Genomic DNA, 114,440 nt, shown 5'->3' on the forward strand with positions numbered 1-114,440 from the left:
GGTTGAAATAGCAAAGGATCGTCTCGTCCTCGTTCTTGCGGGTGAAGACGAAGAGATCCCCCGAACAATACATGTCCTCCATCGCCCCCTTGCGCAGCACCTCGTGGTTGCGCCGGAACGCGATGGCGCGACGGTAGTGATGCAAAAGCGAGGCGGGGTCATGTTCGGCCACGTCGGCGGCGATGTTGTGATGAACCGAGGGCACCGGAAGCCAGGGCCGCGCCTGCGAGAAGCCGCCATATGCCGCGTCGCGCTCCCAGACCATCGGCGTCCGGCACCCGTCGCGGCCCTTGAACTCGGGCCAGAATTCGATGCCATAGGGGTCTTGCAGATCCTCGAAGGCCAGTTCGGCCTCGGGCAGGCCCAGCTCCTCGCCCTGATAGAGGCAGAGCGAGCCGCGCAGGCACATCATCAGCGTCGTATAAAGCCGCGCGGCCGCAGGTGTCAGGTGCCAGCGCGAGATATGGCGCTCGACATCGTGGTTCGAATAGGCCCAGCAAACCCAACCATCCTTCGCCACCTCATCGACCTTCTCGAACACCGCCTTGAAATAGCGTGCATCGAGCGGCGCGTGCCCGGACAGAAGCTCGAAGGCGTAGGACATCTGCATCTTGTCGCTGCCCGAAGTGTATTCGCCGAGGATCTCCAGCCCGCGTTGGCTGTCGCCCACCTCACCCACGGCGGCTGCGTTGTAATTGTTCATCAACGTGCGCAGCTTGCGCAGGAAACGCAGGTTCTCGGGGTTGTTCTTGTCGTAGATATGGCGCTGGTGATTGTAGGGGTTCACCTTGGGGGCGGTCTGGTCGTTGCGCTCCTCGGGCGGCAGCGGAGGATTGTCACGCAACTCCTTGTCGTGCATGTAAAAATTGATCGTGTCGAGGCGGAACCCATCGACGCCCCGCTCCAGCCAGAACTTCGCGACGTTCAACAGCTCCTGCTGTACTTCGGGGTTGTGGAAGTTCAGGTCGGGCTGCGAGACGAGGAAGTTGTGCATGTAATATTGCTCGCGCCGGCCATCCCAGTGCCAGCCCGGACCGCCGAAGATCGACAGCCAGTTGTTGGGCGGCGTGCCGTCGGGTTTGGGGTCGGCCCAGACATACCAGTCGGCCTTGGGGTTGTCGCGGCTCGACCGGCTCTCCTGGAACCACGGGTGCTGGTCCGAGGTATGCGACAGCACGAGGTCGATCATCACTTTCAGCCCCAGCGCATGGGCCGTCGCGATCACCTGGTCGAAATCGGCGAGATTGCCGAATAGCGGATCGACATCGCAGTAATCGGCCACGTCATAGCCGAAATCCTTCATCGGAGAGGTGAAGAACGGCGAGATCCAGACCGCATCCGCGCCCAGCGAGGCCACATGCGGCAGCCGCCGGACGATCCCCAGCAGATCGCCCACCCCATCATTGTTGCTGTCTTGGAAACTACGCGGATAGATCTGGTAGATCACCGCTCCGCGCCACCATTCTTCTGTCTTCGTGAGAGAATTCATCAACCACCTTTAACCGAACCCGCCAGCAGACCGCGGACGAGATATTTCTGCATTGCAAAGAAGACCCCGAGCGGAACCGCGATCGACACGAAGGCGGCGGCGGCCAGAATGCCCCAGTCCCCTCCGCGAGACCCCAGCAGGTCGTCGGCGATCTTCACTGTCATCACCTTGGTCTGATCGTTGGCCGGCAGGAACACCTTGGCGACAAGAAGATCGTTCCAGACCCACAGGAATTGGAAGATTGCAAAAGAAGCGAGCGCCGGGAATGACAAAGGCAGCACGATCTTCATGAAAATCTGGAAATCCGTGGCCCCGTCGACCTTTGCGCTCTCGATGATGTCGCGCGGCAGACCCACCATGTAATTGCGCAACAGATAGATCGCGAGCGGAAGGCCGAACCCGGTATGGGCCAGCCAGATGCCCACGAAACTCTGCCCGATCCCCACATCCTGATGGAGCCGCAAAAGCGGCACCAGCGCGAGTTGCAACGGCACCACCAGCAATCCAACGACCGCCGCGATCAAAAGCCCGCGCCCGGGAAATTCCATCCAGGCCAGCGCATAGGCCGCGAAGGCTGCAACGAGGATCGGGATGATCGTGGCCGGGATCGTCACCGTGAGCGTATTGAGAAAGGCCTGCCCCATCCCGTCCGAGAACAGAACCTGCCTGTAATTGGAAAGGGTGAAGGCCGGCGGCATGTCGGCCACGAAATAGACGCGCGGGCCGGAGCCCTCGAAGCTCGTGCTCGACGTCACCTCATAGGCGCCATCGGCGTTCACCGTCATCGTGCCCGCCTCGGTCTGCGCCGTCTCTCCCGCCTTGTAGGCGCCCGGCTTGATGCCCGAGGTCCCGAAGGCCACGATTTTCGCCCCCGGCTTCAGATCCCTTGCATTCTGGCCATCCGTCAGCAGGTTGCCGCTGAGAACGTAGGCCCCGTCCGCCTGTGTCTCGCCCTCGCCCGGGATCCGGTCGCGGAAGGCCTTTTCGACCGGGAAGGCCGACTCCCACCAGCCCGACTGGCTGATCTGATCGGTGGTGCGAAAGGAGCTCACCAGCAGACCCACCGTCGGGATCAGCCAGAGCACGACCATGAGAGCGACCGAGATATGAACCGCCCAGGTCAGGCGCGATTTCTGCCCCGCGATGGAAGCCATCAGCGCATCTCCTTTCGGGCCTGAATGATGTTCCAGATCATCACCGGCAGCACGATGATCATGATCACGAAGGCCACCGCCGTGGCCCGCCCGTCATCGCGGAACATGTAGCTCATCATGTAGCTCGGCAGGATCTGCGTGCCGAAATTCCCGCCCGTCGTCGCGTAGACGATATCGAAGACCTTCAGCACGAGAATGGTGATCGTCGTCCAGACAACCACGATCGTCGGCATGATCTGCGGCACCTTGATCTTGAAGAACAGCTGGAACGGGTTCGCCCCGTCCAGCACCGCCGCCTCGACCGTTTCCTCGGGAATGCCGCGCAACGCCGCCGAGAGGATCACCATCGCAAACCCGGTCTGGATCCAGATCAGGATCACCATCAGGAAGAAGTTGTTCCAAAACGGGATCTGCAAGGGATCGAGCGGCTGGAGGTGGAAGGCGTCACGGATCGCGTTGATCAAACCGATCTGAGGATTGTTCGCATAGACGAATTTCCAGATCAGCGAAGCGCCCACGAAGGAAATCGCCATCGGCATGAAAATCAGCGATTTCGCGATATTGCCCCATTTGATCCGGTCGGTGAGCTGGGCCGCCATCAGCCCGAAGAAGGTGGCGAGCGCCGGCACCACCAGCACCCACAGGAAGTTGTTGAAGACCGCCTGCCGGAACGTGTCATCAGCGGCGAGCTTCTGGTAATTGCCCAGCCCGATGAACTCCGTCCCGTTGCGATTGAAGAGCGAGCGCCAGAACGAGCCGACCACCGGATAGGCGAGATAGAGCCCCAGCGCCGCGATCGCGGGAAACAGGAACAACCAGGGGCGCACCATATTCGCACGGTTGATGTTGCGGCCCGGATCGGCTCCGCGCGGCGGGAAGATGACTTTGTCGAGCACGAGGTTGGAGGCGTAGAAATAGGCGATGCAGCCGCCAACCCCGAGCGCGATCGTGATGATCCCTTGCAAGATCGGTGACATCTGGCCCCTCCCCGAACCGTTTACGCAAGAGCGCGCCCCCGGGACATGGCGTCCGGGGGCGCGACCTGTCTTACTTCTCGATGCTGTCCCAGCGCTTCTGGACCGCGTCGGCCGCTTCCTGCGCGGTCTCGTCGCCGGTGGTGTAGGCCACCATAGCCTTCCAGAACGCATCCGTTCCGATCTCGCCCGGCATCTGGTCGGAACCGTCGAAGCGGAAGGTGGTCGCATCCAGCAGGATCTTGTTCATGTTACGCTGAACGTCATTGGCGAAGGCCGCGAGGTTGACGTTCTTGTTCGGCGTAAGGAAGCCCGACTGCGCCATCCAGATCTCGGATGCGATCGGGGTCTCGAGGAACTTGATGAAGGCCTCTGCGGCCTTGCTGTCCTTGGTGATGCCGAACATCGTGCCCGCGCCGAGCACCGGCTTGCCGAGATCCTTGCCCTCGTAGGCCGGGAAATAGAAGAAATTCACGTCCGAGCCCACCTTGGTGCCTTCGGGGAAGAAGGTCGGGATGAAGCTCGCCTGCTTGTGCATGTAGCATTTCGGCGGAAAGTCGAAGAGCCCCTTCGGACTGTCGCGGAAATCGGTCGTGGCCACCGCCTGCTCGCCCCCTTCGGCGAAACCCGGGGTCTTGGCGAACCAGCCGTAGTCCTTGATCGCGTCGACGACTTTGGGATCGTTGAACTTAAGCGCGTTCGAGACCCAGTCGTCATAGGTCTGGGGCGACTGGGTGCGCAGCATGATATCTTCGACCCAGTCGGTCGCGGGCCAGCCGGTCGCCGCCCCCGAGCCAAGCCCGATGCACCAGGGCGTGCCGCCATCGGCCTTGATCTGCTCGGTCAGCGCCTTGAGCTCCTCCATGGTCTCGGGAACCTTGTAGCCCGCTTCCTTGAAGTTCTCGGGCACATACCAGACCAGCGACTTCAGGTCCGCCTTGAAGGGGAAGGTGAAGGTCTGTTTCATGCCATCCTTGCCGGCATAGGTCGAGAGATCCTCCCAGCTCTGACCCGCGGCGTAATTGTCCTTGATCCAGGCGCCCGTGCCTTCGGGCATCGGGGTCAGGTAGCCCTGCTTGGCCAGATCGGAGGCGAGACCGGGCTGCGGGAAGACCGCGATATTCGGGGGCGTGCCGCCTTTTGCCGCGATCACGATATCCTGCTCGAAGCTTTCCGAGCCCGAATAGTCGACCTTCGCGCCGGTCGCGGCCTCGAAATAGGCCAGAACGCTTTCGAACAGCTTCTTGTCGCCACCCGTCCACGGACCCGTGATGGTGAGCGTCTTGCCGCTCAGGTCATTGTCCTTGGCGAATTGATCATAACTGGCCCAGTCGAAGCGATCGGGCTCGCTCCCCGGTTTGAACGTGAGCTCCTGCGCCGAGGCGAGCCCCGCCGACAGCGCCAGCGCCGCGATGCCAAGCATCAGATGTTTGGTCATGAATTCCTCCCGGTATATGGCGCTTCGGACCGACACGACTCACCATGCCCAAAGCGCTTTGGACTTGAGTGACCGTCTCAGAGCACTCACCGGATGTCAATTGTCGCGCCTCGCGCGCAAATCAATTTCCCTTTATTTCCATAATCTTTTTCGAGACATCGTCGCCGCAACGCAGCATCCTCGTTGCCGCGCATGCAGCATTGACGGGCAAAATCCGCGCGACTAACCTCGCCTCTGATCCAAAGCGGTTTGGGGCGATGAATCTCAAGACACTGGCACAAGAACTCGGGTTGTCGCCCACGACGGTGAGTCGCGCACTCAACGGCTATCCGGAAGTCTCCGAGGCCACCCGGATGCGCGTCATGAAGGCCGCCGAAGCCGCGAATTACCGCCCCAACACCCAGGCGAAACGGCTCGCCACCGGCCGCGCAATGGCGATCGGCCACATCATCCCGATCTCGACCCGCCACGAGATCGTGAACCCGGTCTTTGCCGACTTCATCGCGGGCGCAGGCGAGGTCTATGCGCGGCGCGGCTATGACATGGTGATCACAATCGTGCCCGACGATCAGGAAGCGCGCGCCTATGCCGAACTGCGCTCGAAAGGGAATGTCGACGGGGTGCTCGTCCACGCGCCGAAGGTCGAGGATCATCGCATCGCCATGCTCGACCATCTCGGGATGCCCTTCGTGCTGCACGGGCGGGTCAGCGGGATCGAAAGCTCTTACAGCTGGGTCGATGTGAACAATGTTCGCGCCTTCACCCGCGCTACCGATTTCCTGCTCGATCTCGGGCATCGCCGGATCGCGCTGATCAACGGGATCGGCAACATGGATTTTGCCCGCAGACGGCGGCGCGGCTATGAACAGGCCCTGATGGCACGGGGGATCGCGCCCGATCCGGCGCTCATCACCGAGGGCGAGATGACCGAGGCACAGGGCCACGATGCGGCCCGCGCGATGCTGCAATTGTCGAACCCGCCCACGGCTTTCCTCACCGCCTCGCTGCTTTCGGCGATGGGCGCGCGGCGCGGAATCGAGGAGGCGGGCCTCAAGATGGGGCGCGACATCTCTATCCTGACCCATGACGACGAGCTGGGCTATCTCAGGAACGGCACCGCCGAAGAGCCGATCTTCACCGCCACCCGCTCCTCCGTACGCGAGGCGGGGCGGCGCTGCGCGGCGCTTCTCATCGACCAGATCGAGAGCGGCGACCGCACGCCCCGTCACGAACTGATGGAGGCGGTTCTGGTGCTCGGGCAATCCACGGGCCCTGCCCCCACACGCTGAAAAACAGGATGAAGATGCTTCCGAAACGCACTGACTTTCCGAATGATTTCCTCTTCGGCACGGCAACCTCCGCCTATCAGATCGAAGGTCATGCCTTTGGCGGTGCGGGCCCCTCGCACTGGGACACCTTCGCGGCCACGCCGGGCAATGTCGTGCGCGCCGAAAACGGTGCGACGGCTTGCGATCACTATCATCGGTGGGAAGAAGATCTCGACCTGATCGCGGCGGCCGGGTTCGATTGCTATCGCTTCTCGACCTCCTGGGCGCGGGTCATGCCCGAGGGGCGCGGGGCGGTGAACGCGGAGGGCCTCGATTTCTACGACCGGCTCGTTGACGGGATGCTGGAGCGCGGGCTCAAACCCGCCCTCACCCTCTATCACTGGGAACTGCCCGCAGCGCTTTCCGACAAGGGCGGCTGGCGCAATCGCGATATCGCCTTCTGGTTTGCCGATTTCGCGCAGGTCATCGCGGACCGGCTCGGCGACCGGATCTGGTCGGCCGCCCCGATCAACGAGCCCTGGTGCGTCAGCTGGCTGAGCCATTTCGAGGGCCATCACGCGCCCGGCCTGCGCGACATCCGCGCGACCGCCCATGCGATGCATCATGTGCTGCTCGCGCATGGGCAGGCGATCCGGGTGATGCGCGATCACGGCATGAAGAACCTCGGCGCAGTGTGCAATTTCGAGGCCTCCCTTCCAGCCGATGACAGCCCCGAGGCGCAAGCCGCCACCGCCCGCCACGACGCCTATTACAACCGCTTCTTCGTCGAGGGGATGTTCAAGCGCCGCTATCCCGAAGAGGTCATGGTCGCCTTCGCCCCCCACATGCCCGCCAATTGGGAGGATGATTTCGCGGTGATCGGCGAGCGGCTCGACTGGTTCGGCCTCAATTACTACACCTGCAAGCGCATCGCGCCCGCAGAGGATCCCTGGCCCGCGCTGCGCGAGATCGAGGGTCCGCTGCCCAAGACCGCGATGGGCTGGGAGGTCTATCCCGAAGGCCTCCATCACTTCCTCACCCGCCTCGCGCGAGACTATACCGGCGATCTGCCGCTCTACGTGACCGAGAACGGCATGGCCTCGCCCGATGTGATCGCAGGCGGCAAGGTCGAGGATCCGCAGCGCATCGCCTACTACCGCGACCACCTCGCGGCGATGCGGCGGGCGATGGCCGAGGGCGTGCCGGTGAAGGGTTATTTCTGCTGGTCGCTGATGGACAATTACGAATGGGCGCTGGGTTACGAGAAACGCTTCGGCCTCGTGCATGTCGATTTCGAAACCTTGCAGCGCACCCCGAAAGCGTCCTATTTGGCATGGCAGGACGCATTGGGGAGCCGCTGATGAGCGAACAGATCACGTTGCTGGCCGATATCGGCGGCACCAATACACGTGTCGCCATGGCCCGCGACGGCGTGCTTTGCCCCGAGACGATCCGCCGATATGCCAACAAGGGGCGAGCATCTCTCGAGGCGATCCTCGCCGATTACCTGCAAGAGGAAGACTGCGATCAGCCGCTGGCGGGCGCCTGTGTCGCCGCTGCAGGCCCGGTGCGAGACAATCGCGCCGAGATGACGAACCTCTCCTGGGTGATCGAGGCCGAAAATATCGCGGCACTCACACGGGCCGGTCAGGTTTTCGTGCTCAACGACCTTCAGGCGCAGGGTCATGCGCTGGGGTATCTCGCCCCCGGGGCGATCCTCCCGATCCTGCCCGGCGAACCCGCGCGCGAGGGCTCGGCCCGGCTCGTCGTCGGTATCGGGACCGGGTTCAACGCAGCGCCCGTGCATGAGGGCCCCGGTGGCCGCGTCGTGCCGCCCTCGGAAGCGGGTCACACCACGATGCCCTGCACCACGGAGGCCGATTTCGCCCTCAAGACCTATCTCGAGGCGAAACACGCCTTCGCCAGCGTCGAACACGTCGTCGCGGGGCGCGGGTTGGAGCGGATCTATGCCTACCTCAAGGGCGAGGAGGACGCGACCACGCCCGGCGAGCAGATCCTGTCTCTGATCGAGGCGGGGGACGAAACCGCCGTCGCCGCGGGCCGCACCTTCGTGCAGATGCTGGGTAAAGTGGTGGGGGATCTGGCGCTGACCCACCTGCCCTTTGGCGGGATCTACCTGATCGGCGGCGCCGCGCGCGGGGTGGTGCCGTGGCTCGAGCCCTTCGGTTTCGCCCAGGCTATGCAGGCCAAGGGCCGCTTCTCCGAGTTCCTGCGGGCCTTCCCGGTCTCGGTGATCGAGGATGACTATGCCGCGCTTCACGGCTGCGCCGCCTTCCTCAAGGCGCGGCTGTCGCAATAAGCCCGCCCGCGTCAAACCTATTTTAACGGCTCGGCTCTAAGCCTCTTTCTCGACAGTTGTTGAAAAGAGGTTTGCGATGCGTCCGTACCCCCTCCCGCAGCGGGCGGCCCGTGCATGACGGTGCTCGCCCTGCCCGACCGTATCGATCTCGGCGCGGTCTCCGCATTGCATGCGGCGCTCGACCCCGTGACTATCGGGCCGACCGTGATCGACGCCTCGACGGTCAGCCATCTCGGCGCGCTCGGGGTGCAGTTGCTTGTCTCGGCCGCGCTGAGCGCACGCGCCTGCGGTCACAGCCTGACGATCACCCCCCGCTCCGACGCTTTCGACGAGGCGCTGGCCCGCTTCGGCATTTCTATCGACGATCTGCAAAATACGGAGGCTGCATGAGCCTGAAAGTTCTCGCGGTAGATGACAGCCGCACGATCCGCGACATGCTCAGGCTGACCCTCGCCGATGCGGGGATCGAACTCTACCTTGCCGAGGATGGGGTGCACGGCCTCGAGGTTCTCGGCGGGATCGACCCCGATGCGATCATCTCAGACATCAACATGCCACGCCTCGACGGGTTCGGATTCATCGAGGCGGTTCGGGGGCAGGATCGGCATCGGGCGACACCGATCCTCGTGCTGACCACGGAATCCGCGCCCGAACTCAAGGCCCGTGCCCGCGCCGCCGGGGCCACCGGCTGGATCGTCAAACCCTTCGATCCGGTCAAGCTGGTCAAGGCGCTCAACATGGTCGCTGGCTGAGGAGAGCGAGATGCCCAACGACCCGATGGCCGAAATCAAGGCCTCCTTCTTCATCGAATGCGATGAGCTGCTCGAAAGCCTGCAAGATGCGCTGACCGAGATCGAAGAGGGTGCGCATGACGGCGAGACGATCAATATCGTCTTTCGCGCGGTCCATTCGATCAAGGGCGGCGCCGGGGCGTTCGGGCTCGAAGCGCTGGTGGCGTTCGCCCATCGCTACGAAACGGTGATGGACGAGGTCCGCTCGGGCCGGCTCGAGGTCAGTGCCGAGGCGGTGAAGCTTTTCTTTCAGGCGGCCGACCTGCTGGCTGACGAGGTTCACGCCGCACGCGACAGCCAACCCGAACCCGAGGGCGCCGAAGCCTGCCTCAAGGCGCTCGAGGCACTTCTGGGCGCGGACCGTTTGGCCGAGGCCGAGACCGATGACGCCCCCCCTGATTTCCAACCGATGGGTCTCTCTCTCGATCTTGCCGCCGATTTCGACATTGGCCAGACCCCGCCGGATGCCCATGTCCTGCACTTCAAACCCCATGCCGATCTCTACGCCTCGGGAAACGAACCGCTCTATCTCCTGCGCGCGCTGGCCGACCTTGGTCCGCTCGAGACCGAGGTCGATTTCTCCGCGATCCCGCCGCTCGACGCGATCGACCCCGAAGCGGCCTACCTCTCTTGGACCCTGCGCCTCGACCGCACGCTCGACGAGGCCGCAATTCGCGATGTGTTCGATTTCGTCGAGGATGTCTGCGATCTCGAATTTGGCTCGCGGGAAAACCCGCTCGATAGCTTCGGTGACGTGACTTCGCTGCTTCAATTCGACGCCAGCACGTCTGGAAACGACGAAAACGCTCCGGCCAGTTTCGGAGCCCCGCTCGCCGCCCCACCTCCCGAGCCCACACCTGCTCCGGGCCCGCCCTCTCCTCCGTCCCGCGCGGGAGAAGCGAACGAGCCGGATCGCGCGGGGATGTCTCCGATGACACCGCCAACGCCCGCGACAGGAACGCCTGCGGCAGACCCCGGCGCGACGGTTCGCGTCGACCTCGAACGGATCGATCGCCTCGTCAATCTCGTGGGCGAGCTGGTGATCAACCAGGCCATGCTCGCCCAATCGGTGACAGAGGCCGGACTGCCGCCCAACTCGCCGGTCATGACCGGGCTCGAGGCCTTCATGATGCTCACCCGCGACATTCAGGACAGCGTGATGATGATCCGCGCGCAGCCTGTCAAACCGCTCTTTCAGCGCATGGCCCGGATCGTGCGCGAATCCTCCTCGGCAATCGGCAAGGAGGTCAAGCTACGCACCGAGGGCGAGGCGACAGAGGTCGACAAGACCGTCATCGAACGCCTCGCCGACCCGTTGACCCACATGATCCGCAACGCCGTCGATCATGGGCTGGAGACCACCGAAACCCGCGTCGCGGCCGGAAAACCGCGCGAGGGTGTGATTACGCTTTGCGCGCAACATCGCTCTGGCCGCGTCGTGATCGAAGTGACGGACGACGGAGGCGGTATCAATCGCAAGAAGGTCTTTGCCAAAGCGGTCGAGAAAGGCCTCGTGCCCGCAGACTCCCACCTGAGCGACAGCGAGATCGACAATCTTCTCTTCCTGCCCGGGTTCTCCACCGCCGATCAGGTTTCCGCATTGTCAGGGCGCGGCGTCGGGATGGATGTCGTCAAGAGCTCGATCCAGGCGCTTGGAGGACGGATCGCGATCACCTCCGAACCCGGCAAGGGCACATGTTTCTCGATTTCGCTGCCGCTGACGTTGGCCGTTCTCGACGGTATGGTCGTCAACGTCGCCAATGAGACGCTCGTCGTGCCTCTTTCCTCGATTCTCGAGACAGCGACTCTGACACGCGAAGACATCCGCGTGCTCGGGCCGGAAACCCATGTCATCCACCTCCGGGGCGCCTTCGTGCCGCTCTATGATCTGGGGGCCGAACTCGGCTATCGCGCTCCCAAGTCGAATTACGAAGGCGGGATCGTGCTGCTCACCGCCCAGGAAAACGGAGAACGATCGGCCCTCGTCGTCGACGCGATCCTTGAACAGCGCCAGGTCGTGATCAAGGGGCTGCAACAGTCCTACGGCCACATCCCCGGCGTCGCCGCCGCCACAATTCTCGGCGACGGTCAGATCGCGCTGATCCTCGACCCCGCCGACCTCGTCGATAATGCTTCGGGCCGCACAGGCAGCCGCGACCTCACGCTCGCAGGATGAACCATGACAGAACCAACCAACACCCAGACAAACTCCAACGAAGTCGAACTTCTTTCCTTTCGCCTGGGCGACGAGGAATACAGCGTCGACATCATGTCCGTCCGAGAAATCCGTGGCTGGACACGCGCGACACCCCTGCCCCACGCGCCAGCCTATGTGCGCGGCGTGATCAACCTGCGCGGCACCGTGCTGCCGGTCGTGGATCTCTCGGTCCGTCTCGGCATGAGACCCGTCGCCGGCGACGCCCGCAACGTGATCGTCGTGGTCCAGATCGGCACTCAGACAGCCGGCCTTCTCGTTGATGCTGTCTCCGACATCCTGGCCCTTCCGCGCAGTGCGTTGCAGCCACCCCCGGATCTCGCGGCGGACACGGCACAACGCTGCATTTCGGCACTCACGATCGTTGAAGGCCGTATGATCCGCGTCCTCGACCTGACGGCGGTTCTTCCCCAAGACGATGCCGAGGCCGCATGAGCACGACCGAGCAACTCACACCAAACCAACTTTCGCCTGCCCCGCACGAGCTCGAGGCGATCGCACGCATTCTCCACGACGCGACCGGCATCGTCATCACCCAGGGCAAGAGCTCGATGGTTCAAAGCCGCCTCAGCAAGCGTCTTCGCGAACTCGGGATGAGCGATTACGCGACCTACATCGCCCATGTGACCTCCGAAAGCGGTGTCGAGGAACGACGCGCGATGATTTCGGCGCTCACCACCAACGTCACGCGTTTCTTTCGCGAAAACCATCATTTCGAGACGCTGAGCACCGCCGCTTTGCCGCCCCTGATCGCGCGGGCGCGCGCAGGCGAACGTATCAGGCTCTGGTCGGCGGGCTCATCAAATGGCCAAGAGGCCTATTCGATTGCCATGATGATCGCCGAGGCGGCTCCGGATTACGCAAAACTCGACCTGCGCATCCTCGCCAGCGACATCGATCCGCACATGATCGCGGCGGGCCAAGCCGGTCTCTATGACAGTTCGGCCCTCGCGAGCGTTCCGACCGACATGCAACGCAAGTATTTCTCCCGCAAAGGTGAAAAAGTTCAGATCGCCACGCCGCTCCGGGAACTTATCAGCTTCCGCGAACTCAACTTGCATGAGCAATGGCCGATGCGCGGACGCTTCGACATCATTTTCTGCCGAAACGTCGTGATCTATTTCGACCCTGATGCCCAGGCGAGGCTGTGGCAACGGTTCGAGGCACAGCTCGCGCCCGAGGGTTGGCTCTTTGTGGGTCATTCCGAGCGTATCGCAGATCTAAGCCAGTCCAATCTCGTGACCGCAGGCGTGACGACCTATCGCCTTCGTGCAGAAACGACCACCAGGGAAACTCGCAAATGGCATTGAGAGACCAACTGCGCATCCTCGTCGTCGACGACATGTCGACCAGTCGCGGCCTGATCATGCAGGCACTCGATGCGATGGGCATTCGCCAGGTCGGCTATGCGGTCGATGGCCCGGGCGCGCTTGAAGTCCTCGGCAAAACGCCGATCCATCTCGTGATATCGGATTACAACATGCCGGGAATGGACGGGCTCCAGCTCCTGCGGGCAATGCGCACCAATGCGCGCACGAAAGGCCTCGGGTTCATCTTGATTACCGGTCGCGCCGATCGCGACGTCATCGAAACCGGCAAGCGCTTGGGGATGAACAACTTCATTAAAAAACCATTCGAGCCGCAAGAGCTGAAGGCGTGCATCGAAGCCGTGGTAGGTCGACTGTGAGCGTGGATACGCCGCGATCTTACACGCAACCCGAGAGTCGTCTCGAAGCGGCCGAACTCCTGCGCCGTATCGGTCTCGAACTCGAAGCTCTCGCGCGGCTTTCCCTCAGGATCGAGCGAAGCTTGTCGGAAATTGAACTTCCCGAACATCTTCCGGTCGGCATTGTCAGGGAGCTTCAAGGGATTGATCGGATCAGCCAATCGCTCAGCGAGTTCGCCATCCTTTTGTGCACCGTGAGCGCGGAAACTCCGTCAGAGGCCACATTTTCTCGCTCTGAACTATTTTCGCGACTTCGGCTCAAGGAGCTCATCAACAATCTCGACCCTGCCCATTGCGACGCGCTCGCAAAACGTGACAGCGATGGTGAAATCCAATGGCTTTAGCTGCCGCGGCGCACCATTGTACAATGGGTCTCTTCGTTTCATCGCCAAGGTTCGTTTGTTGAAGCCCTAACCGATAGCGGCAGACCGCCAGTCAGAGCCTCGCGGATTTCGAAATGGTTCCCTCAAGAAGGGCATCAGCCCCCTCCCCGCCGACCCGCCCCAACGTCAAACTCAGCTCAGTGCATCTCCCGCCTGATCGTAGAGCTTCGTCAAAACAACTCAACGTCGCCCCCCCGAAGCTCCGGCACGGGAACTGGATCAATCCGGAAAGCCTCACCAAGCAGGCGCTGCCGCGCACGTCCGGAATCGGGCCAGAACTCGATCCGTCGCGCCTGTGTCCCCCCAAGACTTTGACTCACACACGGTATTTCTTGCTGCTGGAGAAATGCGAGCGCGAAATCGCAGTTCTTTCTTCCGGCATCCGAAAGGCCGGCAATCATTCTGGCACCCCCGAAGAGTTTGGCTCTGAGCCCAGAGCGATGCGCCCCGAGCTTCATCAAATCATTGATCAGCAACTCCATCGCATTGACGCCGAAACTTGCCGCCGCGATTGCCGATCCAGATCGTTCCGGCAGGAGAAAATGGTTCATCCCACCAACTTGCGCAGATGCATCATACAGGCAGCACGCCACGCAGGATCCGAGAATGGTCGTGATCGACCGCGAGCCGGCAGCACAAGCGAGAAACTCGCCCTGCGAAATATGCTGGGGGCGCAGTTCTTGCCCATGGATCATTGCTGACCCTTTCGATTTCCAGATGCCAATCGGGTTTCTCGGCAAAGAGCGAGAATTTCGCCCGCGATCTTCTCAAGTGGGATCGCGCGTTCGGCACCACCATTTTCAAGCGCCGCGCGCGGCATTCCGAAAACGACCGACGTCGCTTCGTCCTGCGCCAGGCAACGTGCACCCGCCCGGCGCAGCCTGAGCATGCCCTCGGCGCCATCACGGCCCATTCCTGTCAACATCAGCGCGACACAGCGCTCGGCATTCCGCAGAGCAGAATCGAACAGAACGTCTACCGATGGACGGTGCCCATTGCGCTTTTCCGCCTCCACGAGGCGGCACCAAAGCGCTCCGCATCCGTCCAGTGCGAGATGGAAACGGCCGCCGGGGGCGAGGTAAATGTGTCCTTGGGAAACATCCGCTCCATCAGAGGCAAGCTGGACCTTCGGCGCGATCTGACGATCTAGGCGCCTCGCAAAATTGGCGAGAAAACCCTCGGGCATATGTTGGGTGATAAGCGTCGGCGGGGAATTTTCCGGGAATGATTTGAGAAGCGTCTCCAAAGCGCCCACGCCCCCCGTCGAGGATCCAATCAAGATGAACTTTCCATTCCAGGAAAACCCTTTCTGGATGACCATGGGCGAGCGGCTCGCCTGGGGCCTCAGACGGGCCGACGCCGCAGCGACCAACAATTCGGGCAGCGCTGCAAACGGTTGATCGAGGCCATCGAAACGCGGTTTGCCGATACATTCGACGGCACCAAGGGAAAGCGCCTCAAGAGCGGCAAGTGAGCCTTGTTGCGTTTCCGTCGATACCATCACGACGGGCATCGGCCGCAAACGCATGAGTTTTTCGAGAAATTCGAGCCCATTCATACGTGGCATTTCGACATCGAGCGTCAGCACGTCCGGGTTGAGCAATTTGATCAACTCGCGGGCCTCGTAAGGGTCACGGGCCTCACCCACCACTTCGAGCCTAGGATCGGAAACCAGCCGGCTCCGGATCAGTTGACGGATGGTTGTCGAATCGTCGACGAGAAGTACGCGTATGGGATTCATGATATCGTCGTCTCAAAATGCGGAATCCGTGGATCCCGAGCGCTCAAAAGTCTTCCCAGTCATCCTCGCGCCGATCGGTAGCTTTGACGACATTTCCAACGATCTCGACGCTGGTGAAGCTCGCCTCGGGCGAAGGCACATGAACCTCTTCGAAAACGTGCGCCTCCACTCTACCGACCTGCCTATCTTCATCGGCCCGCCGCAATTTTTCCGGCCGCAGCAGATCCTCGCCTACGCCAGTCTCTCCCAACGGGACGCGGAATTGCGACGTCGTGTCGCGCAGGGCCATCGCACTTGCATTCAGTGCGTGGCTTGCCGCCGTCGTTTCCTCGAACATCGCGGCATTCTGTTGCGTTACCTGATCAAGCTGGTTCATTGCCTCATTGATTTCGTTCAATCCCTGCGCCTGTTCCTGAGCCCCTGAGGCGATCTCGGAGACACGGGCCGCAATATCGACGACCGACGCCAGAATGCCTTCGAGCGCGCGACCGGTCTCACCCACAAGCCCAACCCCCCGCGAAACCTGTTCGGAGGAGGCAGTGATCAAGGTCGCGATTTCGCGCGCCGCATCGGACGATCTTTGCGCAAGCGCACGGACTTCGGACGCGACGACCGCGAACCCGCGGCCCGCTTCGCCCGCACGCGCGGCCTCGACGCCGGCATTGAGCGCCAGCAGGTTCGTCTGAAAAGCGATCTCGTCGATGACACCGATGATCTTGGAGATCTGCTGAGAACTCGTCTCGATTTCGCTCATGGCGAGAATGGCCTGCTGAACGACCGCACCCGAATTCTCGGCACTGCTACGCGCCTGAGACACGACCGTATCGGCCTCGGAAACACCTTTTGCAGAGGCGCTGACGGATGAGGAAAGCTCATCAAGGGCGGCAGCGGTCTCTTCGAGTGTCGCGGCCTGTTGTTCGGTGCGCTTGCTCAGATCGTCAGAGGCGGAGGAAATTTCGCGCACCTCGGAATCGATCGCAGCAGCGTTCTCGATCACGGCCCGCATGGCCTCGGCAAGGTTGTCGACCGCAGCGTTGAAATCGGCGCGCAGAGCTTCGTAATCGGGCGAGAAAGCAGCATCGATCGTCGTCGACAGATCCCCTTTCGAAAGCGCGTTCAACCCGTCCCGCAATGCGTCGACGACCGATTGCTGCGCCGCCATCATCCGCTCATTCTCTTCCTGAGCGGTAGCGAGAGCGTGAACCGCTTCTGTGACATCATTGCCAATGAACACGATTTTCATCATCCGGTTGGAGCGATCCGCCACCGGGTTCAGCGTACCCTCGAGGATATATTTGGGGCCTGCAGACAAACGCAACAAGAAACGCCCTCTTACCGGATTTCCCCGATGAACCTCTGGCCAGGGATCATTGCCGTCCTCGAAATGAAGCCGCTCCGTGATCTGGGTGCCGATGACCCCCTCGGCACTGGCGCCGAGAAGGGTGCGCAGGCGATCATTGAGGCGCGTGACCGTACCATCGGGAAGCAACTCGCAGACCAGCTGGTTGGAATCGATCGCATCGATCAGGGCTCGTTGCATGCGCAGTTGGGTCACGTCACGCCACTCCACCACGAGACCGAGCGTGCGCCCCTCATCGTCGGTGATCTCGGAAACGTCGACACCGAAACGACCGTCACCAATCTTGATATCGACATTCAGCGGGAGGCGGTCACGGTCGGTCAGAAGACGGCGCGCGGTTTCGGGAACCGCGTGAAATTCATCCATGCACCGCCCGATCAGTCGGTCCGCCGAGAGATCGGGGATCACCTTGTGAAACTCCTCAATCTGGCTTTCGATGAGCCTCTCGACGGCCGGATTGACATGGATGATCCTGAAATCCGCATCCACAAGCATGAGCGCGGCGGAGGCGGTGTCGAAAGCGGTTCCTTGCAGGCGCGCCTCGCGTTGGATCTCTTCGACCGCGGCGAGATCGTGGCGCAGCCCATCGAGCGCCTTGGCGATCACGCCGACCTCATCGCCGCGGGCACGGCCGTCCACCGGGTTGCAATAATCGCCATCGGCGATCGCACCAATGGCCGAACCCAAACGTTGCAACGGACGCGCGACCGAGCGCGCCATCCATCCGGAAAGCCCTGCAAGCAAGAGGACCAGCCAGCTCGCGTGAAACAACATCGATCCAGCGAGCGCCTGAGCCGGCGCGAACAGCTCGTCACGGTCCTGTTCGACGACGGCGGCGTAATCTCTGCCGAAAAGCCTCAGCGGCATGAACACCTCGATTGCCGGCAGACCGCCAAGTGAAGTTCCCTCGACCCGACCGGATTCGGTGGAATTTCCATCGGACAGGGCGGGATCATCTACAATTGCGCCGGGCACGAGACCATCGACCGGATGACGCAGTGCGCCGAGAAGCCGTCCCGCAGGGTCGGTCACATAGCCCTGCCCGGTCTCTCCAAGGCCGCGCGACGCGCTCATGACCTGACCGATCTCAGTCGCGGGCAGCCACAGGACGAGCGCGCCGAGTTTCAAGCCATTCGCACTTATGACGGGCACTGCGGAGAAGAGATGCGGCGCCCCGGAATCGGTAAGGATTTCCGAGAAAACGACGCCAACGCCCGCGTCGGCTTCATCGAGCGCCGCTTGGGCCACCTTTGCGAACGCAGCTGGCGCTTCCTCGATCGGGCGGGTGAATTCGCCGCCCTTTCGCACCGAATAGACCACCCGCCCGTCACGCGCGACGAGATAGAGATCGGCGTAGCCACCCTCATCAAGCGCTTGCTGAAACGCCGGGTGGTAACGGCGATGCTGGATGGCGTAATCGAGGACACCCTCAACCTCCTCGCTGATTTCGCGGGCGCCGGCGGGATCGCTGCCATACAACTCCACGAGGCGGGCGCTCGCCTCTTCACCCAGGCGCGACAATCCCTTGTCGAAGTCATAGAGCGCCCGCGCCGTCGTGGGATTGCCCGCCAGTTGCCGTGTTTCGGACTCGGCATGGAGCGACCAGGCCTCAAGCTGACTCACGCGGGCCTCGAGCGTCCGGCTGAGCCGTCCTTCGCCCTCGCTCTCGAGCAGCGCATAAGCCTCCCGATAGGCGGACGCGCCCATGATCGTCAGCGCGATCATCGCGATCGCCACCAGCATCAAGGGCAGTTTGATCCCGAGTTTCAGATTATCGAGAAAGCGCATCGCAGTCCTCCGGCGCGAAGGGGTCGTCACAACGAACCACCCCGGGCGGGGCAGTTCGGCTTAACCATCGCGACAAGGGCTGAAGATTTGCTAAATCGGATCCGGGAAAGTGAAAGCGCGTTCGATAAAATGCGCAAGGCCTTGTCAGAGGCCGAAAAATGCCGCGCGAAGCAGGCCGGTGCGGCGAGAAAATTCCGACAGATCGAGGGCCCCAGGGGCGAAGGGATCGGGCGAGATACGGGCGCGCTCGAGTTGCGCGCGCGCCTGCCAACCGGGCAAAAGCGCCGCGCGGGCATCCCCTTTGAGCACGCGTCGGCCAGCGTTCAGACGCGCCAGCCCCTCTTGGGCCAAAGCGCGCACCCCGTCGGGCGCGAGCCCCACCAGTGGCGGACGATTGCGCGCGGTCAATTCGGGCCAGGCCTTGAGCAAGGCCGCAAGCCCCGCACCGGCCCCGAAACTCCGCACGCCTGTCTCGGCCTCGGGTGCAGCCCCGAGTGCCTCGGCCGCCGCCCAGTAAAGCGCGCCAGCCGTCTGGTCGAGATAGGCCCAAAGCGCGGACGTGTCGGCAAAGGGGTCCGGCCAGCAATCGGCGCGGCGGGCCTCGGCCACAGCGATCAAATGGCGCGCATGGGGGGCGACGGGACGCAGCCCAGCCCCGATCTCATGCGGAGGCTCGCGCCCTTCCGACAATCCATCCAGCGCGTCGATCCACCATTGCAGACGCATCTCGGCCACCATCGGCTCGGCCGAGGCCCAGGGCGCGCGCGCGATCTCGAGATTGGCGGCGTAGAGCGGCCAAAGACGGTCGCGCAGCGGCGCGGCCGTGGCCATGGTCGCGGCGAACCGGTCGGGATCGCCACGGCGCACGGCCTCTGCCGCCGCATGAAGACTGGCAGCCAGATCGCTCACGCGGGCACCGCCCCGTCGCGCAGCAGTTTCCAGATCATCGCGTCGAGCAGCGCCTCGAACGACGCATCGACTATGTTCGGCGAGACGCCCACGGTCGACCAGCGCTGCCCCGCCCCGTCCTCGCTGTCGATGATGACGCGGGTGACGGCCTCGGTGCCGCCCTGGGTGATACGCACGCGGAAATCGACCAGTTTCATGTCGTCGATGAAGCGCTGATAGGGGCCGAGATCCTTCGTGAGCGCCTTCGACAGAGCGTTCACGGGGCCCCGGTCATGGCCCTGCTCGTCCATGCTCTCGCTGACCGAGAGCATCTTCTCGCCGCCGACCTTCACCACCACGACCGCCTCGGAGATCGACACCATCTTGTCATAGCGGTTCTTGCGCCGCTCGACCGTGACCTTGTAGCGCTTCACCTCGAAGAACTTGGGCAGCTGACCCAGTTCCGCCCGCGCCAGCAGCTCGAAACTCGCCTGCGCGCCGTCATAGGCATAGCCCTGATCCTCGCGCTCCTTGATGATCTCGAGGATGCGGGCGAGGCGCGGGTCGTCTTTCGCTACCTCGATCCCCATGCCTTTCAGGCGCGCGCGCAGGTTCGACTGCCCCGCCTGATTGGACATCGGGATGAGCCGCGTGTTCCCCACCAATGCGGGGTCGATATGCTCATACGTGTCGGGGTTCTTGAGGATCGCGCTCGCGTGCAGACCCGCCTTATGAGTGAAGGCCGAAGCGCCGACGTAAGGCGCGCTTCGCAGCGGCACCCGGTTCAGGATGTCGTCGAGCTTGCGCGAGAGCTTGGTAATGTCGCGCAGCCTTTCATGGCTGATGCCGGTGTCGAGCGTCGAGGCATAGGGCTCCTTGAGCAAGAGCGTCGGGATCAGCGTGATCAGGTTCGCGTTGCCGCAGCGCTCGCCCAAGCCGTTGAGCGTGCCCTGCACCTGACGCGCGCCCGCCTCGACCGCCGCGAGGCTGCCCGCGACCGCGTTGCCGGTGTCGTCATGGCAATGGATGCCGATCTTGTCACCGGGGATGCCCGCCGCGATCACGTCCCGAACGATCCGCCCGATCTCGCCCGGCAGCGTGCCGCCATTGGTATCGCAAAGCACAATCCAGCGCGCACCGGCCACATGCGCAGCGCGGCAGCACTCGAGCGCATAATCGGGGTTCGCCTTGTAGCCGTCGAAGAAATGCTCGGCATCGAACAGCGCCTCACGGCCCTGCGCCACCATATGCGAGACCGAGGCGCGGATATTCTCGAGGTTTTCCTCCAGCGTGATCCCGAGCGCGGTGCTCACATGGTAATCATGCGTCTTGCCGACGAGGCAGACGGCGGGCGTATTCGCGTTCATCACGCCTGCGAGCACATCGTCATTCTCGGCCGAGCGCCCTGCCCGCTTCGTCATCCCGAAAGCGGCAAAGGTCGCCCGCGTCTGCGGCCGCGCGTCGAAGAAATCGCTGTCGGTCGGGTTCGCCCCGGGCCAGCCGCCCTCGATATAGTCGATGCCGATGCCGTCAAGCGCCTTGGCGATTTCGATCTTCTCGGGGACCGAGAACTGCACGCCTGCCGACTGTTGGCCATCGCGCAACGTGGTGTCGTAGAGATAGAGGCGGGATTTGGTCATAGGGTGCCTCCATCGTCCTTGTGTCCCACCCGTTCAGGCGGTCCTGCGTTCAGAGCTCCCGCCCGGCGGCACGCCGGGCCGCGCCCGACCCGCCCCCCAGGGCGGGCGCGTCCCTTGTCTCTGGATGCGCTCTCCATCACAACCCCTCCAGTTTGGTGGGGTCGAAGGACTCGGTGATGTCAATCTTCACGTCCGTTTTCGACATACGCACCTCCAGTCCAGCCGCTAAAAGCATCGACTTCATTGCATCGACCTTCGAGAAGTCTTTGCTCTCCATTGCTTCAGCACGCAAATTAGCAAGTGCCTTCTCGTACGCATCGAAATCAATTGGATCAGAAAGAATATGCGAAAGAGATGTACCGAACGAAACTGACCAGATATGATCCGGATCGAAACCGAGAAACCGAAGCGTTTCTGATAGTTCAATTTTCGCCTGCAAATCGGTTTTCGCGCGCTTCGCAATCGCGTGCATCTCAGCAATTGCCAAAGCAGTATTCAGATCGTCAGCCAATGCAGAAATGACCGTTTTCGAAGGACCTTGGCCTTCTACATTCTCAGCTACCGCATCACGTTCAGCGTCAATGAGTTCCTTCCAACCAAGAAGAGTCTTCTCCGCCTGACGCGCCTTCTCCGCCGTCCAGTCCATCGGCTTGGTGTAATGCGTCTGCAGGAACACGAAGCGGATCACCTCGCCCGGAATGCCCTTCTCGCCATCGTGCCCACCCAACAGATCGCGCACCGTGAAGAAATTGCCCAGGCTCTTGGACATTTTCTTGCCCTCGACCTGCAGCATCTCGTTGTGCAGCCAATAGCGCGCGAACGAGCCCTCGGGATGGGCGCAGCAGCTCTGCGCGATCTCGTTCTCATGGTGCGGGAATTGCAGGTCGATGCCGCCGCCGTGGATGTCGAAACTCGCACCCAGCAGCTCGTAAGACATCGCCGAGCACTCGATATGCCAGCCCGGACGGCCACGTCCCCAAGGGCTGTCCCAGCCCGGCAGCTCGTCATCGGACGGCTTCCAGAGCACGAAATCCATCGGGTCTTCCTTGAAGGGCGCCACCTCGACCCGCGCGCCCGCGATCATGTCATCGACCGTGCGCCCCGACAGCGCGCCGTATTCCTTATACGAGCGCACCCGGAAAAGCACATGGCCCTCGGCGGCATAGGCGTGACCGTCGGCGATCAGCGTCTCGATCATCGCGATCATCGCGCCGATATAATCCGTCGCGCGGGGCTCCGCTTTCTCAGTTTCGACTCCCTTGATTGAGGGGCGCAGCGCCTTCAGAGCATCCATATCCGCGTGATACCAGCCGATGGTTTCCTCGGTCCGCGCGCGGATCAGATCCTCGAGCGAACCCTCGGCCCCGGCCTCCTTGCGCGCCAGCGCGGTCGCGTTGATCTTGTCATCCACATCCGTGAAATTGCGCACATAGGTCACATGCTCGGGCCCGTAGACATGGCGCAACAGCCGGTAGAGCACGTCGAACACCACCACCGGCCGCGCATTTCCCAGATGCGCGCGGTCATAGACCGTCGGGCCGCAGAGATACATGCGCACATTCTCGGGGTCGATGGGTTGGAAATCCTCGACTTTCCGGGTCAGGGAATTGCGCAAACGGATCTGGGTCATGTGTCCTCGCAAAGGTCGGCGGCACCTGCCGGCGGGCTTACAAGGTCATGTGGTTTTTGGAAAGAGAAGACCGGCCCGCGTGAGAGATGTCAGCGGATAATGCAGCAAATGGTGAGGGTCTTCGTCGTCATGGGCAAAGTGTTACGCCCTTCGCGCAAGCCCGTCCAGAGCATTCTCGGGCGTGCGCGCAGCACAGCGGAAAGGCTCGAAGGGCGAGATCTCGACGCGCTTGCCCTCGAAGATACAGAAGGACCCGGGCGGGACCTCTTCCCAATCGCATTCCTCCACTTCGAGCGGTTCGGACACCAGAGCCCGCCCCCGCCGGGTCTCGGACCAACGATGATAGAGCGAGGGCGCGTGCTCGTCGCTCGCATAGCGCGCCGCGTAAAGCCGCACACCATCGGAAAAGGCGACCGTCAGACGCATGTAAGGCGCGCTCCCGCGTTCGCGCGAAAGCGTCTCGAACCGCGCCACCGCCCGCTCCAGCGCAGCTTTCGGATCGGCCTCCAGCCCCTCGGCCAGCGCGATCAGGAACAGCGCCTCGCTATCGGTCGCACCCTTGCGCTGACAATAGAGGCTGTCGGGGATCATCATCTCACCCGCGCGGCGGAAATCATCGTAACCGCCGATCTGGCCGTTATGCATGAATGACCAACGACCCACGACGAAGGGATGGCAGTTGTTGCGGCTCGTCGCCGTGCCGGTCGAGGCGCGAACATGGGCGAGAAACAGCGGCGATTTCACCGTCGCGGTAAGCGAGCGCAGGTTCGGATCGGACCAGGCGGGCATCACGTCGCGATAGAGCCCCGGCTCGGGCTTCTCGCCATACCAGGCCACCCCGAACCCGTCCGCATTGATCGCGGTATGGCCCAGCGTGGCGGACTGGCTTTGGTGAATGAGCGAGTGGCTGGGCCGCGCGACGATCTCTTCGAGAAAGATCGGATCCCCGATATAAGCGGCCCAGCGACACATTTCAGTTCAATACCTTACAGGGCAAAGCTCAACCGAAAGACACGTCTTCCATCGCCTCGACGATGACCAGATCGCGCTCGGAAGCGCCCTTCGCATGGGCGAGCGCGGCCTGATAATCGTTGGAGTGATAGCAGGTCTCGGCGGCCTCCAGCGAGGGGAACCAGGCGACCACGTTGCGCGCCCGGTCATTGCCTTCAAGCTGCACGTAACGCGCGCCGCGCGCCAGGAAGCGCCCGCCATGTTTTGCAATCGCCGGCCCCGCACCTTCGGCATATTTTCCGTACGCCTCGGCATCGAGAACCTTCACATGTGCAATCCAGAACGCACCCGCCATCACAGCCCCTCCAGAAAAGATTTCACAGCCGCCACGGCCTCATCGGCCTTCGACGGATCGGCCCCACCGGCCTGCGCCATGTCCGGACGGCCACCGCCGCCCTTGCCACCCAGCGCCTGCGCCGCGGCCTTCACCAGATCGACGGCGCTGACCTTGTCGGTCAGGTCCTTGGTGACGCCCGCCGCCACCGCCGCCTTGCCGCCCGCATCCGCGACAACGAGGATCACGCCCGAGCCGACCTTCTCCTTCAGCTCGTCCACGATGCCGGGAAGATCCTTGCCCGTGACGCCCGAAACCACTTGAGGAACGAACTTCATCCCATTGATTTCGCTCACTTCCGGTCCACCCGAAGCACCGCCGCCCATCGCCAGTTCACGGCGCAGCTGCGCCACTTCATTGGCAAGCGTCTTGCGCTCATCGAGGATCGCCTGGAGCCGCGACAGAACATCGGCCTCCGAGGTCTTCATCAACCCCTCGATCTCGCCCAGCAGCGCATCGCGGCGGCGCAGCTCGGCCATCGCGACATCGCCGGTGAGCGCCTCGATCCGGCGCACACCGGCCGAGGAGGCGCTCTCGCCCGTCAGAACGAAGGTGCCGATATCGCCGGTGCGCTTCACATGGGTGCCGCCGCAGAGTTCGAGCGAATAGACATTGCCGCTCGTGCCCTTGCCGGAATTGCTCAGCTCACCCATCGAGACGACACGGACCTCATCGCCGTATTTCTCGCCGAACAGCGCCTGCGCGCCAAGATCGCGCGCATCGTCGGGCGTCATGATCCGCGTTTCCACAGGCGTGTTTTGGCGAATGAAATCATTCACTTCACGCTCGATCTTCGCAATCTCGTCGGGCGAGAGCGCCTTGTTATGCGAGAAGTCAAACCGCAGACGATCCTCGGCGTTGAGCGAGCCACGCTGAGCGACATGCTCGCCCAGCGTCCGGCGCAGCGCCTCGTGCAGAAGGTGCGTCGCCGAGTGGTTCGCCCGGATCGAGCTACGGCGGGCATGATCCACCTCCAGTTTCGCACCCTGCCCCTTGGCGATCTCGCCCTCGGTCACCTTCGCGAAATGGATGAAGACGCCCGCGACCTTTTTCGTGTCGGTCACTTCGGCCTTGCCGGTCTCGGTCACGATCCAGCCGCGATCGCCGACCTGGCCACCGCTTTCGGCATAGAACGGGGTCTGGTTGACCACGATCTGCACTTCCCCATTGCTCTTGGCGATCTCGGCCCCGTCCGCCACCAGCGCGGTGATCTGACCCTCGGCCGTTTCGGTGTCGTAGCCCAGGAACTCGGTCGCCCCGAGCTTTTCGGCAATGTCGAACCAGATCGCGGCATTCGCCGCCTCGCCCGAACCCGACCAGCTGGCGCGCGCCTTGGCCTTCTGCTCTTCCATCGCGGCGTCGAAGCCTTCGGTATCGACCTCACGATCTCGCTCACGCAGCGCATCCTGCGTCAGATCGAGCGGGAAGCCGTAGGTATCATAGAGCTTGAACGCGGTTTCGCCCGGCAGCTTGTCGCCCTCGGGCAGATCCACGAGCGCCTCGTCGAGCAGCTTCAGCCCGCGATCGAGCGTGGTCTTGAAGCGCGTTTCTTCCGAATGCAGCGTTTCCTCGATCAACGCCTGCGCGCGACCAAGCTCGGGATACGCCGCGCCCATCTCGCGCACCAGCGCCGGCACCAGGCGGTGCATGACTGGATCCTTCGCGCCCAGCAGATGCGCGTGGCGCATCGCGCGGCGCATGATGCGGCGCAGCACATAGCCGCGCCCGTCGGCCGAGGGCATCACCCCATCCGCGATCAGGAACGAAGTCGAGCGCAGGTGATCCGCGATCACGCGGTGATGCACGTTGCCCGGCCCGTCCGGCGCACCATCGGTCACATTGGCCGAGGCTTCGATCAGGTGGCGCATCAGGTCGGTGTCATAGTTGTCGTGCTTGCCCTGCAAGAGCGCGCCGATCCGCTCGAGCCCCATGCCCGTGTCGATCGACTGCATGTCGAGCGCGCGCATCGAGCCATCCTCGAACTGCTCGTTCTGCATGAAGACGAGGTTCCAGATCTCGATGAAGCGATCGCCATCTTCTTCGGGCGACCCGGGCGGACCGCCCCAGATCTTGTCGCCATGATCGAAGAAGATCTCGGTGCAGGGGCCGCAAGGCCCGGTCGGGCCCATCTGCCAGAAATTGTCCGAGGTCGGGATGCGGATGATCCGCTCGTCGGGAAGGCCCGCAACCTTCTTCCAGATCTCGGCCGCCTCGTCATCGGTATGGTAGACAGTGACCAGCAGACGATCCTTCGGGATGTCGAAATCCTTGGTCAGAAGTTCCCAGGCGAAGGGGATCGCGCCTTCCTTGAAATAATCGCCGAAGGAGAAATTCCCCAGCATCTCGAAAAAGGTATGGTGGCGCGCGGTGTAGCCCACATTGTCGAGGTCATTGTGCTTGCCGCCCGCGCGGACGCATTTCTGCGCGGTCGTGGCGCGGTTGTAGTCGCGCTTCTCCACCCCGGTGAAGCAGTTCTTGAACTGCACCATGCCGGAATTGGTGAACATCAGCGTCGGGTCGTTGCGCGGAACGAGGGGCGAGCTGTCGACGACCCGGTGGCCGTTGCGTTCGAAGAAATTGAGGAAAGTGGAGCGGATTTCGTTAAGGCTGGGCATATCGTCCTGTCTCGCCTGATCGGGCTGGTTCGAACCCGTTTAACGCCGCCCCCGCGCCCTGTCCAGCAATCGAAAAAGGCCGGGACGTCGCGGTCCCGGCCTTTGCAATCCCTGTATGCGCCGATCAGTCTTCGGTCAGCGCATCATCTTCCGACATATTGTCGAATTCGAGCCCGTGGCAGGCGCGGATCTTGTCCTCGATCTCATAGGCGATATCGGGATGCTCGCGCAGGAACGTCTTCGCATTTTCGCGGCCCTGACCAATGCGCTCGTCACCGTAGGAATACCAGGCGCCCGATTTCTCGACGACTCCGGCTTTCACGCCCAGATCGACAAGCTCGCCCATCTTCGAGATGCCCTCGCCATACATGATGTCGAACTCGACCTGCTTGAAGGGCGGTGCGACCTTGTTCTTCACCACTTTCACGCGGGTCTGGTTGCCCACGACCTCGTCACGATCCTTGATCGCACCGATGCGGCGAATGTCGAGGCGCACGGAGGCGTAGAATTTCAGCGCATTCCCGCCCGAGGTGGTTTCCGGCGAGCCGAACATCACGCCGATCTTCATGCGGATCTGGTTAATGAAGATCACCATGCAGTTCGAGCGCCCGATCGAGGCGGTCAGCTTGCGCATCGCCTGGCTCATCAGGCGGGCCTGGGCGCCGACGGTGTGATCGCCCATATCGCCTTCGATCTCGGATTTCGGCGTCAGTGCCGCGACGGAGTCGACCACGACGAGGCTCACCGCGCCCGAACGCACCAGCGTATCGACGATTTCCAACGCCTGCTCGCCCGTGTCGGGCTGCGAAATCAGCAACTCGTCGAGATCTACGCCGAGCTTGCGCGCATAATGCGGATCGAGCGCATGTTCGGCATCGACAAAGGCGCAAACGCCGCCCTTCTTCTGCTCTTCCGCGATCGCATGCAGCGTCAGCGTCGTCTTGCCCGAGCTCTCCGGCCCATAGATCTCGATGATCCGCCCCTTGGGCAGACCGCCGATCCCGAGCGCGATATCGAGGCCCAGCGAGCCGGTCGAGGTCGCCTCGATCTCGCGCGCGGGCGTGTCGCCGCCGAGCTTCATGATCGAGCCCTTGCCGAATTGCCGCTCGATCTGCGCAAGCGCCGAGTCGAGCGCCTTTTGCTTGTCTGCCTTGGAGTTCTTGTCCATCTCGAAAAGCTTCGCTACTGCCATTGTCCGCTTCCTTATTCCATAACCGAGGCGTGGCGGCAATGCAGCCCGGTCGCCCGCTTGTTTCTATAATGTTCTCTTTTGCACCATGCGCACGAAACAAGAACATTTCAATCAATTTCTTCGGAGTTCATCCTGCGCGTGCATGGTTAAAGAACGGTTTACGCCGAACGGGCCGGCAATTATGACGGGAACAAATTTTCGACCAATGCGGGACAGATGCTGATTTTCTGGAAACAAAGGCTGGCTTTTCTTGCGACGCCCAAAGCGGGATCTTCCGCAATCGAGGCTGCGCTGGAGCCACTCGCCGAACTTGCCGTGACGCGCCCGCCCGAACTCAAACATGTCAGCGCCCGCGATTTTCGCACCCATTTCGCCCCCTTTCTGAGCGCACAGGCGGGGGCTCCGTTCACAACGATCGCCTTGATGCGCGAACCGATCGACTGGTTGCGGTCGTGGTATCGCTTCCGTCTCTTCGATGGCGGCGCGAGCGACCCGGCCCTAGCGTCCGCCTACAGTTTCGAGCAATTCGCGCGCGATTTCATGGCGGGCCCGAAACCGGGATCTATCGACATCCCGACCCAAGCGGAGTTTCTTTGCGACGCATCCGGGACGCCGCTGGTGGATCGCATTTTCCCCTATGAGCGCATCGGGGATTTCGTGCATTTCCTCGAAGACAATCTCGATTTCGCCATCACGCTGCCGCGCGTGAACGTGCCGCCCGCCGCAGATGTCGGGCTGAGCGCTGAAACCGAAGTCGCCTTGCGTGAAACGATGGCCCGCGATCTCGCGCTCTACGCGCAGATTTGCCAGTGACTGCGGTCATCCCAATTGCTCTTGCACCGTCGCGGTCAACTCGCTGAGCGAGAAGGGTTTCGGAAGGAAAACGGAGTTCTCGACCGGTGAGGTGCCGTTCTGGAACGCGTCCTCGGCATAGCCGGACATGAAAACGGTGCGCGTACCGGGACGTGCCTTGAGAGCCTCGCGCACCCAGCTTGGTCCGTCGCGCCCGGGCATGATCACGTCCGTGACGAAAATATCGACGGCCAGCCCCGGATCTTCGAGCAATTCAAGCGCCTCTTCCGCGCTGTCGGCCTCGAGCACCGTGTAGCCGCGCAACTTGAGCGCACGCGACGCGAAGGCGCGCACGGGCGCCTCATCCTCGACAAGGAGCACCGTCGCATCTGCGCGCATCGCGGGGCCGGGCCGGGCCTCTCCCCCAGCCTGCTCCGCTTCGGCCTCGCTCCGCCGCGACGCAAAGGCGGGCCCCGCGGCTTGCGCATTGGCCGCAAGCCGATCGGACGTGAGACCGAGGGGCAGATCCTTCGGCTCGGAATCATCCGCCTCGGCGAGCTGGTCGAAGGCGGGCAGCAGGATCGTGAAGCTCGTCCCCGTCCCCACCACTGAATCGCAAAAGATGTAACCGCCGGTCTGCTTGACGATCCCGTAAGCCGTCGACAGCCCGAGCCCGGTCCCCTCGCCCGTCCGTTTCGTGGTGAAGAATGGCTCGAAGATCTTGCTGCGTTTATCGGTCGGAATGCCGATCCCCTCGTCATCAACCTTGATCACGACATAATCGCCCTGGGGCACCGTGACGCGATCGCGCAACTCGTCGCCGTCAACCCGGCGCATCCCCGTCTCTACCCTTATCTGCCCGCCTCCCGGCATCGCGTCCCGGGCATTCACGACAAGGTTCATGATCACCTGCTCGAGTTGACGCTTGTCGGCCCGGACGGGTAACAACTCGGGCGCATGAGAGATGCTGAGCGAGACCTTTTCTCCCACAAGACGATTGAGCAGATGGGTCAGCTCAGAGAGCGTATCGCGCAGGTCCAGGATCTGCGGCTTGAGTGTCTGCTTGCGAGAGAATGCGAGCAACTGCCCGACCAGAGCCGCGGCGCGGTTCGCATTCTGGCTGATCTGGTCGAGATCGGCATAATCGGGATCGCCCTTGTCGTGGCGAAGCATCAAGAGGTCGCAATGGCCTGAAATCGCGGTCAGCAAGTTGTTGAAATCATGTGCGACACCACCAGCAAGCTGGCCGATGGCCTGCATTTTCTGGCTTTGCACGAATTGCGCCTCGAGCGTCTTGAGCTGGGTCGCGTCCGAGAGCACCGCAAGCAGCCCTGCGCGCCCGTTTTCGAGGATACGCGACAAGGTCACCTGAAGGAAAACTTCCCGATCGCCACGCCGGACGCGCAAGACCTCGGGGCGTCCGTCCGCGCGCCCCGCGAGAGCCTCGTTCACCCAATCCGAGACCGGCCGCCCCAGCCCTTCGAGCAGATCCGAGAGCCGCAGCTGCGGCTCGACCCGCCCAAGCAGCCCGCGCGCCGCGCGGTTCGCCGCGCGCACTTTCCCGTGCGCGCTGAGTTTCAAGAGCGCCACGGGCAGCGCTTCGAAATTCGCGCCCTCTGCGCCGCGCCGCGGCCCCGCGATGGGCAGCAGATAGACCTCGGACCGTCCCGCCGCCCCCTCAATCTGCGCCACGACGGCGCTCACCGCTCCCTCTTCGGTGCGGATCTCATGCTCTTCGCCCGAGCGCAGCGGTAAATCCGCGAAGATCCGGTCGAGCGATCGCACCCGCTCCCCCACGAGGCGACGCAACGCCTCGTTCATGAACAGGATGGTTCCGCCCTTGGAAACCGTCAGCATCGGCAGGCTGATCGTCTCGGCGCCGCGCCCGCCGATCACCCGCTCCGCCATATCCTCCAGTCGCCAGAGGAAGCCAGCCTCACCGATGCGATGAACCGAGAGACGCAGATGCCCGCGCCGGGTAACGAGATCCTCCCGGGCTGCCCCCATCGCAGCGGCCTTGTTCTGCAAGCGCCGCAGCACCGCCGCGGGATCGGCGAACAGCTCCGCCAGCGTGCGCGCCAGCGCCTGCCCGCCCCGCGAGCCAAACCGCTCGAGCGCCGCGCGGTTCTGATAGCCGATCTCACCCGCCTCATCGGTGGAGAAACTGGGCGACGCGTCATGCGAGATGAATTGCGCCAACGCATCTTGCAGTTTCGACTGGCGTGCGCGCTGCGCCACGAATGCCACCCGCATCACCAGCGAGGTCACCAGCAGCGTTCCCGCCACCGAAAGCAACAGCCAAGTCGTCAACCGGTCGGGCACAACCACCGCCGCCCCCGCCGCAACCAGAGCCGCGAGCGCAAGATAGACCGCCCCCGGGGCGAGCGTCGCCAAGGTTTTCGACAGGGGTTGCAGCGCCAGCTCGTTTCGCGCCACGCGAACCTCCTTGGATGAATCGTCTCGCCCCAATAGCGCGTCAAAAGCGTTAAGGCCGCATTAACAAGAGCAGACATTCCACCTTGAGGCGAGTCTTTAAGGGCGCGTTTACGCTTTGCGTTCAAATTGAGCGACGAAGAATCCGTCACCGCCTGTCGCGGGGCTGTAGGACCGTTGCGAGACCAGATCCCAGCCTGTGCGCCCGGCGAATGCCGCAGCCTGCGCGTCGTTTTCATCCGCAAGGAGCGAACATGTCATGTAGACCAGCCGCCCGCCCGGCGCGACCAGCGCCGACGCCTCATCGAGGATGCGCGCCTGAAGCGCGACGAGATCACCAAGCCGTTCCGGTGTCAGGCGCCATTTCGCCTCGGGCGTGCGTCGCCAGGTCCCCGACCCCGAACACGGCGCATCGACAAGAACGAAGTCGTAGCCCGCCCCCGGCTTACCCGGTGCACAGATCGAGACCCGGGCCCCCGCCCGGTCCGCGCGCAGTGGCAGATCGCGCATGCGACCGGCATCGATGTCATGCGCGCAGATCTCGCAATCTGGGCACGCCGCGACCAGAGCAAGAGCCTTGCCCCCACCTCCGGCGCAATAGTCGAGGATCCGCATCCCCGGCGCGAGTGGGATTTGCCCGACAGCCGCCTGTGACGAGACATCCTGCAATTCGACGAACCCCTCCTGATAGGCCCGCGACTGCTGGATCCGGCGTGCGCCTTCGCCAAGTTGCAGGGCGCTCGGGCTCAGGGGATGCGCCTCCGCCTGGATCCCGTCCTCGGCCAGAACGGCGATCGCCGCGTCGGGCGTGGTGCGCGCGATATTCACCCGGACGAAAACCGGCGCGCGGGCGCGCATTGCCTCGGTCACGGTGTCGAACTCAGATCCCAGCCGCTGGGTCAGCGGCGCGAGCAACCACTCCGGCCAGTCGCGCCGCGCAAGATCGGGCGGCGCGGGTTTATCGAGGGCGGCGCGCTCGTCGGGGCCAAGCGGCTCGGGGGCAAAACGCTCGCCAGTGAAGATCGTCTCGGGATCGACGCCTTGCGCGCGCAACAAGCCCAATATCAGCGCCCGGCCGCCCTGCCCGCCCCCCAGGGCGGCAAAGCTTCCCCTGCAACGCAGGACATCGAAGACATGATCGCGGATCGCGGCGCGATCCTTCGATCCGGCAAAACGATGGGCACGCGCCCAGTTGGTCAACGCCTTCTCGGAGGGCTCTCCGGTCGTGATCCGGTCGAGAATTTCGATCGCGGCGGCAATGCGTGCGGCTGGGGTCATGACGATGTTCCTGATGGCCTCGCCCGTCTCTAGCCCTCGCGATCCTTCAGCGCAACGCATCGGACCGACGCGGCCATGCCCTGGCCTTGATCGACTGGTCGAAACAATTCTCAGTTTTGCCATATTTCAGACCCGATCTCGCTCTTATTCGCCCGCAACTTGGCGAGAGCGAAATGTAAGTGAGTCAGGGGTGAGCCATGCGTATCCTGCGACGCCTAATCAGAGATGAAGAGGGATCGGCGACGATCGAAGGCCTGCTTTGGCTGCCTCTTTTCGTCGGCCTGATGGGGATCACCGTCGACGTCTCGATGGTCTTCAACGCGCATGCGCGGATCAAGGGTGTGCTGGAAGACGTCGACCGCGCCTATTCGGTAGGTCGGCTCGAATCGACAGCGCAAGTCGAAGAGCGGGTCGCCGCCCTTCTGGCGCATTACGGCGACACCGTCACCGTCTCTACGACCGAGGTTGATGGCATCATCGGCACCACCGTCACCGTGCCGATGTCCAAACTCGTTGCGACGAAATTTCTTCCCAAAATTCTCGACATGACCCTGACGGTTCAGGATTACCGGTACAAGGAGGCGTAACGTGTCCAGCGGCGATATCAAACATTTCGCGCGATCCGAAGAAGGCGCGCTCACTCAATTCTCCCTGCTCTGGCTCGTCCTGACGCTCGCCGTCGGCGGCCTCGCCGTGGACGTGTCGAACGGCTATCGCGAGCGGGCCCGGATGCAGGATGCGGCGGACTCGGCCGCGCTCGGTGCGATCTACCTCGCCTCCGATCCGACCACGACGCTCGAGGTTGCGACCGACAAGGCGATCGCGCTGGCCCAGCAGAATCTCGGGAATGGATCGGACCAGGTCGTGACCAACAGCGACGTTGTCTTCGGTTATTTCAACGAGGACACCGGCAGCTTCCAGACGAATTACAGCGACGACGAAAACCTCAATCGCGCCGTCAAGGTGACTGCGAGCCGCAGCTCGGACCGCCAGAACGAAACCCCGACCTTCCTGACGCGCTTTGCGGGACATGACGGTTGGGAAATCAACACTTCCGCCGTGGCCGAGGCCTATCTTCCGGCCTGCCTTGTGGAGGGTCTGAGCGCGAACGGCGTGATCGACCTGCAGTCGGGCAACACCTTCGCCTCGGGCTTCTGCCTCTACGCGAAGGATTACGTGTCGCTCAACCAGAACAACGTGTTCGAGCCCGGCGCGATCGTTTCGATGCCCGATGTCAGCAAGCTCGACATTCCGGCTTCGGGCTTCACCAAGAACGACGGTCTGAAAGACTCGCTGCGCACCGCTTTCTACAAGTTGCGCATCATCGATCGCATCAACGAGATTATCAACTCGCTAGAGGCCGGCAGCTCCTTCCTGCCCGATTACATCACCGACAAGACGATCTACACGCTCACGCCCAAGGCTGGCAAAGTCCTGACCACCAGCTTTGAGTCCGGCAAGATGTACCGCCTCAGCTGTCCGGGCAACTCGGTCACGATCGACGGCGATCTGCTGCGCGACACCGTGGTCTTCGCGAGTTGCCCGATCAAGTTCGCTCAGGCGGCGGGGCTGGAAAACGTGATCTTCACCAACACCTCGACCGACGCCAAGAGCTTCTCCGCCCCGAGTGGCCTGCGTCTGGGCGAAAATGACAACTGCGCCGAAGGCGGTGGGGCCCAGCTCATCACCATGGGCGGCGTATCGAACGCAGCCAAGATGGAATTCTATGGCGGCCAGATCATCGCAGCGGGCGACGTCTCCTTCTCCGCCCAGTCGAACGGGATCGACGGGATCGCCATCGTCTCCGGCGGCGGTATCGACGGCACCTCCAATTCGACCTTTGGCCATTGCGGCTCGGGCATGGAAGACAATATCGCGCTGAGCTACTTCCGCCTGCGCCTCTGATCTCCAAGATCGCAGCCAGATCCCGAAAGGCCCGCCTCATCGGCGGGCCTTTTGTCATGGCCTGCCCGCAGCGCTTGCGCGATTGCGTCACCGGGCCAAGAATGAGATAGCTTCCCGCGCCGCCCGCAAGACGAAAGACCCGCATGACCGATCCAGCCCAAAGCCAAACCCTGCCCCGCCAAGCCTTGCCTCGCGTCGTGGCGATCGGCTTCAACAAATGCGGCACGAGATCGCTGGCGGAGCTGTTTCGCGCGGCCGGTCACCGGGTCATCCACCACAAGATCCGCGACCGATGGCCCGTGCCGCGCCGGATCGGCAAGGTGATGCGCGACAACCTCGACGCCGGGCGAAAGGTCTTCGACAGTGCCGAGGACTATACTTTCTATTGCGACCTGATCGTGAATGACGGACGCTCCACCTGGGATGGTGCAGGCGCCTTTCGTGAAATCCTGCGCGACTATCCCGATACGATCTTGCTGCTGAACCTGCGCGACCGCGAACAGTGGATCGCCTCACGCCTCAAGCATGGCCACGGCGAATTCGCCAAGCGCGAGATGGCCGCGCGGGGCCTGAGCGATCTCGAGGCGCTGAAGGATGAATGGCGCGCCGAATGGGATCGCCATCTGTCGGACGTGCGCGCCTTCATGGTCGACAAGCCCGCGCATTACATCGAATTCAATTTCGACAACGACGACCCGGCCGAGCTTTCCGCTAAGCTGCCCGCCTACCACCTCGACCCGGAATCGCTGCGCGATATCGGTCGAAGCCGGGGCAAGAAAATGAGCCCGCTCAAGCGCGCCGCGAAAAAACTCAACGCGCATCTGCGCCCGCGGTTCTTCCGCTAGGAGGTCACAATGATCCTCAGCCACGCCCATCGCTTCATCTTCCTTCACAACCGCAAGACCGCCGGCAGTTCGATCTCCGTCGCCCTCGCGCGCTATCTCGGTCCCGAGGATCTCCAGCTCAGCGCAATCGTCGAGACCCTGCGCGAGGGCATCCCACTGACTGCGCGAGTCAAACGCGAAGCAAACCGCCAGATGAACGGAACGCTGCCGCTCTTTCGGCTGCTCGGGCCAAAACTCTACGGGCGGGTCGTGACGCGCGCGATCGACCATAGCTACCGCCCGTTGCTTGGCCGAAAACCGCCCCACAGCCCGGCCGCGACGATCGAGCGGGCCTTCCCGCAGGAATGGCGCGGCTACACCAAATTCTGTGTGGTGCGAAATCCCTGGGACAAAACAGTTTCCGACTATTTCTGGCGTATCAAGGGCAAGGACAGCCCCCCGAGTTTTTCCGATTACGTCCACGCGCTTGCCAAAGGGGATACGCTCGGTGGCATCGTCCCTCTGGAGTTCCATGACAACTGGCCCCTGTATTCGATCAACAACCAGATCGCCGCCGACCGCATCATCCGCTACGAGACACTCGCGGAGGGCTTGAAGGATACGCTCGCCGCGATCGGGATCGACTGGGATGGCTGGCTGCCCCACGCAAAGAGCGGCACACGCAAGAGCGCCGCGCGAAAGGGCGATTACCGAAGCCATTACGATGACGAGACCTCCGCCCTCGTCGCCGAACTTTACGCCCCCGAAATTGCCGCGCACGGATATGCCTTCTGAGCTCGACCCATTGCCTCCGCCCACCCTGCAAGGGTAAGCAGGGCCCGACAAAGGCGAGGCGCGACATGAAAAAACAAGTCATCTGCATCCGTTGGGGCGAGAAATACGGCGTGGATTACGTCAACCGCCTTTACGCGATGGTCGCCCGCAACATCACGCCGCCCTTCGATTTCTACTGTTTCACCGACACGTTCGAAGGGCTCGATCCGGGCATCACAGCTATGGAGCTGCCCGATCTCGGCTGCGACATGCCGAAGGTGCGCCAGGGGATCTGGGGCAAGTCCCGGCTCTGGCGCGCGGATCTCGGCGGGCTGTCGGGGCCGGTCCTGTTTCTCGATCTCGATGTCGTCGTGACGGGCAATCTCGACGCGATGTTCGAACATGGATCGCCCGATGACGTGATCCTCACCCGCAACCCCAACACCCCGTTCGAGCGGCTGGGCCAAACCTCGCTCTATCGCTTTCCGATCGGAAAACTGGCGCCGCTGCGCGAAGAGTTTCTCGCCGATCCGCAGGGCACGGCCGAGAAATATGTCTTCGAGCAACGCTTCGTCACGCGCCGCACTCCGGGCGGGGTCAAATTCTGGCCGAGAGGCTGGATCGCCACCTTCAAGTGGCACTGCATTCGACTGTTTCCGATCAATTTCTTCGCGCCACCCAAACTGCCCGAGGGCACCAAAGTCGTGATCTTCCCCGGGGCGCTCAATCCGCCCGACGCGATCGCGGGACGCTGGAACAACCGCACAAGCCACATGAGCCCTTGGGAGCATCTCAAGGCGGGCCTGCGCGGCGAACGCGAGGGCAGCCTGTTCCGGCACCTGCGCCACTTCCTTTGGCCCACCAAATGGGTCGAGGACGCCTGGCGCAAGAAGCCCTAATCGATCAGCCCGAGCCGGCGCGCCAGATCGCGGGCGCGCAGATCCTCGACCGTCTCGGCCTCGATGCTGTTGACCGTGCGCATGACCTTGCGCCGATATTGATCGGTCTTTGCGACGAGGTTCGGCCCACGCGCGATCTTCGCCTCGAGATCGGCCTTCGAGCGCGTGTAATAATGATTGAGCTGCACGGCCTGCGTCGAATAGAACCCCGGCTTTTCACGCGCCTCGAGCGTGGCCTTCACCCCCGCGTCATTCCAGGTCTCGCTGCTTGCGTCACTTTCCATCGAGTGCACCCGAACTGCGGTCAGCCGACAGGGATCGACGAGCATCTTGAAGGCACGGATCCCGGGGGCGTCGCTCATCGGATCGCGCACGCGCATCAGGTAATTCGCGAGCACCCCTCCGTCGGGGGCGGTCTCATGGCCGGAAAAGCCGAACATATGCCAGGGGAGCGAGACATTCGGTATGTCGCCGAGCGGCTCGAGTGACTGCACAAGGCTGTTCGAGGCGGTGGGCACGAGGAACTCGTCGACATCGACAAAGGCCATCCAGCGGAATTCAGACCCGAAATTTCCGGCCGCATGGGCATAGGCGAGCACCTGGTTATGAATTTCCCGGCCCAGACGGATGTCGCTCAGCCGCTGCGCCCAAGGGATGATCGTGAGCGCTTCGGGCGCAAGCACATCGCGCAGGATGTCCCGCGTGGCATCGGTGCTCGCGTCGTCATAGATCACGAAATGACGCACACCGACCGCGTGATGAAACCGCGCCCATTCCTCGATGTAGCGCGCCTCGTTGCGCACGATCGCTGCGATGGCAACGCCATGACGGCCGGGTGCAGGCTGCGGCGTGCGCAAGCCCAGTTTCGAGATCTTCGCCCGGCTGAGCAGTTTTCGCAGCATCGCGCGCCCCTTCCTTCGCGGGCCCGCATCGGCCCGACGGATATCCCTCAGGCCTTCCTATAGCGCGGCGCGGCGCGTGCCGCCATAAGCGGGCGGGGATTTTGCCACTCAGGCGCGCGCGTAGACATCCTCGTAGCGGATGATGTCATCCTCACCGAGATAGATGCCGGTCTGCACCTCGATCAATGTCAGAGGAACCTTGCCGGGATTTTCCATGCGGTGGACAGCCCCGAGCGGAATGTAAATGGACTCGTTCTCGGTCACCAGATTCACATGATCATCCACCGTCACCTTCGCGGTTCCCTGCACGACGATCCAGTGCTCGGCCCGATGATGGTGGCTTTGCAGCGACAGGGCGGCGCCAGGATTCACCACGATCCGCTTCACCTGAAAGCGATCTCCCGTGACGAGGCTTTCGAACCAGCCCCAGGGACGGTGATCGCGCGGGAAGGTCGTCGCCTGTCCGGCATTGCGCGCCTTGAGCGCGCTGACCGCCTGTTTCACATCCTGGCTGCGCGAGCGATCGGCGACGAGCACCGCATCGGGCATGGCGATCGCGATGATGCCTTCGAGCCCTATCCCGACGATCTCGAGCCCGCTATCTTCCGAGCGCAGAAGGCTGTCACGGCAGTCGATCGCCGTGGCCGCTCCCGAAAGCGCAACCCCCTCACGTCCGCCCGGAAGGCTGCGCCGAACCGCCTCCCAATCGCCAAGATCGGACCAGCCACCGGCGAAAGGCACGACGACCAGATCGGGCGACTTTTCCATCACCGCGTAATCGATCGAAATCTCCTCGGCCTCCGCCCAGGCGGTGGGATCGAGGCGCAGGAAACCCAGATCGGCGCGTGCCCGCGCCACCGCATCCGTCACCGGTGCCAGCAGTTGGGGCGCAAACTGTTCGAAGGCCGCGACGATCGCTTTCGCGCTGAACAGAAAAATCCCAGCATTCCAAAGGTGTCGGCCGCTTTCACACATGCGTTGCGCGCTGACCGCATCGGGTTTTTCAACGAAGCGCCGCAACGGGATCGGGCCGCCTTGCGCCCGTGCATCCTCGACAAGTTCGAGATAGCCATATCCTGTCTCGGGCCGATCGGGCGTGACGCCGAAGGTCACGAGCTTGCCGTTCCGCGCGGCGGGAACGCCGGATGCAACTGCCTTATGGAAGGCTTCCGCGTCGGGGATGACATGATCGGACGGCGAAACCAGCATCAGAGCATCGGGATCGTCTTGCGCCAGCCAGAGCGCGGCCGCGAGAATCGCGGGCGCGGTGTTGCGCCCCGCGGGTTCGAGTAGAACCGCCCCCGGCTCCTGCCCGATCGCCGAAAGTTGCTCCGTCACGATGAAACGGAATTCGGCATTGGTCAGTATGACGGGATCCGCGAACCCGGCGCCGGAGAGCCTGCGCGCGCTGGCCTGAAACAGTGTCTCCTCCCCGATCATCGGCGTGAATTGTTTGGGGTAGGAGCGTCGCGAGAGCGGCCAGAGCCGGGTTCCGGACCCACCCGCCAAGAGAATCGGTGTGATCAAAAGCGCCTCCCGTCATCGCGCGAGCGCCTTCTGCGCCCGTTTCGAAGACTGGCATACGCATCCCTAACGCTACGTTAACGCGTTTTGCCGACACACTATTTCCGCCCCGGTTGCGCGGAAAGAGGCTCGCTGCCGCACGAGACGACCGGCGCGCTTACCCCTTGTGACGCTGATAGGCCTCGAGCGCGCGCTCGCGGCCATCCTTCAGATCGACGATCGGATCGGGATAGGGCGCATTCGGTGACAGCGCCCAGCTTTCTGGCACCGCGTCGAAATAGGACAGCGCCGTTTTCGTCGGACGGGCGCGACCTTCGGCGATGAAATCGCGGCGATAGCGCTGATCGGGGTCGAATTTCTCTGCCTGCGTCGCAGGATTGAAGACGCGGAAATAGGGCGCGGCATCCGGGCCCGGCCCTGCCACCCATTGCCAGCCCATAGCGTTCGAAGCCGGATCCCAGTCGGTCAGGCACTCTTCGAACCAGCGCAGCCCGACCCGCCAATCGGTCATCAGGTGCTTGGTGAGATACGAGGCCACGATCATGCGCGCGCGGTTATGCATTGTCCCGGTCACATACATCTCGCGCATCGCGGCATCGACGAAAGGCTCGCCGGTCATCCCGCGCCGCCACGCCTCGGCATCGCTGTTGTCGGGCCGCCAGTCGAAACCGTTCCATTCCTCCCGCCAGTTCCGGGAGGCCATGTCCGGCCAGTGGTAAAAGAGATGCCAGGCGAATTCGCGCCAGACGAGTTCCTTGAGGAAATGCTCGGCGCCCTGCGCGCCTTCTTCCATGTGCCGATAACCCGCATGCCAGATCGTGCGCGGGGAAATCTCGCCATAGGTGAGGTTTTCGGACAGGCCCGAAGTCGCCCCGGACGCAGGGAAATCACGCTCGGATTTGTAATGTCCGATATGGTCGCGCAGGAATGCCGAAAGCCGCGCCCGGGCGGTTTTCTCTCCGACATGGACATGCTCGGCCACCACCGCCGCGCCTCGGCGCATGGCTGCCCCCATGCTCCAATCCCCGAGCTTTTCGCTTATAGGCCAACTGCTTGGCGCGCGAAGCTCAGACACCGTCCCAATCTCGGGCGCAATCTCGCGACCCTTCACCGCGCGCCAGTACGGGGAATAGACCTTGTAGGGCTCGCCCTGCCCCGTCTCGACTGTCCAGGGTTCGAAAAGCAGATGGCCCGGATGGCTCTCGACCTCGATCCCGTCCGCCTTGAGGGCCGATTTCACCTCCGTGTCGCGATCGCGTCCGGGCTTGTCGTAGAGGCGCGACCAGTGCACCGCTCCTGCCCCCGTCTCCTCGATCAGCGCGCGCAGCACCGTGAGAGGTTTACCCTGACGCAAGACCAGCCGCGAGCCCTTCTCTTCGAGCGCCCTCGCAAAACTCTCGATCGCGAGCCCGAGCCGCCATTTCGCCGCCGCTCCCAGCGCTTCGACCTGCGCGTCATGGATGAAGACGGGGATCACCGGCCCGCCCGACGTCGCCGCCGCCGCCATTGCCGCGTTGTCGTGGAACCGAAAATCGCGTCGTAGCCACAGCAGGACCGGTGTTTCGCGCATGCTTGCCTCCAAAATCTTTCCACAAACTACGCGCGCATCCCGCTCCGGTTCACTCGCGCCCAAAATTTCACCAGCGCACACCGAAGCGGCATCACACGTGAGCGATACGCGATCAATTCTGCCTAGCGATCACGCAAATGCCTCTTGCGAGGGCGAAACTCCCGCTCTAGCGTTCTCACAAAACAATGACATCCAACAGGGAATACGTGATGAAAAAATCTGCACTTCTTCTGGCCGGTATCGCCGTCGCCGCGCTGAGCACACCGGTACGCGCCGCCGATCCCGACCTGACCGTGTTCGACTGGGCGGGCTTCGAGGTTCCGGGCCTGTTCCAGCCCTATATCGACAAATACGGCGACAGCCCGACCTATGCCTTCTTCGGCGACGATGACGAGGCCTATCAGAAGCTCGCTTCGGGTTTCAAAGCCGACACGGCGCATCCGTGCTCGCAAATGATCTCGAAATACAAGGATGCCGGCCTGATCGAGCCCTGGGACGTCTCGAAGATCCCGCAATACAAGAATATCGACCCCAAGTTCCTGAATTCGAAGATCTTCGTCGATGACGACAAGAACGTCTGGTACATCCCCACCGACTGGGGCGCGACTGCGATCGCCTATAACCCCGAAAAGGTTCCGGCCGAAGACGTGGCCAGCCTCGACGTGTTCGTGAACCCGAAATATGCCGGGCGCACCTCGCTGCCCGACAGCTCGGATGACGTCTGGGCGCTGGCCTATCTCGCGACCGGCGTGACCGACTGGACCGAGGTGACCGACGAGCAATTCCAGGCCGCCGCCGCCTGGCTGCGCGAGGCCAACAAGAACGTGCAAAGCTACTGGACCGATCCCTCGCAGCAGGCGCAGCTGATGGCCTCGGGCGAGGTTCTGGTGGCCTGGTCGTGGAATGACGGCGTGGCCTACCTGCAGGACGACAACTACCCGGTCGCCTTCCAGCGCGAAGCGAAAGAGGGCTCCTCGACCTGGTTCTGCGGTTTCGTGAACCTCAAGGACGGCCCCGGCTCGGAAGACAAGCTCTATGACTTCATCAACGCCTGGACCCGCCCCGAGGCAGGCCCGGTCCTCGTCGACGAGATCGGCTATGGCCACACCAATGTCGAGGCGATGAAGCTCGTGCCGGAAGAAGAACTCGTGACTGCGGGCCTGACCCCGATCAACGCGCCGATCCTCGCCCAGACGCCGAACGCGCCCGAACTGCGCGAGAAGCAACTGGCGGAGTTCGAGAAAATCAAGGCCGGCTTCTGATCGGCGCCTGATTTCAGCCATTCAAAGGGCCGCGGCAGACCGCGGCCCTTTTTTCCGGGACCAACAATGGTAAGTGTCGCAAATTCCTCCTGCGACTCCCGAACCGATGCTCCTTGATCTTGCGATTTTTCTTTCGGCCCTTCTCGTGCTTGGCGCGATGTTCCTGCCCCAGCTGCGCAACCGTCCCCGCTGGCGCGCGATGGTTACGCCCCTCGCCTCGATCATCGGCTCGGGCTTTCTGGTTCTCGGCCCCATTCTCGAGGCCCGGTTCGGAGCGATGGCGCCTGTCGCGATGGCGGGCCTGTGTCTCGCGGGTTGGCTCTTCGGTTCGGCAGTGCGCGCCAATATCGCGATCGAGCAACAGCCCGACACGCGGATAATCGCCCGTCTCGAAGACTTCGCCCAGCTCTCCCTCGCCTTCGCCTATGTGATCTCTGTCGCCTATTACCTCAATCTTTTCGGGGCGTTCGCGGTCTCGCTCACGCCGTGGAACTCGCCAGTGGCGGCGAAGAGCGTCACGACGGTCATGCTTGCCGTCGTCGCGGTTGCAGGCTTTGCGGGCGGCTTTCGCGCGCTCGAGCGGATGGAATACGGCTCCGTCGCGATCAAGCTTGCGATCATCGCGGGGTTGCTTCTGGGGCTTGCGGTCTATTTCTCCCAGAAAGCCGTCGCAGGTGCGCTGATCATCGATCCGCCGACGCTGCCCCCCTGGGATGCGCTGCGCCTGATGTTCGGGCTGATCGTCACGGTTCAGGGCTTCGAGACAGCGCGCTATCTGGGCAAAAGTTATGACGCGCCCACGCGGATCGCGGCGATGAAATGGGCGCAAATGCTCTCCACCGCGATCTACATGGTTTACATCGCGTTGCTCGCCTACCTCTTCACCCCCGATGCGCACAAGCTGACCGAGACCTCGATCATCGACGTGATGCGCGTCGTCGCGCCGATCCTGCCCGCCATGCTGGTTGCCGCGGCGCTGGCGGCGCAATTCTCGGCAGCGGTTGCCGATACCGGGGGCGCAGGCGGGCTGATCTCGGAATTCTCCCGGGGCAAGATCGCGCCCAAGGCAGCCTATCTCGTGCTTACGAGCGCCGGGATCGCCCTGACGTGGTCGGCCGACCTGTTTTCCATCATTGCCTATGCCTCGCGTGCCTTCGCCGCGTATTACGCGCTTCAGGCGGCCCTTGCCGCCCTGCGGAGCGAGGGAGCGCGAAGCTACGGCTTCTGGGCGCTTGCGGCTCTGGGAGTGGTGATCACCCTCCTCGGCACCCCCGCCGAAGGGGATTAACTTTCAGCCCGCGCCTTCTGGTGAAGCTGGAAATCGAGCGCGTAATAATCGCCGATGAAGCCGCGAATGTCCTCGGTCAGAAAGGCCGCATAGGGTGGGTTGCGCTCGCCCAGCCATTCCCCGGGCAAGGCCTCGGAGAGGTCGCGGACGGGCGGCTTCGTCGCCTTTTCCACCGCATTGGTCATCCCCAGCCCGATTTCGCGCAGCGCGGGCGGCAGACGGTCGCGCAGGAACGCCTCGAAACTCTCGATCTTCTCGAGCGCGAAGAGCCGGTCCCAGCGACGGTTCTGAAGATAGCTCCACTGCGCCGCCCAATGTGAATCCTGCACCTCGCGCGCGGTGGCGTTGATGTAGAAACAGAACTGCCGGAAACTGAGGCCGCGCGCGACCGTCTCCGCATCCGGCTCCTTTCCTCCGTTGAAGAAAGCATAGACCGCGCGGGTGTGATGGAGCACCGGATCCTGCGCGCGATTGCGGCCGAACTTGTCGCAATAGCAGCTCACCAACCGGTCGACCGGATCGCGCAGCAGCGCCACCGAGACCCAATCGGGATCGCGCGCCACCCGGTCGCGCAGCGCGAAAGCCCAATGGCGCGCCTGCATCTTGTTCTGCCCGGAATCGAGCCAGTAATGCGACATGCCCGGATTCGGCCGCCCGTCCCCCGAGAGCCGAAGCGCCCAGTCCTTCACCGAAGTGTTCGCCACTTTCGCGATCGGGCAGAACATCACCCGCGCGGGCGCGACATAGAGCATCGCCCCGTCATATTGCGTGCGATCCTGATCGCGCAGGAGCCGCGCCTTGCCCTGATATTCCCGCGATCCGCGCAACTCGCGCTCGACCTGGGCAACAGTCGCATTGCGGTCTTTCAAAGCCGCTTGCGCTCCCTCTTTCGCAGGCCGTCCGAGCCAGGCCCGAAACAGCGCGTCGATCACTTCAGGGCTTGCTGGCGCGCGCGCCTCGAAACCCGGATCGGCGAAATCGCCCCGGGGCATCTGGGGAAGGTCTTTCATGTCAGGACACTCTCGTAACGGGTAATCATGGGGGCGAGTTGCGCAGGCCAGCCATAGCGCGCGGTCTCGGCCACAGTGCGCCGCGAGACGAGCGTTCCGGTCATCGCATCGCGCAGCAGGGTGCGGAATTGCTTCGGGTCATCGGCGACATAGACGCCGCTCATCGCTTCGGCCTCTTCGTAACCGCGCAGCGCCGGACGCATCGCAACCACCGGCTTGCGCCACATCAGCGCCTCGGCGGTCTTGAGATTTGTGCCACCCCCTTCGGTGATCGGCAGGCAGATGACTTTCGCGTGGTGCAGCAAGGCGCTCAAAACCTCTTCATCCACGGCCCCGAGCGTAGCAACGAATTCCGCGTTCATCCGCTGGTAGCGCTGGAAGCGGTCATCGCCGGTGATCAGGTCGTTCATGCCCCCCGCGATCGCGAGGCGCGAACCCGGTGAAAGGAAGCCGGGGATCTCACCAAAGCTTTCCCAATAGCCGGTCGCATTGGGTGGATGGGCAGAGCCGACGACAAGCGCGAAAGCCCCCTCGAGCGGCGCAGCTGGCGCGGCGGACAGATCGGGCGGCCAGCAGCCGTTCGGAGCGACGATGCAGGGCCGTTTCCCGTAATCGCGCCAGCCGTCGAAGACCCGCGCATCCTCGGTGCTGACCGCGATCACCAGATCGGCGCGGGTGACAAGGTCGCGTTCGAGCGCCAGCGCCTCCGCACGCCAGCGCGGGTCGATCAGATCGGCCTCGACGTTATGGGCGGAATAGATCAGCTTCGCGCCGCGCAACGCGGGATCACATGCCAGCGCCTCGGCGAAAAGCGGATAGAGCCACGGGTGTTCGAACTGAACCGCATCGGGAGCAAAGCGGCGCAAGTCATCAAGGAGGCGTTCGACCAGCGGATCACCGGCAAGCGTTTGCGCCAGATGCAGATCCTCGCGCCGCTGCGGATCATGCATCCGGGCAAGCAAGGCCTCGGACACGGCGGTCTTGCGCTCGTCCGGCGAGCCGTCGGGATAACCGCGCGTGGAATAGACCGGCACATAACGAAAGACATGGTCCGCCGCGCGCGCCTGAGCCGCAATCGCGGCAACCCGGCGCTGCCCGCCATGCAGGGGGCGGTGGATCGGGTAATGACCGAAGGCTGCGATCTTCATGCGGCATCCTCCGTCAAAAGACCCCCGGCCTCGCTTTCGGACGCCTCGAAACTGGCAGTGAGATCGTTGCGAAACGCCGTCCAGCTGCGCGCCCGAAACCGTGCTGCGCGTGCCAGCGCGCCAGCATAGGCAGCCTCATCTGTCATCAGGGCGTGGCAGCGCGCCAGCCAGCGCTCTCCCTCGAAAAGCCCGATCGGCTCGGACGCGCCGCCGCCCGCTTCGATCAGCGCGGGCGCATCCGAGCTCAGGCAGGGTTTGCCATGCGAGAGCGCTTCGACCACCGGTAGCCCCCACCCTTCGTAATGCGAAGCATAGATCGTGAAGCGGCAGGCGCGGTAAAGCTCGGCCAGTTCGGCATCTTCGACATCCGAGAGGATCCGGATCGCCCCATGGGGCAGCCCTGTATCGTTGCGCACCATCTCGAGCAGCGGCCCGATCGACCAGCCGGGCTGACCGACCCAGACCAGCGGCATCACCTCGCCCGGATGGCGCTCGTTCAGCGCGCGCCACAGCCTGTAGACGAAATCGTAATTCTTGCGCGGCTCCTGCGTGCCGACCATCAGCACGAACCGTCCCGGCTCCAGCTGACGATGGGCGAAGATCCCGGCACGGGTCGTATCCTCGCCCGCTCCGCGTGCGGCATCCGCCCCGAGAAGGACCGGTGCGACCAGCGCGGGATCAAGCGCGGGATATCCATGCGCCTGCGCGTGGTCGAGCAGGTCGCGCCGGGTCGTCTCGGAATTCGTCCAGACCTGATCGACGCCCCAGAGCATCCAGTGCAGGGCGGGCGGATAGGTCTTGCGCGTTGTCGGCTCGGCCAGATGTCCCCAGAGCACCGGAATGAGATCGTGGACATAGTAGCGCAACCGCCAGCCATGAGTGGCGCGCATCCAGTAGGCGCAACGATAGCGATCATCCGACCAGAACCCGCCCGCCGAGACATAATCGCCAACGTTGCGGGGATCGATCCGGTTCTCGTCGGTGCAGATTTCTTCGTGGACGGTGCGGATAAGCCCGTAATGGGCCCTATGGTTGAGCGCATCGAGCTGCTGGATCCGGGCGGAAAGCGCCGGGTGGATCCGTTCCAGCGCGACCAGAGCGCGGCGCATCCGTGCGTATTCCTCCGCGCTCAGCCGCAGCAACTCGCCAGCAATCGCCCCTTCACGCGCAGACCGCGCCGTCTCGTCAGTGCCGCGAAACCGTTTGCGACTGCGTTGAGCGCGCCATAGAAACCGCCCGATCCGCGCCCAGCTGCCCAAGCGGGTGCGCGCGCTTTCGGCGCGCGCGGGTGCGACCGGATGGCAGCCGTTGCGAAAGATCAGCTCGTCGAAGATCTCTTGCGGAATGCGATAGAACCCGTCGCGTGAGGCGTCATAAATCACGCCGCAGACGCGCGCCCCGAAGCGCATGCGAAAGGCGCGCCAGACCTCATGCTCGACGCGCAGAATGCCCATCGGTTTCCAGTGCCGGAACGCGTAGCTCGTCGTCAGGTCGATCAGGATCGTCTTTTCGGTCATCATCCATCCTCGCCGGTCATTCCTTGACCTCGACTCGGTGATAGACCCGCATTGGTTAACAAAGCGCTCAACGCGATCGATACCTTGAAGCCCGCCCGCACCCCGCCTATATTCGCCTTGTTCCCGATCTCGGGGACTATGGACATAAACGCGCTCGTAATAAGCGGATCGGACCCGGGGGCGGTACCCGGCGGCTCCACCAAAACTCCCTCGTTGGGGGCACATGGGGCCGAAACAGGATCGACGAACGTCTAAAGGGGTTTGCTTTGTCCCGGTGAGCTACCACCGTTATCGGTGCAAAACGTACAGTTGCCAACGACAACCGTGCTCCGGTCGCTCTGGCTGCGTAAGCAGCTCGGGTAACCGAAACCTAACTCCTTGCGCTTAGCAGCGTAAGGCGGGGCCCGCAGGAGCCTTGCAACAGAATCCTGCACCTTCCCCACTCTGTTTCCCGAATAATTCGCGAAATGCGATCGGCGTTAACCGATCTGCAAGCTTGCGTTGCGACGATCCTGCGAGCCGTGCAGGAAAGGAGTGGCGCATGTCCCGACGCGAGAGGATCGAAACCTGGTTGAATGCCGTCTGGGGCAAGGGAGAACTCGACCGGATTGATGCGTTGTTCGAAGACAGCGCGCAGGCCAACGGGTTGATGCCCGGGCTCGAATTGCGCCCGGAGGAATTTCACGAACTCGTGCCCGCGCTGCGCGCGCATCTCAAAGACATCGAGATCACCATTCTGCGCCAGTTCGAGACCTCGGACTGGCTCTGGCTCTTGCTGCGGATCGAAGGGCGTTCCTCCCAGACCGGGCAGTCTGCCTGTTTTACCGGGCAGCTCTCGATGCGTTTCGCGGGCGAAAAGATCGTGGAAGCCTATAACAATTTCGACGTGGTGGCGCTGTTCGAAGCTCTGGGCGTGATGCCGCGAGACACGGTCGCATTGTGCTTGTCGGGCGAAAGTTTCGTGTAGGTCGCGACCACTGAGGTGTCGGCCGTCAGCCCCGGGATTACACGGGCGCGGGCCCGAATGCAGGGCCGTTCGGGGCCCTCGGAACCCGGTATGACCGAACCTGCGCGGCCCCGACGCCAAAGTCCGCCTCTGCGCTGAGGACCAAACCGGTCACGGAATTCGCCTTGAAGGTTTTTCGCGTCGAGGCGCGCCCCGGACCGCCGCTCACCCCCCTTTTCTCTTCCGGCGAATCCCCTATGCTGACCGGAAGACGAGAGGGATGGGCCATGACGCGATCGATCGATTACGGGAACCTGATGCACGACGCGATGCGCGGGCTCATTCAGACCGTGCTGCGCGACATCGCGGCAAACGGTCTACCGGGCGAGCATCACTTCTTCATCACCTTCGACACCCGCCATCCCGATGCCGAACTCGCTGACTGGCTGCGTGAGCGTTATCCCGAAGAGATGACCATCGTGATCCAGCACTGGTACGACAATCTCGAGGTCGGCGAGGATGAATTCTCGATCACCCTCAATTTCGGCAATTCGCCCGAACCGCTGGTCGTGCCCTTCGATGCGATCACCACCTTCGTCGACCCTTCCGTCGAGTTCGGCCTGCGTTTCGAGACGCAGGATTACGAAGACGACGAAGAAGAGGACGACTTCGAGGATGAGGACGAACCCGAGGAGACCGCGCCGCGTGGCGAGGCCGAAGTGGTCAGCCTCGACAAGTTCCGCAAATAACTGATCGATCAAGGCGCCGACGTCCCTCTTGGGTGTCGCGCTCGGCGCGATCCTGCTGCGCCATTCAAGCGCAGGCCAGCGTGCGACCGCGCCCCCGCCCCGCACAAGGATCACCCTGCGGCTGCCCTCGCTTACAGCCCATGCGGAGATCGGCCCGCATAGCTCCCGTATACCTTCGCATACCGATTGCAGAATCCCCGCCATCGTCCTATGACCTGCGCGACCATGTTGCTTATTGGAGGCCCACCGATGACCGCGACCCGCACCGAGACTGACAGCTTCGGCCCGCTCGAAGTTCCCGCCGACAAATATTGGGGCGCGCAGACGCAGCGCTCGATCCTGAACTTCCCGATCGGCTGGGAGCGCCAGCCCGTCCCGATCATCCGCGCGCTCGGTGTGATCAAGAAAGCCTGCGCGATGGCCAACAAGGCTCAGGGCAAGCTCGACGCGAAGATCGCCGATGCGATCATCGAGGCCGCCGGCGAAGTGATCGAGGGCAAGTTCGACGACAACTTCCCGCTCGTCGTCTGGCAGACCGGCTCGGGCACCCAGTCGAACATGAACGCCAACGAGGTGATCGGCAACCGCGCGATCGAGATCCTGGGCGGCGTGATGGGCACGAAAGACCCGGTCCACCCCAACGATCACTGCAACATGGGCCAGTCCTCGAACGACACCTTCCCGACCGCGATGCATGTCGGCATCGCGATGCAGGCGCGCGACGTTCTTCTGCCCGGTCTGCGCAAGCTGCACGCCGCGCTCGAGGCCAAATCCGAGGCCTTCAAGGATATCATCAAGATCGGCCGCACCCATACGCAGGATGCGACGCCCCTGACGCTGGGCCAGGAATTCTCGGGCTACGCGCATCAGGTCAAGAAAGGTATCGAGCGCATCGAAGCCTGCCTTGGCGACATCTACGAGCTGGCCCAGGGCGGCACCGCCGTCGGCACCGGTCTGAACACCCAAGTCGGCTGGGCCGAGACGGTCGCCGCGAACATGGCTGAGATCACCGGCCTGCCCTTCGTCACCGCGCCGAACAAGTTCGAAGCGCTCGCCGCCCATGACGCGATGGTGATGTTCTCGGGCGCGCTGAAGACCGTGGCCGCTTCGCTCTTCAAGATCGCCAATGACATCCGCCTGCTCGGCTCGGGCCCGCGCTGCGGTCTGGGCGAGCTGATCCTGCCGGAAAACGAGCCGGGCTCGTCAATCATGCCCGGCAAGGTGAACCCGACCCAGGCCGAGGCGCTGACCATGGTCTGCGCCCATGTCATGGGCAACGATGCCGCCGTCGGTTTCGCGGGCTCGCAGGGCCATTTCGAGCTCAACGTCTACAACCCGATGATGAGCTACAACGTGCTGCAATCCATGCAGCTTCTGGGCGACAGCGCCTCGGCCTTCACCGACAACATGGTGGTGGGCATCGAGGCCAACGAGCCGCGGATCGAAAAGCTGCTGCACGAGTCGCTGATGCTGGTCACCGCGCTCGCGCCGACCATCGGCTATGACAACGCCACCAAGGTCGCCAAGACCGCGCACAAGAACGGGACGACGCTGAAGGAAGAGGCGATCAAGCTCGGCTTCGTGGACGCGGAAACCTTCGACAAGGTAGTGCGCCCCGAGCAGATGATCGGCCCGAAGGCCTGATCTTCTCTTGAAATCATGCGAAGGGCGGTCCTGCGGGGCCGCCCTTTTCGTTTCGCGCCGCCCCGATTTGACTGCCGCGCAACCTTCCTGACGCGACGCGCGTCCACCTTCTGCCCTATCGACGATTGCACCAGCCGCTTGCGGCCTTTATAAAGTGCGACAACAATATCTAGAGAATTCGAGGCGCGCGTGACCGACACCCCTGAAACGCCGGAAACCGAAGAAAACGGCCCGGAGACGCCTCAGCGTCCGACCTATCTCGGCCCCACCGTTTCCATCGCCGACGAGATGAAAACCGCCTATCTCGATTACGCGATGAGCGTGATCGTGAGCCGCGCGATTCCCGATCTGCGCGACGGTCTGAAACCCGTTCACCGGCGCATCCTTTTCGCGATGCACGAGACCGGGAACACCTTCGACAAGCCCTACCGCAAATCGGCGCGCCCGGTCGGCGACGTAATGGGTCAATATCACCCGCATGGCGATGCCGCGATCTATGACGCCTTGGTGCGCATGGCGCAGCCCTTCTCGATGTCGCTGCCGCTGCTCGATGGTCAGGGCAACTTCGGCTCGATGGATGGCGATAACGCGGCGGCGATGCGCTACACCGAAGTGCGCATGGCGAAACCGGCCAATTACATTCTCGCCGATATCGAGAAGGATACGGTCGATTTCCAGGACAACTACGACGGCAAGCAGCAGGAGCCGACGGTTCTTCCCGCGCGCTTCCCGAACATGCTCGTCAATGGCGCGGGCGGTATCGCGGTCGGCATGGCCACGAACATCCCCCCGCATAACCTTGGCGAGGTGGTCGACGCCACGCTCGCGCTGATCGAAAACCCGGACATGTCGGACGAGGCGATCATGGAGATCGTCCCCGCCCCCGACTTCCCCACGGGCGGTCAGATCATGGGCCGGGGCGGCGCGCGCAAGGCTTACCTCGAAGGGCGCGGCTCGGTCATCATCCGCGCCAAGACCCGGATCGAGGAAATCCGCAAGGACCGCTACGCGATCGTCGTCGACGAGATCCCCTATCAGGTGAACAAGGCCGCGATGATCGAGAAGATCGCCGATCTCGTGCGCGAAAAGAAACTCGAAGGCATCTCCAACATCGCCGACGAGTCGGACCGTGTGGGCGTGCGCGTGGTGATCGAGCTCAAGCGCGACGCGACGCCGGATGTGGTGCTCAACCAGCTCTACCGCTTCACCCAGCTGCAGACCTCCTTCGGCTGCAACATGCTGGCGCTCAACGGTGGCCGCCCCGAACAGCTGACGCTTCGCCAGTTCTTGAGCTATTTCATTACCTTCCGCGAGGAAGTCGTTGCTCGTCGCACCGCCTTCGAGCTGCGCAAAGCACGCGAGCGCAGCCACATCCTCTGCGGTCTCGCGGTTGCGGTGTCGAATGTCGATGAGGTTGTGGCCACGATCCGCAGCTCTGCCGATGCCGCTGAGGCGCGCGCCCGGCTGATGGAGCGGCGCTGGCCCGCCCATGAGATCGTCGAATATCTGCGCCTGATCGACGACCCGCTGCATCCCGTGAACGACGATGGCACCTATAACCTGTCGGAAACGCAGGCCCGCGCGATCCTCGATCTGCGCCTGCAGCGCCTGACCCAGATCGGCGTCAAGGAAGTCACGGATGAACTGGCCGAACTGGCCGAGAAGATCCGCGACTACCTCGCCATCCTCGCCTCGCGCGAGCGCATCATGGCGATCATCTCGGACGAGCTGCGCGAGGTGCGCGAGCTTTTCGCCGTGCCGCGCCGCACCGAGATCATCGACTGGGCGGGCGACCTCGACGACGAGGACTTGATCGAGCGCGAGGACATGGTCGTGACGATCACCCAGGGCGGCTATATCAAGCGCACGCCGCTGGCCGATTTCCGCGCCCAGAAGCGTGGCGGCAAGGGACTCTCGGGTGGCGCGCTGAAGGATGACGACACGGTCACCACCCTGTTCGTCGCCAACACCCACACGCAGCTTCTGTTCTTCACCACCGACGGGATGGTCTATTCACTCAAGTGCTGGCGCCTGCCGCTCGGCTCGCGCCAGTCCAAGGGCAAGGCGATCGTGAATATCCTGCCGATCCCGACCGGGGTCTCCATCGCCGCGATCATGCCGGTCGATGCGCCCGAGGAGGAATGGGAAAACACCCAGGTCTTCTTCGCGACCTCGGACGGGTCCGTGCGCCGCAATGCGCTCTCGGACTTCACCAATATCAAGCGCAACGGCAAGATCGCGATGAAGCTGCCCGAGGGCGTGAGCCTCGTGAACGTGCGTCCGTGCACCGAGGAAGACGACGTGATGCTGGTGACCGCAAAGGGTCGTGCGATCCGCTTCCCGGTGCCGGAGGTCCGCATCTTCAAGGGCCGCGACTCGACGGGCGTGCGCGGCATCCGTCTGGCCGATGACGATATCGTCGTCTCGATGTCGGTGATCCGCCACTTCGAGGCCACGTCCGAAGAACGCGCCGCCTATCTCAAGCAGCGCCGCCTGATGGCCGGCGTGACCGAGGACGAGGTCGACGAGGACGAAGAACCCGTAACCGAAGGCCAACTCAGCCCCGAGCGCTATGCCGAAATGTCGGCCGCCGAGGATCTGATCCTCACGATCACGGCGGGCGGCTCGGGCAAGATCAGCTCGTCGCATGACTACCCGACCCGCGGCCGTGGCGGCCAAGGCGTCACCGCGATCGACAAGGCGATGCGCGGCGGGGCGCTGGTGGCCTCCTTCCCGGTCGAGATGGGCGATCAGATCATGCTCGCCACCTCGACGGGCCAGTCGATCCGTTGCCCGGTAGAGGATATCTCCTTCCGGTCGCGCTCGGCCGGGGGCGTGCGCGTCTTCAACACCGCGAAGGGCGAGCATGTCGTCTCGGTCGCTCGGATCGCCGATCAGGGCGACGAGGAAGACGAGCTGGACGTCACGGAAGCGCCGGAAACCGGCGACGAGAGCCCGCCTGCGACCGAGGAATAAAACCTGCCGGGAAACGGAATTTCGGTTTCCCGAAGGCAACAACCCGAGATCGTTTCCAATGCTCGAGCCCCCGTTCCTGCCGAACGGGGGCTTTTTCATTCGATCTGAAGACATCCATTGAGGATGCAGTGCGCGAATGGGGACGAACTCGCGTCTGTCACAGATCAAAGGGGACACAATGATCAAGAAACTGATCGCGGCGGCGTTGCTTTGCCCGACGGCCAGCGGCGCACTTGCCTTCGAGTTCGAAGGCGCCGAAGCCGGCATGTCCTACAGCAAGCTGGAATTCACCGACTATCCGGACGGGTAGAAATACAAGGAAGGCTACGTCACCGCCGCAGGCTGGTTCACGCCAAAACTTGGCGTTCAGATCGGCAACAATCACGGCTTCATCAAGGGCGATTGCGACAGTTACGATTTCGACAGCGTGCAAATCCACGGCTTGTGGCAGCAGAGCGAGACCCTGCGCCTTGGCGTGATGGGCGCCCATGAAAAATATGATGGCTGGCATTACAACCATCTCGGGCTTGAAGCGCTCTACACGCCCGGCCGCTGGAAGATCGAGTGCAGATCTATGCCGGCCGTGGCGAAACCGACAGCTATGGCAAAAGCTGGGGCTATGACGGATTCGACATGGGAATGTCGTGCTGCGGATTGGCCTCGGCAAGGGCGACGCGGGCAAGCTCTTCCATTACTGCCCCATTTTCTGAGATTTCATGATCTCGCGAAAGGCCCGGCCCGCGCCGGGCCTTTTTCTTACGCGCCCCACGCGCACGGCATTAACCCTCTGTAAAGTTTATGCCTTCTTTAACGCCCCGCGATCTGGGAGAAAGCCTCCAGACAGTCGCGCACCGCTCCTGCAGAGGTGGCCGCGCAGCCGGCGGAGACCGGCCTTGCCACATTTGCCGAGGTGCCCTCCATGTTCAAAGCCGCTCTTCCCGCCGCGCTCCTTCTCTCTGCCCTGCCCCAGATCGCTGCGGCACAAAGTGCGCTCGGTTTCACCGGGGCGCGTTTCTCGCTCGAGAAAGGCACCGGCGATTTCGGCGTCACGCGCGCCGATCTGAACGCCGATTTCGCGATTACCGAAGCGCATGGGCTGCAAATCGATCTGGGCGCCTCTCGCGGGGCCGCGCTGGCGCGGCGATCTCGCGGCGCATCTTTACATGGCGCCGACCGAGCGCGCCAAATACGGGGTCTTCGCGGCCCTGGGCGATACCAGCCACGAAAGCCAGACGTCATGGGCGATCGGCGCCGAGGCGATCTGGGCGGTGGGCGCGCGTAGCTCCATTTCCGCGCGCGCGGGGCTTGGCAGCGTCAGCCCGGGCAGCAATGATTTTGTCTTTGCCCGCCTCTCGACGCGCTATGGCTTGAGCGAGCGCACCGCGCTCACCGCGAGCCTCGCGGTCACGGATATCGACGAGTTCAGCTTTTCCGCGCGCGAAACCACCGCGAGCCTCGGGTTGGCCCACCGCATTGGCCACGGGCCGGTGACCGTCTCGGCGCGGATCGAGAACTCGGCCCTCTCCGGCAGCTTCGCCTCAAAAGACGAAACCCGCGTGGTGATCGGGCTGACCACGCGCTTCGGTGCCACGGGCCACGGCATCCGCAATCAACCCTTCGCGCCTGTGCGCCCTCTCGACACTCTCTTCGCGCGTGGAACCTTCGCGCTCGACTGACCCATACTCTGCGCGCCTGCGTCACATGGCCGGGCGCGCGCCACCGCGTTAACACAGGGCACCGCCACCGGGACGCAACCTCGGCGGGACCAACTGCAAAGGTGTTCTGATGGAGCATTTTCTCCAGCGTCTCGACCCGTTCCTGTCACTTCTCGCCCGGATCCTCATGGCCACGCTCTTCGTGATGGCCGGCATGGATGTGGCGATGGATTTCGCGAAATTCTCCGCCCGGCTCGAGGCTGACGGGCTCTCGGGCTATCTCACCGGCCCGGTCTTCTGGTTCCTGATCGGCACGGGCTTGCTGCTCCTCGTCGGCGCCTGGACGCGGCTTGTGGCTCTCGCGATGGCGGGTTTCGCCCTCGCCTCCGGCATCATCGATTACGGAGATTTCGCACATGCGACCGACATGGTGATGCTGCTCAAGAATATCGCGCTTACCGGCGGTTACCTCTATGTCGCGCTGCACGGGTCGGGGCGCTGGTCGGTCGATGCGCTTTTCGGGCGTGCAGGCTGACGCTTCCCTTTTCCCGCGCGGGCCACTAAATGAGCGGCCATGACACAGGAACTCCATATCGTCGGCGGTGGCATGGCAGGCTCGGAAGCGGCCTGGCAAGCGGCCAATGCCGGCATCCGCGTGGTGCTGCACGAGATGCGGCCCAAGGTCGAGACCTTCGCGCACCAGACCGGCAATTTCGCCGAGATGGTCTGTTCGAACTCATTCCGCTCCGACGATGACGAGCGCAACGCCGTGGGCCAACTCCATTGGGAGATGGGCGCGGCGAACGGTCTGATCATGGAGATGGCGCGCAAACATCGCCTTCCGGCGGGTGGCGCGTTGGCCGTGGATCGTGAGGCCTTCTCACAGGCCGTGACCGAAGCGTTGCGCGCACATGAGAATATTTCCTTTGTAGAAGAAGAAGTTACGGATCTTCCTTCAACCGGCCACTGGATTTTTGCCACCGGTCCTCTGACCTCCGAAACCTTGGGCAAAGCGATCCGTGAAGCCAGTGGCGAAGAACGCCTCGCCTTCTTCGACGCCATCGCCCCCATCGTCTATGCCGAGACGATCGACATGAACGTCGCCTGGCGTCAGTCGCGCTACGACAAGGGCGAGACGGAAGAAGAACGCACTGCCTATATCAACTGTCCGATGACGAAGGATGAATACGAGGCCTTCATCGACGCGCTTCTCGAAGCCGACAAGACCGAGTTCCACGAGGGCGAGACGGCGGGATATTTCGACGGTTGCCTCCCGATCGAGGTGATGGCCGAACGCGGACGCGAGACGCTGCGCCACGGCCCAATGAAGCCGGTCGGTCTGACGAACGCGCATGATCCGCAAACCAAGGCCTATGCCGTCGTGCAGCTGCGTCGCGACAATGCGCTCGGCACGCTCTACAATATCGTCGGCTTTCAAACCAAGATGAGGTATGGTGCGCAAGCTTCTGTTTTCCGGATGATTCCCGGCCTGAAGCAGGCAAAATTCGCGCGTCTCGGCGGCATCCACCGCAACACGTTCATCAACTCGCCGACACTTCTTGATGCGCAGATGCGGCTGAAATCGCATCCCAATCTGCGCTTCGCGGGCCAGATCACCGGGGTCGAGGGCTATGTGGAAAGCGCCGCGATGGGGCTCCTCGCAGGCCGTATGGCGGCCGCGGAGCTGCAAGGCAGCGATCTCCCGCCGCCCGACCCCGATACGGCCATGGGCGCGCTTGTCACGCACATCACCGGAGGCGCCGAGGCCAAGACCTTCCAGCCGATGAACGTCAATTTCGGCCTCTTCCCGCCGATCGACGCCAAAGGCGGGCGGCGCGGCCGCAAGGATCGCTACAAGGCCTATACGGATCGCGCTAAATTTTCGTTTACCCAATGGCTTGAAGGTCAAAGCTGAGGTGATCACCCGGTTCGCGCCATCGCCCACCGGGCCCCTTCATCTCGGCCACGCCTATAGCGCGATCCTCGCCCATGACATGGCGCGCAAGGCGGGCGGCCGGTTTCTGCTGCGCATCGAAGATATCGATCAAAGCCGCGCCCGTCCGCATTGGGAAGACCAGATCTATGACGATCTGCGCTGGCTCGGGCTCAGCTGGGACGGCCCCGTTTTGCGCCAGTCCGAACGCCTCAACATCTACCGCGAAGTCCTTGATATCCTGTGGCAACGAGATCTCCTCTTTGCCTGCAGCTGCACGCGCCGCGACATCGAAGCCGCCATATCCGCCCCGCAGGAAGGCGTGAGCTACGGCCCAGACGGGCTTATCTACCCCCGCACCTGCCGCGAAAGCGGCGCGCGCAAACCCGGCCAAATCCTCCCTGACGCCGCCCTACGCCTGAACATGGCCCGCGCGGCTCAAGATATCGCGTTCGAAGAGATTTGCGAACTCCACCGCGGTACGCATCGCATCAGCCGGACCGATCTGATCGCAAAGGTCGGCGACGTGGTTCTCGCCCGACGCGATATGGGCACGTCCTACCACCTCGCCGTGGTGCTCGACGACGCGGCCCAGGGGATCACCCATGTCACCCGAGGCGCGGATCTTTTCGAGGCCACACAGATCCATGTCCTGCTTCAGAAGACACTTGAACTCCCGACGCCAGCCTATTGCCATCATGACCTTATTCGCGATGGCAATGGCAAGCGCCTGGCCAAACGCGACGACGCTCGCGCGATCGCGAAATACCGTGCAGACGGGGCCAGCCCGGACGATATCCGCCGAATGGTCGGTCTACACCCTTCCTCTTGGTGACAAATATCCTCCCCGAAGGGCCGCTCTCAGCCCTCCATCGGCCTGAGGATCTCGACTTCCTCGCCCTCGCGGATCGCGGTGTAGAAGCACGAGCGCCGGTTCGTGTGGCAGGCCGGACCTTCCTGCTCGACCAGCACCAGCAGGCAATCGCGGTCGCAATCGACGCGCATCTCGCGCAGCACCTGCACATGGCCCGAGGTTTCACCCTTCACCCAGAATGAGTTTCGCGAACGCGACCAATAGGTTACACGACCCGTTTCAAGCGTCCGCGCGACGCTTTCGGCGTTCATCCAGGCCATCATCAGGACATCTCCCGAGAGCGCATCCTGCGCAATCGCGGGGATCAAACCGTTGGCGTCATATCTCAGGCTGGCGGGGTCGAATGGCATCGGCTCTTTCCTTCCTTGGGCACACGTCCTATCTACGCCGGACGGGCCGAAGGGAAAAGCCATGAGCGACGCCGATCTGATCAAGCTCTATTCGCAGCGCATCCTCGCGCTGGCAGCCGACATGCCCGCGACCGATCCGCTGCCCGCTCCCGATGCGACCGTGCGCAAACGCGCGCCGTTGTGCGGCTCGACGGTCGAGGTGTCGATCAGCTGCAAGGACGGGCGCGTGACCGGCTATAGCCAGAACGTGCACGCCTGTGCGCTCGGGCAAGCTTCGGCCGCGATCTTCGGGGCAAATGTGATCGGGCGCACGAAAGACGAAGTTCGGACCCTGCGCGATCAGCTTGCCACGATGCTCAAGGGCGGGCCGGTGCCGGATGCGCCCTTTGGCGAGTATGAGGTTCTGACCGCCGCGCGCGAGTATCCGAACCGCCACGGCTCGATCCTGCTGGCCCCCGAGGCCACACTCGAAGCGCTTGAGAGCTGTTAAGCCTCTCGTAACCCTCTGCATGATAAAAAAAGCCGCCACTCGTAAGAGCGGCGGCTAAGGAAGCGCTTCCGGACAGGCGGGCCTTGGGACAGGCGGTGCCGCAGGTTTGGGACAGGTGCGGCGGCCAAAAAGCGCGAGGCAGTAGGTAAAAATCAGGTCGGGATCAGAACATCCCCGGCAGCCAGAGCGCGATGACGAAGCTCGCGCAGATCGTGATGCCACCGATCGCGTCAATCAGAAGCGTGCCGTGATTACGGTCGAGAATATCTTTGATTTCCTTGGCCATCTGGCATCTCCTTCACCCGTGTTGCTTATTTGTTCTCATATTTCGCCCTCCCTGTAAAGAACTTTTTAAGAACATTTGAGAACACGGGGGCGGAACGCCGGGAAACCAGGGGTCAGCCAACCCCGATCAGTTTGATCGCGCGGTCCTGTTCCATCAGCCACAACAGCACCCTTGCGGCCTGCCCGCGCGGGCTGCTCAGCTCCGGATCTTCCCCCAGCAACTTGCGCGCATCCGATTGCGCGACGGCCATCAGCCCCGCCTGACGTTCCAGATCGGCCACGCGAAACCGCGGCAGGCCCGATTGCGCGGTACCAATCACATCGCCCGCACCGCGCATCGCGAGGTCTTCCTCGGCGATGCGGAACCCGTCCTCGCTTTCGCGCAGGATCGCGAGGCGCCGCTCGGCGGTCTCGCTCAGCGGCGACTGGTAGATCATCAGACAGGTCGAGGAGGCCGCGCCGCGCCCGACCCGACCACGCAGCTGATGGAGCTGGGCAAGACCGAAGCTCTCGGCGCGCTCGATCACCATGATCGAGGCATTGGGCACGTTCACCCCCACTTCGATCACCGTGGTCGCGACCAGCACCCGGGTCTCACCTTTCACGAAGGCGGCCATCGCGGCATCCTTCTCGGCGGGCGGCATCTGGCCATGGACGAGCCCCACGATCCCCTCGCCCAAGGCCGCCCGCAGCGCCACGAACCGATCGGTCGCCGAACTCAGATCGACGCGCTCGCTTTCCTCGACCAGTGGGCAGACCCAATAGGCCTGGCGCCCCTCGGCCACCGCCTTGCGCAGATGCTCGACCACCTCGCCCATCCGCTCCATCGCGACGAGCGCGGTCTTGACCGGCGTGCGACCGGGCGGCTTCTCGTCGAGAAGGCTCACATCCATGTCGCCATATTGCGCGAGTGCGAGTGAGCGCGGGATCGGCGTCGCGGTCATCACCAGGATATCGACCGCCTCGCCCTTTGCCCCAAGCTCCATCCGCTGCGCCACGCCGAAACGGTGCTGCTCGTCGATCACGGAAAGCCGGAGATCCTGAAATTCCACATCTTTCTGAAAAACCGCATGGGTGCCGACGAGGATGCCGATCGCGCCCGAGGTCAGATCGGCGAGCTTCTTCGCGCGCTCCGCCCCCTTGTCGCGACCGGTCAGGATTTCCAGCCGAACACCGGCGGCAGCGGCCAGCGGCGCGAGCCCTTCGAGATGCTGACGCGCGAGGATCTCGGTCGGCGCCATCATCACGCCCTGCCCACCCGCCTCGACCGCCGTCAGCAGCGCCATGAAAGCCACAAGCGTCTTGCCCGCGCCGACATCGCCCTGCAGCAGTCGGTTCATCCGCCGGTCCGAGCCCATATCCGCCGCGATCTCGGCAATTGCGCGGGTCTGCGCGCCTGTCGGTTTGTACGGCAGGCTCTCCAACACCTGCGACGACAGCGCGCCCGTGCCGCGCGTCACGCGCCCCTTCTTGCGCCGCGCCTGACGCCGCGCCAGCGCGAGCGTCATCTGATGGGCAAACAGCTCGTCATAGGCGAGCCGCGCGCGGGCGGGGGCAGTTGCGGCAAGATCCGAGAGACCCTCGGGGTGATGCGCTTTGGTAATCGCAGCGTGCCAGTCGGGCCAGCCCTCGCGGCGCTTCAGCTCTGCGTCGATCCATTCGGGGAGTTCTGGCGCGCGCGCCAGTGCCCCTTCCGCCGCCTTCGCCATCAGCTTCTGCGTCACACCCGCGGTTAGCGGATAGACCGGCTCGAAACGCGGCATCTCGCCAGCGTCCTCGGGCGGCAGGATGTAATCGGGATGAACGATCTGCGCCATGCCATCATAGAGTTCGAGCTTGCCCGAGATGATCCGCCGCGCCCCGTTCGGCATCTGTTTCGCCAGCCAGTCGCCGCGCGCGTGAAAGAAAACCAACGTGATATCGGTCTGCGCGTCATGGCACAAAACCCGATCCGGCGCGCCGCGTTTGCGCGCGGGGCTATGGGCGCCGATCGTGACCTCGACGGTGACCGTAGTGCCGGCCGACACGCCCTGCACGGTCTCCACGGGGCGGCGGTCGATCACCGAATAGGGCAACGTGAACAGCGCGTCGCGCGGCCGTTCGATCGCGAGACCGTCGAAGGATTTGGCCGTTTTCGGACCAATGCCGGGCAGGCTGTCGAGGGCCGCGAACAGCCCGAACAACTCCTGCGGCCGCGTGCTCATGCGCCCCCCGCGAGGTCGATCCACTCATCCTCGTCGATGACGCGAATGTTCAGCTCGGCCGCTTTCTTGGCCTTCGAGCCCGCGCCCGGCCCCGCCACGACAAGATCGGTCTTGGCGCTGACCGAGCCCGAGACCTTCGCACCAAGCGCCTCGGCCCGCGCCTTCGCCTCGGCCCGCGTCATCTTTTCGAGCGTGCCGGTAAAAACGACGGTCAGACCGGAGACGGGGCTGTCCGATTTCGGTTTCTCGGCCGCTTCGACCGTCAGATAGGCGGTGAGCCGGTCGATCGAAGCGCGCTCGGCCTCTTGATGGAAGGTCGTGACGACCGAGGTCGCGAGCGTCTCGCCAACGCCATCAATCGAGAGAAGTTCCTCCCAATCCGGCCCCTGCCCGATCTCGGCGCGTGTCATCGCGGCCTCAAAATTTTCCCAAGTGCCGTAATGGGTTGCGAGCAAGCCCGCGCTACTTTCTCCGACATGGCGGATCCCAAGCGCGAAGATCAGCCGGTGCAACGCGATCGTCCGACGCTCGGCGATTGCGTCAAAGAGGTTGCGCGCGGATTTCTCGCCCCAGCCTTCGCGGTTCTTGAGCTGTTGCAGCCCCTGCCCGAAACGTTCCTCGAGTGTGAAGATATCGGCGGGCTCCTGGATCCAGCCATCCGCGTAGAATTGCTCGACCTGCTTGGCGCCCAACCCTTCGATATCGAAAGCGGCGCGGGATACGAAATGTTTCAGTTTCTCAACGGCTTGCGCGGGGCAGATCAGCCCGCCGGTGCAACGGCGCACCGCATCGCCTTCCTCGCGGATCGCCTCGGAGCCGCAGCGGGGGCAATGGGTCGGGAATTCGTAAGGCTTCGCATCGGCAGGGCGGCGCGCGAGGTCGACATCGGCGACTTTCGGAATCACGTCGCCCGCGCGATAGACCTGCGCCCAGTCGCCGACGCGGATATCCTTGCCGCCCCGGATTGCCTCCCCCCTGGAATCGCGCCCGGCGATGTAATCCTCGTTATGGAGCGTCGCGTTCGAGACGACGACGCCACCCACGGTCACCGGTGTCAGGCGCGCGACCGGAGAGAGCGCCCCGGTGCGACCGACCTGAATGTCGATGCCCTCAAGCTGGGTCCAGGCGAGTTCGGCGGGGAATTTATGCGCGATCGCCCAACGCGGCGTGGTCGAGCGGTAGCCCAGTCGGCGCTGGAGCGCGAGGTCGTTCACCTTGTAGACCACGCCATCGATATCGTAACCGAGCGTGGCGCGTCGCGCTTCGATGTCGCGATAATGGGCGATCATTTCGCCGGGGCCATCGCAAAGGCGGGTCAGCGGGTTGGTCTTGAAGCCAAGCGTTTCAAGCCGCGCGATCGCGTCGATCTGGGTGTCCGCGAGCGGCTCAGAATGCTCACCCCAGGCATAGGCGAAGAATTTGAGCGGGCGCGCGGCGGTAACTTTCGGATCGAGCTGGCGCAGCGAGCCAGCCGCGGCGTTGCGGGGATTGGCGAAGCGCTTGTCGCCCGCCTTTTCGGCCCGGGCGTTGAGCGCTTCGAAATCGGCGTGGCTCATGTAAACCTCGCCGCGTATCTCTATGATTTCCGGTGCGTTATCCAGGGTCTGCGGAATATCCGAGATGGTCCGCGCGTTTTCGGTGACATTCTCACCGACCTCACCGTCGCCACGGGTCGCTGCGTGAATCAGCCGGCCATTCTCATAGCGGATCGACAGCGACAGCCCGTCGATCTTGGGCTCGGCGGTATAGGTGAGCGGGCCATCAGCCTTGAGCCCGAGAAAGTTCCGTACCGACTCGTCGAATTCGGAGATGTCCTCGTCGGAAAACGCATTGGCGAGGCTCATCATGCGCACGGCATGCGTAATCTTGCCGAAGCCTTCAGCGAGCTGACCGCCGATCTGTTCGGTGGGAGAGCTTTCGGATTTCAGCGACGGGAATTTCGCCTCGATCGCGGCGAGGCGCTGCTTGAGCGCATCATAGTCCGCATCGGAAATCTCGGGCGCATCATGGGTGTGATAGGCGGTGTTCGCCGCTTCGATCCGCGCGATCAGGCCGGGCAGTTCGGCGCGGGCCTCGGCCTCGCTCAGCGCATCGATATCGGTGCCGGACAACTCTGACATAAAAGAACCCCCTCGTGCTGCCCTTGGTTTAGGCAAGCGCCGAGGGGGCGTAAAGAGCCGTGACAACGGAGATCATCGGCCGGAGGGAAGGTTCATGCGCCCATCGCGACGCGGCGTTCCATCTCGGACGGATCGGGATCGCGCAGGACATAGCCGCGCCCCCAGACCGTTTCGATATAGTTCTCGCCTTCTGTCGCGTCGGCGAGTTTCTTGCGCAATTTGCAGATGAAGACATCGATGATCTTCAATTCGGGCTCGTCCATCCCGCCATAGAGATGGTTGAGGAACATTTCCTTGGTCAGCGTCGTGCCCTTGCGCAGGCTGAGCAGCTCGAGCATCTGGTATTCCTTGCCGGTCAGATGCACGGGTTTGCTGTCGACATCGACGGTTTTCGCATCGAGATTGACCGCGATCTTGCCGGTGCGGATGATCGACTGGGCATGCCCTTTCGAGCGGCGGATGATCGCGTGGATGCGGGCGACGAGCTCCTCACGGTGGAAGGGTTTCGTCATGTAATCATCTGCGCCGAAACCGAAGCCCTTGATCTTGTTCTCCGTATCGTCGGCGCCGGTGAGGATCAGGATCGGCGTGTCGACCTTGGCCAGACGGAGCTGACGCAGAACCTCGTGCCCGTTCATGTCGGGCAGGTTCAGGTCCAGCAGGATCAAATCGTAATCATAGAGCTTGGCGAGATCGATGCCCTCTTCGCCCAGATCCGTACAATAAACATTCAAATTGGCATGGGTGAGCATCAATTCGATGCTGCGCGACGTGGTCGGGTCATCCTCCACCAGCAAAATCCGCATCCTGGGTACTCCGCGTTAATCCCTCGATTAAAACCGAGATATACATCAATTGGTTAATACCCCCTTACCTTGGCAGGTTTTTGCCGGGTTTCAACTCAAAGTTGTTTGTTTTTCTGAATTGCCGTCACCTTCAACCCCTGCATTCCATGTCGGGCGATTCCCTCGATCCACAGATCGAGCTCTTCATCCGACAACGCGTAGCGATCAATTACCTCACCGCGCGAGATCAACCCGTGAGCGACCGCCTGGACGATCGTCGCCTTGCGGCTGGCGACCCAGCGACGGGTCTCTTTCGGAGGCAGGTCCGCCCGGGTCAGGATGGTGCCATCGGCGAGCGTCACCGCCCGCGGACCATCGACTTTCTTGAGATACATGGGCTCACCCCCTCGTCGTCTTCACCTGGCAAGATTGGCCGCAGCGGGCTTAACAGCGGGTGAAACGCGGGGTTGTGAGTAGCTCGCATTTTCCTATATTCCTGCGGATCTCGTTAAAGGACGCTTCACCATGCCCAAGGATCAGCCGCTCAACTCGCTGGGCTTTGCCAAACCGCCCGCACAAACCCGCGTCGTCGTCGCCATGTCGGGTGGTGTCGACAGTTCGGTCGTGGCCGCGCAACTGGCCGAGGAAGGCTATGACGTGGTGGGCGTGACGCTTCAGCTTTACGATCACGGCGCCGCGCTGGCGAAAAAGGGTGCGTGCTGCGCGGGTCAGGACATCCATGACGCGCGCCGGGTGGCCGAGGAAATGGGCTTTCCCCATTACGTACTCGATTACGAAAACACCTTCCGCGAGGCGGTGATCGAGGAATTTGCCGACGCTTATCTGGGCGGGGCGACCCCGGTGCCCTGCATTCGCTGCAACGAACGGGTGAAGTTCAAGGATCTGCTCGAGACCGCCAAGGATCTCGATGCCGATTGCATGGCGACGGGCCATTACATCCAGCGCAAGATGGGCGCGAGCGGGCCGGAGCTGCATTGCGCGGCCGATCCGAACCGCGACCAGAGCTATTTCCTGTTCTCGACCACCCCCGAGCAGCTCGACTACCTGCGCTTCCCGCTGGGTCACCTGCCCTCGAAGGATGCGACGCGGGAACTCGCGGCGAAATACGGGCTGGCGGTGGCCGACAAGCCCGACAGTCAGGATATCTGCTTCGTGCCGAACGGGAATTACGCGAGCGTCATCGAGAAGCTGCGCCCCGGCGCGGCCGATCCGGGCGATATCGTGGATATGGAGGGCAATGTGCTCGGCCAGCATCGCGGCGTGATCCATTACACGATCGGCCAGCGGCGCGGGCTTGGCATCGGCGGGCTCGAAGATCCGCTCTATGTGGTCAAGCTCGATCCCGACACCCGCCACGTGGTCGTGGGCCCGAAAGAGGCGCTCTCCACCCGCACGATCCCGGTGCGCGAGATCAACTGGCTGGGCGACGAGCCCTTCACTTCGCGCCCCGAATGGCATCTGCGGGTCAAGGTCCGCTCGACCCGTCCGCCGCGTGACGCGATCCTCCGTCCGATCTCGGAAACGGAAGCCGAGGTCGAGCTGATCGAAGCGGAGGAAGGCGTCAGCCCCGGTCAGGCCTGCGTCTTCTACGCACCCGAGGGCAGCCGCATCTTCGGCGGCGGCTGGATCTACAAGAAATAACGCCCGGCGGATTGCGATCTTCGAAACGGCCCATGGATTTGGGCCGATCCTGGCTTTTGGCTCGCGCCGCGCATGTCAGCTTGGAAACGTATCGCGATCGGGTCGTTTCCCGCTCTCGCGCCTGTGCCGAACGCCTTGCCCCTGCGCGGCTCCGGAAGACGGAAGCGATGGCCGGTTTCGACGTCGAGGCGATGACAGGGCGGATGATGATGCGGCTAATACGGATTGCGTCCGACAACGGCCCCCGCTCCACGAGGATCAAGACGACCAGATCGACACGCGTCTTTTCGGAAGACGTTTGTTGCGCCATCGAAGCAAACCATGGCGGCGCAGGGCCAGACCCTCGCGTGAATGTCCCCTTGAGGCATTCATCGCGCGGGCCAGCGCGAAACGAACACGCGCGGCGCACCCGGACCGGGGCGCGCCGCGCTCTCGTGGCTGGATCCGTTTCCTCAGACCGGCACGTCGCCGAGGCTCACCTCGTGGCGACCGGTCCGAGTTGCTACTTTCCCGAGGTCGCCTTCGCGATCGCCTCCCCTTCCTCGGTGGCCGTACGTACGGCGCGTTCAGCGATGCTGGTCATGGAGGTCGCGAGCTTCGACATCTCGGTCGCGTAATCGCTTGCGGTGCGCTGCCAGAACTCGCCCCACAGCCCCATCGCCTTGAGCGGGTCGGCCTCGTCTGCAAGCCGGCCCACCATCTCCTGATCACGTTCGAAGCGCGCTTTGAGGAAATCGAGCACTTCGATATTTTGCGAGATCAGCGCCTCCATCATTTTCAGCTGAGGCGCCATTACCAAACTCATTCCCCCCATATCGGGGACCGGCATGCAGCCGGCCATATTCATCCCCGGAGGGCTCTTCTTCGTTGCCATCACAGCCTCCCTTGCAAGATTGAAAGACCTTACCACGCTTTTCGCGCGACTCCTTTGATTTGGAACAACCTATCGCGCGAAAAAATTACCTAGCGTAAGGTGCTGCGAAAATGAGCTAAATCGCGTCGGCTGCGTTTACTTCCCAAGCAATGCACTAAGTGAATCCCGATGCCCGAGCCGCTTTTGACCCCGCGTCCCGAGGGGCTGTATTGCCCTGCGGGCGATTTCTTCATCGACCCGAGTCGCCCGGTGACGCGCGCGCTGATCACGCATGGTCATGCCGATCATGCACGCGCAGGGCACGGCGCGGTTCTGGCCACGCGCCAGACGCTCGAGATCATGGCGATCCGTTATGGCGAGGATTTCGCAGGCCGGCGGCAGGCCTATGAAGGGCCGCTATCGCTGGGCGGCGTCGAGGTCAGCTTTCACCCGGCAGGCCACATTCTGGGATCTGCGCAGATCGCAGTCACTGCGGGAGGGCAGCGGGTCGTGGCGTCCGGCGATTACGCGCGCGTCGCAAATCCCTCCTGTGCGCCGTTTGAACCGGTACCCTGCGACACGTTCATCACCGAGGCCACTTTCGCGCTGCCGGTTTTCAAACACCCCGACCCGTCCGATGAAATCGCAAAACTCCTCGCCTCGATGCACGCCGCCCCCGAGCGCGCCCATCTGATCGGCGCCTATGCTCTGGGCAAGGCACAGCGCGTCATCATGTTGGCGCGCGAGGCAGGCTATGATGCACCGATCTACATCCACGGCGCGTTGCAGAAGCTGTGCGACTATCACATCGAGCAGGGCATCCCACTTGGCGATCTGCGCCCCGCCACGATGGATAAGGCGCAAGCAGCCGACCTGCGCGAGGCGCTTGTGATTGCGCCGCCTTCGGCCTTCGCCTCGCCATGGGTGCAGCGTTTCGCGGATCCGGTGATCGGTTTCGCCTCGGGCTGGATGCAGATCCGGGCGCGGGCGCGTCAGAGGGGCGTGGAACTGCCGCTGGTGATCTCGGACCATGTGGACTGGACCGATCTGACCCGCACCGTGACCGAGATCGACCCGGGCGAACTCTGGATCACCCATGGCCGCGAAGAGGCGCTTATGCGTTGGGCCGAGCTGGAGGGACGGAGCGCGCGCCCGCTCCATCTCGTGGGCTACGAGGAGGAGCCGGAATGAAGGCCTTCGCCCGCCTTCTCGAGCGGCTCGCCTTCACGCCGGGGCGCAATGCCAAGCTCGACGCGCTGGCCGATTACCTCCGCCATGCGCCCGATCCCGAGCGCGGCTATGCGCTCGCCGCGCTGACCGGAGAACTGGAGCTGGGACGCGCACAACCCGCCGTTCTTCGTGCAATGGTGGGCGAGCGGGTCGATCCCGAGCTGTTCGCACTGAGCTACGACTATGTGGGCGATCTGGCGGAGACCATCGCGCTGATCTGGCCTGCTGAGGCAACGCCGGAAGATCTCGATCTGCCGATGATCGTCGAGACATTGCAGGACACGCCCAAGACCCGCACAGGGCCGCTGATCGCGAAATGGCTCGACCGGCTGGCACCGTCGGAACGCTACGCACTTCTGAAACTCGCAACCGGTGGTCTGCGCGTCGGAGTCTCGGCGAGGCTTGCCCGGGTGGCGCTGGCGCGGCTCGGGACGCCGGGGCTGGAAGAGATCGAGGAGATCTGGCACGGGCTCACCCCACCCTATCGGCCGCTGTTCGACTGGATCGAAGGCGGAGAGAAGCCCGAACGCGCGGGGCTTGCACCCTTCCGACCGGTGATGCTGTCTACCCCGATCGACCGCGCGGGGCTCAATGCGCTCGATCCCTCCGCCTTCACCGCCGAATGGAAATGGGACGGCATCCGCGTGCAGGCCGTGGCCGAGGGCGGCGAGCGGCGGCTCTATTCGCGCACCGGCGAGGATATCTCCGCGGCTTTCCCCGATATCGTCGCGCATATGGGGTTCGAAGGCGCGCTCGATGGCGAGCTGATCGTGCGGCGCGGCGCCGAGGTCGCGCCCTTCGGCGATCTGCAAAAGCGGCTCGGGCGGAAATCGCCGGGCAAGGCGCTTCTGGCCTCGCATCCAGCGGCGCTGCGGCTGTACGACGTGCTGCATTGGGAAGGCGAGAACCTGCGCCCCCTGCCCTTCGATGCGCGCCGCGACCGCCTCGAGGCCGTCGTTGCGACCCTCCCGCCCGAACGCTTCGACATCTCCGAAATCCTGCCCTTCGAAGATTGGGAAACGCTCGCCGGCCTGCGCGAGGCCCCGCCGCAAGCGGTGATCGAAGGCGTCATGCTCAAGCGCCGCGACACGCCCTACATGGCGGGCCGCCCCAAAGGGCAATGGTTCAAATGGAAGCGCGACCCGTTCATCATCGACGCGGTGCTGCTTTATGCCCAACGCGGGCATGGCAAACGCTCGGGTTTCTATTCCGATTTCACCTTCGGCGTCTGGGAGGGCGATCAACTCGTGCCCGTCGGCAAGGCCTATTCCGGCTTTACCGACGAGGAACTGCGCCGCCTCGACCGCTTCGTGCGCAACAACACCCGCGAGCGCTTCGGCCCGGTGCGTTCGCTCGCGCCCGAACTGGTGGTGGAGGTGGCGTTCGAAGGGCTCAACCGCTCCACCCGGCACAAATCGGGCGTGGCGATGCGCTTCCCGCGGATCTCGCGCATCCGCTGGGACAAGCCCGCGCCCGAGGCCGACCGGATCGAGACCTTGCGCGAGATGCTGGCAACACAGCGTTGAGGCCGGAAAGGCGGTCTCTGTGCGAAGGTCTGAGCGATGCGCCTTCCAGCGCAAAGGGTCAGGCGCGGCGTCGGTAAGACACCCGCGCCAAGGTCACGAAAATCGCCCGCTCACCGCCCCAGCACATAGTCGCCGGGCGCATCCGCCAACGCGCGATATTTCCGCCCCTTGCCCATCGTCGGCGGAGTGATCAGCGCCCCGCCATCCTTATCGGCAAGCCATTTCGCCCAAGGCTCCCACCACGAGCCGGGAATTGTCTCGCTCGTCTCCGCCCACTCCCCCGGTCCCGGATGGGTCGCGCCCGCGTGATGCTCCATCAGGCGGTAGCGTGCCCGGTTCGAGCCCGGCGGCGCGACGATGCCGGTGTTATGGCCACCCGAAACCAGCGCGAAATTCACCTCTCCGGGCAGCGCCCAGGTCAGCTTGTAGACCGATTGCCAGGGCGCGATATGGTCGGCTTCGGTGGCCACCGCAAAGACCGGCGTCGAGATGTCCTGCAAGAAGACCGGCTGCCCGCCCGCCTGCATCCGCCCCTCGGCCAGATCATTGTCGAGGAAGAGCTTGCGCAGATATTCCGAATGCATCTTGTAGGGCATTCGCGTCGCATCATGGCTCCACGAGGCCAAGGCGCTATCCTCCTCGCGCTCACCCATCAGATAGGTATGCACCGCCTGAGACCACACGAGGTCTTTCGATTTCAGCATCGAGAAGGTTCCGGCCATCGCGGATTTGTCGAGATAGCCCTCTTCCCACATCATGTCTTCGATCAGTGCGAGCTGGTCCTCGTTGGTGAAGAGGCTCAGCTCCCCGGCCTCGGTGAAATCGACCTGAGCGGCGAGCATGGTGAGCGAGGCAAGCCGCGTATCGCCGTCGCGCGCCATCGCTGCGGCGGCCACGGACAGCAAGGTGCCGCCCAGACAATAGCCCAGGCCATGCACCTTCTCGGCCCCCGTGATCTCGGTCACCGCATCAAGCGCGGCCATCACCCCAAGCTCGCGGTAATCGTCGAAACCGAGGCAACGATCTTCTTCGCCCGGATTCTTCCAGGAGACCGTGAAGACAGTAAAGCCCTGCCCCACGAGCCAGCTGATCAGCGAATTGGTCCGCTCGAGATCGAGGATGTAATATTTCATGATCCATGCCGGTACGATCAGCAGCGGCACCGAATGCACCTCCTCGGTCGTGGGCGCATATTGGATCAGCTCGATCAGCTGGTTGCGCAGCACCACCTTGCCGGGGCTGAGCGCGACATGCTCACCGGGGATCAGACTTGGTTCGGGTTCGCCATTGCCGCCCATCGCCTTGAGCATGTCTTCAAACAGGTATGTCGCCCCGCGCACGAGGTTCGCGCCCCCCTCTTTGCGGGTGCGCGCGATCAACTGCGGGTTGGTTGCGAGGAAATTCGAGGGCGCGGCCATGTCGAGAAACTGGCGCGCGGTAAATTCCATCATCTGGAGATGACGATCCTCGACCCCGTGAATGCCCGTGGTCGCGTTGTGCCACCATTGCTGCGCGTGAAGGAAGCTTTGCGCATAGAGCGAGAAAGGCCAGTTCTGCCATTCGGGCGCCTTGAAGCGCCGGTCTTGCGGCAGGGGCTCAAGCGGCTGCGCCTCCGGGTCGTCGGCGCGGTGCGGCCCCATCTCGCGCATCAGGTGGAGCCATTTGCGCCCCGCCTTCCAGCCCAGCTCCGACTGTTTGCCGGGGCTCATCGCGAGATGCGTCGCCCAATCGGCCCAGGCCATCCCGAGCGCGACCGGCGAAAGACCGCCCTCTGCCCGCCCGAGAAGCGCGTGAAAAGCCCGATCAAGCCGCGCGAAGGATTCCTCTGCCGCCGCACGCGCCTCTTGCGCCTCGCGCTCTGTCGCGTCGGCGCCTGACCGTTTGCCGAAATCTTTCATCGCTGCCTCCTGCCTACTCATCGCACCCACTCCTGTCGCGCGGGGACTTTAGCACCCATGGGCTAACAGGAGTTTGACATGCAGCAAATACAATCCCTTTTTTCGGCACTGCAGCAAGACGCAGGATCGTCTGTTCACGGCCGATCCCGGCAACTCACAACGCCGGGAGAGCGCTGAAATATCGGAACTGCGACCTTCCCGCATCGGTTTTGATCCCCAGATCAGGCCGAGAAGGCAAAGGAGTAACGACGATGAACAAGCGTTTCGCCAAACCACAGGTTCTTGTTCTCGGTGGCAATTTCGCCGGGCTGGGTGCGGCCCAGAAGATCCGGGATTACGCGGGCGACGCCTGCGACATCACCGTGATCGACCGCAAGGGCTATCTCGATTTCATCCCCAATATCCCGCTCGAGGTCTTCGAGGGGCGCGATCCGGCCGTGACGATGCACATGAACCTCGTCGAGGTGCTCGCCAAGGACGATATCGCCTTCAAGCAGGCCGAGATCACCGGCATCGACATTGCGGCCAGAACGGTCCGGATGCGCCCCTCCGAGCGCCCCGGCGCGCCGGAATACACGATGCGCTACGACTATGTCGTGATCGCGCTCGGCGCGCGTCTCGCCTATGACGATATCGAGGGGTTCGCCGAATACGGCCATACCATCTCGGATGCCTTCCACGCCAACCGGATGATCGATTACCTGAAACACGACTATCAGGGCGGGCCGATCGTCGTGGGCTCGGACCGGTTCGAACAGGGCCAAAAGGGTCGCCCGGACTGGCTGCCCACCGCTCTGGCCGCCTGCGAGGGCCCACCGGTCGAGGTCTCGCTCTCGCTAGCCCATTGGCTCGAGGAAAACGGCAAGGGCGGCGCGAAGGATATCACCATCTTCACCCCGGCCGAGCTGATCGCGGAAGACGCGGGCGAGAAAGTCGTGGGGCAGCTGCTGGACGCTGCGGGCGCGATGGGGTTCGGCTATGTCAACAAGGTCGAGGGGATCAAGCGCCTGACCAAAGACACGATCGAATTCACCGATGGCCGCAGCCTGCCCGCCGAGATGAAGGTGATCTTCCCGAACTGGAAGCCGCATGACTTCCTCAAAGGGCTGCCGGTTTCCGACGAGGTGGGCTTCATCATCACCGACATGCGGATGCGCAACCCCGATCACCCAGAGGTCTTCGCCTGTGGTGACGCGGCCGCGATCACGGTGCCGAAGCTTGGCGCGATCGGCCACCAGGAATGCGATGTGGTCGGTCGTCAGATCGCGGGCGATCTGGGCAAGCTCTCGAGCGCCGAGGCCAACAAGGAATGGCACCCCGAGGTCGTCTGCATCGGAGATATGGGCGGCGGCAAGGCCTTCTACATTCACGCGAACAGCTGGTTCGGCGGCGATATCCAGGAACTCCGCATGGGCAAGATCCCCTATATGCAGAAGGTCGCCTACAAGGAGCTGTTCTTCCGCAATCACGGTCGCGTTCCGGGCTGGGGCGTGCCCCTTGCCGAATGGAGCGCGGAAAACCTGATCCGGGCCTGAGCCCGCACGGATACGGATGCGCGGGGCGGTTTCTCTCTCCCTTTCCACCCCCGGTTACCCAAGGGGACCTCGCGCGCCGTCCCGACCTGCTTCCGGGCGTCTCTCTCGCTCCTGTCTCGCGTCCGGAAGCAGGCTCTCACTCCCAACTCCCCGCCTGTGCAAAGGGCGGGGTTTTGTCCTGCCAAAGCCCTCTTGCGACAGGCCTGCGCGCGGACGCACACAACGGCGTGTCCCTCGGGAACACGGCCCCCGCTGACCGCTTTTCCTTTCAACACGACCAAGGCTTCGCACCAGGCGTCGGCTCACCCTCGAATCCCGTCCATGGCACAAGCGGCACAGATATACCCCCTTGGTAGAAATGCATTTTCTGGCCCTCTCGGGCTGCTAGCAATGGAGTAGAAAGATGATATTCACAGGCTCGATGTTGATGGTCGCGCCGGTTCTGGCGCTTTTCGCAGGGGTGCTGATCCTGATCTTCCCGAGGCTCCTAAGCTATATCGTGGCGGCCTATCTGATCGCGATCGGGCTGGCGGGTCTGTTTCCGGTGCTTGCAAGCTCCACGATGGGGTGACGGAAGCGAAAACCGCGCTAGCTTTGCCGGGTCATGCTGAGCAGGCTTCGTGAAAATATCATTCCGTTGACGGTGGCGCTTTCGCTTCTGATGGAGCTGATCGACGCCACCGTCCTGGCCACCGCGATCCCGGTCATCGCGCGTGATCTCTCCGTGCCGGTGCTGTCGCTGAAAATGGCGATGGCGACCTATCTGATTGCGCTTGCGGCCTTCGTGCCGATTTCGGGCTGGATTGCGGATCGCTTCGGCGCGCGCCGCACCTTTGTCGCGGCGATGGGTGTCTTTCTCGTGGCCTCGCTGCTTTGCGCCATCCAGACGAGCTTGACCGGGCTGGTGCTCGCGCGCGCGCTGCAAGGGATCGGCGCCGCGATGATGAGCCCCGTGGGGCGTCTGATCGTCTTGCGCCACACTTCCAAGACCGAGATGACGCGCGCGATGGTCTATGTCACCTTGCCCGCGATGATCGGACCTGCGATCGGGCCTTTCGTCGGCGCGACGGTGACGACGTTCCTGGGCTGGCGTTCGATCTTTCTGATGAACCTGCCCCTCGGCGCGCTGGCGATCTGGTTGACGATGCGCCACATGTCCGCCGATGGCCCGCCCGAGCCCAAACCCTTCGATTTCCCCGGTTTTCTCCTCTCCGCCCTCGGACTCGCCGCCGTCATGACCGGGTTTTCCGCCTTGGGGGAGCATATCCTCCCCTGGCAGGTGGCCGCTGGGCTGAGCGTGACGGGCGTGGGTCTGCTGATCCTCTACTGGTTGCGTGCGCGGCGCACGCCCGAGCCGCTTTTGGACCTGCGCCTCTTCCGGCACCGCACCTTCGACGTCTCGATCACAGGCGGGCTGATTTTCCGGCTGTCGAACGGGGCGATCTCGCTGCTGCTGCCGCTCTTCTTCCAGCTGGGCCTTGGGGCGTCTGTCATGCTCTCGGGCGCTCTGACCGGGCTCAACGCGTTGGGCGCGGTCAGCTTGCGCAGCTTCGTGCCGCGCATCCTCGACCGGTTCGGTTTCAAATGGGTCATGATCTGGGCGGCGGTGGCCCGCGGTGCCGCGATCTTCGGCTTCGCGACCGTCACCAGCCTCACCGACTGGCAGCTGATCCCGCTCCTGCTGATCGGGGGCGCGGCGCAATCGGTGGTCTTCACCGCCTTGAACTCCATCGGTTTCGCCGATCTCGACACGCCCGAGATGAGCCCCGCAACTGCCTTCACCGCGATGAGCCGACAGGTCTCGCTCGCGCTCGGGATCGCGCTGGCGGGCGTGGTTCTCGAACTCACGGCAGGATCAGCGGCGGCGACCACGGGGGCAGAGATGATCCCGGTCTCGGCCTTCGTCTGGGGCTTTTTGATCGCTGGCGCGACCGGTCCCCTCTCGGCCGCCTATTTCCTGCGCTTGCGCCGGGACGATGCGGACGGTCTGCGCCGCAAGCGCCAGCCGGTCGAACCCTATGGCAGTTCGCGCGAACGGTTCCGCGCACCTGCCGAGGATGAACGGCGCGAGGCGGCGGAATAATCGAGCCAGAAAATCAGGCGGGAAAATCAGGCCAGAAAATCAGGCCGGAAAATCAGGCCAGAAAATCAGGGATGCAGAGCGGCTTGACCCGGTGTAGCGTGGCGCCATGATCAAGCTCGACCCCCGCGATATCGAGATCCTGCGCGTGCTGGCGCGCGAAGGCCGCATCACCAAGGCGGCGCTGGCCGAGAAGATCAACCTCTCGCCCACCCCTGCCTGGGAACGGCTGAAGAAGCTGGAAAAAGCGGGGCTCATCGCGGGCTATCGCGCAACCTTCAACCTCAAGAAACTCGGGCCGCATGTGACGCTGTTCGTGGCCGCCGAACTGGCCGATCACACCGCCGCCAGCTTCCAGACCTTCGAGCGTTCGCTCGATCAGCACCGAGAGGTGGTGGGGTGCTGGGCTTTGGGCGGCGGCTTCGATTACCTGATGCAGATCGTCACGCGCGATATCGACGCCTATCAGAGGCTGATCGACTCGATGCTCGACGCCCGGATCGGGATCGCGCGTTATTTCACCTATATCGTCACGAAAGAGGTGAAATCCGCAGCGATCCCGCCCTTCGAACTCTTTGCAGACCAAATGGACTAGGGCGGGCGCGTATTTCAGCCCAAATTGGGCGCATCGACAGCCCATTTGGCCTGATCTTCTGGCCGGGCCGGGCGAGAGTGATCTCATCAAGGAGGTCCCGCCCATGCTCGACACCGCCATTTCCGCCCGCCCCGACATTGCCGACAAGCGCCTGCTGCGCAGCTTTGCCTATGTGAACGGCCGCTGGATCGCGGGGGAGACGGGCGAGGCGATCCCGGTCACCAACCCCGCCAATGGTGAGCGCCTGGGCGACGTCACGGCGCTGAGCCGCGCCCAGTCCCGCGCGGCCGTGGACGCCGCGCAGACGGCCTTTCTCGACTGGTCGCTGACCCTGCCGCAAGAGCGCGCAAGCATCCTGCGCCGCTGGTTCGATCTGATCATTGCGGCGAAGGACGACCTCGCCCGGATCATGGTGCTCGAACAGGGCAAGCCACTGAGCGAGGCGCGCGGCGAGATCGACTATGCGGCAAGCTTCATCGAATATTACGCCGAAGAAGCGAAGCGCCCGAATATCGAGGGCGTCACCTCGCATCTGCATGATGCCGAGGTCGAGCTGTGGCTGGAACCCGTGGGCGTCGTTGGCCTCATCACCCCGTGGAATTTCCCCGCCGCGATGCTGACCCGCAAGGCTGCCGCCGCGATCGCGGCTGGCTGCACCGTGGTGGCCCATCCCTCGCACGAAACGCCCTTCTCGGCCTTGGCGCTGGCGGAACTGGCCGAACGCGCGGGACTTCCGGCGGGGGTGTTCAACGTGCTGACCGGCCATGCGCCGGACATCGTCGAGCCGTGGTGCGAAGACACCCGTGTGCGCGCGCTCTCCTTCACCGGCTCGACCGAGGTGGGCCGCCTGCTCTATCGTCAATCGGCGGAAACCGTGAAACGGCTGGTGCTGGAACTTGGCGGCCACGCGCCGGTCATCGTCTTCAAGGGGGCCGATCTCGATCAGGCGGTCGCGGAGGTCATCAAGGCAAAATTCGCGACCTCCGGGCAGGACTGCCTCGGTGCGAACCGGATCTATGTCGAACGGCCCGTCTATGAGGAATTTTGCCGCCGCTTCACCGAGGCCACACAAGCGCTTACCGTCGGCATCGGCATGGACGACCCCGATATCGGCCCGCTGATGAACGAAAAGGCGGTGGCCAAACAGGAAGAACACGTGGCCGACGCGCTCGCGAAAGGCGCGAAGCTCGCCTGCGGTGGCAAGCGGCTGGATCGCGGCCCGCTGTTCTTCGCGCCAACCGTTCTGACCGATGTGCCGGACGAGGCAAAAATAATGCGCGAAGAAACCTTCGGCCCGGTCGCGCCCATCGCGCCGTTTGACACCGAAGAAGAGGTCTTCGCCAAGGCCAACGCCACCGAATACGGGCTCGTGGCCTATGTCCACTCCCAGAACCCAAAACGCATCTACCGTGCCACGCGCGCGCTGCAATTCGGCATGGTCGCGGTCAACCGCACCAAGGTCACCGGCGCGCCCATCCCGTTCGGCGGCATGAAGCAATCCGGCCTTGGCCGCGAAGGCTCCCGCCGCGGAATGGAAGAGTTCATGGAAATCAAATACGTCTGTCGAGACTGGGGCTGAAACCCCCGCCCTCCCGGACGCGATACACGAAGAAGGAGAGAAAATTGCTGACCAATGACCAACTCGACAAGTGGGATCGCGAAAGCTTCTTCCACCCCTCGACCCATCTCGCCCAGCACGCGCGCGGCGAGTCCCCGAACCGCATCGTCACCGGCGGCAAGGGCGTGTTCATCGAGGATCGCGACGGCAACAAGCTGCTCGACGGTTTCGCGGGGCTTTACTGCGTGAACGTGGGCTATGGCCGCACCGAAATCGCCGACGCCATCGCCGAACAGGCCAAGGAACTGGCCTATTATCACGCCTATGTCGGCCACGGCACCGAAGCCTCGATCACGCTGGCCCGTATGGTCATGGAGCGCGCGCCCGATCACATGTCGAAAGTCTATTTCGGCCTGTCAGGCTCGGATGCGAACGAGACCAACATCAAGCTGGTCTGGTATTACAACAACATCCTGAACCGCCCCGAGAAGAAGAAGATCATCTCGCGCTGGCGCGGCTATCACGGCTCCGGGCTGATGACCGGCTCGCTGACGGGGCTGGAGCTCTTCCACAAGAAGTTCGACCTGCCGCTTTCGCAGGTGATCCATACGGAGGCGCCCTATTACTTCCGCCGCCCCGATGCGGCGATGACCGAAGAGGCCTTCACCGCCTATTGCGCGAGCGAGCTCGAGCAGTTGATCGAACGCGAAGGCCCCGACACCATTGCCGCCTTCATCGGCGAGCCGGTTCTGGGCACGGGCGGCATCGTGCCCCCGCCCGCAGGCTACTGGGACGCGATCCAGAAGGTTCTGAACAAATACGACATCCTTTTGATCGCAGACGAGGTCGTGACCGGCTTCGGGCGTCTGGGCTCGATGTTCGGCTCGGATCACTACGGCATGAAGCCCGACCTGATCACCATCGCGAAGGGCCTGACCTCGGCCTATGCGCCGCTCTCGGGAACGATTGTCAGCGACAGGATGTGGAAGGTGCTCGAGCAAGGCACCGACGAGAACGGCCCGATCGGTCACGGCTGGACCTATTCGGCCCACCCCATCGGGGCGGCGGCAGGGGTCGCGAACCTCGCGCTGATCGACAAGCTCGGGCTGGTCGAGAATGCGGGCAAGGTCGGCGCCTATCTCAACACGCAGATGAAGGCGGCGATTGGCGAGCATGTCCATGTCGGCGACATCCGTGGCGAAGGGATGCTCTGCGCGGTCGAGTTCGTCTCGGATCGCGACAAGCGGACCTTCTTTGACGCCTCCGAGAAAGTCGGCGCGAAGATCGCGGGCGCGATGGTCGAGCGCGGCGTGATCGGGCGCGCGATGCCGCAGGGCGATATTCTGGGCCTCGCGCCGCCGCTCTGCCTCACCGAGGCCGAGGCCGACAAGATCGTTGAAGTCACCGCTGATGCGGTGAAAGCGGTTCTGGGTTAAGTCTCTCTCAGGGCTCGTCTTTTCCTGCGAGCCCTGAAAGCCACGCGGCAAGCGTCGCACGATCCCCGGCCTTCGGCGAATGGTGTCTGGCGATGAACACGTCAAACCAGTTGGCCCGCGTCTCGGCGGTCTCCGTATCGGGCGCCCAGTCCATCTGCGTCACCAATGCCTCGGCGTTCTTGTGACAGCGGCTACAGGATTTCGCGAAAAGCTGCGCGGGATCGGTTTCGGCCTGTGCGAACCCGGCCGAAAGTGTCAGGGAAATCGCCAGAAAGACCCGCATCACACCCTCCCGAGAAATTCCAGAACCGAACGCGCGGCACGAAGCCCCGGCGCCTCGCCGCCCTCGCCCAGACGCCGCATCGTCTCTTCCATGACCGCGAACTGTTCGCCCCGCGAGGCGTCGTCCTCCAGCAATTCGAGCATCTTCGCCGAGATCGCGCGCGGTTTGCAATCCGGACCGAGGAACTCGGGGATCACCCGGGTATCCGACACGAGGTTCACCAGCGTGACCGTGTCGATCCGCAACATCCGCCAGATGACATGCCACGAGATGAAATTCGCGTCATATGCAATCACCATCGGCACCCGGTTCGCGGCCAGTTCCAGACTGACCGTGCCGCTCGCCGCCAGCGCGATATCTGCGGCGGCGAAGGCGGCGCGCTTGTCCTCGCTGCTCTCGACCACGATGGGCGCGACCGGCCAGCGAGCGGTCATCTCACGCACCATCGGCGCCACGCCCCGCACAGTCGGCAGAACCACCCGCAGCCCCGGCTCGCGGTCGCGCAGCTGCATCAGCGCCTCGTCGAAACGCGGGCCGAGACGCTTCACCTCGCCCCGGCGCGAGCCCGGCAGGCAGAGCGCCAGCGGTTGATCGGCGTCGATCATGTGCGTCTCGCGGAAGGCCGCCGCGTCGGCCCGATCGGCGCGCGGCTCGGCAACGACCGGATGGCCGACGAAATCGCAGCTCATGCCGACGGCTTCCATATAGGGCGGCTCGAAAGGCAAAAGCGCCAGCACATGATCGACGACCTGCGCCATCTTCGCCGCGCGTCCCGGACGCCAGGCCCAGACCGAGGGCGCGACGTAATGGATCACCTTGAGATCGGGGCGTTTTTCCCTCGCCAGCCGCGCGACGCGCAGGCAGAAATCGGGGCTGTCGATGGTGATCAGCGCATCGGGGGCCATCTCGACCACGGCCTCTGCGGTTTCGGCGATACGGCGCTTGAGGTGGCGGTATTTCGGCAGGACCTCCATCAGGCCCATCACCGAGAGTTCCTCCATCGGAAAGAGGCTGTCGAGCCCCTGCCCGCACATCTCCTCGCCACCGATCCCGCGCCACTCTATCCCGGGCGCCAGTTCGGAAAGCCCCGCCATCAGGGCGCCGCCGAGCTTGTCGCCCGAGGCCTCGCCCGCGATGACGAAAACCCTCATGGCACGCAGGCCCAGAGGAAGAGACCGGCCTCTTGCGCGGCCTCGACCACTGCGGCCCGGTCCAGAAGCATCACGCCGCCCGCCTCGAAGGCGATGCCGGAGAGACCCGCAGCGGCGGCGTTCGCGACGGTCTGGACGCCTATCGCGGGCAGATCGGCGCGTCGGTCCTGAGCGGGTTTCGGGGCCTTGTAGAAGACCCCCTTGAGCCCTTTAAGATCCGCCCGCAAGCCTTTGTGATAACGCACGAATTCCAGCATTGCATCGGTGCCCGGCAGTGTCTCGACTGCCAAGCAAAGCCCGCGTGCCACGACCGCGCCCTGACCGATATCCGAGGCGCCAAGCGCGGCCACGATTTCGGCCCCGCGCTGTGCGTCGTGCTCGTCCACCGCGCTCGGGGTGCCGCAAAGCACGCCCGCCTCGGGCAGCAGATCAGGCGCAATCTCATGGGCACCAATCACCTCGAACTCCCATTCCTCGAAGACCTCGATCACGGCGCGCAGCGTCGCATCATCGCCCGCCTGCATCGCCATCGCCAGACGCGGAACAAGCTGCGCCGAGCGCGGGTCGAACTGTTCGGGATCGATCGCGGGGCGCTGCATCGCGCCAGCAAAGACCACCCGCTTGATGCCGCGATCTGCCAATTCGTCGAGGAAGGGCACCAGCCTCTCGATCCGGAAGCGCAGATGATCGCCCTTCAGATCGCAGGGCGCGCCGATCATCTCGCAGACCAGAAGATCGGGTTCCGCCTCTTGCAACAGCGTGGGCAAACGGCCCGCCCCCGCGATCAGCGCGGTATGCAGCCCGCCGCTCATTTGCTCGGCGTCAGGAAGCTGCGATCCGAAGGACCGAGAATGAAATCAAGGACTTCGCGGGCCAGATCGCCCTCGACGCCCTCATCGGAGAGCTTGCGCGCGCTTTCGCGGAAACTGCCCTCACTGAGCGCCGCCATCGTCTTGCGCAGCGCTGAGATTTCCTCGCGCGAGGTGCCGCGCCGCTTGAGACCCACGAGGTTCAACCCCTCGAGCCCCGCACGCGGCCCCGCGACCAGCGCGTGCGGGATGACATCCGCCGTCACCATCGACAGCGCCCCGATGATCGCGCCGCGCCCGATGCGCACCCATTGATGCACGCCCGACAGCCCGCCCACGATCACGTCGTCTTCCAGCACGCAATGGCCCGCGATGGCGACCGAATTCACCAAGATCACCCGATCCCCGATCTGCGCGTCATGAGCGACGTGGCAGGACGACATGAAGAGACCGTCATCGCCCACGCGCGTGATCCCGCCACCGCCCTCGGTGCCGGAGTTCATCGTCACATATTCGCGGATACGGTTGCGCTTGCCGATCACCAGCCGCGTTTTCTCGCCCTTGAATTTCAGGTCCTGCGGGATCTGGCCAAGCGAGGCGAAGGGAAACACCACGGTCTCGTCGCCGATCTCGGTCGCGCCCTGCACGACCACATGGGATTGCAGCTCGACGCCACGGCCCAGCACGACCTCGGGGCCGATCACGCAGAACGGGCCGATCCGGCACTCCGGACCGATCACCGCCCCCGGCTCGATCACCGCCGAGGGGTGGATTTGCGCGCTTGCGTCGACGCTCACCGCGCTCAGCCCTTCAGATCCATCATCGCCATGAACTCGGCGGTGGCGGCGAGTTCGCCCTCGACCTCGGCGCGGCCCTCGAATTTCCAGACCTTGCCGCCGCCGCGCAGCACTTTCACATGCATCTTGAGCACGTCGCCCGGCACTACCATGCGGCGGAACTTGCACTTGTCGATCGCCATGAAATAGGTGCCAAGCTTCTTGTCGATCGTGTCGGTCGAGATACCCACGACGACCGCCGCCGTCTGCGCCATCGCCTCGACGATCGTCACGCCCGGCATGATCGGCTCATCGGGGAAATGGCCCTGGAAATGCGGCTCGTTGCAGGTGACGTTCTTGATGCCGACGGCGCCTTCGTTCGGCACGATATCGACCACCTTGTCGATCAGCAGAAACGGGTAGCGATGCGGGATGATCCGCTTGATGAGCGAAAGGTTTGCTTCGGTATAGGGGGCGGGTTCGGTCATCAACTGTCCTCGTTATCTGGCGGAGCGCTGGAACGCTGTCCGTCGCAGCCCTCTTCTTTTGGTAAGTTGCTAGCAATCGGCGGGCGGCTTGGCAAGGATCAGGGTCTAGTTCGACCCGTCTTGAGCGTCCGGCATCGGCAAGCCGAGCGGTGTCTCGGGCGTGGGGGGCGTGCCGCCCTGAAGCACCGGATCCGCACCGGTCTCCGTGGCGCGATTGGCGCTGTCATCGACAAAGACGCCTTCCTGCTTGGCTGGCGCCGTTGCAGGGTCCGACCCATCGCCCGATGCCGCGACATCCCCGGTCGAGCCTGTGGTCGCGTCGCTCTTTGTCGACCCCGTCGCGGGCACCGAGGCGGGCACCTGCCCGGCACCGTCGCCGATTTCGGCATCGACCCGCTGAGCCAGCTCGACGGTGATATCGGCGCTCGCAAGCCCGCGAATGATCACCCGCGAATCCAGCACCACCGCCGCCCCGCGCGCGGCCAGAACTTCGTCGATCAGTGGCATCGCCGCGGCAATGAAGGCCTGCCGTTCGGCGTTGAGTTGACGCTGGATCGCATCGGCCTTCGCTTTCTGGGCGGCGCGGATTTCGGTCGCGCGCTTGTCGAAGGCCTCGGCGGCCGCCTGGAAATCGGCAGATACCATTGTCGCGCGGCGCGTCGTCAGATCCCGCTCTTCGGCCTCGAGCTGGCCCGCAATCCGGTTGTTTTCCTGACGTAGATCGGCAGAGGCGGCGTCGATCTCCTGCGCCACGCGCTTGCCCCATTGCGACTCCGCATAGAGCCGCTCCCAATCGAGGGTCAGTACGGGGCTTTGCGGTTGGGTAACGCCAGCGCTGTCGCTTTGCTGTGCAAAAGTTGCGACGGGCGCAGCGACCAGCACTGCACCCGTCAGCAAAAGCGATATCACCCGGCGCAAGCCGCCCATGTCAGAACTGCGTCGAGAGCGTCAGATCGAAATTCTGGGTCTTGTCGTAGCTCTCTTTCTTGACAGCCTTCGAGAAGTTCAGGCGCAGCGGGCCGATGCCCGAGTCCCAGAAGATCGAGAAGCCCACCGCCGAACGGATATGCATCGAGTCGTCGACCTCGACGCCGTTCGAACCGGTCGTGTCGTCGAGCCCCCAGACCGAGCCCACATCCCAGAACACGCCGCCCGTGATACCGTATTCTTCGGGGAAGCCGATCGGGAACTGCGCCTCGACCTTGCCGACCCAGTAGTAGTTACCGCCCAAGGCATCGTCGTTGACCGCGCCGCCATTGTCGCTGCGGTCACGCGGCCCGATGCCGTAGCTCTGGAAACCGCGGATCTGGCTGCCGCTGAAACGTTGCAGGATCGTGGTGCCGCCCGAGGCATGCACCGCACCACCTTCGAGCGAGGCCCGCAGCGTGACCTCCTCATTGAAGACCTTGCGCTCACCCTGGATCTTGGCCGAGGTCACGCCGCCGGTCACGTCGCCGCCCACGCCCCAGAAATCCTGCGAGACGCTGAAGCGCCAATCAAAGCGCGGATCGATCTGCTCGCGCTTGGTGCTGAAGCTGTAGGTGTAACCGAAGCCCGAATAGCGCTGCGTGCCCTTTTCGGCCTCCTCACGCTGGAGGATCTCGGAGGAATCGGTCGGCACGTTGTTGAGCGAGTCCTCACCGGCCTTGTAGCGCACCGCGAGGCGACCGCGCTCGGAGACGGGGAATTCGAAGGCAGGCGAGACGCTGATGCGGCGCGTGTCGAAGCTGTTATTCGACGCCGAGCTCGTCGTCGTATAGCTCGCCCCGAAGCTGAAGCTCACGTCTCGGCCCAGGAAACGGGGCTCGACGAAACGGACGCTCGAAGTGTTGTTGTCCTTCGTCGTCCCGAGCGAGAGCCCGAGGAACTGGCCACGGCCGAGGAAGTTCGTTTCCTGCAGGCTCGCGTTGAAGCCCACGCCGTCGCTCTTGGAGAACGACGCACCGAAGCCCAGCGAACCGGTCGGCTGCTCGTCCACGTTCACGTCGACCACGACCTGATCGGGGCTGGAACCCTGATTGGCGTTCACGTCGACATTGCTGAAGAAACCCGTGTCACGCACGCGGTCGGCCGCGTTCTGGATCGCGCGCGGGTTGAACGCATCACCCTCGGCGGTGTCGAACTCGCGGCGGATGACGCGGTCGAGCGTGGTGGTGTTCCCCTCGATGTCGATCCGCTGCACGAAGATGCGCGGGCCGCGCACCAGCTGGAAGGTCACGTTGACCGATTGCGTGCGCTGATCCTTGGAGATCTGCGGCTGCACGCGCACGAATTGCACGCCCTTCTTGATCGCGAGCTGCTCCATCCGGGTGACGGCATAATCGATCGCCTGGGGCGAATAGGTCTGGCCGCTGCGGATCTTCGCGAGCTTGTCGAATTCCGCCGGATCGAGACCGTCGATCTCGGAAGTGGTCGTGATCTTGTCGAAGTGGAATTTCTGACCCTCGACGATGTTGAAGGTCATGTAGAAGGCGTCACGCGCCCGCGTCATCTGCGAGGACACACCAGTGACCTGCACATCCATGAAGCCGCGCTGCTGGTAGAAGTCGATCAGCTTCTGGCGGTCGGCGGGGATGCGACGCTCGTTGAACGTGTCGTCCTTGACGAAGGTGCGGAAGATCCCGGCCTGTTTCGAAGCAAGCACCTGACGCAGGCGGCGGTCCGAATACGAGCGGTTCCCGGTAAAGGTGATGCGCTCGATATTGGTGACCTTGCCTTCCTTGATCTCGAAGGCGATGTCGACGCGATTGTCGGCGCGGCGGATCACCTTCGGCGTCACGCGCGCAGCCATCCGGCCGTCATCGGAATAGGCCTGGACCAGACGCTGGGCATCGGCCTCGACCTCGGCGGGGTTGAAGACGCGGTTGGGCTTGGTCTGCACGACCTGCGAGAGCACCTCGTCCTTGACGACCTTGTTGCCCTCGAAATTGATCACGTTGACGGTCGGGTATTCGCGAACCGTGATCTCGAGCGTGGAGCCCTTGGGCGTCAGGGCCACAGTTTCGAACAGACCCGATCCTGCGATGCGCTGATAGGCGGCGTTGAGATCGGCGGCGGTCACGGGCGTGTTGCGCGCGATTCTCGCGAAGGCCAGAATCGTCGCCGGTTCGATCCGTTCATTGCCGACGATCACGACCCGGGAGAAGCTGTATTGCTGCGCCTGGGCGATCGCCGGAACCGCGACACAACCCATTGCGATCGCGGGGAAAACCACGCTTGCGCGCAGGGCCTTTCGCGTTGCGCAAATCTTGAGCACCGTTTGCAAGCCGTTCGCCATCGCCCTCTCCCGCCGGAAGTTCAAATTCCCTTGCAAGGTGACTACCGAAGCGGGCGGGCCTTGTCAAAGCCGCGATGGGGCAAGTGCCGCAGGATTTTGTGGATTGAGGGAAGTAGGCCGCAGTGGATAGCGGCGACCCGACCGCCGCCTCACAGGCTGGCGACCCGGGTTCAGAGCAAAAGCGCTGCTCAGATGCGGTTGAAACCGGCCGGATCGATGGCGAACATGTCGATCAGCTGCATACCGATCAGCGCCGCGCCGAGAAGCGCGACGATCACCGCCGCGATGAAGAGCAGACGGTCGCCAAGCATGTCGACCAGCGGTCGAATGTCATGGTAGCCCTTGGCGATCAATTCGGTCATCGTCTCTCTCCTTGCACGCAACGGATGCGTCCAAGACGAGAGTTAGCCGCCGAAGATGGCTTCATTTCGGGCCAATTGCGGCAAAATTGTGGCAAGGCGCTCCAACGACAGGCGCCCGGCCCGCGCTCAACAGGTCAGATCGTTCCACAAACCGAACAGCATCAGAGTCAGCACCAGCGCGAGCCCCACCGACATGAAGGCGTTCATCAGCCGATCCGACGGGGGCTTGCCCACGATCGCCTCATAGAGATGGAACATCAGGTGACCGCCATCGAGAACCGGGATCGGGAACAGGTTCAGGAAGCCCACGGCCGTCGAGAGCACCGCGATGAACCAGATGAAATCGACCGGACCCGATTTCGCCGCCGCCGCCGAGGTCTCGGCGATGCGCAGCGCGCCGGTGAGGTTACAGCTCGAGATCTGCTGCGCGATCATCGCCCGGATCCCCGAGATCGACTGCGTGATGATCCCCCAGGTCTGGCTCACGCCACTGGTGACGGACTCGAGCAGCCCGACAGGCTCGGTCACCGGCTCGAACATGTAGCTGCCGGTGGCCCCGATCAGGAAGCGGGTCTCGAAGGTTCCGTCGCCCACGGGCAGATCGGTGCGGCGCGGCACCAGCGTCACCGAGAAACTCTCGCCCTCGGTGCCATCGCGTGACGGGCGCCAGATATCGAGCGCGACCGGCGCGCCGTTCCCCGCCCTGATCACCTCTTGCAGGTCGATGAACCGCCACGCGGGCGTGCCGTCGATCGCGGTGATCACGTCGCCGGTGCGCAGACCGGCGTCATAGGCGGCCGAACCCGGCTGGATCCCGGCAAAGCGCGAGGGAAAAAGCTGCGGCCCCGTGACGGTCAGATCCTGTCCGCCGCGCTCGACCTGATAGGACAGATCCGGGCCGCCCGGCACTTTCTCGATCAGCGCACCGAGCGCTTCGTAATCGGGCGTGGGCGTGCCGTCGACCGCCTTGATCACATCGCCGCTCTCGAGCCCGCCGGGGCCTTGCGGCAATTCCACGACCGTCTGGATCGCGGGCGTATCGATCGCGCGTCCTGTCCAGAGCGAGAGACCCGCGATCACAAGGATCGACAGGATGAAGTTGAAGACCGGCCCCGCCGCAACGGTGGCCGCCCGCGCCCAAAGCGGCGCGCCATGCATCGTGTGGCGACGCTCCTCGGCGCTCAGCTGCGCCATTTCCGCCTCGTCCGCCCCTGCCGAAGCGGCATTCGCATCACCGAGGAACTTCACATAGCCCCCGAGCGGGATCGCGGCGATCTGCCAGCGCGTGCCGCGCTTGTCGACGCGGCTGATCAGCTTGGGGCCGAAACCGAGCGAGAAGACCTCCGCCTTGATCCCCGAAAGCCGCCCGATGATGTAATGGCCGTATTCATGCACCGCCACGATGATCGAAAGCGCGATGACGAAGGCCACGACGGTATACAGCAGATTGCCGAATTGGGGCAGCAGGTCCAACACTCAGATCCTTCCCTGTTCACTTATCACCAGCGCACGGGCGCGCGCTTCGGCATCGCAGTCCAGAACCATATCGAGATCGACCGCGGCAATTCCAAGACCTTGGCCTTTCGACATATCCTCGAGCACCGCCTCGACCAGCGCGGCCATCTGAAGAAAACCGATCCTACCCGCGATGAAAAGATCGAGCGCGATTTCCTTCGCGGCATTGAAGACGGTGCCCGACAGCCCACCGGTCTCCATCACCTCGCGCGCAAGGCGCAAAGCGGGGAAACGCTCGGTGTCGGGGGCGCGGAATTCGAGACTGCCGATCGCGGCAAGGTCGAGCCGCGCCACCGGCAGTTTCTGCCGCTCGGGCCAGTTCAGCGCATAACCGATCGCATGGCGCATGTCGGGCACGCCCAGATGCGCCATCAACGCGCCATCGCGGAAGCCCACGATCGAATGCACGATGCTCTGTGGATGGACGAGCACCTCGATCTGCCTAGGCGTGAAACCGAAAAACTCTTTCGCTTCAATGACCTCCAGGGCCTTGTTGAACATGGATGCGGAATCGATCGTGATCCGCTGACCCATGTTCCAATTGGGATGCGAGGAGGCCTCGGCGACCGTCGCCTGCGCCAGCCGCTCGAGCGGCCAGTCGCGAAACGCGCCGCCCGAAGCGGTGATGATCACCCGCTCGACCGCGCCGATCTCTTCGCCCACGAGACCCTGAAAGATCGCGGAATGCTCGCTGTCCACCGGCAGGATCGTCGCGCCATGGGCGCGCGCCTCGGCCATCAGCAAAGGCCCCGCCGTGACCAGAGATTCCTTGTTGGCGAGCGCCAGAGTGGTGCCTTGCGACAGCGCCGCGAAGCCCGGCGCCAGGCCCGCCGCCCCCACGATCCCCGACATGATCCAGTCCGCGGGACGATGGGCGGCCTCGATCAGAGCCTGCGCCCCGGCCGCCGCCTCCACGCCCGATCCGGCAAGCGCCTCGCGCAGCGCGGGCAGGCAGTCTTCGAAAGCGGTCACGGCGATATCGGCCTTGAGCGCGCGGGCCTGTTCGGCCAGTCGCGCGACATTGCGCCCACCGCTCAGCGCGACCACGTCATAGGCTTCGGCCCCGCCCTGCCCCATCAACAGGTCAAAGGTGCTCTCACCGATCGAGCCGGTCGCGCCGAATACCGAAACCTTGCGCATGATCAGCTTCCCGTCAGCGGCAGGGGCATCACCTGCGAGATCAGCATCAGAACGACGACCGCCCCCGTGAGCGCATCGAACCGATCAAGCACGCCGCCATGGCCAGGGATCAGCGACGAGCTGTCCTTGACCCCGGTTGCGCGCTTGATGGCACTCTCGGCAATGTCGCCAAGCTGTCCCGCGAAGGCCAGAAGCGGCGAGATCCAGATCATCGCCAGACCGCCCCCCAGACCCGCGAAGATCGCCCCCACGATCGCCGCCCCGACCCAGCCCGCAACCGTGCCCGACCAGGTTTTCTTCGGGCTCACCTTCGGCCAGAATTTCGGACCGCCCAATGTGCGTCCGACAAAATACCCTGCAATATCAGAGACAACCACCACAGCGACGATCCAGGTGATCGCCCCGAGCCCCGCCCCTTCGCGCAGTGCCACCAGCCCGTATCCGGTGAGCATGATCGCCAGCGAATAGGCAAAGGCCACGCCGCGCCGCCCCGCCACGATGATCGCCGCAACGATCGGCACGATCAGCAGATAGACCAGCCCCAACGGCTCGTGGATGACGAAGACAAAGCCAAGCAGGACCGCCGCCACCAGCCCGAGCCCCACCGCCTTGCCCGGACGACCGGGCGCGAGCATAGTGACCAGTTCCCAGACCATGAGGCCGGTGACCAGAACGGAAAGCCCCGCAAAGATGGCGCCACCCTGCCAGATCGCCGCAACGCCGATCGCGACCATGGCGAGCCCGGAGGCTAGACGCGGAAGCAGATCGCCCCATTTGCCAGAGTTTGAGCCCCCGTTCACGAGGCGACCCCGCCGAAGCGGCGTTCGCGCCCCTTGAAGCGCGCCAAAATCTCGGCAAGCTCCCCAGGTGTGAAATCGGGCCAGAGCGTCGGCGTGAATTCATATTCCGAATAGGCCGCCTGCCACGGCAGGAAATTCGAGGTGCGCGTCTCTCCCGAAGAGCGGATCACCAGATCCGGGTCAGGCATGCAGCGCGTGTCGAGCCGGGCCGAGATCGCGGCTTCATCTACCTCGTCTTCGGTAATCCGCCCCTCGGCCAGATCCCGCGCAAGTTCCAGCGCGGCACGGCGCAGCTCGTCGCGACCGCCGTAATTGATCGCGACCGCCAGCGTCAGCTTGGTGTTGCCCCTGGTGCGCGCTTCGATCGAATCCATCGTCTCGCGCAGAAGCGGGTCGAGCCGGGTGCGATCCCCGATAAAGCGCAGCTCGACACCCTGACGCGACAGCTCTGCCGCCTCGCGCTTGATCATCAGCCGGAACATCTTCATCAGCCCGAGCACTTCCTGCGTCGAGCGTTTCCAGTTCTCGGTCGAGAAGGCGTAGATCGTCATGTAACGGATGCCGAGGCCGGGCGCGGCCTGCACGATCTTCTTGATCTGCTCGGCCCCCTTGCGGTGCCCGGCGAGACGCGGCCAGCCGCGCTGGGTCGCCCAGCGGCCGTTGCCATCCATGATGATCGCGACATGAAGCGGCGCGCGCCCCTCGCCCTGCGGCTCGGGCGAGGTTTCGGCAATATCCGTGGTGCTCAGCGCCATCTGCGGATCGATCCTCCCATCTGCGGGTCGAGGCCTGCGGCCTCAGACCTGCATGATCTCCGCCTGCTTGTTCTCAAGCGCCTTGTCGACCACCGCGATATGCTTCTTGGTGATTTCCTCGACCTCGGCCTCCCAGAACTTCACATCGTCTTCCGACATGCCGTTCGACTTGGCCTTCTTGATCTGGTCCATGCCGTCGCGGCGCACGTTGCGGATCGCGACGCGGGCATGCTCGGCATATTGCGCGGCGACCTTGGTGAGCTCCTTGCGGCGCTCTTCGTTGAGTTCGGGGATCGGCAGCATGATGATCGTGCCATTGGTCTGCGGGTTGATGCCCAGACCGCTCTCGCGGATCGCCTTTTCGACCACGCCCACGAGCCCCTTGTCCCAGATATTGATGGTGACCATGCGCGGCTCGGGCACGTTCACCGTGCCAAGCTGGTTGATCGGGGTGGTCTGGCCATAGGCCTCGGCGGTGATCGGTTCGACCATCGAAGCAGAGGCGCGGCCGGTGCGCAGCGAGGCGAACTCGTGCTTGAGGGCCGTCATCGCGCCATCCATGCGGCGCTCGAGGTCATCGGTGTCGATCTCAATCTCGTCGGACATTGTTCTTGTTTCCGTCTTGGTTGCAGCCTCGGCTCCGAGATGTATCCCAGAGCCGCGGCGAAAACTAGCTTTTGTGACAGGCAAGCGACCCCGCGGGCTCGCGGCTTACCCCTGAACCTTGGTATAGGTACCCTCGCCCGCGAGAATTCCGCGGAACCCGCCCGGCTCGTCGAGCGAGAAGACGATGATCGGCTTGTTGTTGTCCCGCGCGAGCGCAATCGCCGAGGCATCCATCACGCCGAGATTCTTTTGCAGCACCTCGTCGTAGCTGACCGTGTCATAGCGCTTGGCGTCGTCGAATTTCTTCGGATCCTTGTCATAGACCCCATCGACTTTCGTACCCTTGAAGATCGCTTCGCACGACATTTCGTTGGCGCGCAGCGTCGCGGCCGTGTCGGTGGTGAAATAGGGGTTGCCGGTGCCGGCAGCAAAGATGCAGACCCGTTTCTTCTCCAGATGGCGCACCGCGCGGCGGCGGATGTACGGTTCGCAGACCTGATCCATCGGGATCGCCGAGATCACGCGCGTGAACACGCCAAGCCCCTCGAGCGCCGATTGCATCGCCAGCGCATTCATTACCGTCGCCAGCATGCCCATGTAATCGGCCGTGGTGCGTTCCATCCCCTGCGCCGAGCCCGCAAGCCCGCGGAAGATGTTCCCGCCGCCGATCACCATGCAGATCTCGACGCCGAGATCGTGGACCGACTTCACCTCTTGCGCAATGCGCGCGACGGTCGGCGGGTGCAGGCCATAGCCCTGATCCCCCATCAGCGCCTCGCCCGAGATCTTCAGCAGCACGCGTTTGTATTTGGCCGCCGGATGCATCTCCGTGCTCATTCGATCCTCCTGAGGGCTGTTGTCATCGCGGCGCAAAATGTCGCAAATGGGGTCCGGGTTCAACCTCTCGCGAGAGGGCGCGGCCCATTGTCCGACCTTCCCGCCGCAAAGAGCCGCCGATGCGCCCGATCCTGCCCGAAATTCCGCCTCACCTGCCGGTCCTGATCGCCGGTCCCACGGCGAGCGGAAAATCGGCGCTGGCGCTGGAGCTTGCCGAGCACGATGGCGGGGTCGTGGTGAATGCCGATGCGCTCCAGGTCTGGTCGTGCTGGCGGGTGTTGAGCGCACGCCCCTCTGCCGAGGACGAGGCCCGCGCACGCCACCGCCTATATGGTCACAAGCATCCCGGAGAGCCCTATTCGGTCGGCCATTGGCTGCGCGAAATCGCGCCACTACTGGAGGCTCATCGCGCGGGCGGCCCCCGTCCCATCATCGTCGGCGGGACGGGGCTGTATTTCACTGCCCTCACCGAAGGGCTGGCCGAAATTCCCGAAACGCCGCCCCCGATCCGCGATGAGGCCAATGCGCGTCGTCTCGCCGAGGGCCATGAGGGGATGCTGGCCGAACTCGACCCTGCGACCCGCGCGCAGATCGATCCGCTCAACCCCATGCGCGTGCAACGGGCCTGGGAGGTAATGCGCGCAACCGGCGAGGGGTTAGCCGCCTGGCAGGATCGCACCCCTCCGCCGCTTCTACCTCTTGCCGAATGCATGCCGCTTCTCCTTACGCCCGATCGCGACTGGCTGGCTGAACGTATCGACCGGCGCTTCGATCTGATGCTCGAGGAAGGCGCGCTCGAAGAGGCGCGCGTGATCGAGCCGATCTGGGATCCCGAGGCGCTTTGGGCGCGGGCGATCGGCGCCCCCGAACTCATCGCATATCTGCGCGGCGAACTTGATCTGGAGGCGGCGCGCATCGCTGCGCAGGCGGCTTCCCGCCAATATGCCAAGCGGCAACGCACATGGTTTCGTAGCCGGATGAAGGATTGGCACAAGATCGCGTATGCGTGACCAAGCGAGCACAGCCGCGCGGATGATCGCAAGAAAATCTGTTGGTTTGGAAGGGGTTGAAGGATATCCTCACACCCGAACTGGATCGGGATCAGCCAATCGTGAAGCTCTTTTCCACCCCGCCGCTGTCGCAGCTTGCGCAGTCGAAACCGTCCCTCGCACCGCGCAAGCCCGAGAGCGTGGCGGCACCGACCGCCGCGATCACGAGTACCCGGCAGACATCTTCTTTGAGCGATCAAACGCCCTCGACCCCGCGGCTGATGCAGATCGCGCGCCTGGCGCAAGGCGGGCGCTGGCGGGTCGAAGCGATGCGCGCGCTTTCCGAGCCCTGCCTGCTGTGGTTCACCCGCGGTCAGGGCCGGATCACGCTGGGCGGGGTCACTCGCGGATACGGGCCCAATAACGCCATCTTCATTCCATCCGGGGTCATTCACGGCTTCGAAGTCAGCGCTCAGACCCATGGCCAAGCGCTGTTCTTCGGGCGCGACAGCGCGCTCGAGCTGCCCCATTCCGCCCATCATCTGCGCATTCGCGAGGCGATGGCGCAGGGCGAGATCAACGCACTTCTCGAGGCGATCCAGCGGGAAATCAACAGCGAGCGGCCCGCCTCGGACCGCGCCTTGCGCAGCCATCTCGGCTTGCTCAGCGTCTGGCTCGAACGTCAGATCGAAAGCAATGCAACAGAGGCGATCCGGCCGAGCGCCGCGCGCAAGCTGGTCTCGCGTTATTCCGCGCTGGTCGAGCGCGATTTTCGCTCCGGCGTCAGCGTCGGGGATCTCGCAGCAGAACTGGGCGTTACGCCTACCCATCTTGCGCGCGCCTGTCGCGAAGCCTGTGGCAAGGGCGCGCTGGAACTGTTGCAGGATCGCCGTCTTTACGAGGCGCGCCGCCTGCTGTGCGACACGCAGACCCCCGTCAAGGAGATCGCGCGACAACTGGGCTATCGCAGTCCAGCTTATTTCACCCGCGCCTTTCAGGCGGGCACAGGGAACACACCGCTCGCGTTCCGTCGCGCAGGCTGAATGCGCGGTGCCGGGGCGCGCTGCAACGCACCCCACCGAGCCCCGCCTCATGGCGCCGCAACGCCCCCCACCGAGCCCCAACTCATGCCGCGGTCTTTTCGCGCGACATCGATTGCTGCAACGTAAATGACGAGACAGAGCTGAGCAGACGGGCGCTCTCCCCAAGCATCGCGCGACTGGCGGCGGCACTGCGATCGAACATCGCGGCGCTACGTTGCGCGGCCTGATCGAGTTGGTGCACGGCGGCGTTGATCTCGGAAATTCCGCTTGCCTGTTCGCCCGAGGAGGCCGCGATTTCCGACACGCGGTCGTGGATCTCGCGCACGGAGCTCACGATGCGTTGCAAAGCCTCTCCGGTCTGACCAACCAGGGTTACGCCGGAATGGACCTGGGTGTCGGATGAGGCGATGAGTTCGGAAATCTCCTTGGCCGCTTCGGAGGAGCGTTGCGCGAGCGCCCGGACCTCGGAGGCCACGACGGCAAACCCGCGTCCCGCCTCGCCCGCGCGGGCGGCTTCGACGCCTGCGTTGAGGGCGAGCAGGTTGGTCTGGAAGGCGATATCGTCGATCACCGAGGTGATACGCGAGATTGCCTTGGCAGAGGTCTCGATCTCGGCCATGGCCGCCACCGCGCTTTTGACCACCTCTGCCCCGCTTTCGGCGTGACCGCGGGCCTCGGTGGCGAGCGACCGGGCCGATTGCGCCCCTTCCGCGGCAGATTGCACCGAGACCGTCAACTCATTGAGTGCCGCCGCCGTTTCCTCGAGCGTTGCGGCATTACGCTCGGTCTGCGCGCTGAGTTCCTCGGCGGAGGAGGCAACGGATTGCGCCTCACCATCGATCAGATGCGCCCCACGTTCGATCTGGGCAAGTGACTGCGACAATTGCTCGACCGCCGCATTGAAATCGCCGCGCAATTTCTCGTATTCGCCGGTCAGCGTCTCGTCGATGGTGATCGAGAGATTGCCGTTCGCGAGCGCATCGAGACCACGGGCCAGAACGGCCACGGTATACGCCTGTTCTTCGAGGGCGCGGCGGGCCTCTTCCTCGCGGGCGCGAAGCGCGTTCTGCTCGTCGGCTTCAGCCTTGCGACGTGCGGCCTCAACCTCTTGCGCGGCATCGCGGCGCGCGGCCTCGACCTTGTCGATTTCTGCCTGCCGGGCCGCTTCCACTCGGCGCGCGTTTTCTTCTTCCTCGCGCAGAACACGTTGCATTTCTTCGTTTTTCTCGCGGTTTTCTGCAAAGATGACAAGGGCGCGCGCCATGTCGCCAAGCTCGTCCTTTCGCTCGACGCCGCGCACATCGGTTTGAGTGTCACCCTCCGCGATTGCGCGGGTGGCGCGGGCGAGCGCCCCGATCGGGCGCACGATGCGCCCGCCCAGAAACCAGGCCAGCAGGGCCGAGATCACGAATGCCGCGCTCACCAAAAGGGCCGATATCTTGCCGATCATCGATCGAAGGGCGGAAATTTCCGCGACGTTGAGAGATTGCGTGATCACACCCACAACCGCGCCGGAATAGTCCCGGATCGGATCGGCGCGCATCACATGGGCTTCGCCATTGATCGTGAGCGCCTTGTCGATCGGTTCGCCAAGGCGCAGCTCCTCCAGCTCTCCCGGCGAGAGAAAAGAACTATCCCCGACGGTCGAGACGAGTCGCTTCGGCTCCCCCTCGCCCACGGGCGGCAGCGCGTAATATTCGTAGATCGCGCCGGTCGTTTTGGAGAGCGCATCGAGGAACCCCTGACCGATATCGAGCCCCACCTCTACCGTACCGACCTGCTTTCCCTGATAGAAAATCGGGGCGACGCCGCGCGCGCCGATCCCGGCCTTTCCCGTTTCCAGCGCCGAGATAGGCTTGCCGCTCCTGTTGGCGTCCACCACGGTCTTGCGGAAGGCGGAGAGATCATCGCCGCGCTTGTCGAGATTGTGAATGCGGATGAGAGAGGTCGCAGGCGCGGTATGGAATTGCAGCTGCGCAATGCCGGTCCTGTCGCGCAAGACGGGCCATTCCGGCGCCAGAAGCGCCTCCAGCGCGGCATCGTCGCGCTCTGCCACCGCCTTTTGCACCGGAGGCAGGCCCGCGATCAGGAGCGCACGGTCGAGCGCCTGTATCTCGGCCGAATGCACCGCACTCATCAAACGTTCCTCGGCAGAGGAAAGCGCGCGATTGCGCGACATGTCCTCGACCCGGTTTCCGACCCAGAACAGCCCCGCGGCCATCAGCGCACAAGCGAACAGAGCGATTCCAATGGGAAGGAAAAGGATCTGACGGCGAATTGTCATGGGACAGGCTCCGAAGCTGCTTTGCCTTCGGATTAGGACCGATTCCCTAAGATCGCGTTCACATTCGACGGAAACACCCAGTCTCGGGAGCAATGGGCCGGGATTTCGTCCCCTGCGCGTCGATGTCCGAGTGCTCGGCACGTTCTGGCGCCTTCGAGACAACAAAAAAGGGCCGCGCTCGAGAGAGCGCGGCCCCGGCCTTGGGGAGGAAGACCGATCAGAAGAACCCGAGCTTGTTCGGGTTGTAGCTCACCAGCATGTTCTTGGTCTGCTGGTAATGGTCGAGCATCATCTTGTGGGTCTCGCGACCGATGCCCGACTGCTTGTAGCCACCGAAGGCCGCGTGAGCCGGATAGGCGTGGTAGTTGTTCACCCAGACGCGGCCCGCTTCGATGCCGCGACCGAAGCGATAGGCGCGCGAACCGTCACGGGTCCAGACGCCGGCGCCGAGGCCGTACATCGTGTCGTTCGCGATCTCGAGCGCTTCGGCCTCGTCCTTGAAGGTCGTGACCGAGACGACCGGCCCGAAGATCTCTTCCTGGAAGACGCGCATCTTGTTGTGGCCCTTCAGGATCGTCGGCTGGATATAGTAGCCGTTCGCCAGATCGCCGTTGAAGCGTGCGGCGTTGCCGCCGGTGAGCACTTCGGCGCCCTCTTCGCGGCCGATGGTCAGGTAGGACATGATCTTGTCATGCTGTTCCTGGCTGGCCTGGGCCCCGACCATCGTCTCCATCAGGCGCGGGTCGCCTTGCTTGATGGCTTCGACGCGGGCGATGCAGCGCTCGATGAACTTCTCGTAGATGTCTTCCTGGATGAGCGCGCGGCTCGGGCAGGTGCAGACCTCGCCCTGGTTGAAGGCAAAGAGCACAAAGCCTTCGACCGCCTTGTCGAGGAACGCATCATCCTCGGCCATCACGTCGGAGAAGAAGATGTTGGGCGACTTGCCGCCCAGTTCGAGCGTGACCGGGATCAGGTTCTCGGTCGCGGCCTGCATGATCTTGCGGCCCGTCGCGGTCGACCCGGTGAAGGCGATCTTGGCGATCCGCGAGGAGCGCGCCAGCGCCGCACCGACTTCCGCGCCGAAGCCGTTGACGATGTTGAGGGTGCCGGCGGGCAGCAGGTCGGCGATGACTTCCATCAGCACCATGATCGCCGCCGGGGTCTGCTCGGCCGGTTTCATCACGATGCAGTTGCCCGCGGCCAGCGCCGGGGCCAGCTTCCATGCCGCCATCAGGATCGAGAAGTTCCACGGGATGATCTGGCCGACGACGCCCAGCGGCTCGTGGAAGTGGTAGGCGACGGTGTCGTTGTCGATTTCCGACATCGTGCCTTCCTGGCTACGCAGGACGCCCGCGAAGTAACGGAAATGGTCAACCGCCAGCGGAATATCGGCGGCCGTGGTCTCACGGATCGGCTTGCCGTTGTCCCAGGTCTCGGCGGCCGCGATCAGGTCGAGGTTTTCCTCGATCCGGTCAGCGATCTTGAGCAGGATGTTCGAACGCTCGGCCGGCGAGGTCTTGCCCCAGGCATCCTTGGCGGCGTGCGCGGCGTCGAGCGCCAGCTCGATATCGGCTTCGGTCGACTGGGCGACTTCGCACACCTTGCCGCCGGTGATCGGGGTGATGTTGTCGAAATACTTGCCTGCGACGGGGGCAACGAACTTGCCGCCGATGAAGTTGTCGTAACGGTCGCGGAACGGCGAAACCGAAACGCCCTTGAATTCAGGTGCCATATCGTTGGCCATGGTCTTTCCTCCCTGTTGTGATCGCAACCACCTCTGTTGCGCGTCATGAGAAGGAGCATGTCCGCTCCCGCGAATCGTGCATAGCCGTCCTGATCTGGTGGAATGACTCATCTGTCTCAGCGACGAGACAGGTGCAGGCGCAGAAAGAGGTGATTTTTCGTGATAGAAAACGCTCAAAGCCAATAAAACAAGGCGATACGACTTTAGTCGTAGAGGTCCGCACCAGCCCGTGAAGGGCCGATTCACCCTCGCAATGCCGGCATGAAAACGGGGGGCGAATGCCCCCCGATCAATCTCTTGCCGGTGACGGATCAGACCCCGAGATTGAGCGCCTTGGCCTTGCGGTAGAACGTCGCCCGCCCGATCCCGAGATCGCGCGCAGCCGCCGAGACATTGCCGCCATTGCGCGCGAGCGCCCGGGCCATCTCGGAGCGCTGCGCCTCCTCCAGCCCGTTTCGGATCCCCTGTTCGAGCAGATCCGACGCGGGAAGCTGGCCGATCTGGCCCGCCTCGATCCCCAGATGACGCCGCGCCGCGCGGGTCGCCCCCACGACGAGGTCGTCGCGATCGAGAGCAAGCAGCATCACCCCCTGCGCCCCGGCCTCACCCGATCCCGTCGACAGGATGCGCGCCCCATCGTAGGAGGCGCGAAACAGATCGGCCTCGATCCGATGCGCCGCGTCCTGCACGGTCAGAGCCACGAGACGCGCATAGCCCTCTGTCATGTCCGACCGCGCGGAACTGACATCGATCACGCCCGCCAGATCACCCTGAGCGCCGAAAATGGGCGAGCCCATGCAGGTCAGAACCGTGTTGCGGGTGCGGAAATGCTGGTCGCGCCAGACGGTCACGGGGCGCGCCTCGGCCAGACAGGTTCCGATCCCGTTCGTCCCTTCGGAGCCCTCGGACCAGTCCGAACCCGGCGCGAGGTTCGAGGAATGGAAATCGTTCACATCGGCCTCGCGCAGACGCTCGTCGAGGACCAGACCGCCCGCATCCGACAAGAGCACGGTGCACCCCGCATCCCCCGCCGCCCGCGCGAGCCGGTCGAGCACCGGCGAGGCGATGCGCATCATCAGTTCGGCCTTCTCGCGCCGCTCGCGCATCTCTACCTCGGTCAGCCGGTCGTTGCGGCGGGTCGTCTCGGGGTCGATCTGGTGATGCAGGAGCGAACGCCGCCAGCTCGCGGCAAAGCCTGCCCGACCGGCGGATTTGGGCGAGGAAACGACCTCGCGAACGATATCGGCATGATGGCGAGGAACGCCCGTATGCAGTGCCGGCATGCGAAAGCCTCCCTCTCTTGCGCAGCCCCTGAGGCTGGAAAGGTTAGGCCGATTCGGACCTTTCACAACGAAAATTCGCCGTGAGGGCGGAAAAAACTGTCTCGGGGTCGAGACAGTCCGCGCTCAGTCCTCCTCGTGCCGGCGCCCCCGAAATCCTTGCGCAACCACGAATTTTTCCGAGCTGTCCGAGCGCGAGGCGGGCGGTTTCACATTCGCGACCTTGGTGAAATTTTTCTTCAGGATGTTGAGCAGACCCTGCTCCGCCCCGCCCGCGAGCACCTTGGCAACGAAGGTACCGCCCTCTTCGAGCACGTCGAAGGCGAACTCGGCCGCCGCTTCGCACAGCGCGATGATGCGCAAATGGTCGGTGTTCTGGTGGCCAGAGCTGGCCGCGGCCATGTCCGACATCACCACATCGGCATTCCCGCCAAGCCAGGCCTTCACCTTGTCGTCGGCCCCTTCGGAAAGGAAATCGAGCTGATGAATCTCGGCGCCCGCGATCGGGTCGACCTCCTGCAGGTCGACGCCCAGAACGGTGCCGACCTTCTTGCCCGACTTTTCTCCCAGAGCGTTGACCCGCTTCACGGCGACCTGGCACCAGCCGCCGGGCGCGCAGCCCAGATCGACGACCCGCGCGCCGGGCACGAGGAAGCGATACTTGTCGTCAAGCTCGAGGATCTTGAAAGCCGCACGGCCCCGGTAGCCCTCTTTCTTTGCGCGCTGCACATAAGGATCGTTGAGCTGACGCTCGAGCCAGCGGGTCGAGCTCAGCTTGCGGCCCTTCGCGGTTTTCACGCGCACGCGCAGATCGCGCTGGCCGCGCCCGGAGGTGTTCTTGCCTGTCGGTGTCTTCGTCATCATTCCATCTCTTCAAGAACGCCATCGGCGGCCATTTGGGCGTATAGCAGCCCCTCGCGCAAGCCCCGGTCCGCCACCGACATCTGGTCGGTCGGCCAGACCCGCATCAGCGCCTGCAAGATCGCAGCCCCCGACATGATCAATGTGTGCCGGTCGCGCCCGATGCGCGGATCCATGCGTCGCCCTTCGGGCCCGAGCTGCAGGAACGAGCGGATCACCGCGTCGATCTGGCCCGAATTCATCGTCAGCCCGTCCACGCGGTTGCGGTCATAGCGCTTGAGACCGAGGTGGCAGGCCGCGACCGTGGTCACGGTGCCCGAGGTGCCGATGATCTGGAAGCCGTCTTGGGGACTGCCCGCCGCATAGGGGGTGAAATCGGCCAGTTTTTCCTCGAAGAACCAGCTCATCAGCGCAAAACGCGCCGCATCATCCTCGACATCGGCGAACTGGTCCTTGAGCGTCGCAACCCCCAGCGGCACCGAGATCCAGTCCACGACCCGCGCGGCCGGCACCGGCCCGTCGGGCTGGTTGAACCCCTGCGAGAGCCGCATGATCGCGCGGGCGCGGTCGCCGGGCGGCACGTCCTCGAGGTCGATCCAGACAAGCTCGGTCGAGCCGCCGCCGATATCGACCACCAGCACCTGTTCGGACCTGGGCGAGACCAGCGAGGCGCAGGAAATCACGGCAAGCCGCGCCTCTTCCTCGGGCGGGATGATCTCCAGTGGGAGCCCCGTCTCGCGGCGCACGTAGCGCAGGAAATCGCGGGCGTTCTTGGCGCGGCGGCAGGCCTCGGTCGCAACGAGCCGCATCCGCTTCACGCCATGCGCCTCGATCTTGCGCCGGCAGATCTGGAGCGCCTGCACGGTACGGGCCATGGAGCTGCGAGAAAGCCGGCCATAGGTCTCAAGACCCTGACCGAGCTGGACCGCCTTGGAAAAGCTGTCCACGACCTGAAACTGAGAGCCCTTCGGACGGGCGATCAGCATCCGGCAACTGTTTGTACCAAGATCAAGCGCGGCATAGAGCCCCTCGCCTGTCTTGGCGGTCTGGGTCGCGGGTGGCTCGACCTGAGCCGGTTTCACCGCTTGCGCGGGGTTCACAGCTTTCGGGAGCGCGCCCGCCGACCGGCGACGCCTGGGCGCCATGATCACGCCCTCCGATTTCAAGTTGTCATAAAACTATCGGTTCGGGCGATCCGGTTCAAGGGAGCGTGACGCGGAAGTGAAGGATCTGCGGGAACCATTTGATCGACAGCGCCGCGAGGCCCGAGACGTGGCGGGGCGCAACGAGACTATCCAAAGCGCGAACATATAAGGGGGCGGACATCCGTCCGCACTCCGCCACGCAATCTTGGCCCCTGCGCCGCGCCGCCGAAAAACGCCCGGCCGAAAAGGCTTGGGCGGTGTCGCGCCATACAGCCGATGGGCCTCGGGCGGACCCTTACTGCGCGGGCTTCATCGCGAAATCGTCCAAAGTGATGCCGCCATCGCCATTCTTGTCGAGCTGAGTGAACCATTTCACGGTACTGGCCTGGAACTCGTCCAGGCTCACCAGCCGATCGCCGTTTGCGTCGGTCGCCTCCATCCGCATACCGTCCGCCATCTTCTGCATCTGCTCGCGTTGTTTGCCTTCATAGCCCGCAACGTCATTGGCACGCGCCTCGTCGAAAATCGCGTGCTCTTCGAGATCGAGCATCCCGTCCTCATTGGCATCGAAGGAGGCGAAGACATCGCCGCGCATCGCTTCGAGCTCGGCCAGCGTCGCGATGCCATTTCCGTCGCGGTCCCAGGTGGACATGAATTGCTCGGCGGGGGTCTCGGCCTGCGCCGCCAGCGGCAGGCTCAGAAGAAGGGCGGCGATCAGGGAAAAGCTCTTGGTCATGGTCTCGCTTTCTATGCGTTGCGTGAATGGGCACATGCCGGGCCATCGATTTTGCGACCGACCCCGGCCCGATCTAAGAGGCGGCGGCCGCAAAAGAATGTGCCAGATCGCCGCGCGACCAATCCGCCGCAGCCTCGCTTGAGCCCCGCTCATCATCTTGTCGCGGATTTTTCCGATCCCGCGCGGTAGCCCTGCCCCCGCCGCGCCTGCTATCACCTCTCGCACGGACAGGCTTACGTCGCTGAGCCGCGACGGAATGTCGAAATTCCACCGCGCGCCACGTCGCTTTCGCGCAATTCTGAACTCGTGAGGAGAGATTCGCATGGCACAGATCACCTTGGTCTATTGGCGCGACATCCCGGCCCAGATCATCGCGGGCAAGGGACGCCGGGGCGTCAAGAAGCCGCTCCCCGAGCGGTTCGAGCAGGCGATCGACCGTGCGGCGATGAAAGTGGGCGCACGCGACAGCGACGCCTATCTGGCCGAATGGCGCAAGGTGGTCGAGGGCGATGAGCCCGGTGACGATGCCGAAGCCGCCGAAGCCGTGCTGGCGCGAATTCTCTCCAAGTATGACGACGCGCATCTGCGCGCTTTGATTGCCAATGACGGCTGGGACCCCACGTCGTCCTAAGGGAGAGATGCGAATGGCACTTGTGAATTTCCGCCGCGAGGCGCCGCGCCCGCCGGTCAACGGCAAGATGGAGGCGCTTCTGGAAGGCGCTTCGGTCGAAGTGATGCCGCGCACCGCCGCGAAGGTGGAAAGTTTCCGTGCCCTTTTTGCCCCCGGAACGCGCGTCTATATCGCCCATATCGAGGGCACCCCGATCGAGGAAATGCTCGCCACCGCCAGGCGCCTGCGCGACGAGGGCTTCGAGCCGATGCCGCATTTTCCCGCGCGCATCATCCGCGATGCGGCTCAGCTGAATGACTGGGTGCAGCGCTACAAGGGCGAGGCCGGGGTTCAACAGGCACTTCTGCTGGGCGGCGGCGTCAAAGAACCCGTGGGCGAGATGCATTGCGCGATGCAGATGATCGAGACCGGCGCGTTCGACGGCTTTGCCCGCCTGCATGTCGCGGGCCACCCCGAGGGCAATCGCGACATCGACCCCGATGGCGGCGAGGCCGAGGTGATGGCCGCGCTCAAGCTGAAACAGGATTTCGCGAACCGCACCGATGCCGATATGGCGATCGCCACCCAATTCGCCTTCGAGGCCGGTCCGATCCGCGACTGGGCCACGCGTCTGGAGGCCAACGGGATCGAGATGCCGGTCCATCTGGGCGTGGCCGGTCCCGCCAAGCTGCAAACGCTCCTGAAATTCGCCATCGCCTGCGGCGTGGGCCCCTCGCTGAAAGTGCTGCAAAAGCGCGCCCGCGATGTGACCAAGCTGCTCCTGCCCTTCGAGCCGACCGACCTCCTGACCGATCTCGCGCTGGATCGCCCGTCGAATATCGAAGCCGTGCATTTCTTCCCGCTGGGCGGTATCACCGCGACAGCCAATTGGATCGCCGAACAGAGAGGCCATGAATGACCCGCACCGTCCTTGAGTCCAAAACCAAAACCGTCGTGATCGGCTTTGACGAGCCCTTCTGCGTCATCGGGGAGCGGATCAACCCCACGGGCCGCAAGAAGCTCGCTGCCGAGCTTGAGATGGGCGATTTCTCGACCGTCGAGAAAGACGCGCTCGAGCAGGTCGCCTGTGGCGCGACGGTTCTGGACATCAACTCGGGGGCGGTCTTTTCGAACAAGATGGCCGAGGACCCGCGCTATGCGGACAACAACTTCGTCGAACCGCCGCTGATGCGCGATCTGATCAGCCGCGTTCAGGCGGTCGTCGATGTGCCGCTGTGCATCGACAGCTCGGTGCCTGCCGCGTTGGAGGCCGGTCTGGAGGCCGCCGAAGGCCGTCCGCTGCTGAACTCGGTCACGGGCGAGGAAGAGCGGCTGGAGCTGGTTCTGCCGCTGGTGAAGAAATACAACGTGCCGGTCGTGGCGATCTCGAACGACGACACCGGGATTTCCGAAGACCCCGATGTCCGTTTCGCCGTGGCCAAGAAGATCGTCGAGCGCGCCGCCGATTTCGGCATCCCCGCGCATGATATCGTCGTGGATCCGCTGGTGATGCCGGTGGGCGCGATGGCCACCGCTGGCCGTCAGGTCTTCACGCTGGTCAACCGCCTGCGCGAGGAACTGGGCGTGAACACCACCTGCGGCGCGTCGAACATCTCCTTTGGCCTGCCCAACCGTCACGGGATCAACGGGGCTTACCTTCCGATGGCGATCGGCGCGGGCATGACGAGCGCGATCATGAACCCGGTGCGCAATCAGGAGATGGAGGCGATCCGCGCCGCCAACCTGCTGATGAATCACGATCCGAACGGGATGGAGTGGATCAAGCTCGCCAAGGTGCTCGATGCGATGAAGGAAGAAGGCGTGAGCTTCGCCGAAGCCTCGGCCGCCGCAGCTGCTGCTGGTGGCGGGCGTCGCGGCGGGCGTCGTCGTCGCGGCTGATTGGCCAGGAAATTTCGCGAAACGCCCGGGTCTCGGCCCGGGCGTTTTTCTTTGTGCCGAGAGCAAAGGGCCGTCAGGCGCTGCGCGGGCCGCTCGCATCGCGGATCCCGCCTCCGACCGTTGCCCGAACGCGATCAATCCGAGCCTGTCTCATCGCCCTTTTCACGGCAAAAACGGAGCGCCCGACCCGTCAATCCAGAAAATTCGCGGAAACTTCGCACCATCCCGTTTCCATTTTCTTAACAAAGCGTTTCCCAACCCACGTATCAATCACAACGATTCGCTTTTTCGTGACCCAAGCGTTTCCATTTTGGCGTCAATATCGCGAGGATTGGCGGAATCTGGCAACAACAAGACGTGGAAGCGGCAAGAACACGCCACTATATCTGCGACGGCCTCAAAAAATTCTAATTAACGGTCAAATATTTACTGGAAGAAGTTCATGTCCTGTGCCTAGTCTGGACCACCAACCTGGGAAGACGCACTGCCATGCGTATTACATGTCTGCCGCGCGACGCGGCCGCCTTGGTGCCTGCCAGCACCGAGGCGGCCCCGCGCAACTGCCGCGCTGTCACGCGGTCCGAAAAACTTGTCCGCCTCCTCGCCGCCGTGATGGTGACGGGAGCACTGTCGGCCTGCGTGCCGAGCACGCCCGAGGTGACCGCCACGCGCGGTCCCGCGCAGCTGCTCGACCTGCCGCTCGCCGATCCGGTGCCGGGACTGTCGAATCCCGTGCCCGCCGCACGGCTGCCCGACAATTCGCATCTGGGCCGCGACTTTCTCGAACTGAGCTTCTATCTCGAATCCGGCCGTCAGCTGCCGCGTTTCACGCGCTTCGAAGGCCCGGTCTCGATCACGCTTGCGGGCAACGCCCCGCCCGTCGCCCAGACCGAACTCAACCGCCTCGTGCGCCGCCTTCAAACCGAGGCCGGGTTGCGCGTCTCGGCCCAGCCGGGCAATGCCAACACGATCTCTGTGCAGTTCGTGCCGAAATCCCAGATGCGACGTGCGGTGCCCGACGTCGCCTGTTTCGTCGTCCCGAACGTCACGAGCTGGTCGGATTACCGCAGCTCGCGCGGATCGGCGCGCTCGGACTGGACGAAGCTGACCCAGCGCCATTCCGCGACTGTCTTCATCCCCGAACCCGCGACTCCGCAGGAGATCCGCGATTGCCTGCATGAAGAGGTCAGCCAGGCGCTCGGACCGGTGAACGATCTCTACCGCCTGCCCGATACCGTCTGGAACGACGACAATTTCCATACTGTGCTCACCGGCTTCGACATGACGATTCTGCGCGCCTATTACGACCCGGCGCTGCGTTCGGGCATGAGCCGGGCCGAGGTGCAGGCCGCCCTGCCCGCCATTCTTGCCCGGGTCAACCCGGCGGGCGGCCAGATGCGCGGCCTTCCCGAAGACCCGACCCCGCGCGCCTATGTCAAGGCAATCGCCACCGCGCTCGGCTCGGGCGCAAGCGATACCCGCCGCCGCGCCGCAGCCCGTCAGGCAACCCAGATCGCCGCCGCGCAGGGCTGGACCGACAGCCGCGCCGCCTTCGCGTGGTTCGCGCTGGGACGGCTGAGCATGAAGACCGATCCCGACGTGGCGATCCGCTCCTATCTCAATGCGGGCGCGATCTATGCCCGCACGCCGGGCGCGGGCATCCAGGCCGCCCATATCGACATGCAGCTCGCCGCCTTCGCGCTGGGAACGGGCCGCGCGCAGGATGCGATCGCGCTGGTGAACCGCTCGCTCTCGCCCGCCATTTCCGGCGAGAATGCCTCGCTCATGGCCACGCTCTACATGATCCGCGCCGAGGCCTATGCCCAGCTCGGCAATGCCACCCAGGCCGAGCAGGCCCGTCTCGACATGGAGCAATGGGCACGCTATGGCTTTGGTTCGGACGCGGCGGTACGCCGCCGTGCAAGCGAAGTGGCCGCGCTGGCCGATGCGGGTGCGCGGATGAACTGAGCCGGGCGCGCCCCGGCCGAGGCCGGGAGGGGCGCGAATGTATGTTCTGGCAGGGATCGTGATCGGGCTTTTGCTCGGTGACTGGCGGGCGCGAAAGCGCGGCGGCAACGCGCTCGACCGGGCGCAATACGCAGCGGTTCACGCCATCGCCCTTGGCATGGTCGGCATCTTCATCACCATCCTCGTCAACCGCATCTGGGCCTGAGGGGGCCGGGGCGCATGTTCCTGCCATTCTTCGATGCTCTCAGACGCGCCGGGGTGCCGGTCTCCCTGCGGGAATATCTGAGCTTTCTCGAAGGGCTGGCGGCGGGGCTTTGCACCTACGATATCGACGGGTTCTACTATTTCGCCCGCGCCGCGATGGTGAAGGACGAGCGTTTCCTCGACCGTTTCGACCGCGCCTTCTCGGAGGCCTTCTCCGGCCTCGAAGCCATCACCCCAGACGACGTTCTGGAAGCGGTCGACATCCCTGAGGACTGGCTGCGCAAACAGCTCGAAAAGCACCTTACGGAAGAGGAAAAAGCCCAGATCGAGGCGCTTGGCGGGTTCGACGCGCTGATGGAGACGCTGAAGAAACGTCTCGAGGAACAAAAGGGCCGCCATCAGGGCGGAAGCAAATGGATCGGCACGGGCGGCACCTCGCCCTTCGGCGCCTATGGCTACAACCCCGAAGGCGTGCGCATCGGCCAGAGCGAAAGCCGCCACCAGCGCGCCGTGAAGGTCTGGGACAAGCGCGAGTTCCGCGATTTCGACGACACGGTCGAACTGGGCACGCGCAACATCAAGGTGGCGCTCAAGCGCCTGCGCCAATGGGCGCGGCACGGCGCGCATGAAGAACTCGACCTGCCCGGCACGATCCGCGCCTCTGCGGAGGCCGGTTATATCGACGTGAAGACCCGCCCCGAGCGGCACAACGCGGTGAAGGTGGTGCTTTTCCTCGATGTGGGCGGTTCGATGGATGCCCATGTGAAACTGGTCGAGGAGCTGTTCTCCGCTGCGAAATCCGAGTTCAAGCATCTCGAACACTGGTATTTCCACAACTGCCTCTATGAGGGCGTGTGGAAATCGAACAAGCGACGCTGGAACGAGGCCACCCCCACCTGGGACGTGCTGCATCGCTACGGGCCCGATTACAAATGCATCTTCGTGGGCGACGCCTCGATGTCGCCTTACGAGATCACCCATCGCGGCGGCGCGAACGAGCATTGGAACGACGAGGCGGGCCATGTCTGGCTGACGCGCGCGCGCGAGCAATGGCCCGATCACACCTGGCTGAACCCGATTCCCGAACGGCTCTGGTCCTATACCCAGTCGATCGAGATCATCCGCGAGATTTTCGCGGGTCGGATGCATCCGCTGACGCTCGAGGGGATCACGGCGGCTATGAAGGAGCTTGGATGAGCAAGCTGCGCTACCTCTGGGCCCATCACAAACCCGCCTCGATCGGCTTCATCCTCGCAGTGACGCTCGCGCTCTTTTTCGGCGGTAAGTTCGTCACCCGTGCGGTCTACTGGTCCGACCCCGCCCATCGTCACCAAAGCCCCGAGCCCTGGATGACGCCGGGCTATATCGCCAAGAGCTGGCACCTCCAGATCGAGGAGGTCGACGCGATCCTCGGCATCGAGAATGGCCCCGCCCTCGTAGGCTATGGGCGCCCGACACTCGACCGCATCGCCAAAGCCACCGGCCAGCCCGTCGGAGACCTGCTGCACAAGCTCTCGCTCGGTCTGCCAAAGGCGATCGCCGATCAAGAGGCGAATGCGCCGAAATGAGCTTGACCGAGATCACCGACTGGCTGCTGGCGCAGGTGCCGGTCTACGGGCCCTGGCTGCTCGGGCTGACGACCTTTCTCAGCTGCCTCGCAATCCCCGTGCCCTCCTCGCTGATGATGATCGCGAGCGGTGCCTTCGTGTCCTCGGGCGATCTCGATCTGATCACGGTCACAAGCGCGGCTTTCGGGGGGGCGGTGCTTGGCGATCAGGTCGGCTTCATCCTCGGGCGCAAGGCCGAACGCCTCCTGCCCCGCCCCGGCACGAAACGCGGCGCGCTGATCGAGAAGGCGCTCGCGGCGCTGCGCAAACGCGGCTCGGTGACGGTGTTCCTGTCGCGCTGGCTGTTCTCGGCGCTTGGTCCCTGGGTGAACCTCGCCGCGGGTCTGTCGGGCTATGCCCATCGCCGCTTCACCATGGCCGACATCGCGGGCGAAGCGGTCTGGGTGACCTCCTATGTCGGCCTCGGCATCGCCTTCGGCGCCAATCTCGACGCGGCCGCCGATCTTGCGGGTAACGCGCTGGGGCTGATGGCGGCGGGGGCTGCGGCTTTCGGCTTCGGCTGGTGGCTCTGGCACGCGGCCAAACGCGCGCCCAAAGCGTGATCACGGGACGCTTGATCACGGGGCCGCGAGCCGCCATATCCCTCCCATGCTGATCCGCTTCCTGCCCCTTCTGCTGCTTTTGCTCTATGGCCTTGCCATGTGGCATTTCTCGACCTGGCAACTCAAACGCCAGCTCGACGGCAATTCGCGCCGGTTGCGCGACAGCAAGCTCGACCCTTACCTCGACCGTCTCGCCGCCGCGCTCGAGGTGCCCGAGGTGCCCGTCCATGTCTATCAGATCGCCCCGGTGAACGGGCTCGCCGCCCCCGATGGCCGCGTCTTCATCACCGAAGGCTTCATGGAGAAATATCGCGCCGGAGAGGTCTCCCCCGAGGAACTGACATCGGTCGTGGCGCATGAGCTGGGCCATGTCGCCCTGGGCCATTCGCGCCGCCGCATGATCGACTTTTCCGGCCAGAACGCGCTGCGTGCCGTGCTGATGACGGTGCTCGGTCGCTTCATTCCCTTCCTTGGCGTGTGGATCGCGAACATGATCACCACCGCGCTCGCCGCGCGGCTCAGCCAGCGCGACGAGTTCGAAGCCGATGAATTCGCCTCGGCGCTGCTGATCAAGGCCGGGATCGGCACCGACCCGCAGGTGAGCCTGTTTCGCAAGCTCGACGCGCTGACGAAGAATTCAGCTCAGGGCGTTCCCGCCTGGCTGCTGACCCACCCCAAGACGCCAAGGCGCATCGCCGCGATCGAGGCCAACGCGCAGCGCTGGTCACGTACAGCCCCCTGATTTTCCTTACTTTCGCCGCGCGCACCCGATAATCTCCCCGCCAAGAGGGCCCGGCAATGACGAGCAGCGAAATCGGACAGGTGCGCAAACGCCGGGTGTTCTACATCCCCGGCTACGACCCGATTCACCCCCGCCGCTACCGCGAGCTCTACCGCAAGGAAGGCGCCGAACAGGCGCGCATCTCCGGCTACGAGATCGCGCTCGCCCCGAAACGCGCAGGCGGGCCCTATGGCTGGCATGTCACCTCCACCCAAGGTGGCACGGAGGTCGAGGCCGATATCGAAGTGCTCGTCTGGTCCGATATCGTGCGCTCTTCGATGGGCAAGTCGATCCCGGCGACCTACGGACAACTGATCCGCACTGCATCGACCTACATTTTCTCGGGCGCGCTCTTCCGGCTGATGCGGTTGCGCAAGGGCCCGGTGATCGCGGCGCTCTACCCGATCGTCGCGCTCATCTTGCAGGCCCTGATCGGGATCGCCCTCGGCTGGGCCGCTGCTGCGCTCGCACTGCGCCTCCTCCCCGATTTTCCGCTGAAATGGCTCGCAGGTCTCACCCTCGCGAGCGCGATCCTCACACTCGTGCTGCGCTGGCTCCGGGCGAAAGACGGCAGGTTCTTCGCCTATTACCTGATGCATGACTACGCGTTCACGGCACGTTGGGGCGGGGCGAACCCGCCCGAGCTCGAAACCCGCATGGGTGAATTCGCGACCCGCATCGCAGAGGCCCTGCAAGAGGACTGGGACGAGGTCCTCATCGTCGGCCATTCCTCGGGCGCCCATCTCGCGATCTCGATCCTCGCCGACCTGATCCGCGACAACCGCCTGCCCCCTTCCTCTTGGAAAAAATATCCCGGGGGGCGCGCGTCAGCGCGCGGGGCAGAGCCCCCGGCGCTCTCCTTCCTCTCCCTCGGTCAGGTCGTGCCGATGGTCAGCTACCTGCCCCGCGCCACTCGGTTGCGTGCCGATCTGGCCTTCCTCTCCACCCGACCCGAGCTTTTCTGGCTCGACGTGACGGCCCCCGGTGACGGGTGCGCCTTCGCGCTTTGCGATCCGGTCGCGGTCTCGGGCGTGGCTCCCGAAGGCCAGATCCACCCGCTGGTGATCTCGGCCGCCTTCACGCAAACGCTCAGCCCCGAACGCTGGAAGGCGTTGCGATGGCGCTTCTTCCAGCTCCATTTCCAATATCTCTGCGCCTTCGACCGGCCCGGCGATTACGACTATTTCCGCCTCACCGCCGGACCGATGACACTCGCGCGGCGCTTCACCGGGCGGCCCGCGTCGAAAAGCCGGATCACCACGCCCGCAAACCGGTTTACGACCACCTCATGAGCCAGTCGCCCTATCTGCCGCCCAAACCCACACCGCGCCCCGATCGCGTTTCGCTCTGGCGTTATCTCCGGCTGTTCAAATCCGACATCCTCTCGGCCCAGCCCGCGCGGCTCTACCGTGCCTGGATGGCCGAGTTCCGCACGCCGTTCTTCCGATCCTACATGTGCAACGATCCGCAGCTGGTCGATCTGGTGCTGAAAGAGCGCCCGATGGATTTCCCGAAATCCGACCGGGTCCGCGAGGGGTTGAAGCCGCTCCTGCGCGAGAGCGTCTTCATCACCAATGGCGAGCAATGGCTGCGCCAGCGCCGTATCATCGACCCGGCCTTCGAGGGAGGAAAGCTGCGCGAGACTTTCCCGGCGATGTGGGCGGCGGGTCAGGCCTGCGTCGGGCGCATGAAGGCCAAGATCGGTGCCGAGCCTATTGAAATCGAAAGCGAAACCTCACACGTCGCCGCCGATATCATCTTTCGCACCCTCTTCTCGATCCCGATCGAGGATGAGACCGCCAGCGCGGTCTTCTCCGAGTTCAAATCCCATCAGCGCGCCTCTCCCGTCGTCAATCTCGGCGCCCTGCTGCCGCTGCCGCGCTGGTTTCCACGCTTTCATGCGCGCCAGACCAAGGAGACCGCCAAACGCATCCGCGCGCTGATCGAAAAACTCACCGCCGCGCGGGCCAGGCAGATCTCGGCGGGAACCGCGCCGGACGATCTGGCGACGAAGATCATGACCACGCCCGACCCGCAGACCGGCGCGCGTTTCAGCACCGAAGAGATGATCGATCAGGTCGCGATCTTCTTTCTCGCGGGGCATGAGACCTCGGCTTCGGCGCTTGCCTGGGCGCTTTACCTGCTCGCGACGAACCCCGAATGGCAGGACCGGATCGCGGCCGAGGCGAAGACCGTATTCGAGGCAGGAAACCCCGATTTTTCGATGCTGGGCAAGTTGAAGCTCTCTCGCGCGGTGTTTCGCGAGGCGATGCGCCTCTACCCGCCCGTGCCCATGTTCGTGCGCGAGGCGCGCTGCCCCGAGAGCTTCCGCGGCCGCGCGGTCAAACCCGGCTCGCAGGTGGTGATCTCGCCCTGGCATCTACACCGCCACGAGCGGCTCTGGGACAATCCCGACGGGTTCGACCCCGCCAGGTGGGAGACGGAAAACGGCAAGGCCTGCCTGCGCGCGGCCTATATTCCCTTTTCCACCGGCCCGCGCGTCTGTCCCGGTGCGGGTTTTGCGATGGCCGAGGGGCCGCTCTTGCTCTCGATGCTGGTGGGCGCGTTTCGGTTCGGCCCTGTCGAGCGGCGCGCACCGGTGCCGGTCGCGCATCTGACCGTGCGCGGGAAGGACGGGATCTGGCTCAATATTTCTGAGCGTTGAGGGGGTGCTGCCCCGTCGCCGGAGGGCGACAGGAAATGGCCGAACAGGGGGCGCCGCCCCCGCTCGCGTTGCGAGCCCCCCGAGGTATTTTTAGCAAGATGAAGAGGGATCAGTCGCGGATGACCAGATCGGCGGCGCGGCTTTCGCGGGTGATCGTGCGGCCGTTGGGCAGGTCGTTCTCTTCGACGCGGCGTTTCACCTCGGCGAGATCCAGCCCCTGCTCTTGCCATCGGCGGGCGAGACGTTGTCGCAGCACCTCTTCGGGCAGGTCGATGCGGATCGAGAGATCGAAAAGCGGGAAGAGATCGCGCCATCCGGGCCGGGTCAGGAGCAAGTAATTGCCCTCGACGATCAGAAACCTGGCGCTGCCCGGGACCGATGCGCCAGCGGGCACGGCGGCATCGGCGGCGCGATCGAAAACCGGTACCAGCACGTCTTCCCGCGCCGTTTTCAGACACTGCAGAAGAGCGGCGAAACCTTCCGTATCAAAGGTTGCCGGGGCACCCTTCACCTGACGCAGCCCGCGTTCGTCGAGCCAGTCATTGTCGCGGTGAAACCCGTCCATCGCAACGACCGCGGCCTCCGGGCCGAGCGCCTCGGCCAGCTCGTGCGCGATATGGGACTTGCCCGCGCCCGGGCCGCCCACGACCGCGATCAAGAGCCGGTCACCGTCGAGCTGACGGATATGGGCGGCGAGATCGGCGCGCGGAACCTGGAGTTCGCTCTCCATGAAGGCACCGTGATCGCCCATCGGGCCATTGCTGTCGCCAAGCCAGTCGGACATGAGGCCCTCAGCCCATCGCCGCGATCAAGCGCCCCAAAGCGCCCGACGGATCTTCCTCGCGCCAGATTTCCTCGCCCAGTGCGAACCAGTCGGTGACCGGGGCGAATTCGGCGATCAGCGCCTCGTTCAGCGCGCCCTCGGCCACGACCGGCACTTCGATCATCTCGGACCACCACTGGAAAAGATCGTGCTCGGCACGGGTGCCGGTGCCGAGCGTGGTTTCCCCCACCGGACCGAAGCAGACGTAATCGGCCCCCGCCTCGCCCGCGTTCATCCCCTCGTGGCGCGAGGCGCCGCAATGAGAGCCCACGATCGCATCCTGCCCCAGCGCCTTGCGTGCGGCGCGGATCTGGCGCGCGCCATCGGTGAAATGCACACCGTCGAGCCCATGGCGTTCGACGAGGCCCAGATGGGTCTCGATCACCAGCGCCACATCGCGGGCATGGGAAACTTCGCGCATCGCATCGGCTGCGCGGCCGATCTCGTATTCGTCGCGGCTCGCCAGGGCCAGGCGGATGCAGGCGACCTCATGGGCGTCGAGCACCGAGGCCAGTTTCGGCGCGAACTCCGCCGCGTCGAAAGCGGGCGGGGTGATCAGGTAGATTTGCGGACGATCCTCGGCCATGATCGGGCTCCTTTGCGGCTTTGGGGCCTCTTAGCGCAAGGCGCGCGGCCTTGCCAGTGCCAGCTTGCGCGACTAGGAGGGGCGCGAAAGGACCGACCTCATGCCCGACCTGCCCGATCCCGCCCAGCCTGCCTTCATCCTCGTGCGCCCGCAGATGGGCGAGAATATCGGGGCGGCGGCACGTGCAATGCTGAATTTCTCGCTGCGCAAGATGCGGCTGGTGGATCCGCGCGATGGCTGGCCGAACCCCAAGGCGGTGGCGATGGCATCCGGCGCGGCGGGTCAGGTGCTCGATTTCGCGGGTGTCTTCGACAATGTGGCCGAGGCGGTGGCCGATTGCGACTATGTCTTCGCCACGACCGCGCGGGGACGCGAGCTGCCGAAGCCGATTTTCACGCCCGAGGCCGCGATGGTCGAGGCGCGCAAACGCATTGTCGCGGGCCAGAAGGTCGGCATCCTCTTCGGGCCCGAGCGCACGGGGCTGGAGAATGACGACATCATCCGCGCCAATGCGATCATCACCGTGCCGGTGAACCCCGAGTTCTTCTCGCTCAACCTCGCGCAGGCCGTGTTGCTGACGGCGTATGAGTATTCGCGCCATACGATCGAGGCGGTGCCGGTCGATCCGGGCCTTGCGGGGCATGACCCGGCAAGCGCCATCGAGGTCGAGAAGCTTGGCGATCATTTCGAGATGCGGCTCGAGGAGGCGGGGTTCTTCCACCCGCCCGAGAAGGCGCCGATGATGAAGCGAAACCTGCGCAACATGTGGACACGCTTTGCGATGACACGCTCGGAGGTGCAGACGCTGCATGGCGCGCTGCGACAAATTCTCCGCGGTCGCGACTGACGCTTGGTCAAATCGCGCGACTGGCCCATCTTAGGGTCCATGTGGCGAGTGATCCGTGTCTCTTTTCTGGCCTTGGCAGCGGGCGGGACCTTGGGCCTGCTGGCGCTGTTGTGGTTCTACCCGGTGCTTGCGGCGGGGATCTGCCCGCGTTGTTTCGGGCTGGACCGGGCCGCACCCGCCATCTTCGTCGACCGCGCCATGCCGCGTGACGATCGCCGCGCACTGGTCGAGACGATCGACGCCGCCCGCGCGCAAGTCGCGCGTTTCTATCCCGAGCGCGCGGCCCACAGCCGCATTCTGGCCTGCTCCACGGAAGAGTGCGACCGGCGGCTGGGCGGGCGCGGGGCCGCCGCAGTGACCTATTCGTTGGGCCCTTGGGCCGTGGTGCGCGTGGCCCCGCGCGGGCTGACCGGGACGATCCTCGCCCATGAGCTGGCCCATACCGAGACCCATGCCCGGCTTGGCATGCTGGGACAGATCCGCGGCAAGATGCCCGCCTGGTTCGACGAGGGGCTCTCGGTGCTGGTCTCGGATGATCC

105 protein-coding genes and 1 other RNA gene (2 of these 106 only partly in view) are annotated in these 114,440 nt (G+C 63.8%); 53 read left to right on the forward strand and 53 right to left on the reverse strand.

The genetic code is table 11. From position 1 onward, the window contains the following. From BMG00_RS01070 to BMG00_RS01085, 4 genes are all read right to left on the reverse strand, one after another. A protein-coding gene (locus BMG00_RS01070) for an alpha-glucosidase (RefSeq protein ID WP_078527753.1) crosses the window boundary here: on the reverse strand, positions 1 to 1,489 show its 5' portion. It extends 152 nt beyond the left edge of the window; only the first 1,489 of its 1,641 coding nucleotides appear in the window; the start codon lies at positions 1,487 to 1,489; the stop codon falls past the left edge of the window. After that, positions 1,489 to 2,643, reverse strand: a complete 1,155-nt coding sequence (locus BMG00_RS01075) for a carbohydrate ABC transporter permease (protein WP_078573132.1) — start codon at positions 2,641 to 2,643, stop codon at positions 1,489 to 1,491. The genes BMG00_RS01070 and BMG00_RS01075 overlap by 1 nt, the downstream gene beginning before the upstream one ends. Next, on the reverse strand, positions 2,643 to 3,620 hold the full coding sequence (locus BMG00_RS01080) for a carbohydrate ABC transporter permease (protein WP_078527758.1): 978 nt from the start codon (positions 3,618 to 3,620) through the stop codon (positions 2,643 to 2,645). The genes BMG00_RS01075 and BMG00_RS01080 overlap by 1 nt, the downstream gene beginning before the upstream one ends. A gap of 70 nt (positions 3,621 to 3,690) precedes the next feature. Next, positions 3,691 to 5,055: an ABC transporter substrate-binding protein gene (locus BMG00_RS01085; RefSeq protein ID WP_078573133.1), complete on the reverse strand. Its 1,365-nt coding sequence runs from the start codon at positions 5,053 to 5,055 to the stop codon at positions 3,691 to 3,693. A gap of 257 nt (positions 5,056 to 5,312) precedes the next feature. Here BMG00_RS01085 and BMG00_RS01090 point away from each other — a divergent pair, with 257 nt between their 5' ends. The 10 genes from BMG00_RS01090 (at position 5,313) to BMG00_RS01135 (ending at position 13,719) form a co-directional block, all read left to right on the forward strand. Then, positions 5,313 to 6,344, forward strand: coding sequence for a LacI family DNA-binding transcriptional regulator (locus tag BMG00_RS01090; RefSeq protein ID WP_078573134.1), 1,032 nt, complete (start codon positions 5,313 to 5,315; stop codon positions 6,342 to 6,344). Between the two features lie 14 nt (positions 6,345 to 6,358). Next, positions 6,359 to 7,684, forward strand: a complete 1,326-nt coding sequence (locus BMG00_RS01095) for a GH1 family beta-glucosidase (protein ID WP_078574216.1) — start codon at positions 6,359 to 6,361, stop codon at positions 7,682 to 7,684. Beyond that, complete coding sequence (locus tag BMG00_RS01100; protein ID WP_078573135.1) at positions 7,684 to 8,643, forward strand: glucokinase; 960 nt, start codon at positions 7,684 to 7,686, stop codon at positions 8,641 to 8,643. Before BMG00_RS01095 ends, BMG00_RS01100 begins: the two co-directional genes overlap by 1 nt. 114 nt (positions 8,644 to 8,757) lie before the next feature. Beyond that, positions 8,758 to 9,033: an STAS domain-containing protein gene (locus BMG00_RS01105; protein ID WP_078573136.1), complete on the forward strand. Its 276-nt coding sequence runs from the start codon at positions 8,758 to 8,760 to the stop codon at positions 9,031 to 9,033. Beyond that, the gene (locus tag BMG00_RS01110; protein WP_078527770.1) at positions 9,030 to 9,395 is read left to right on the forward strand and encodes a response regulator; all 366 of its coding nucleotides are present in this window, start codon (positions 9,030 to 9,032) and stop codon (positions 9,393 to 9,395) included. Before BMG00_RS01105 ends, BMG00_RS01110 begins: the two co-directional genes overlap by 4 nt. Positions 9,396 to 9,405: 10 nt before the next feature. Then, entirely contained in the window at positions 9,406 to 11,610 is a 2,205-nt protein-coding gene (locus tag BMG00_RS01115) for a chemotaxis protein CheA (protein ID WP_078573137.1), read from the forward strand. A gap of 3 nt (positions 11,611 to 11,613) precedes the next feature. Next, positions 11,614 to 12,084: a chemotaxis protein CheW gene (locus tag BMG00_RS01120; protein ID WP_078527774.1), complete on the forward strand. Its 471-nt coding sequence runs from the start codon at positions 11,614 to 11,616 to the stop codon at positions 12,082 to 12,084. After that, a complete protein-coding gene (locus tag BMG00_RS01125) occupies positions 12,081 to 12,959 on the forward strand; it encodes a CheR family methyltransferase (protein ID WP_078573138.1) in 879 nt (292 codons plus the stop codon). Before BMG00_RS01120 ends, BMG00_RS01125 begins: the two co-directional genes overlap by 4 nt. Next, positions 12,950 to 13,336: a response regulator gene (locus BMG00_RS01130; protein ID WP_078573139.1), complete on the forward strand. Its 387-nt coding sequence runs from the start codon at positions 12,950 to 12,952 to the stop codon at positions 13,334 to 13,336. The genes BMG00_RS01125 and BMG00_RS01130 overlap by 10 nt, the downstream gene beginning before the upstream one ends. Next, positions 13,333 to 13,719 carry a hypothetical protein gene (locus BMG00_RS01135; RefSeq protein WP_078573140.1) on the forward strand — a complete coding sequence of 129 codons (387 nt, stop codon included), beginning with the start codon at positions 13,333 to 13,335 and terminating at the stop codon, positions 13,717 to 13,719. Before BMG00_RS01130 ends, BMG00_RS01135 begins: the two co-directional genes overlap by 4 nt. Positions 13,720 to 13,928: 209 nt before the next feature. On the opposite strand, the gene BMG00_RS01140 is transcribed toward BMG00_RS01135, so the two are convergent. The 11 genes from BMG00_RS01140 to BMG00_RS17765 form a co-directional block, all read right to left on the reverse strand. Further along, a complete protein-coding gene (locus BMG00_RS01140; RefSeq protein ID WP_078527782.1) occupies positions 13,929 to 14,453 on the reverse strand; it encodes a chemotaxis protein CheD in 525 nt (174 codons plus the stop codon). After that, positions 14,450 to 15,499 carry a protein-glutamate methylesterase/protein-glutamine glutaminase gene (locus tag BMG00_RS01145; RefSeq protein ID WP_078573141.1) on the reverse strand — a complete coding sequence of 350 codons (1,050 nt, stop codon included), beginning with the start codon at positions 15,497 to 15,499 and terminating at the stop codon, positions 14,450 to 14,452. The genes BMG00_RS01140 and BMG00_RS01145 overlap by 4 nt, the downstream gene beginning before the upstream one ends. Before the next feature lie 43 nt (positions 15,500 to 15,542). Further along, positions 15,543 to 18,647, reverse strand: coding sequence for a methyl-accepting chemotaxis protein (locus BMG00_RS01150; RefSeq protein WP_078573142.1), 3,105 nt, complete (start codon positions 18,645 to 18,647; stop codon positions 15,543 to 15,545). Positions 18,648 to 18,791: 144 nt separating this feature from the next. After that, a complete protein-coding gene (locus BMG00_RS01155) occupies positions 18,792 to 19,556 on the reverse strand; it encodes a squalene/phytoene synthase family protein (RefSeq protein ID WP_245794922.1) in 765 nt (254 codons plus the stop codon). Next, positions 19,553 to 21,175: a citramalate synthase gene (cimA, locus tag BMG00_RS01160; RefSeq protein WP_078573143.1), complete on the reverse strand. Its 1,623-nt coding sequence runs from the start codon at positions 21,173 to 21,175 to the stop codon at positions 19,553 to 19,555. The genes BMG00_RS01155 and cimA overlap by 4 nt, the downstream gene beginning before the upstream one ends. A 136-nt stretch (positions 21,176 to 21,311) precedes the next feature. Next, on the reverse strand, positions 21,312 to 22,805 hold the full coding sequence (gene cysS, locus BMG00_RS01165) for a cysteine--tRNA ligase (protein ID WP_078573144.1): 1,494 nt from the start codon (positions 22,803 to 22,805) through the stop codon (positions 21,312 to 21,314). 141 nt (positions 22,806 to 22,946) lie between these two features. Next, positions 22,947 to 23,777 carry a class II glutamine amidotransferase gene (locus BMG00_RS01170; RefSeq protein ID WP_078573145.1) on the reverse strand — a complete coding sequence of 277 codons (831 nt, stop codon included), beginning with the start codon at positions 23,775 to 23,777 and terminating at the stop codon, positions 22,947 to 22,949. 28 nt (positions 23,778 to 23,805) lie between these two features. Next, on the reverse strand, positions 23,806 to 24,111 hold the full coding sequence (locus BMG00_RS01175) for a DUF1330 domain-containing protein (protein WP_078527794.1): 306 nt from the start codon (positions 24,109 to 24,111) through the stop codon (positions 23,806 to 23,808). Beyond that, the gene (gene alaS / locus BMG00_RS01180; RefSeq protein ID WP_078573146.1) at positions 24,111 to 26,765 is read right to left on the reverse strand and encodes an alanine--tRNA ligase; all 2,655 of its coding nucleotides are present in this window, start codon (positions 26,763 to 26,765) and stop codon (positions 24,111 to 24,113) included. The genes BMG00_RS01175 and alaS overlap by 1 nt, the downstream gene beginning before the upstream one ends. A gap of 124 nt (positions 26,766 to 26,889) precedes the next feature. Next, the gene (recA, locus tag BMG00_RS01185; RefSeq protein WP_078573147.1) at positions 26,890 to 27,957 is read right to left on the reverse strand and encodes a recombinase RecA; all 1,068 of its coding nucleotides are present in this window, start codon (positions 27,955 to 27,957) and stop codon (positions 26,890 to 26,892) included. A gap of 111 nt (positions 27,958 to 28,068) precedes the next feature. Continuing rightward, on the reverse strand, positions 28,069 to 28,326 hold the full coding sequence (locus BMG00_RS17765) for a hypothetical protein (RefSeq protein ID WP_245794923.1): 258 nt from the start codon (positions 28,324 to 28,326) through the stop codon (positions 28,069 to 28,071). Positions 28,327 to 28,380: 54 nt separating this feature from the next. Here BMG00_RS17765 and BMG00_RS01190 point away from each other — a divergent pair, with 54 nt between their 5' ends. Continuing rightward, complete coding sequence (locus tag BMG00_RS01190; protein WP_245794924.1) at positions 28,381 to 28,770, forward strand: hypothetical protein; 390 nt, start codon at positions 28,381 to 28,383, stop codon at positions 28,768 to 28,770. 6 nt (positions 28,771 to 28,776) lie between these two features. Here the strand turns inward: BMG00_RS01190 and BMG00_RS01195 are convergent, their stop codons facing one another. After that, positions 28,777 to 31,185 carry an ATP-binding protein gene (locus BMG00_RS01195; RefSeq protein ID WP_425443990.1) on the reverse strand — a complete coding sequence of 803 codons (2,409 nt, stop codon included), beginning with the start codon at positions 31,183 to 31,185 and terminating at the stop codon, positions 28,777 to 28,779. A 108-nt stretch (positions 31,186 to 31,293) separates the two neighbouring features. Continuing rightward, positions 31,294 to 32,460 carry an RsmB/NOP family class I SAM-dependent RNA methyltransferase gene (locus BMG00_RS01200; protein ID WP_078573148.1) on the reverse strand — a complete coding sequence of 389 codons (1,167 nt, stop codon included), beginning with the start codon at positions 32,458 to 32,460 and terminating at the stop codon, positions 31,294 to 31,296. 197 nt (positions 32,461 to 32,657) lie between these two features. Between BMG00_RS01200 and BMG00_RS01205 the strand changes: the two genes are divergently transcribed. The 5 genes from BMG00_RS01205 to BMG00_RS01225 all read left to right on the forward strand — a co-directional run bounded on the left by BMG00_RS01205 (position 32,658) and on the right by BMG00_RS01225 (position 36,862). After that, positions 32,658 to 33,047 (forward strand): TadE/TadG family type IV pilus assembly protein, encoded by a 390-nt coding sequence (locus tag BMG00_RS01205; protein WP_078527805.1) that lies wholly within the window; start codon positions 32,658 to 32,660, stop codon positions 33,045 to 33,047. A gap of 1 nt (position 33,048) precedes the next feature. After that, a complete protein-coding gene (locus BMG00_RS01210; RefSeq protein ID WP_146642527.1) occupies positions 33,049 to 34,365 on the forward strand; it encodes a pilus assembly protein TadG-related protein in 1,317 nt (438 codons plus the stop codon). A 143-nt stretch (positions 34,366 to 34,508) separates the two neighbouring features. Next, positions 34,509 to 35,210, forward strand: a complete 702-nt coding sequence (locus BMG00_RS01215; RefSeq protein ID WP_078573149.1) for a sulfotransferase — start codon at positions 34,509 to 34,511, stop codon at positions 35,208 to 35,210. A gap of 9 nt (positions 35,211 to 35,219) precedes the next feature. Then, the gene (locus BMG00_RS01220; RefSeq protein WP_078527810.1) at positions 35,220 to 35,984 is read left to right on the forward strand and encodes a sulfotransferase family protein; all 765 of its coding nucleotides are present in this window, start codon (positions 35,220 to 35,222) and stop codon (positions 35,982 to 35,984) included. 65 nt (positions 35,985 to 36,049) lie between these two features. Further along, the gene (locus BMG00_RS01225) at positions 36,050 to 36,862 is read left to right on the forward strand and encodes a glycosyl transferase (RefSeq protein WP_078573150.1); all 813 of its coding nucleotides are present in this window, start codon (positions 36,050 to 36,052) and stop codon (positions 36,860 to 36,862) included. On the opposite strand, the gene BMG00_RS01230 is transcribed toward BMG00_RS01225, so the two are convergent. From BMG00_RS01230 to BMG00_RS01240, 3 genes are all read right to left on the reverse strand, one after another. After that, positions 36,859 to 37,764 carry a glycosyltransferase family 92 protein gene (locus BMG00_RS01230; protein WP_078573151.1) on the reverse strand — a complete coding sequence of 302 codons (906 nt, stop codon included), beginning with the start codon at positions 37,762 to 37,764 and terminating at the stop codon, positions 36,859 to 36,861. The genes BMG00_RS01225 and BMG00_RS01230 overlap by 4 nt on opposite strands. Positions 37,765 to 37,872: 108 nt before the next feature. Then, positions 37,873 to 39,291 (reverse strand): mannose-1-phosphate guanylyltransferase/mannose-6-phosphate isomerase, encoded by a 1,419-nt coding sequence (locus tag BMG00_RS01235; RefSeq protein ID WP_078573152.1) that lies wholly within the window; start codon positions 39,289 to 39,291, stop codon positions 37,873 to 37,875. Between the two features lie 154 nt (positions 39,292 to 39,445). Further along, positions 39,446 to 40,858 (reverse strand): cryptochrome/photolyase family protein, encoded by a 1,413-nt coding sequence (locus tag BMG00_RS01240; protein ID WP_078573153.1) that lies wholly within the window; start codon positions 40,856 to 40,858, stop codon positions 39,446 to 39,448. A gap of 209 nt (positions 40,859 to 41,067) precedes the next feature. Between BMG00_RS01240 and BMG00_RS01245 the strand changes: the two genes are divergently transcribed. Together BMG00_RS01245 and BMG00_RS01250 are read left to right on the forward strand one after the other, a co-directional pair. Then, positions 41,068 to 42,120: an ABC transporter substrate-binding protein gene (locus BMG00_RS01245; protein WP_093469857.1), complete on the forward strand. Its 1,053-nt coding sequence runs from the start codon at positions 41,068 to 41,070 to the stop codon at positions 42,118 to 42,120. A gap of 106 nt (positions 42,121 to 42,226) precedes the next feature. Next, a complete protein-coding gene (locus tag BMG00_RS01250) occupies positions 42,227 to 43,408 on the forward strand; it encodes a hypothetical protein (protein WP_078573154.1) in 1,182 nt (393 codons plus the stop codon). Here the strand turns inward: BMG00_RS01250 and BMG00_RS01255 are convergent. The 3 genes from BMG00_RS01255 to BMG00_RS01265 are packed head-to-tail and all read right to left on the reverse strand — an operon-like array spanning position 43,405 to position 47,083. Continuing rightward, positions 43,405 to 44,418 (reverse strand): sulfotransferase family 2 domain-containing protein, encoded by a 1,014-nt coding sequence (locus BMG00_RS01255; RefSeq protein ID WP_078573155.1) that lies wholly within the window; start codon positions 44,416 to 44,418, stop codon positions 43,405 to 43,407. The genes BMG00_RS01250 and BMG00_RS01255 overlap by 4 nt on opposite strands. After that, entirely contained in the window at positions 44,415 to 45,566 is a 1,152-nt protein-coding gene (locus BMG00_RS01260) for a glycosyltransferase (protein WP_078573156.1), read from the reverse strand. The genes BMG00_RS01255 and BMG00_RS01260 overlap by 4 nt, the downstream gene beginning before the upstream one ends. Further along, positions 45,563 to 47,083, reverse strand: coding sequence for a glycosyltransferase (locus BMG00_RS01265; RefSeq protein WP_158521662.1), 1,521 nt, complete (start codon positions 47,081 to 47,083; stop codon positions 45,563 to 45,565). Before BMG00_RS01265 ends, BMG00_RS01260 begins: the two co-directional genes overlap by 4 nt. A gap of 80 nt (positions 47,084 to 47,163) precedes the next feature. On the opposite strand from BMG00_RS01265, the gene ssrA reads away from it, so the two are divergent. The 10 genes from ssrA (at position 47,164) to gluQRS (ending at position 57,821) form a co-directional block, all read left to right on the forward strand. Continuing rightward, positions 47,164 to 47,518: a transfer-messenger RNA gene (gene ssrA / locus BMG00_RS01270) on the forward strand. Between the two features lie 106 nt (positions 47,519 to 47,624). After that, positions 47,625 to 48,050, forward strand: a complete 426-nt coding sequence (locus BMG00_RS01275; RefSeq protein ID WP_078527830.1) for a nuclear transport factor 2 family protein — start codon at positions 47,625 to 47,627, stop codon at positions 48,048 to 48,050. A gap of 266 nt (positions 48,051 to 48,316) precedes the next feature. After that, a complete protein-coding gene (locus BMG00_RS01280) occupies positions 48,317 to 48,778 on the forward strand; it encodes an SspB family protein (RefSeq protein ID WP_078527832.1) in 462 nt (153 codons plus the stop codon). Between the two features lie 249 nt (positions 48,779 to 49,027). Then, positions 49,028 to 50,422 (forward strand): class II fumarate hydratase, encoded by a 1,395-nt coding sequence (fumC, locus tag BMG00_RS01285; RefSeq protein WP_078527834.1) that lies wholly within the window; start codon positions 49,028 to 49,030, stop codon positions 50,420 to 50,422. Between the two features lie 189 nt (positions 50,423 to 50,611). Next, on the forward strand, positions 50,612 to 53,398 hold the full coding sequence (gyrA, locus tag BMG00_RS01290; RefSeq protein ID WP_078573158.1) for a DNA gyrase subunit A: 2,787 nt from the start codon (positions 50,612 to 50,614) through the stop codon (positions 53,396 to 53,398). A 178-nt stretch (positions 53,399 to 53,576) separates the two neighbouring features. Then, positions 53,577 to 53,708, forward strand: coding sequence for a hypothetical protein (locus BMG00_RS17845; protein WP_281251057.1), 132 nt, complete (start codon positions 53,577 to 53,579; stop codon positions 53,706 to 53,708). Positions 53,709 to 54,489: 781 nt separating this feature from the next. Beyond that, positions 54,490 to 55,074 (forward strand): hypothetical protein, encoded by a 585-nt coding sequence (locus BMG00_RS01300; RefSeq protein WP_078573160.1) that lies wholly within the window; start codon positions 54,490 to 54,492, stop codon positions 55,072 to 55,074. 109 nt (positions 55,075 to 55,183) lie between these two features. Then, entirely contained in the window at positions 55,184 to 55,588 is a 405-nt protein-coding gene (locus BMG00_RS01305; protein ID WP_078573161.1) for a DoxX family protein, read from the forward strand. Between the two features lie 39 nt (positions 55,589 to 55,627). After that, entirely contained in the window at positions 55,628 to 56,968 is a 1,341-nt protein-coding gene (gene trmFO, locus BMG00_RS01310; RefSeq protein ID WP_078573162.1) for a methylenetetrahydrofolate--tRNA-(uracil(54)-C(5))-methyltransferase (FADH(2)-oxidizing) TrmFO, read from the forward strand. A gap of 1 nt (position 56,969) precedes the next feature. Further along, entirely contained in the window at positions 56,970 to 57,821 is an 852-nt protein-coding gene (gene gluQRS / locus BMG00_RS01315; RefSeq protein ID WP_078573163.1) for a tRNA glutamyl-Q(34) synthetase GluQRS, read from the forward strand. A 26-nt stretch (positions 57,822 to 57,847) separates the two neighbouring features. On the opposite strand, the gene hisI is transcribed toward gluQRS, so the two are convergent. Continuing rightward, the gene (hisI, locus tag BMG00_RS01320) at positions 57,848 to 58,210 is read right to left on the reverse strand and encodes a phosphoribosyl-AMP cyclohydrolase (RefSeq protein WP_078527844.1); all 363 of its coding nucleotides are present in this window, start codon (positions 58,208 to 58,210) and stop codon (positions 57,848 to 57,850) included. A 61-nt stretch (positions 58,211 to 58,271) separates the two neighbouring features. Here hisI and BMG00_RS01325 point away from each other — a divergent pair, with 61 nt between their 5' ends. Continuing rightward, positions 58,272 to 58,700: an iron-sulfur cluster assembly scaffold protein gene (locus BMG00_RS01325; protein WP_078573164.1), complete on the forward strand. Its 429-nt coding sequence runs from the start codon at positions 58,272 to 58,274 to the stop codon at positions 58,698 to 58,700. Between the two features lie 163 nt (positions 58,701 to 58,863). Here BMG00_RS01325 and BMG00_RS17850 read toward each other — a convergent pair whose 3' ends face one another. From BMG00_RS17850 to sciP, 5 genes are all read right to left on the reverse strand, one after another. Then, a complete protein-coding gene (locus BMG00_RS17850) occupies positions 58,864 to 58,986 on the reverse strand; it encodes a hypothetical protein (RefSeq protein WP_273067671.1) in 123 nt (40 codons plus the stop codon). 112 nt (positions 58,987 to 59,098) lie between these two features. Beyond that, positions 59,099 to 61,189 (reverse strand): ATP-dependent DNA helicase RecG, encoded by a 2,091-nt coding sequence (gene recG, locus BMG00_RS01330; RefSeq protein ID WP_078573165.1) that lies wholly within the window; start codon positions 61,187 to 61,189, stop codon positions 59,099 to 59,101. Further along, complete coding sequence (gene ligA, locus BMG00_RS01335; RefSeq protein WP_078573166.1) at positions 61,186 to 63,309, reverse strand: NAD-dependent DNA ligase LigA; 2,124 nt, start codon at positions 63,307 to 63,309, stop codon at positions 61,186 to 61,188. The genes recG and ligA overlap by 4 nt, the downstream gene beginning before the upstream one ends. Positions 63,310 to 63,401: 92 nt before the next feature. Beyond that, positions 63,402 to 64,115 carry a response regulator transcription factor CtrA gene (gene ctrA, locus BMG00_RS01340; RefSeq protein ID WP_078527852.1) on the reverse strand — a complete coding sequence of 238 codons (714 nt, stop codon included), beginning with the start codon at positions 64,113 to 64,115 and terminating at the stop codon, positions 63,402 to 63,404. A 95-nt stretch (positions 64,116 to 64,210) separates the two neighbouring features. Further along, positions 64,211 to 64,489: a CtrA inhibitor SciP gene (sciP, locus tag BMG00_RS01345; RefSeq protein WP_078527854.1), complete on the reverse strand. Its 279-nt coding sequence runs from the start codon at positions 64,487 to 64,489 to the stop codon at positions 64,211 to 64,213. A 130-nt stretch (positions 64,490 to 64,619) separates the two neighbouring features. Here sciP and mnmA point away from each other — a divergent pair, with 130 nt between their 5' ends. After that, a complete protein-coding gene (gene mnmA / locus BMG00_RS01350; protein WP_078527856.1) occupies positions 64,620 to 65,756 on the forward strand; it encodes a tRNA 2-thiouridine(34) synthase MnmA in 1,137 nt (378 codons plus the stop codon). Positions 65,757 to 66,258: 502 nt separating this feature from the next. Here the strand turns inward: mnmA and BMG00_RS01355 are convergent. Beyond that, positions 66,259 to 66,630, reverse strand: coding sequence for a phasin family protein (locus BMG00_RS01355; protein WP_146642530.1), 372 nt, complete (start codon positions 66,628 to 66,630; stop codon positions 66,259 to 66,261). Positions 66,631 to 66,798: 168 nt separating this feature from the next. Between BMG00_RS01355 and BMG00_RS01360 the strand changes: the two genes are divergently transcribed. Together BMG00_RS01360 and BMG00_RS01365 are read left to right on the forward strand one after the other, a co-directional pair. Continuing rightward, positions 66,799 to 67,800, forward strand: coding sequence for a ligase-associated DNA damage response exonuclease (locus BMG00_RS01360; RefSeq protein WP_078573167.1), 1,002 nt, complete (start codon positions 66,799 to 66,801; stop codon positions 67,798 to 67,800). Further along, a complete protein-coding gene (locus BMG00_RS01365) occupies positions 67,797 to 69,365 on the forward strand; it encodes a cisplatin damage response ATP-dependent DNA ligase (protein ID WP_078573168.1) in 1,569 nt (522 codons plus the stop codon). Before BMG00_RS01360 ends, BMG00_RS01365 begins: the two co-directional genes overlap by 4 nt. 110 nt (positions 69,366 to 69,475) lie before the next feature. On the opposite strand, the gene BMG00_RS01370 is transcribed toward BMG00_RS01365, so the two are convergent. Then, positions 69,476 to 71,263, reverse strand: a complete 1,788-nt coding sequence (locus BMG00_RS01370; RefSeq protein WP_078573169.1) for a PHA/PHB synthase family protein — start codon at positions 71,261 to 71,263, stop codon at positions 69,476 to 69,478. Between the two features lie 251 nt (positions 71,264 to 71,514). On the opposite strand from BMG00_RS01370, the gene BMG00_RS01375 reads away from it, so the two are divergent. The 6 genes from BMG00_RS01375 (at position 71,515) to BMG00_RS01400 (ending at position 78,467) form a co-directional block, all read left to right on the forward strand. Then, a complete protein-coding gene (locus BMG00_RS01375; protein WP_078573170.1) occupies positions 71,515 to 72,798 on the forward strand; it encodes an NAD(P)/FAD-dependent oxidoreductase in 1,284 nt (427 codons plus the stop codon). Between the two features lie 403 nt (positions 72,799 to 73,201). Continuing rightward, positions 73,202 to 73,369 carry a DUF3096 domain-containing protein gene (locus BMG00_RS01380; RefSeq protein ID WP_245794925.1) on the forward strand — a complete coding sequence of 56 codons (168 nt, stop codon included), beginning with the start codon at positions 73,202 to 73,204 and terminating at the stop codon, positions 73,367 to 73,369. A 33-nt stretch (positions 73,370 to 73,402) separates the two neighbouring features. Next, positions 73,403 to 74,881 (forward strand): MFS transporter, encoded by a 1,479-nt coding sequence (locus BMG00_RS01385; protein WP_078573172.1) that lies wholly within the window; start codon positions 73,403 to 73,405, stop codon positions 74,879 to 74,881. Between the two features lie 106 nt (positions 74,882 to 74,987). After that, positions 74,988 to 75,473, forward strand: coding sequence for an Lrp/AsnC family transcriptional regulator (locus BMG00_RS01390; RefSeq protein ID WP_425443991.1), 486 nt, complete (start codon positions 74,988 to 74,990; stop codon positions 75,471 to 75,473). A gap of 103 nt (positions 75,474 to 75,576) precedes the next feature. Further along, on the forward strand, positions 75,577 to 77,052 hold the full coding sequence (locus BMG00_RS01395) for an NAD-dependent succinate-semialdehyde dehydrogenase (RefSeq protein ID WP_078573173.1): 1,476 nt from the start codon (positions 75,577 to 75,579) through the stop codon (positions 77,050 to 77,052). A 44-nt stretch (positions 77,053 to 77,096) separates the two neighbouring features. Then, entirely contained in the window at positions 77,097 to 78,467 is a 1,371-nt protein-coding gene (locus BMG00_RS01400) for an aspartate aminotransferase family protein (protein WP_078573174.1), read from the forward strand. Positions 78,468 to 78,474: 7 nt separating this feature from the next. Here BMG00_RS01400 and BMG00_RS01405 read toward each other — a convergent pair whose 3' ends face one another. From BMG00_RS01405 to pyrH, 14 genes are all read right to left on the reverse strand, one after another. Continuing rightward, positions 78,475 to 78,750: a hypothetical protein gene (locus BMG00_RS01405; RefSeq protein WP_078573175.1), complete on the reverse strand. Its 276-nt coding sequence runs from the start codon at positions 78,748 to 78,750 to the stop codon at positions 78,475 to 78,477. After that, positions 78,750 to 79,901, reverse strand: coding sequence for a lipid-A-disaccharide synthase (gene lpxB, locus BMG00_RS01410; RefSeq protein WP_078573176.1), 1,152 nt, complete (start codon positions 79,899 to 79,901; stop codon positions 78,750 to 78,752). The genes BMG00_RS01405 and lpxB overlap by 1 nt, the downstream gene beginning before the upstream one ends. Beyond that, positions 79,898 to 80,713, reverse strand: coding sequence for an LpxI family protein (locus BMG00_RS01415; protein ID WP_078573177.1), 816 nt, complete (start codon positions 80,711 to 80,713; stop codon positions 79,898 to 79,900). Before BMG00_RS01415 ends, lpxB begins: the two co-directional genes overlap by 4 nt. Then, on the reverse strand, positions 80,710 to 81,507 hold the full coding sequence (gene lpxA, locus BMG00_RS01420; RefSeq protein ID WP_078573178.1) for an acyl-ACP--UDP-N-acetylglucosamine O-acyltransferase: 798 nt from the start codon (positions 81,505 to 81,507) through the stop codon (positions 80,710 to 80,712). The genes BMG00_RS01415 and lpxA overlap by 4 nt, the downstream gene beginning before the upstream one ends. Positions 81,508 to 81,512: 5 nt before the next feature. Next, positions 81,513 to 81,974 carry a 3-hydroxyacyl-ACP dehydratase FabZ gene (fabZ, locus tag BMG00_RS01425; protein WP_078527880.1) on the reverse strand — a complete coding sequence of 154 codons (462 nt, stop codon included), beginning with the start codon at positions 81,972 to 81,974 and terminating at the stop codon, positions 81,513 to 81,515. Positions 81,975 to 82,079: 105 nt separating this feature from the next. Continuing rightward, on the reverse strand, positions 82,080 to 82,901 hold the full coding sequence (locus BMG00_RS01430; RefSeq protein ID WP_078573179.1) for an OmpH/Skp family outer membrane protein: 822 nt from the start codon (positions 82,899 to 82,901) through the stop codon (positions 82,080 to 82,082). Between the two features lies 1 nt (position 82,902). Beyond that, positions 82,903 to 85,251 carry an outer membrane protein assembly factor BamA gene (bamA, locus tag BMG00_RS01435; protein ID WP_078573180.1) on the reverse strand — a complete coding sequence of 783 codons (2,349 nt, stop codon included), beginning with the start codon at positions 85,249 to 85,251 and terminating at the stop codon, positions 82,903 to 82,905. Positions 85,252 to 85,439: 188 nt separating this feature from the next. Continuing rightward, entirely contained in the window at positions 85,440 to 85,613 is a 174-nt protein-coding gene (locus tag BMG00_RS17555; protein WP_158521663.1) for a hypothetical protein, read from the reverse strand. Between the two features lie 126 nt (positions 85,614 to 85,739). Continuing rightward, a complete protein-coding gene (rseP, locus tag BMG00_RS01440; RefSeq protein ID WP_245794926.1) occupies positions 85,740 to 87,089 on the reverse strand; it encodes an RIP metalloprotease RseP in 1,350 nt (449 codons plus the stop codon). Next, positions 87,090 to 88,268, reverse strand: coding sequence for a 1-deoxy-D-xylulose-5-phosphate reductoisomerase (dxr, locus tag BMG00_RS01445; RefSeq protein WP_245794927.1), 1,179 nt, complete (start codon positions 88,266 to 88,268; stop codon positions 87,090 to 87,092). Positions 88,269 to 88,270: 2 nt separating this feature from the next. After that, positions 88,271 to 89,068, reverse strand: coding sequence for a phosphatidate cytidylyltransferase (locus BMG00_RS01450; protein WP_078573181.1), 798 nt, complete (start codon positions 89,066 to 89,068; stop codon positions 88,271 to 88,273). Next, entirely contained in the window at positions 89,065 to 89,823 is a 759-nt protein-coding gene (uppS, locus tag BMG00_RS01455; RefSeq protein ID WP_078573182.1) for a polyprenyl diphosphate synthase, read from the reverse strand. Before uppS ends, BMG00_RS01450 begins: the two co-directional genes overlap by 4 nt. Before the next feature lie 42 nt (positions 89,824 to 89,865). Then, complete coding sequence (frr, locus tag BMG00_RS01460; RefSeq protein ID WP_078527890.1) at positions 89,866 to 90,429, reverse strand: ribosome recycling factor; 564 nt, start codon at positions 90,427 to 90,429, stop codon at positions 89,866 to 89,868. Positions 90,430 to 90,534: 105 nt separating this feature from the next. Further along, positions 90,535 to 91,266, reverse strand: coding sequence for a UMP kinase (pyrH, locus tag BMG00_RS01465; RefSeq protein WP_078527892.1), 732 nt, complete (start codon positions 91,264 to 91,266; stop codon positions 90,535 to 90,537). 119 nt (positions 91,267 to 91,385) lie between these two features. Between pyrH and miaA the strand changes: the two genes are divergently transcribed. Both miaA and BMG00_RS01475 read left to right on the forward strand, forming a co-directional pair. Beyond that, positions 91,386 to 92,276, forward strand: coding sequence for a tRNA (adenosine(37)-N6)-dimethylallyltransferase MiaA (gene miaA, locus BMG00_RS01470; protein ID WP_078573183.1), 891 nt, complete (start codon positions 91,386 to 91,388; stop codon positions 92,274 to 92,276). Positions 92,277 to 92,317: 41 nt separating this feature from the next. After that, the gene (locus BMG00_RS01475; RefSeq protein WP_245794928.1) at positions 92,318 to 93,298 is read left to right on the forward strand and encodes an AraC family transcriptional regulator; all 981 of its coding nucleotides are present in this window, start codon (positions 92,318 to 92,320) and stop codon (positions 93,296 to 93,298) included. Between the two features lie 82 nt (positions 93,299 to 93,380). On the opposite strand, the gene BMG00_RS01480 is transcribed toward BMG00_RS01475, so the two are convergent. The 6 genes from BMG00_RS01480 to BMG00_RS17560 all read right to left on the reverse strand — a co-directional run bounded on the left by BMG00_RS01480 (position 93,381) and on the right by BMG00_RS17560 (position 101,348). Continuing rightward, positions 93,381 to 95,582, reverse strand: a complete 2,202-nt coding sequence (locus BMG00_RS01480; RefSeq protein WP_078573184.1) for a methyl-accepting chemotaxis protein — start codon at positions 95,580 to 95,582, stop codon at positions 93,381 to 93,383. Between the two features lie 217 nt (positions 95,583 to 95,799). Continuing rightward, complete coding sequence (gene adh, locus BMG00_RS01485; RefSeq protein ID WP_078527898.1) at positions 95,800 to 97,326, reverse strand: aldehyde dehydrogenase; 1,527 nt, start codon at positions 97,324 to 97,326, stop codon at positions 95,800 to 95,802. 311 nt (positions 97,327 to 97,637) lie between these two features. Beyond that, positions 97,638 to 98,609 carry a GAF domain-containing protein gene (locus tag BMG00_RS01490; RefSeq protein WP_078527900.1) on the reverse strand — a complete coding sequence of 324 codons (972 nt, stop codon included), beginning with the start codon at positions 98,607 to 98,609 and terminating at the stop codon, positions 97,638 to 97,640. Positions 98,610 to 98,732: 123 nt separating this feature from the next. After that, the gene (locus BMG00_RS01495; RefSeq protein WP_078528139.1) at positions 98,733 to 99,467 is read right to left on the reverse strand and encodes an RlmE family RNA methyltransferase; all 735 of its coding nucleotides are present in this window, start codon (positions 99,465 to 99,467) and stop codon (positions 98,733 to 98,735) included. Beyond that, entirely contained in the window at positions 99,467 to 100,612 is a 1,146-nt protein-coding gene (locus BMG00_RS01500) for a Ppx/GppA phosphatase family protein (RefSeq protein WP_078528141.1), read from the reverse strand. Before BMG00_RS01500 ends, BMG00_RS01495 begins: the two co-directional genes overlap by 1 nt. Before the next feature lie 295 nt (positions 100,613 to 100,907). Next, positions 100,908 to 101,348, reverse strand: coding sequence for an EF-hand domain-containing protein (locus BMG00_RS17560; protein WP_158521664.1), 441 nt, complete (start codon positions 101,346 to 101,348; stop codon positions 100,908 to 100,910). A gap of 322 nt (positions 101,349 to 101,670) precedes the next feature. Here BMG00_RS17560 and BMG00_RS01510 point away from each other — a divergent pair, with 322 nt between their 5' ends. The 11 genes from BMG00_RS01510 (at position 101,671) to BMG00_RS01555 (ending at position 111,645) form a co-directional block, all read left to right on the forward strand. Next, positions 101,671 to 101,979, forward strand: a complete 309-nt coding sequence (locus BMG00_RS01510) for a virulence factor (RefSeq protein WP_078573185.1) — start codon at positions 101,671 to 101,673, stop codon at positions 101,977 to 101,979. 13 nt (positions 101,980 to 101,992) lie between these two features. Next, positions 101,993 to 102,877 carry a methylenetetrahydrofolate reductase gene (locus tag BMG00_RS01515; RefSeq protein ID WP_078573186.1) on the forward strand — a complete coding sequence of 295 codons (885 nt, stop codon included), beginning with the start codon at positions 101,993 to 101,995 and terminating at the stop codon, positions 102,875 to 102,877. Beyond that, positions 102,874 to 103,857, forward strand: a complete 984-nt coding sequence (locus BMG00_RS01520; RefSeq protein ID WP_078573187.1) for a methyltetrahydrofolate cobalamin methyltransferase — start codon at positions 102,874 to 102,876, stop codon at positions 103,855 to 103,857. Before BMG00_RS01515 ends, BMG00_RS01520 begins: the two co-directional genes overlap by 4 nt. 489 nt (positions 103,858 to 104,346) lie before the next feature. Beyond that, a complete protein-coding gene (locus BMG00_RS01525) occupies positions 104,347 to 105,825 on the forward strand; it encodes a DUF2927 domain-containing protein (protein WP_245794929.1) in 1,479 nt (492 codons plus the stop codon). A 37-nt stretch (positions 105,826 to 105,862) separates the two neighbouring features. Next, on the forward strand, positions 105,863 to 106,030 hold the full coding sequence (locus BMG00_RS17695) for a hypothetical protein (RefSeq protein ID WP_168172739.1): 168 nt from the start codon (positions 105,863 to 105,865) through the stop codon (positions 106,028 to 106,030). Between the two features lie 14 nt (positions 106,031 to 106,044). Continuing rightward, positions 106,045 to 107,226 carry a vWA domain-containing protein gene (locus BMG00_RS01530; protein ID WP_078573188.1) on the forward strand — a complete coding sequence of 394 codons (1,182 nt, stop codon included), beginning with the start codon at positions 106,045 to 106,047 and terminating at the stop codon, positions 107,224 to 107,226. After that, the gene (locus BMG00_RS01535; RefSeq protein ID WP_078573189.1) at positions 107,223 to 107,597 is read left to right on the forward strand and encodes a hypothetical protein; all 375 of its coding nucleotides are present in this window, start codon (positions 107,223 to 107,225) and stop codon (positions 107,595 to 107,597) included. The genes BMG00_RS01530 and BMG00_RS01535 overlap by 4 nt, the downstream gene beginning before the upstream one ends. Next, a complete protein-coding gene (locus BMG00_RS01540) occupies positions 107,594 to 108,199 on the forward strand; it encodes a DedA family protein (RefSeq protein WP_078527915.1) in 606 nt (201 codons plus the stop codon). Before BMG00_RS01535 ends, BMG00_RS01540 begins: the two co-directional genes overlap by 4 nt. 49 nt (positions 108,200 to 108,248) lie before the next feature. After that, complete coding sequence (locus BMG00_RS01545) at positions 108,249 to 108,941, forward strand: M48 family metallopeptidase (RefSeq protein WP_078574221.1); 693 nt, start codon at positions 108,249 to 108,251, stop codon at positions 108,939 to 108,941. Between the two features lie 56 nt (positions 108,942 to 108,997). Further along, on the forward strand, positions 108,998 to 110,272 hold the full coding sequence (locus BMG00_RS01550; RefSeq protein ID WP_078573190.1) for a hypothetical protein: 1,275 nt from the start codon (positions 108,998 to 109,000) through the stop codon (positions 110,270 to 110,272). Continuing rightward, on the forward strand, positions 110,269 to 111,645 hold the full coding sequence (locus BMG00_RS01555; RefSeq protein WP_078573191.1) for a cytochrome P450: 1,377 nt from the start codon (positions 110,269 to 110,271) through the stop codon (positions 111,643 to 111,645). The genes BMG00_RS01550 and BMG00_RS01555 overlap by 4 nt, the downstream gene beginning before the upstream one ends. Before the next feature lie 109 nt (positions 111,646 to 111,754). Here the strand turns inward: BMG00_RS01555 and BMG00_RS01560 are convergent, their stop codons facing one another. Together BMG00_RS01560 and BMG00_RS01565 are read right to left on the reverse strand one after the other, a co-directional pair. Beyond that, a complete protein-coding gene (locus tag BMG00_RS01560; protein WP_245794930.1) occupies positions 111,755 to 112,429 on the reverse strand; it encodes an AAA family ATPase in 675 nt (224 codons plus the stop codon). 7 nt (positions 112,430 to 112,436) lie between these two features. Further along, a complete protein-coding gene (locus BMG00_RS01565) occupies positions 112,437 to 113,054 on the reverse strand; it encodes a thiamine phosphate synthase (RefSeq protein WP_078573192.1) in 618 nt (205 codons plus the stop codon). A gap of 100 nt (positions 113,055 to 113,154) precedes the next feature. Here BMG00_RS01565 and BMG00_RS01570 point away from each other — a divergent pair, with 100 nt between their 5' ends. Then, positions 113,155 to 113,901, forward strand: coding sequence for an RNA methyltransferase (locus BMG00_RS01570; protein WP_078527925.1), 747 nt, complete (start codon positions 113,155 to 113,157; stop codon positions 113,899 to 113,901). Positions 113,902 to 113,940: 39 nt separating this feature from the next. Then, positions 113,941 to 114,440: the 5' portion of a hypothetical protein gene (locus tag BMG00_RS01575; RefSeq protein WP_078573193.1), read on the forward strand. The gene runs 211 nt beyond the window's last position; the window shows 500 of its 711 coding nt (coding positions 1-500); its start codon is at positions 113,941 to 113,943; its stop codon lies off the right edge, out of view.

It is taken from the genome of Thioclava marina, assembly GCF_002020135.1.
In the GTDB taxonomy this organism is placed as follows: domain Bacteria; phylum Pseudomonadota; class Alphaproteobacteria; order Rhodobacterales; family Rhodobacteraceae; genus Thioclava; species Thioclava marina.

Bases quoted from the DNA above. Each gene is read 5' to 3' on its own strand.
- BMG00_RS01075 (WP_078573132.1), bottom strand. From the start codon at position 2,643: ATGGCTTCCATCGCGGGGCAGAAATCGCGCCTGACCTGGGCGGTTCAT.
- BMG00_RS01080 (WP_078527758.1), bottom strand. From the start codon at position 3,620: ATGTCACCGATCTTGCAAGGGATCATCACGATCGCGCTCGGGGTTGGC.
- BMG00_RS01085 (WP_078573133.1), bottom strand. From the start codon at position 5,055: ATGACCAAACATCTGATGCTTGGCATCGCGGCGCTGGCGCTGTCGGCG.
- BMG00_RS01090 (WP_078573134.1), top strand. From the start codon at position 5,313: ATGAATCTCAAGACACTGGCACAAGAACTCGGGTTGTCGCCCACGACG.
- BMG00_RS01095 (WP_078574216.1), top strand. From the start codon at position 6,359: ATGCTTCCGAAACGCACTGACTTTCCGAATGATTTCCTCTTCGGCACG.
- BMG00_RS01100 (WP_078573135.1), top strand. From the start codon at position 7,684: ATGAGCGAACAGATCACGTTGCTGGCCGATATCGGCGGCACCAATACA.
- BMG00_RS01105 (WP_078573136.1), top strand. From the start codon at position 8,758: ATGACGGTGCTCGCCCTGCCCGACCGTATCGATCTCGGCGCGGTCTCC.
- BMG00_RS01110 (WP_078527770.1), top strand. From the start codon at position 9,030: ATGAGCCTGAAAGTTCTCGCGGTAGATGACAGCCGCACGATCCGCGAC.
- BMG00_RS01115 (WP_078573137.1), top strand. From the start codon at position 9,406: ATGCCCAACGACCCGATGGCCGAAATCAAGGCCTCCTTCTTCATCGAA.
- BMG00_RS01120 (WP_078527774.1), top strand. From the start codon at position 11,614: ATGACAGAACCAACCAACACCCAGACAAACTCCAACGAAGTCGAACTT.
- BMG00_RS01125 (WP_078573138.1), top strand. From the start codon at position 12,081: ATGAGCACGACCGAGCAACTCACACCAAACCAACTTTCGCCTGCCCCG.
- BMG00_RS01130 (WP_078573139.1), top strand. From the start codon at position 12,950: ATGGCATTGAGAGACCAACTGCGCATCCTCGTCGTCGACGACATGTCG.
- BMG00_RS01140 (WP_078527782.1), bottom strand. From the start codon at position 14,453: ATGATCCATGGGCAAGAACTGCGCCCCCAGCATATTTCGCAGGGCGAG.
- BMG00_RS01145 (WP_078573141.1), bottom strand. From the start codon at position 15,499: ATGAATCCCATACGCGTACTTCTCGTCGACGATTCGACAACCATCCGT.
- BMG00_RS01150 (WP_078573142.1), bottom strand. From the start codon at position 18,647: ATGCGCTTTCTCGATAATCTGAAACTCGGGATCAAACTGCCCTTGATG.
- cimA (WP_078573143.1), bottom strand. From the start codon at position 21,175: ATGACCAAATCCCGCCTCTATCTCTACGACACCACGTTGCGCGATGGC.
- cysS (WP_078573144.1), bottom strand. From the start codon at position 22,805: ATGACCCAGATCCGTTTGCGCAATTCCCTGACCCGGAAAGTCGAGGAT.
- BMG00_RS01170 (WP_078573145.1), bottom strand. From the start codon at position 23,777: ATGTGTCGCTGGGCCGCTTATATCGGGGATCCGATCTTTCTCGAAGAG.
- BMG00_RS01175 (WP_078527794.1), bottom strand. From the start codon at position 24,111: ATGGCGGGTGCGTTCTGGATTGCACATGTGAAGGTTCTCGATGCCGAG.
- alaS (WP_078573146.1), bottom strand. From the start codon at position 26,765: ATGCCCAGCCTTAACGAAATCCGCTCCACTTTCCTCAATTTCTTCGAA.
- recA (WP_078573147.1), bottom strand. From the start codon at position 27,957: ATGGCAGTAGCGAAGCTTTTCGAGATGGACAAGAACTCCAAGGCAGAC.
- BMG00_RS17765 (WP_245794923.1), bottom strand. From the start codon at position 28,326: ATGGGTGCGAAAATCGCGGGCGCTGACATGTTTGAGTTCGGGCGGGCG.
- BMG00_RS01190 (WP_245794924.1), top strand. From the start codon at position 28,381: ATGCGCGAACCGATCGACTGGTTGCGGTCGTGGTATCGCTTCCGTCTC.
- BMG00_RS01200 (WP_078573148.1), bottom strand. From the start codon at position 32,460: ATGACCCCAGCCGCACGCATTGCCGCCGCGATCGAAATTCTCGACCGG.
- BMG00_RS01205 (WP_078527805.1), top strand. From the start codon at position 32,658: ATGCGTATCCTGCGACGCCTAATCAGAGATGAAGAGGGATCGGCGACG.
- BMG00_RS01215 (WP_078573149.1), top strand. From the start codon at position 34,509: ATGACCGATCCAGCCCAAAGCCAAACCCTGCCCCGCCAAGCCTTGCCT.
- BMG00_RS01220 (WP_078527810.1), top strand. From the start codon at position 35,220: ATGATCCTCAGCCACGCCCATCGCTTCATCTTCCTTCACAACCGCAAG.
- BMG00_RS01225 (WP_078573150.1), top strand. From the start codon at position 36,050: ATGAAAAAACAAGTCATCTGCATCCGTTGGGGCGAGAAATACGGCGTG.
- BMG00_RS01230 (WP_078573151.1), bottom strand. From the start codon at position 37,764: ATGCTGCGAAAACTGCTCAGCCGGGCGAAGATCTCGAAACTGGGCTTG.
- BMG00_RS01240 (WP_078573153.1), bottom strand. From the start codon at position 40,858: ATGCGCGAAACACCGGTCCTGCTGTGGCTACGACGCGATTTTCGGTTC.
- BMG00_RS01245 (WP_093469857.1), top strand. From the start codon at position 41,068: ATGAAAAAATCTGCACTTCTTCTGGCCGGTATCGCCGTCGCCGCGCTG.
- BMG00_RS01250 (WP_078573154.1), top strand. From the start codon at position 42,227: ATGCTCCTTGATCTTGCGATTTTTCTTTCGGCCCTTCTCGTGCTTGGC.
- BMG00_RS01255 (WP_078573155.1), bottom strand. From the start codon at position 44,418: ATGAAAGACCTTCCCCAGATGCCCCGGGGCGATTTCGCCGATCCGGGT.
- BMG00_RS01260 (WP_078573156.1), bottom strand. From the start codon at position 45,566: ATGAAGATCGCAGCCTTCGGTCATTACCCGATCCACCGCCCCCTGCAT.
- BMG00_RS01265 (WP_158521662.1), bottom strand. From the start codon at position 47,083: ATGACCGAAAAGACGATCCTGATCGACCTGACGACGAGCTACGCGTTC.
- BMG00_RS01275 (WP_078527830.1), top strand. From the start codon at position 47,625: ATGTCCCGACGCGAGAGGATCGAAACCTGGTTGAATGCCGTCTGGGGC.
- BMG00_RS01280 (WP_078527832.1), top strand. From the start codon at position 48,317: ATGACGCGATCGATCGATTACGGGAACCTGATGCACGACGCGATGCGC.
- fumC (WP_078527834.1), top strand. From the start codon at position 49,028: ATGACCGCGACCCGCACCGAGACTGACAGCTTCGGCCCGCTCGAAGTT.
- BMG00_RS17845 (WP_281251057.1), top strand. From the start codon at position 53,577: ATGATCAAGAAACTGATCGCGGCGGCGTTGCTTTGCCCGACGGCCAGC.
- BMG00_RS01300 (WP_078573160.1), top strand. From the start codon at position 54,490: ATGGGCTGCAAATCGATCTGGGCGCCTCTCGCGGGGCCGCGCTGGCGC.
- BMG00_RS01305 (WP_078573161.1), top strand. From the start codon at position 55,184: ATGGAGCATTTTCTCCAGCGTCTCGACCCGTTCCTGTCACTTCTCGCC.
- trmFO (WP_078573162.1), top strand. From the start codon at position 55,628: ATGACACAGGAACTCCATATCGTCGGCGGTGGCATGGCAGGCTCGGAA.
- hisI (WP_078527844.1), bottom strand. From the start codon at position 58,210: ATGCCATTCGACCCCGCCAGCCTGAGATATGACGCCAACGGTTTGATC.
- BMG00_RS01325 (WP_078573164.1), top strand. From the start codon at position 58,272: ATGAGCGACGCCGATCTGATCAAGCTCTATTCGCAGCGCATCCTCGCG.
- BMG00_RS17850 (WP_273067671.1), bottom strand. From the start codon at position 58,986: ATGGCCAAGGAAATCAAAGATATTCTCGACCGTAATCACGGCACGCTT.
- recG (WP_078573165.1), bottom strand. From the start codon at position 61,189: ATGAGCACGCGGCCGCAGGAGTTGTTCGGGCTGTTCGCGGCCCTCGAC.
- ligA (WP_078573166.1), bottom strand. From the start codon at position 63,309: ATGTCAGAGTTGTCCGGCACCGATATCGATGCGCTGAGCGAGGCCGAG.
- ctrA (WP_078527852.1), bottom strand. From the start codon at position 64,115: ATGCGGATTTTGCTGGTGGAGGATGACCCGACCACGTCGCGCAGCATC.
- sciP (WP_078527854.1), bottom strand. From the start codon at position 64,489: ATGTATCTCAAGAAAGTCGATGGTCCGCGGGCGGTGACGCTCGCCGAT.
- mnmA (WP_078527856.1), top strand. From the start codon at position 64,620: ATGCCCAAGGATCAGCCGCTCAACTCGCTGGGCTTTGCCAAACCGCCC.
- BMG00_RS01355 (WP_146642530.1), bottom strand. From the start codon at position 66,630: ATGGCAACGAAGAAGAGCCCTCCGGGGATGAATATGGCCGGCTGCATG.
- BMG00_RS01360 (WP_078573167.1), top strand. From the start codon at position 66,799: ATGCCCGAGCCGCTTTTGACCCCGCGTCCCGAGGGGCTGTATTGCCCT.
- BMG00_RS01365 (WP_078573168.1), top strand. From the start codon at position 67,797: ATGAAGGCCTTCGCCCGCCTTCTCGAGCGGCTCGCCTTCACGCCGGGG.
- BMG00_RS01370 (WP_078573169.1), bottom strand. From the start codon at position 71,263: ATGAAAGATTTCGGCAAACGGTCAGGCGCCGACGCGACAGAGCGCGAG.
- BMG00_RS01375 (WP_078573170.1), top strand. From the start codon at position 71,515: ATGAACAAGCGTTTCGCCAAACCACAGGTTCTTGTTCTCGGTGGCAAT.
- BMG00_RS01380 (WP_245794925.1), top strand. From the start codon at position 73,202: ATGATATTCACAGGCTCGATGTTGATGGTCGCGCCGGTTCTGGCGCTT.
- BMG00_RS01385 (WP_078573172.1), top strand. From the start codon at position 73,403: ATGCTGAGCAGGCTTCGTGAAAATATCATTCCGTTGACGGTGGCGCTT.
- BMG00_RS01390 (WP_425443991.1), top strand. From the start codon at position 74,988: ATGATCAAGCTCGACCCCCGCGATATCGAGATCCTGCGCGTGCTGGCG.
- BMG00_RS01395 (WP_078573173.1), top strand. From the start codon at position 75,577: ATGCTCGACACCGCCATTTCCGCCCGCCCCGACATTGCCGACAAGCGC.
- BMG00_RS01405 (WP_078573175.1), bottom strand. From the start codon at position 78,750: ATGCGGGTCTTTCTGGCGATTTCCCTGACACTTTCGGCCGGGTTCGCA.
- lpxB (WP_078573176.1), bottom strand. From the start codon at position 79,901: ATGAGGGTTTTCGTCATCGCGGGCGAGGCCTCGGGCGACAAGCTCGGC.
- BMG00_RS01415 (WP_078573177.1), bottom strand. From the start codon at position 80,713: ATGAGCGGCGGGCTGCATACCGCGCTGATCGCGGGGGCGGGCCGTTTG.
- fabZ (WP_078527880.1), bottom strand. From the start codon at position 81,974: ATGACCGAACCCGCCCCCTATACCGAAGCAAACCTTTCGCTCATCAAG.
- BMG00_RS01430 (WP_078573179.1), bottom strand. From the start codon at position 82,901: ATGGGCGGCTTGCGCCGGGTGATATCGCTTTTGCTGACGGGTGCAGTG.
- bamA (WP_078573180.1), bottom strand. From the start codon at position 85,251: ATGGCGAACGGCTTGCAAACGGTGCTCAAGATTTGCGCAACGCGAAAG.
- BMG00_RS17555 (WP_158521663.1), bottom strand. From the start codon at position 85,613: ATGACCGAATTGATCGCCAAGGGCTACCATGACATTCGACCGCTGGTC.
- dxr (WP_245794927.1), bottom strand. From the start codon at position 88,268: ATGCGCAAGGTTTCGGTATTCGGCGCGACCGGCTCGATCGGTGAGAGC.
- uppS (WP_078573182.1), bottom strand. From the start codon at position 89,823: ATGGCGCTGAGCACCACGGATATTGCCGAAACCTCGCCCGAGCCGCAG.
- frr (WP_078527890.1), bottom strand. From the start codon at position 90,429: ATGTCCGACGAGATTGAGATCGACACCGATGACCTCGAGCGCCGCATG.
- pyrH (WP_078527892.1), bottom strand. From the start codon at position 91,266: ATGAGCACGGAGATGCATCCGGCGGCCAAATACAAACGCGTGCTGCTG.
- miaA (WP_078573183.1), top strand. From the start codon at position 91,386: ATGCGCCCGATCCTGCCCGAAATTCCGCCTCACCTGCCGGTCCTGATC.
- BMG00_RS01480 (WP_078573184.1), bottom strand. From the start codon at position 95,582: ATGACAATTCGCCGTCAGATCCTTTTCCTTCCCATTGGAATCGCTCTG.
- adh (WP_078527898.1), bottom strand. From the start codon at position 97,326: ATGGCCAACGATATGGCACCTGAATTCAAGGGCGTTTCGGTTTCGCCG.
- BMG00_RS01490 (WP_078527900.1), bottom strand. From the start codon at position 98,609: ATGCCGGCACTGCATACGGGCGTTCCTCGCCATCATGCCGATATCGTT.
- BMG00_RS01495 (WP_078528139.1), bottom strand. From the start codon at position 99,467: ATGACGAAGACACCGACAGGCAAGAACACCTCCGGGCGCGGCCAGCGC.
- BMG00_RS01500 (WP_078528141.1), bottom strand. From the start codon at position 100,612: ATGGCGCCCAGGCGTCGCCGGTCGGCGGGCGCGCTCCCGAAAGCTGTG.
- BMG00_RS17560 (WP_158521664.1), bottom strand. From the start codon at position 101,348: ATGACCAAGAGCTTTTCCCTGATCGCCGCCCTTCTTCTGAGCCTGCCG.
- BMG00_RS01510 (WP_078573185.1), top strand. From the start codon at position 101,671: ATGGCACAGATCACCTTGGTCTATTGGCGCGACATCCCGGCCCAGATC.
- BMG00_RS01515 (WP_078573186.1), top strand. From the start codon at position 101,993: ATGGCACTTGTGAATTTCCGCCGCGAGGCGCCGCGCCCGCCGGTCAAC.
- BMG00_RS01520 (WP_078573187.1), top strand. From the start codon at position 102,874: ATGACCCGCACCGTCCTTGAGTCCAAAACCAAAACCGTCGTGATCGGC.
- BMG00_RS01525 (WP_245794929.1), top strand. From the start codon at position 104,347: ATGCGTATTACATGTCTGCCGCGCGACGCGGCCGCCTTGGTGCCTGCC.
- BMG00_RS17695 (WP_168172739.1), top strand. From the start codon at position 105,863: ATGTATGTTCTGGCAGGGATCGTGATCGGGCTTTTGCTCGGTGACTGG.
- BMG00_RS01530 (WP_078573188.1), top strand. From the start codon at position 106,045: ATGTTCCTGCCATTCTTCGATGCTCTCAGACGCGCCGGGGTGCCGGTC.
- BMG00_RS01535 (WP_078573189.1), top strand. From the start codon at position 107,223: ATGAGCAAGCTGCGCTACCTCTGGGCCCATCACAAACCCGCCTCGATC.
- BMG00_RS01540 (WP_078527915.1), top strand. From the start codon at position 107,594: ATGAGCTTGACCGAGATCACCGACTGGCTGCTGGCGCAGGTGCCGGTC.
- BMG00_RS01550 (WP_078573190.1), top strand. From the start codon at position 108,998: ATGACGAGCAGCGAAATCGGACAGGTGCGCAAACGCCGGGTGTTCTAC.
- BMG00_RS01555 (WP_078573191.1), top strand. From the start codon at position 110,269: ATGAGCCAGTCGCCCTATCTGCCGCCCAAACCCACACCGCGCCCCGAT.
- BMG00_RS01560 (WP_245794930.1), bottom strand. From the start codon at position 112,429: ATGTCCGACTGGCTTGGCGACAGCAATGGCCCGATGGGCGATCACGGT.
- BMG00_RS01565 (WP_078573192.1), bottom strand. From the start codon at position 113,054: ATGGCCGAGGATCGTCCGCAAATCTACCTGATCACCCCGCCCGCTTTC.
- BMG00_RS01570 (WP_078527925.1), top strand. From the start codon at position 113,155: ATGCCCGACCTGCCCGATCCCGCCCAGCCTGCCTTCATCCTCGTGCGC.